Annotated in this window: 102 protein-coding genes, 1 tRNA gene and 2 pseudogenes (2 of these 105 cut by a window edge); 49 read left to right on the top strand and 56 right to left on the bottom strand. The window is 61.1% G+C overall.

All coding sequences use genetic code 11. The features are described from left to right. On the top strand, nt 1-268 hold the 3' portion of the coding sequence (locus HK439_RS02235; RefSeq protein WP_209011502.1) for a DUF6653 family protein. 260 nt of this gene lie to the left of the window's left edge; only the last 268 of its 528 coding nucleotides appear in the window; the start codon falls outside the window, past its left edge; it ends in the stop codon at nt 266-268. 93 nt (nt 269-361) lie between these two features. Continuing rightward, entirely contained in the window at nt 362-1,582 is a 1,221-nt protein-coding gene (locus HK439_RS02230; protein ID WP_190289726.1) for a glutaredoxin family protein, read from the top strand. Between the two features lie 22 nt (nt 1,583-1,604). Here the strand turns inward: HK439_RS02230 and speB are convergent, their stop codons facing one another. The 3 genes from speB to rplM form a co-directional block, all read right to left on the bottom strand. Next, nucleotides 1,605-2,570 (bottom strand): agmatinase, encoded by a 966-nt coding sequence (gene speB, locus HK439_RS02225; RefSeq protein WP_190289725.1) that lies wholly within the window; start codon nt 2,568-2,570, stop codon nt 1,605-1,607. 184 nt (nt 2,571-2,754) lie between these two features. Then, entirely contained in the window at nt 2,755-3,231 is a 477-nt protein-coding gene (gene rpsI, locus HK439_RS02220) for a 30S ribosomal protein S9 (protein ID WP_190289724.1), read from the bottom strand. Between the two features lie 2 nt (nt 3,232-3,233). Next, on the bottom strand, nt 3,234-3,701 hold the full coding sequence (rplM, locus tag HK439_RS02215; protein ID WP_190289723.1) for a 50S ribosomal protein L13: 468 nt from the start codon (nt 3,699-3,701) through the stop codon (nt 3,234-3,236). A gap of 479 nt (nt 3,702-4,180) precedes the next feature. On the opposite strand from rplM, the gene HK439_RS02210 reads away from it, so the two are divergent. Further along, nucleotides 4,181-4,513 (top strand): hypothetical protein, encoded by a 333-nt coding sequence (locus tag HK439_RS02210; RefSeq protein WP_190289722.1) that lies wholly within the window; start codon nt 4,181-4,183, stop codon nt 4,511-4,513. Between the two features lie 24 nt (nt 4,514-4,537). On the opposite strand, the gene HK439_RS02205 is transcribed toward HK439_RS02210, so the two are convergent. Continuing rightward, nucleotides 4,538-4,963, bottom strand: coding sequence for a PaaI family thioesterase (locus HK439_RS02205; protein WP_190289721.1), 426 nt, complete (start codon nt 4,961-4,963; stop codon nt 4,538-4,540). A gap of 163 nt (nt 4,964-5,126) precedes the next feature. Here HK439_RS02205 and HK439_RS02200 point away from each other — a divergent pair, with 163 nt between their 5' ends. Further along, nucleotides 5,127-5,456 carry a DUF3088 domain-containing protein gene (locus HK439_RS02200; RefSeq protein ID WP_190289720.1) on the top strand — a complete coding sequence of 110 codons (330 nt, stop codon included), beginning with the start codon at nt 5,127-5,129 and terminating at the stop codon, nt 5,454-5,456. 60 nt (nt 5,457-5,516) lie between these two features. Here HK439_RS02200 and HK439_RS02195 read toward each other — a convergent pair whose 3' ends face one another. Beyond that, nucleotides 5,517-8,939 (bottom strand): indolepyruvate ferredoxin oxidoreductase family protein, encoded by a 3,423-nt coding sequence (locus tag HK439_RS02195; protein WP_190289719.1) that lies wholly within the window; start codon nt 8,937-8,939, stop codon nt 5,517-5,519. Nucleotides 8,940-9,074: 135 nt separating this feature from the next. Here HK439_RS02195 and HK439_RS02190 point away from each other — a divergent pair. The 4 genes and pseudogenes from HK439_RS02190 (at nt 9,075) to HK439_RS02175 (ending at nt 12,459) form a co-directional block, all read left to right on the top strand. Further along, a pseudogene (locus tag HK439_RS02190) lies at nt 9,075-9,533 on the top strand (Lrp/AsnC family transcriptional regulator). Between the two features lie 109 nt (nt 9,534-9,642). Then, on the top strand, nt 9,643-10,470 hold the full coding sequence (locus tag HK439_RS02185; protein ID WP_190289718.1) for an enoyl-CoA hydratase: 828 nt from the start codon (nt 9,643-9,645) through the stop codon (nt 10,468-10,470). 5 nt (nt 10,471-10,475) lie between these two features. After that, on the top strand, nt 10,476-11,006 hold the full coding sequence (locus tag HK439_RS02180; RefSeq protein WP_190289717.1) for a CoA-binding protein: 531 nt from the start codon (nt 10,476-10,478) through the stop codon (nt 11,004-11,006). Nucleotides 11,007-11,178: 172 nt separating this feature from the next. Further along, the gene (locus HK439_RS02175) at nt 11,179-12,459 is read left to right on the top strand and encodes an O-acetylhomoserine aminocarboxypropyltransferase (RefSeq protein WP_190289716.1); all 1,281 of its coding nucleotides are present in this window, start codon (nt 11,179-11,181) and stop codon (nt 12,457-12,459) included. Nucleotides 12,460-12,533: 74 nt separating this feature from the next. Here the strand turns inward: HK439_RS02175 and HK439_RS02170 are convergent, their stop codons facing one another. Beyond that, the gene (locus tag HK439_RS02170; protein ID WP_190289715.1) at nt 12,534-13,619 is read right to left on the bottom strand and encodes a COX15/CtaA family protein; all 1,086 of its coding nucleotides are present in this window, start codon (nt 13,617-13,619) and stop codon (nt 12,534-12,536) included. Nucleotides 13,620-13,751: 132 nt separating this feature from the next. Between HK439_RS02170 and HK439_RS02165 the strand changes: the two genes are divergently transcribed. After that, complete coding sequence (locus HK439_RS02165) at nt 13,752-13,967, top strand: DUF2842 domain-containing protein (RefSeq protein ID WP_190289714.1); 216 nt, start codon at nt 13,752-13,754, stop codon at nt 13,965-13,967. 15 nt (nt 13,968-13,982) lie between these two features. Here the strand turns inward: HK439_RS02165 and HK439_RS02160 are convergent, their stop codons facing one another. Continuing rightward, on the bottom strand, nt 13,983-14,963 hold the full coding sequence (locus HK439_RS02160) for a polysaccharide deacetylase family protein (protein WP_209011501.1): 981 nt from the start codon (nt 14,961-14,963) through the stop codon (nt 13,983-13,985). 231 nt (nt 14,964-15,194) lie between these two features. On the opposite strand from HK439_RS02160, the gene HK439_RS02155 reads away from it, so the two are divergent. Further along, entirely contained in the window at nt 15,195-16,388 is a 1,194-nt protein-coding gene (locus tag HK439_RS02155; protein WP_190289712.1) for a GNAT family N-acetyltransferase, read from the top strand. A 51-nt stretch (nt 16,389-16,439) separates the two neighbouring features. Here the strand turns inward: HK439_RS02155 and HK439_RS02150 are convergent, their stop codons facing one another. Further along, on the bottom strand, nt 16,440-18,734 hold the full coding sequence (locus tag HK439_RS02150) for a GumC family protein (protein ID WP_190289711.1): 2,295 nt from the start codon (nt 18,732-18,734) through the stop codon (nt 16,440-16,442). 196 nt (nt 18,735-18,930) lie between these two features. Here HK439_RS02150 and HK439_RS02145 point away from each other — a divergent pair, with 196 nt between their 5' ends. The 5 genes from HK439_RS02145 to HK439_RS02125 all read left to right on the top strand — a co-directional run bounded on the left by HK439_RS02145 (nt 18,931) and on the right by HK439_RS02125 (nt 23,836). Further along, a complete protein-coding gene (locus HK439_RS02145) occupies nt 18,931-19,488 on the top strand; it encodes a polysaccharide biosynthesis/export family protein (RefSeq protein ID WP_190289710.1) in 558 nt (185 codons plus the stop codon). 104 nt (nt 19,489-19,592) lie between these two features. Next, a complete protein-coding gene (locus tag HK439_RS02140; protein ID WP_190289709.1) occupies nt 19,593-20,822 on the top strand; it encodes a glycosyltransferase in 1,230 nt (409 codons plus the stop codon). Nucleotides 20,823-20,836: 14 nt separating this feature from the next. Continuing rightward, on the top strand, nt 20,837-22,435 hold the full coding sequence (locus HK439_RS02135; RefSeq protein ID WP_190289708.1) for an undecaprenyl-phosphate glucose phosphotransferase: 1,599 nt from the start codon (nt 20,837-20,839) through the stop codon (nt 22,433-22,435). Further along, the gene (locus HK439_RS02130; protein ID WP_209011500.1) at nt 22,432-23,739 is read left to right on the top strand and encodes an O-antigen ligase family protein; all 1,308 of its coding nucleotides are present in this window, start codon (nt 22,432-22,434) and stop codon (nt 23,737-23,739) included. Before HK439_RS02135 ends, HK439_RS02130 begins: the two co-directional genes overlap by 4 nt. Before the next feature lie 20 nt (nt 23,740-23,759). Further along, nucleotides 23,760-23,836 (top strand) — tRNA-Pro (locus HK439_RS02125). 533 nt (nt 23,837-24,369) lie between these two features. On the opposite strand, the gene HK439_RS02120 is transcribed toward HK439_RS02125, so the two are convergent. The 8 genes from HK439_RS02120 to HK439_RS02085 all read right to left on the bottom strand — a co-directional run bounded on the left by HK439_RS02120 (nt 24,370) and on the right by HK439_RS02085 (nt 31,577). Then, nucleotides 24,370-25,602: a hypothetical protein gene (locus HK439_RS02120; RefSeq protein WP_190289707.1), complete on the bottom strand. Its 1,233-nt coding sequence runs from the start codon at nt 25,600-25,602 to the stop codon at nt 24,370-24,372. A 427-nt stretch (nt 25,603-26,029) separates the two neighbouring features. Then, a complete protein-coding gene (locus tag HK439_RS02115) occupies nt 26,030-26,419 on the bottom strand; it encodes a hypothetical protein (RefSeq protein ID WP_190289706.1) in 390 nt (129 codons plus the stop codon). Nucleotides 26,420-27,140: 721 nt separating this feature from the next. After that, nucleotides 27,141-27,776, bottom strand: coding sequence for a MerR family transcriptional regulator (locus HK439_RS02110; protein ID WP_190289705.1), 636 nt, complete (start codon nt 27,774-27,776; stop codon nt 27,141-27,143). A 17-nt stretch (nt 27,777-27,793) separates the two neighbouring features. After that, nucleotides 27,794-28,105: an integration host factor subunit alpha gene (locus HK439_RS02105; protein WP_190289704.1), complete on the bottom strand. Its 312-nt coding sequence runs from the start codon at nt 28,103-28,105 to the stop codon at nt 27,794-27,796. A gap of 144 nt (nt 28,106-28,249) precedes the next feature. After that, nucleotides 28,250-29,227 carry a beta-ketoacyl-ACP synthase III gene (locus HK439_RS02100; protein ID WP_190289703.1) on the bottom strand — a complete coding sequence of 326 codons (978 nt, stop codon included), beginning with the start codon at nt 29,225-29,227 and terminating at the stop codon, nt 28,250-28,252. After that, entirely contained in the window at nt 29,224-30,288 is a 1,065-nt protein-coding gene (gene plsX / locus HK439_RS02095; RefSeq protein ID WP_190289702.1) for a phosphate acyltransferase PlsX, read from the bottom strand. The genes HK439_RS02100 and plsX overlap by 4 nt, the downstream gene beginning before the upstream one ends. Before the next feature lie 147 nt (nt 30,289-30,435). Then, the gene (locus HK439_RS02090) at nt 30,436-30,999 is read right to left on the bottom strand and encodes a YceD family protein (protein WP_190289701.1); all 564 of its coding nucleotides are present in this window, start codon (nt 30,997-30,999) and stop codon (nt 30,436-30,438) included. Then, nucleotides 30,996-31,577: a ubiquinol-cytochrome C chaperone family protein gene (locus tag HK439_RS02085; protein WP_190289700.1), complete on the bottom strand. Its 582-nt coding sequence runs from the start codon at nt 31,575-31,577 to the stop codon at nt 30,996-30,998. The genes HK439_RS02090 and HK439_RS02085 overlap by 4 nt, the downstream gene beginning before the upstream one ends. A gap of 138 nt (nt 31,578-31,715) precedes the next feature. Here HK439_RS02085 and HK439_RS02080 point away from each other — a divergent pair, with 138 nt between their 5' ends. Then, the gene (locus HK439_RS02080) at nt 31,716-32,153 is read left to right on the top strand and encodes an outer membrane protein assembly factor BamE (RefSeq protein WP_190289699.1); all 438 of its coding nucleotides are present in this window, start codon (nt 31,716-31,718) and stop codon (nt 32,151-32,153) included. An 81-nt stretch (nt 32,154-32,234) separates the two neighbouring features. Here HK439_RS02080 and HK439_RS02075 read toward each other — a convergent pair whose 3' ends face one another. From HK439_RS02075 to HK439_RS01995, 17 genes are all read right to left on the bottom strand, one after another. Further along, nucleotides 32,235-34,379 carry a sodium-translocating pyrophosphatase gene (locus HK439_RS02075; protein WP_190289698.1) on the bottom strand — a complete coding sequence of 715 codons (2,145 nt, stop codon included), beginning with the start codon at nt 34,377-34,379 and terminating at the stop codon, nt 32,235-32,237. Nucleotides 34,380-34,867: 488 nt separating this feature from the next. Beyond that, nucleotides 34,868-36,097, bottom strand: coding sequence for an MFS transporter (locus HK439_RS02070; protein ID WP_190289697.1), 1,230 nt, complete (start codon nt 36,095-36,097; stop codon nt 34,868-34,870). Between the two features lie 179 nt (nt 36,098-36,276). After that, complete coding sequence (locus HK439_RS02065; protein ID WP_190289696.1) at nt 36,277-37,662, bottom strand: MATE family efflux transporter; 1,386 nt, start codon at nt 37,660-37,662, stop codon at nt 36,277-36,279. A gap of 201 nt (nt 37,663-37,863) precedes the next feature. After that, complete coding sequence (gene thiL / locus HK439_RS02060) at nt 37,864-38,859, bottom strand: thiamine-phosphate kinase (protein WP_190289695.1); 996 nt, start codon at nt 38,857-38,859, stop codon at nt 37,864-37,866. A gap of 2 nt (nt 38,860-38,861) precedes the next feature. After that, nucleotides 38,862-39,389, bottom strand: a complete 528-nt coding sequence (gene nusB / locus HK439_RS02055; protein ID WP_190289694.1) for a transcription antitermination factor NusB — start codon at nt 39,387-39,389, stop codon at nt 38,862-38,864. Nucleotides 39,390-39,392: 3 nt separating this feature from the next. Beyond that, nucleotides 39,393-39,842 (bottom strand): 6,7-dimethyl-8-ribityllumazine synthase, encoded by a 450-nt coding sequence (gene ribH / locus HK439_RS02050; protein ID WP_190289693.1) that lies wholly within the window; start codon nt 39,840-39,842, stop codon nt 39,393-39,395. 131 nt (nt 39,843-39,973) lie between these two features. Then, nucleotides 39,974-40,585, bottom strand: a complete 612-nt coding sequence (locus HK439_RS02045; RefSeq protein WP_190289692.1) for a riboflavin synthase — start codon at nt 40,583-40,585, stop codon at nt 39,974-39,976. Between the two features lie 17 nt (nt 40,586-40,602). Beyond that, nucleotides 40,603-41,730 carry a bifunctional diaminohydroxyphosphoribosylaminopyrimidine deaminase/5-amino-6-(5-phosphoribosylamino)uracil reductase RibD gene (gene ribD, locus HK439_RS02040; protein ID WP_190289691.1) on the bottom strand — a complete coding sequence of 376 codons (1,128 nt, stop codon included), beginning with the start codon at nt 41,728-41,730 and terminating at the stop codon, nt 40,603-40,605. 35 nt (nt 41,731-41,765) lie between these two features. Continuing rightward, entirely contained in the window at nt 41,766-42,242 is a 477-nt protein-coding gene (nrdR, locus tag HK439_RS02035) for a transcriptional regulator NrdR (RefSeq protein WP_190289690.1), read from the bottom strand. Nucleotides 42,243-42,286: 44 nt separating this feature from the next. Beyond that, the gene (gene glyA / locus HK439_RS02030) at nt 42,287-43,594 is read right to left on the bottom strand and encodes a serine hydroxymethyltransferase (protein WP_190289689.1); all 1,308 of its coding nucleotides are present in this window, start codon (nt 43,592-43,594) and stop codon (nt 42,287-42,289) included. Nucleotides 43,595-43,796: 202 nt separating this feature from the next. After that, nucleotides 43,797-43,997: a DUF6898 family protein gene (locus HK439_RS02025; protein WP_190289688.1), complete on the bottom strand. Its 201-nt coding sequence runs from the start codon at nt 43,995-43,997 to the stop codon at nt 43,797-43,799. 89 nt (nt 43,998-44,086) lie between these two features. Then, on the bottom strand, nt 44,087-45,370 hold the full coding sequence (locus tag HK439_RS02020; protein ID WP_209011516.1) for a L,D-transpeptidase family protein: 1,284 nt from the start codon (nt 45,368-45,370) through the stop codon (nt 44,087-44,089). Nucleotides 45,371-45,814: 444 nt separating this feature from the next. Further along, nucleotides 45,815-46,327: a transcriptional regulator LdtR gene (ldtR, locus tag HK439_RS02015; protein WP_190289687.1), complete on the bottom strand. Its 513-nt coding sequence runs from the start codon at nt 46,325-46,327 to the stop codon at nt 45,815-45,817. A gap of 160 nt (nt 46,328-46,487) precedes the next feature. Next, nucleotides 46,488-47,423 (bottom strand): 3-hydroxyisobutyrate dehydrogenase, encoded by a 936-nt coding sequence (gene mmsB, locus HK439_RS02010; protein ID WP_328804077.1) that lies wholly within the window; start codon nt 47,421-47,423, stop codon nt 46,488-46,490. 72 nt (nt 47,424-47,495) lie between these two features. After that, nucleotides 47,496-47,909, bottom strand: a complete 414-nt coding sequence (locus HK439_RS02005) for a DUF6163 family protein (RefSeq protein WP_190289685.1) — start codon at nt 47,907-47,909, stop codon at nt 47,496-47,498. An 11-nt stretch (nt 47,910-47,920) separates the two neighbouring features. Then, entirely contained in the window at nt 47,921-48,955 is a 1,035-nt protein-coding gene (locus tag HK439_RS02000; protein WP_190289684.1) for an enoyl-CoA hydratase/isomerase family protein, read from the bottom strand. Nucleotides 48,956-49,006: 51 nt separating this feature from the next. Next, nucleotides 49,007-50,146 (bottom strand): acyl-CoA dehydrogenase family protein, encoded by a 1,140-nt coding sequence (locus tag HK439_RS01995; protein ID WP_190289683.1) that lies wholly within the window; start codon nt 50,144-50,146, stop codon nt 49,007-49,009. Nucleotides 50,147-50,421: 275 nt separating this feature from the next. On the opposite strand from HK439_RS01995, the gene hemB reads away from it, so the two are divergent. The 5 genes from hemB to HK439_RS01970 all read left to right on the top strand — a co-directional run bounded on the left by hemB (nt 50,422) and on the right by HK439_RS01970 (nt 56,049). Next, nucleotides 50,422-51,417, top strand: coding sequence for a porphobilinogen synthase (hemB, locus tag HK439_RS01990; RefSeq protein ID WP_235987533.1), 996 nt, complete (start codon nt 50,422-50,424; stop codon nt 51,415-51,417). Further along, nucleotides 51,414-52,679, top strand: a complete 1,266-nt coding sequence (locus HK439_RS01985) for a threonine ammonia-lyase (RefSeq protein ID WP_190289681.1) — start codon at nt 51,414-51,416, stop codon at nt 52,677-52,679. Before hemB ends, HK439_RS01985 begins: the two co-directional genes overlap by 4 nt. A gap of 83 nt (nt 52,680-52,762) precedes the next feature. Next, nucleotides 52,763-53,269 (top strand): RDD family protein, encoded by a 507-nt coding sequence (locus HK439_RS01980; protein ID WP_190289680.1) that lies wholly within the window; start codon nt 52,763-52,765, stop codon nt 53,267-53,269. 152 nt (nt 53,270-53,421) lie between these two features. Further along, nucleotides 53,422-55,260, top strand: a complete 1,839-nt coding sequence (locus HK439_RS01975) for an SLC13 family permease (RefSeq protein ID WP_190289679.1) — start codon at nt 53,422-53,424, stop codon at nt 55,258-55,260. 39 nt (nt 55,261-55,299) lie between these two features. Further along, a complete protein-coding gene (locus HK439_RS01970) occupies nt 55,300-56,049 on the top strand; it encodes an arginyltransferase (protein WP_190289678.1) in 750 nt (249 codons plus the stop codon). Between the two features lie 63 nt (nt 56,050-56,112). On the opposite strand, the gene HK439_RS01965 is transcribed toward HK439_RS01970, so the two are convergent. Both HK439_RS01965 and HK439_RS01960 read right to left on the bottom strand, forming a co-directional pair. Then, the gene (locus tag HK439_RS01965) at nt 56,113-56,757 is read right to left on the bottom strand and encodes a uracil-DNA glycosylase (protein ID WP_190289677.1); all 645 of its coding nucleotides are present in this window, start codon (nt 56,755-56,757) and stop codon (nt 56,113-56,115) included. A gap of 39 nt (nt 56,758-56,796) precedes the next feature. Then, a complete protein-coding gene (locus tag HK439_RS01960; RefSeq protein WP_190289782.1) occupies nt 56,797-57,387 on the bottom strand; it encodes an NYN domain-containing protein in 591 nt (196 codons plus the stop codon). Between the two features lie 376 nt (nt 57,388-57,763). Here HK439_RS01960 and rpoZ point away from each other — a divergent pair, with 376 nt between their 5' ends. From rpoZ to recO, 8 genes are all read left to right on the top strand, one after another. Beyond that, nucleotides 57,764-58,162 carry a DNA-directed RNA polymerase subunit omega gene (rpoZ, locus tag HK439_RS01955; RefSeq protein ID WP_190289676.1) on the top strand — a complete coding sequence of 133 codons (399 nt, stop codon included), beginning with the start codon at nt 57,764-57,766 and terminating at the stop codon, nt 58,160-58,162. A 108-nt stretch (nt 58,163-58,270) separates the two neighbouring features. Beyond that, a complete protein-coding gene (locus HK439_RS01950; RefSeq protein WP_190289675.1) occupies nt 58,271-60,502 on the top strand; it encodes a RelA/SpoT family protein in 2,232 nt (743 codons plus the stop codon). A gap of 57 nt (nt 60,503-60,559) precedes the next feature. Then, nucleotides 60,560-61,141, top strand: coding sequence for an orotate phosphoribosyltransferase (pyrE, locus tag HK439_RS01945; protein WP_190289781.1), 582 nt, complete (start codon nt 60,560-60,562; stop codon nt 61,139-61,141). A gap of 8 nt (nt 61,142-61,149) precedes the next feature. Further along, nucleotides 61,150-61,746: a DUF2062 domain-containing protein gene (locus tag HK439_RS01940; protein ID WP_190289674.1), complete on the top strand. Its 597-nt coding sequence runs from the start codon at nt 61,150-61,152 to the stop codon at nt 61,744-61,746. Between the two features lie 188 nt (nt 61,747-61,934). Beyond that, nucleotides 61,935-62,690, top strand: coding sequence for a signal peptidase I (gene lepB / locus HK439_RS01935; protein ID WP_190289780.1), 756 nt, complete (start codon nt 61,935-61,937; stop codon nt 62,688-62,690). Between the two features lie 38 nt (nt 62,691-62,728). Next, the gene (gene rnc, locus HK439_RS01930; RefSeq protein ID WP_190289673.1) at nt 62,729-63,442 is read left to right on the top strand and encodes a ribonuclease III; all 714 of its coding nucleotides are present in this window, start codon (nt 62,729-62,731) and stop codon (nt 63,440-63,442) included. Between the two features lie 44 nt (nt 63,443-63,486). Further along, the gene (era, locus tag HK439_RS01925) at nt 63,487-64,413 is read left to right on the top strand and encodes a GTPase Era (RefSeq protein WP_209011513.1); all 927 of its coding nucleotides are present in this window, start codon (nt 63,487-63,489) and stop codon (nt 64,411-64,413) included. Between the two features lie 137 nt (nt 64,414-64,550). Then, complete coding sequence (gene recO, locus HK439_RS01920) at nt 64,551-65,321, top strand: DNA repair protein RecO (protein WP_190289672.1); 771 nt, start codon at nt 64,551-64,553, stop codon at nt 65,319-65,321. Nucleotides 65,322-65,351: 30 nt separating this feature from the next. Here the strand turns inward: recO and HK439_RS01915 are convergent, their stop codons facing one another. Further along, nucleotides 65,352-67,259: a putative bifunctional diguanylate cyclase/phosphodiesterase gene (locus HK439_RS01915; RefSeq protein ID WP_235987523.1), complete on the bottom strand. Its 1,908-nt coding sequence runs from the start codon at nt 67,257-67,259 to the stop codon at nt 65,352-65,354. A gap of 455 nt (nt 67,260-67,714) precedes the next feature. Here HK439_RS01915 and parC point away from each other — a divergent pair, with 455 nt between their 5' ends. The 3 genes from parC (at nt 67,715) to HK439_RS01900 (ending at nt 71,725) form a co-directional block, all read left to right on the top strand. After that, a complete protein-coding gene (gene parC / locus HK439_RS01910) occupies nt 67,715-69,973 on the top strand; it encodes a DNA topoisomerase IV subunit A (protein WP_190289671.1) in 2,259 nt (752 codons plus the stop codon). Nucleotides 69,974-70,109: 136 nt separating this feature from the next. Next, nucleotides 70,110-71,273: an iron-containing alcohol dehydrogenase gene (locus tag HK439_RS01905; RefSeq protein WP_190289670.1), complete on the top strand. Its 1,164-nt coding sequence runs from the start codon at nt 70,110-70,112 to the stop codon at nt 71,271-71,273. Continuing rightward, nucleotides 71,270-71,725, top strand: coding sequence for an acyl-CoA thioesterase (locus HK439_RS01900; RefSeq protein ID WP_268956860.1), 456 nt, complete (start codon nt 71,270-71,272; stop codon nt 71,723-71,725). Before HK439_RS01905 ends, HK439_RS01900 begins: the two co-directional genes overlap by 4 nt. Before the next feature lie 45 nt (nt 71,726-71,770). Here HK439_RS01900 and HK439_RS01895 read toward each other — a convergent pair whose 3' ends face one another. From HK439_RS01895 to dapA, 3 genes are all read right to left on the bottom strand, one after another. After that, nucleotides 71,771-72,145, bottom strand: a complete 375-nt coding sequence (locus HK439_RS01895; RefSeq protein ID WP_190289669.1) for a hypothetical protein — start codon at nt 72,143-72,145, stop codon at nt 71,771-71,773. A 162-nt stretch (nt 72,146-72,307) separates the two neighbouring features. Beyond that, the gene (smpB, locus tag HK439_RS01890) at nt 72,308-72,787 is read right to left on the bottom strand and encodes an SsrA-binding protein SmpB (protein WP_190289668.1); all 480 of its coding nucleotides are present in this window, start codon (nt 72,785-72,787) and stop codon (nt 72,308-72,310) included. 64 nt (nt 72,788-72,851) lie between these two features. After that, entirely contained in the window at nt 72,852-73,730 is an 879-nt protein-coding gene (dapA, locus tag HK439_RS01885; RefSeq protein WP_190289667.1) for a 4-hydroxy-tetrahydrodipicolinate synthase, read from the bottom strand. A 148-nt stretch (nt 73,731-73,878) separates the two neighbouring features. On the opposite strand from dapA, the gene HK439_RS01880 reads away from it, so the two are divergent. Then, the gene (locus HK439_RS01880) at nt 73,879-74,949 is read left to right on the top strand and encodes an alpha/beta fold hydrolase (protein ID WP_209011498.1); all 1,071 of its coding nucleotides are present in this window, start codon (nt 73,879-73,881) and stop codon (nt 74,947-74,949) included. 23 nt (nt 74,950-74,972) lie between these two features. Here the strand turns inward: HK439_RS01880 and HK439_RS01875 are convergent. From HK439_RS01875 to phnC, 10 genes and pseudogenes are all read right to left on the bottom strand, one after another. Next, nucleotides 74,973-75,709, bottom strand: a pseudogene (locus tag HK439_RS01875) (IS5 family transposase). A gap of 522 nt (nt 75,710-76,231) precedes the next feature. Next, nucleotides 76,232-77,404, bottom strand: coding sequence for a porin (locus HK439_RS01870; RefSeq protein ID WP_190289666.1), 1,173 nt, complete (start codon nt 77,402-77,404; stop codon nt 76,232-76,234). A 506-nt stretch (nt 77,405-77,910) separates the two neighbouring features. Next, nucleotides 77,911-80,022, bottom strand: a complete 2,112-nt coding sequence (gene pbpC, locus HK439_RS01865) for a penicillin-binding protein 1C (protein ID WP_235987521.1) — start codon at nt 80,020-80,022, stop codon at nt 77,911-77,913. Between the two features lie 21 nt (nt 80,023-80,043). After that, entirely contained in the window at nt 80,044-85,566 is a 5,523-nt protein-coding gene (locus HK439_RS01860; protein ID WP_190289665.1) for an alpha-2-macroglobulin family protein, read from the bottom strand. A 304-nt stretch (nt 85,567-85,870) separates the two neighbouring features. Then, nucleotides 85,871-86,509 carry a ParA family partition ATPase gene (gene parA / locus HK439_RS01855; RefSeq protein WP_190289664.1) on the bottom strand — a complete coding sequence of 213 codons (639 nt, stop codon included), beginning with the start codon at nt 86,507-86,509 and terminating at the stop codon, nt 85,871-85,873. 146 nt (nt 86,510-86,655) lie between these two features. Then, nucleotides 86,656-87,804, bottom strand: a complete 1,149-nt coding sequence (locus tag HK439_RS01850; protein ID WP_190289774.1) for a lytic murein transglycosylase — start codon at nt 87,802-87,804, stop codon at nt 86,656-86,658. Nucleotides 87,805-88,275: 471 nt separating this feature from the next. After that, entirely contained in the window at nt 88,276-89,610 is a 1,335-nt protein-coding gene (gene phnE / locus HK439_RS01845; RefSeq protein WP_190289663.1) for a phosphonate ABC transporter, permease protein PhnE, read from the bottom strand. Between the two features lie 11 nt (nt 89,611-89,621). Continuing rightward, nucleotides 89,622-90,470, bottom strand: a complete 849-nt coding sequence (gene phnE / locus HK439_RS01840; RefSeq protein ID WP_190289662.1) for a phosphonate ABC transporter, permease protein PhnE — start codon at nt 90,468-90,470, stop codon at nt 89,622-89,624. Between the two features lie 87 nt (nt 90,471-90,557). Beyond that, nucleotides 90,558-91,478, bottom strand: coding sequence for a phosphonate ABC transporter substrate-binding protein (gene phnD / locus HK439_RS01835; protein WP_190289661.1), 921 nt, complete (start codon nt 91,476-91,478; stop codon nt 90,558-90,560). A 53-nt stretch (nt 91,479-91,531) separates the two neighbouring features. Further along, nucleotides 91,532-92,407, bottom strand: a complete 876-nt coding sequence (phnC, locus tag HK439_RS01830) for a phosphonate ABC transporter ATP-binding protein (RefSeq protein ID WP_190289660.1) — start codon at nt 92,405-92,407, stop codon at nt 91,532-91,534. A gap of 328 nt (nt 92,408-92,735) precedes the next feature. Here phnC and HK439_RS01825 point away from each other — a divergent pair, with 328 nt between their 5' ends. Next, nucleotides 92,736-93,362 (top strand): chloramphenicol acetyltransferase, encoded by a 627-nt coding sequence (locus HK439_RS01825; RefSeq protein ID WP_190289659.1) that lies wholly within the window; start codon nt 92,736-92,738, stop codon nt 93,360-93,362. Nucleotides 93,363-93,375: 13 nt separating this feature from the next. On the opposite strand, the gene HK439_RS01820 is transcribed toward HK439_RS01825, so the two are convergent. Continuing rightward, nucleotides 93,376-94,509: a YeeE/YedE family protein gene (locus HK439_RS01820; RefSeq protein WP_190289658.1), complete on the bottom strand. Its 1,134-nt coding sequence runs from the start codon at nt 94,507-94,509 to the stop codon at nt 93,376-93,378. A 143-nt stretch (nt 94,510-94,652) separates the two neighbouring features. On the opposite strand from HK439_RS01820, the gene HK439_RS01815 reads away from it, so the two are divergent. Next, nucleotides 94,653-95,594 carry an MBL fold metallo-hydrolase gene (locus tag HK439_RS01815; protein ID WP_190289657.1) on the top strand — a complete coding sequence of 314 codons (942 nt, stop codon included), beginning with the start codon at nt 94,653-94,655 and terminating at the stop codon, nt 95,592-95,594. Between the two features lie 94 nt (nt 95,595-95,688). Here the strand turns inward: HK439_RS01815 and HK439_RS01810 are convergent, their stop codons facing one another. The 3 genes from HK439_RS01810 to HK439_RS01800 all read right to left on the bottom strand — a co-directional run bounded on the left by HK439_RS01810 (nt 95,689) and on the right by HK439_RS01800 (nt 97,856). After that, nucleotides 95,689-96,804, bottom strand: coding sequence for a YeeE/YedE family protein (locus HK439_RS01810; protein ID WP_190289656.1), 1,116 nt, complete (start codon nt 96,802-96,804; stop codon nt 95,689-95,691). Between the two features lie 183 nt (nt 96,805-96,987). Continuing rightward, nucleotides 96,988-97,353 carry an ArsR/SmtB family transcription factor gene (locus HK439_RS01805; RefSeq protein WP_190289655.1) on the bottom strand — a complete coding sequence of 122 codons (366 nt, stop codon included), beginning with the start codon at nt 97,351-97,353 and terminating at the stop codon, nt 96,988-96,990. A gap of 137 nt (nt 97,354-97,490) precedes the next feature. Beyond that, nucleotides 97,491-97,856, bottom strand: coding sequence for a transcriptional regulator (locus HK439_RS01800; RefSeq protein ID WP_190289654.1), 366 nt, complete (start codon nt 97,854-97,856; stop codon nt 97,491-97,493). 121 nt (nt 97,857-97,977) lie between these two features. On the opposite strand from HK439_RS01800, the gene HK439_RS01795 reads away from it, so the two are divergent. The 14 genes from HK439_RS01795 (at nt 97,978) to HK439_RS01730 (ending at nt 111,682) form a co-directional block, all read left to right on the top strand. Further along, nucleotides 97,978-98,709, top strand: a complete 732-nt coding sequence (locus tag HK439_RS01795) for a cytochrome c biogenesis CcdA family protein (RefSeq protein WP_190289653.1) — start codon at nt 97,978-97,980, stop codon at nt 98,707-98,709. Nucleotides 98,710-98,739: 30 nt separating this feature from the next. Further along, nucleotides 98,740-99,354 (top strand): SoxW family protein, encoded by a 615-nt coding sequence (locus tag HK439_RS01790; protein WP_190289652.1) that lies wholly within the window; start codon nt 98,740-98,742, stop codon nt 99,352-99,354. A gap of 166 nt (nt 99,355-99,520) precedes the next feature. Beyond that, nucleotides 99,521-99,985: a sulfur oxidation c-type cytochrome SoxX gene (gene soxX, locus HK439_RS01785; RefSeq protein WP_190289651.1), complete on the top strand. Its 465-nt coding sequence runs from the start codon at nt 99,521-99,523 to the stop codon at nt 99,983-99,985. A 23-nt stretch (nt 99,986-100,008) separates the two neighbouring features. Continuing rightward, nucleotides 100,009-100,458: a thiosulfate oxidation carrier protein SoxY gene (soxY, locus tag HK439_RS01780; protein ID WP_190289650.1), complete on the top strand. Its 450-nt coding sequence runs from the start codon at nt 100,009-100,011 to the stop codon at nt 100,456-100,458. A gap of 51 nt (nt 100,459-100,509) precedes the next feature. Next, nucleotides 100,510-100,836 (top strand): thiosulfate oxidation carrier complex protein SoxZ, encoded by a 327-nt coding sequence (soxZ, locus tag HK439_RS01775; protein ID WP_190289649.1) that lies wholly within the window; start codon nt 100,510-100,512, stop codon nt 100,834-100,836. Nucleotides 100,837-100,957: 121 nt separating this feature from the next. After that, a complete protein-coding gene (gene soxA, locus HK439_RS01770; RefSeq protein WP_235987519.1) occupies nt 100,958-101,770 on the top strand; it encodes a sulfur oxidation c-type cytochrome SoxA in 813 nt (270 codons plus the stop codon). Between the two features lie 216 nt (nt 101,771-101,986). Continuing rightward, nucleotides 101,987-103,678 carry a thiosulfohydrolase SoxB gene (gene soxB, locus HK439_RS01765; RefSeq protein ID WP_190289647.1) on the top strand — a complete coding sequence of 564 codons (1,692 nt, stop codon included), beginning with the start codon at nt 101,987-101,989 and terminating at the stop codon, nt 103,676-103,678. Nucleotides 103,679-103,827: 149 nt separating this feature from the next. Beyond that, on the top strand, nt 103,828-105,081 hold the full coding sequence (soxC, locus tag HK439_RS01760) for a sulfite dehydrogenase (RefSeq protein ID WP_235987518.1): 1,254 nt from the start codon (nt 103,828-103,830) through the stop codon (nt 105,079-105,081). Then, a complete protein-coding gene (locus tag HK439_RS01755; RefSeq protein WP_190289645.1) occupies nt 105,065-106,192 on the top strand; it encodes a c-type cytochrome in 1,128 nt (375 codons plus the stop codon). The genes soxC and HK439_RS01755 overlap by 17 nt, the downstream gene beginning before the upstream one ends. Before the next feature lie 314 nt (nt 106,193-106,506). Further along, the gene (gene metG, locus HK439_RS01750; protein WP_190289644.1) at nt 106,507-108,030 is read left to right on the top strand and encodes a methionine--tRNA ligase; all 1,524 of its coding nucleotides are present in this window, start codon (nt 106,507-106,509) and stop codon (nt 108,028-108,030) included. Nucleotides 108,031-108,457: 427 nt separating this feature from the next. Further along, nucleotides 108,458-109,252 (top strand): 2-(1,2-epoxy-1,2-dihydrophenyl)acetyl-CoA isomerase PaaG, encoded by a 795-nt coding sequence (gene paaG, locus HK439_RS01745; protein ID WP_190289643.1) that lies wholly within the window; start codon nt 108,458-108,460, stop codon nt 109,250-109,252. Further along, nucleotides 109,249-109,680: a hydroxyphenylacetyl-CoA thioesterase PaaI gene (gene paaI, locus HK439_RS01740; RefSeq protein WP_209011497.1), complete on the top strand. Its 432-nt coding sequence runs from the start codon at nt 109,249-109,251 to the stop codon at nt 109,678-109,680. The genes paaG and paaI overlap by 4 nt, the downstream gene beginning before the upstream one ends. Before the next feature lie 42 nt (nt 109,681-109,722). After that, a complete protein-coding gene (gene paaK, locus HK439_RS01735) occupies nt 109,723-111,033 on the top strand; it encodes a phenylacetate--CoA ligase PaaK (protein WP_190289642.1) in 1,311 nt (436 codons plus the stop codon). Nucleotides 111,034-111,082: 49 nt separating this feature from the next. Continuing rightward, complete coding sequence (locus tag HK439_RS01730) at nt 111,083-111,682, top strand: TetR/AcrR family transcriptional regulator (protein WP_190289641.1); 600 nt, start codon at nt 111,083-111,085, stop codon at nt 111,680-111,682. 334 nt (nt 111,683-112,016) lie between these two features. Here the strand turns inward: HK439_RS01730 and paaZ are convergent, their stop codons facing one another. The 3 genes in view from paaZ to paaE are tightly spaced (at most 36 nt apart) and all read right to left on the bottom strand, a layout consistent with a single transcriptional unit that may run on beyond the window. Then, complete coding sequence (gene paaZ / locus HK439_RS01725) at nt 112,017-114,086, bottom strand: phenylacetic acid degradation bifunctional protein PaaZ (protein WP_190289640.1); 2,070 nt, start codon at nt 114,084-114,086, stop codon at nt 112,017-112,019. A 24-nt stretch (nt 114,087-114,110) separates the two neighbouring features. Next, a complete protein-coding gene (locus HK439_RS01720; protein WP_190289772.1) occupies nt 114,111-114,854 on the bottom strand; it encodes a Phenylacetic acid catabolic protein in 744 nt (247 codons plus the stop codon). A 36-nt stretch (nt 114,855-114,890) separates the two neighbouring features. Further along, nucleotides 114,891-115,343, bottom strand: partial view of a 1,2-phenylacetyl-CoA epoxidase subunit PaaE gene (gene paaE, locus HK439_RS01715; protein WP_190289639.1) — the final stretch only. It continues 624 nt past the right edge of the window; the window shows 453 of its 1,077 coding nt (coding positions 625-1,077); its start codon lies off the right edge, out of view; it ends in the stop codon at nt 114,891-114,893.

Here is a 115,343-nt window from a genome sequence, read left to right as displayed (position 1 = left end):
GCGCGAGGATGCCAACAAGGCGCTTCTGCTGTCCCTGGTCGCCGGCGTCGGTTTTGTCGTCGCCGTTCTCGGCGCCGTCGAGACCCACCTGTGGCTGACGGTCTCGGGAATGGTCGTCACCTATGCCGGAAAACTGGTGTTTCTGGACCGCATGGTGGCGCTTTACGAACGCATGCACGACGCGCACCCGCTCTACCGGTTCTGGACGTCCGTTCCGGACAACGACAACAGGCAGAAGCGCAAGACCACGTGCAACCTGCAACGCTGACGCCTCGCCTGCGTCGCGTAACCACGTCCCCAGTAACGCTATGCCGGACAATGGCATAACACGCATGAGATTGAGGCAGGCGGACCCTATCGCATGGCAGGCAGCACAGCCCTCCTGAAGACGGTCTTTCAGAACCGGTTCCGCACCGGGCTTCTCGTTGTTCTCTGCGTTGTTCTCGCAGCTCTTCTGATACGGGGACCACAACAGCAAGCCGCCGAGACGGCGGTTCCTGCCAGCGATGGCGTCACCGTTCACGTGTTCTATTCGCCAGGCTGCCCGCACTGCCGGAAGGAACTGGCCTTCCTGGAAGAGATCAAGCCGGAGTATCCCGGTCTCCATCTGGTCACACACAACATCAATCTGAATGACGAACTGGAGCTGATGGTCCGCTTCATGCAGGACCATGGCCTGCCGACCGATCAGATCGCGACCCCGCTGCTTTTTATCGGCGACAGGCACCTGCTCGGCTTCCACGAGGCAGATACCACCGGCGCCCTGATCGAATACTGGATCCAACAGGCCCTTTACGGCGCGGATAATCCCGGGACGGCTTCCGAGCCGGCACCGGAAAAGGACAAACTGGACTTGCCGGTCATCGGCGAAATCGACCCGTTCAAACTGTCGCTGCCGGCCCTTGCCGTCGTGCTCGGCGTGATCGACGGTTTCAACCCTTGCGCCATGTGGGTGCTGGTCTATCTGATTTCTCTGATCATCGGCATGAAGGACCGCTCCCGGATCTACATCCTGATCGGCACCTTCCTGTTGGCCTCCGGCGTCCTCTACTTCCTGTTCATGACCGCCTGGCTGAACGTGTTTCTGGTTCTCGGCTATATCCACGCCCTGACGGTGATCATCGGGCTTGCGGCCATCTATTTCGGCGCGCTCAGTCTGGAGGATTTCGTCAGGAGCGGCGGCCAGCTGGTCTGCGCGGTCGGTGACATGGACACCCGCCAGAAGACCCGGTTGAGGATCCGCCATCTGGTCGCCTCACCGCTGGGGCTCATGAGTTTCGCCGGCATCGTCGGCCTTGCCTTCGCGGTGAACTCGATCGAATTCATCTGCTCGTCGGCCATGCCCGCCCTGTTCACCCATGTGCTGTCGGTCGCGGACGTCTCGACGCCAGCCTACTATCTCTACATCCTGCTTTACGTCCTGTTCTTCATGCTGGACGATCTGGCCATCTTTCTCGCCGCCGCCTTTGCCGTCGACCGGTTTGCGGGCGAGAAATACGCCGGCTTCTGCAAGCTTGCCGGTGGCCTCCTGATGATCGGGCTGGGCGGTCTTCTCGCGTTTTATCCGGAAGTCCTGCGCTAGACCCGTCTCTTGGACATTATCGCTACTGCGGCTGCTTCGCCCGCCGCTCTGCCAGCAGGCCGATATAGGTGAGCGCCACGGAGGCACCGGCAATCGAGGTGATATCGGCATGATCATAGGCAGGCGCCACCTCGACCACATCGCCGCCGACGAAATCGATCCCGCCAAGCCCGCGCAGGATGGCGAGCGCCTCGCGCGACGACAGACCGCCGGAGACCGGCGTACCCGTACCGGGAGCGAAGGCCGGATCGAGGCAGTCGATATCGTAGGTCATGTAGGCCGGACCGACGCCGGTGCGGGCCTCGATCTTCTCGATCACGCCCTGGATGCCGAGCGTATCGATGTCATAACCGTGGATGATCTCGATGCCGAACGTATCGGGCGCATGGGTGCGGATCCCGATCTGGATGGAGCGTTCCGGATCGATGATGCCGTCGCGGACCGCGCGGCCGACAAAGCTGCCGTGGTCGATCCGCCCGCCGTCGTCGTCCCAGGTGTCCTGATGGGCATCGAACTGGACGAGCGCCAGCGGGCCGAACTTCGCCGCATGGGCCTTGAGCAGCGGCCAGGTGACGAAGTGATCGCCGCCGATGGAAAAAAGATGCGCGTCCGCATCCAGGATCTCGGTTGCCTGCCGTTCGATATGGCCCGGAATTTCCGCATGGAGGCCGTAATCGAAGACGCAGTCGCCGTAGTCGACCGCGGCAAGCGTCTCGAACGGATCGAAATGAAACGGATACTGCGGGTCGCCGCAAAAGATCGCCGATGCCCGGCGCACCCCCTGCGGGCCGAACCGCGCGCCCGGCCGATTGGAAACCGCCGCATCGAAGGGAATGCCCCAGACCGCAAGATCGACGCCGTTCAGATCGCGCGAGTAGCGGCGGCGCATGAAACTCAACGCGCCTGCAAATGTCGGCTCATGGGAGCCGCCTTTCAGCGATTGGCCCAGAAAGGCGTTGTCGATCGGAAGGGGGGATTTCGTATCCATCAATAGCTCCACGGTCCGGATACCTGAGGAGTAAAAGCCCTAGCCGGTTTGGGCGGGACGGACAAGCCGTCCGGGCCGCCAACTTACGTCCCCTTCTGGCCCTGCCCCAACGCTTCGGACACAAAAAAACCCGCCGGATCGCTCCGGCGGGTTTCTTGAACTTGGGAACCAGTATGTCCGGCGATCAACGCTTGGAGAACTGGAACGACCGGCGGGCCTTGCGCTTACCGAACTTCTTACGTTCGACGACGCGGCTGTCGCGGGTCAGGAAGCCGTTCTTCTTCAGGATACCGCGCAGCTCCGGCTCGTAGTGGGTCAGAGCCTTGGACAGGCCGTGGCGCACTGCACCGGCCTGGCCGGACAGACCGCCGCCGGTCACGGTGGCGATGACGTCGTACTGGCCGTCACGGTCGGTGAGCATGATCGGCTGGCGCAGGATCATCTGCAGGACCGGACGAGCGAAATACTCGGTCATGTCCTTCTTGTTGACGATGATCTTGCCGGTGCCGGGCTTCACCCAGACGCGTGCGATGGCGTCCTTACGCTTGCCGGTGGCATAGGCACGGCCCTGTGCGTCCAGCTTCTGGACATGGACCGGGGCTTCGGGGGCAGCGGTATCGACAGCGCCACCCAGTTCTTCCAGGGATTGCAGCTCAGCCATATTCAAGCCCTCTTGCCGTCGTTCTTGTCGTTGAGGCTCTTGACGTCGACCAGGACCGGCGACTGAGCTTCATGCGGATGGTTCGGGCCGCAGTAGACCTTGAGGTTCTTCAGCTGCTTGTTGGACAGCGGGCCGCCCGGCATCATGCGCTGAACAGCCTTTTCAAGGACGCGCTCCGGGAACTTGCCTTCAAGGATGCCGCGTGCGGTGCGTTCCTTGATGCCGCCCGGGTGGCCGGTGTGCCAGTAGTACTTCTTGTTGTCGTACTTGCGGCCGGTGAACACCACCTTGTCGGCGTTGACGACGACAATGTTGTCACCGCAATCGACATGCGGCGTGTAGGTCGGCAGATGCTTGCCGCGCAGATGGTTGGCGATGTAGGCAGCCAGACGGCCGACGACCATGCCTTCCGCGTCGATCAAGATCCACTTTTTCTCGACCTCAGCCGGCTTGGCAGAGAAGGTCTTCATGAGTTTGATCCGTTCTTGGTCTTGAAACAAAAAAGCCCGCGCGCCCCTTATGAAGGCGTCGGACGGACTTTCACATTCGTCGGCGCAGCTTATACGCCGGCACAAAAAGCCGGTCAAGCAAGTTTATTCGGGCTACGACTTATTTTCTAAAGCAAAAACAATGGTTTACAAAAACGGTATTATATTACCGCAAAAATCCGGTCGGAAATTACCCTTTTTCCTGGCCTTCCCTTATTGCCTTACGTCCTGACCCGCCACCAAACACCTGAAAATTCCCGCTAACGGCTGAAGATTCCGCTTGCCGAAATGCTGTCACAAGGCGGAAAATAGGCGCTCCGGAACGGAAGAACCGGGCGCTTGATTCCAGGCTCAGAAACCCTTGTTTCCGAACCCCGCATCCGCCCACAGGCCCGGCCGGAAAGCTTGGCGCGAAGGCATATCGCGTATCGGGCACTTGCCCCTTGTGGACCCTCTATAAAATGGTTTCCGCTTCTTCTGTCCTGTCCCTCGTGGAGGCAGGCGCCGCCTTTGCGGCCGTTATTCTCCTGTATCTCATCCTCAGCGACGTCTACCGGTCGGCCCGCATGCCGGCCTGGATGAACGGGGACGTGGTTCCCCAACTCCTCTGCGTCGTCCTGACCGGCGCGGTGGTCGGCATCCTGATCGCGATTTATTCAACTGCGATGGGCCTGCCGTTCGGCACCACGAGCGATGCCGGCCTGGCAACCGGCATTCTCGCAGGCGCGTCTGTGGCGGCTTACGTCCTGATGAGGGTCATCCGCAGCGCGCTGCATCTGCGCCAGCCGGCCTGATACGGCAGGCATCAACACGAACGCTTAGCGCGGCGGCACCGAATAGGTTGCCGTCGCGTGGGCGACGTATTCTTCTTCGCCCTCCCCGCCGATGCCGCATTCGGTGACCGCCAGCCGCTTGCCGAGCTTCAACAGTTTGCAGGTGGCGACAAGGTCGCCCGGCTCGGGCTTGCGCAGGAAGTTGATGTTGAGATTGGTGGTGACCGCCAGCGCCACCGGTCCGATATGGGCGAGGATCACCACATAGGCCGCAAGGTCGGCGAGCGCCATCATGGACGGGCCGGACACCGTCCCGCCGGGCCGCAGATGCATCTCGTTGGCCGAAAGCCGGACAACCGCCTCGCCAGGTGAAATCGCGTCGATGGCATAGACCCGTCCGCCCGCATGGATCTGCGGGAATTCCCGGTCCAGAAACTCAGATATCTCCGCGACACTCATCACCGGCTGCATTCATCCCTCCCCGTCGGAACATGGTTCCGATTCCGCTTTGCTTTCGCAATTTCCATTTACGTAAACGTCAACAATGAGCGAATGCAAGCGGGAACGTGGCTGGCCTTTCGCAGAGCCGCAGAATCGAAGAGACTGCCGCTGCCGCACCACTTCGGACGAACGCATGAAAGACAGGCTCTACCTGCTACGGCCGGGGTTTTCCGATCCCGACTATCCGGGCGCAACATTCTATTGCTGGCACTGCGCCCTGATGGAAGGCGTGCTCGCCTCTTTCCCGGATCTCGCGACAAGGATCGACGTCCGCCGCATTGCCTGGCCGCGACCGAGAACGGAAATCGCGGACCTACTTGGCTCCGAAAACCAAAGCCTGCCCGTTCTTGTCCTGTCGGATCAACGGGATCCGGTGACCGGCCGTCCGACCTTCATCGACGACAAGGACGGCATTCTGAAGGCCCTAACGGAGCGTCACGGATTTCCCCTGCCGCACCCGTGAGAGCCTGATCAGGCGGGGATCGCAGGCTAATTGGGAAGACAGTCTTGCCCCTCCCCGCCTTCAAGCACCGTGGCCGAGGTCCGCCAGAAGCTTTTCCGCCCGCGCCTGTTCCTTCTCAACGGCCGCCTCGAAGACCGGGCCGTAGCCGCGCATGTCGAGTGGGGTCTTGAGCAGGGCCGCCACGGTCTCGCGGTTTTCGTCGCCGGCCTTGGCGACCGTCTCCAATACGCCTTCGTACCAGGAGATCAGGCTGCGGTTCAGCCGCCGTTCGTGCGTGTGGCCAAAGGGATCGGCCCAGGTGCCGCGAAGCCCCTTCATGCCCGAAAGCAGCTTGAACGCGGGACGGATCCACGGACCGAAGGCGCGCTTGTTCGGCCGTCCGCGCGCATCCTTGCCGAGCGGCAGCAGCGGCGGGGCAAGGTGGTAGCGGACCTTGAAGTCGCCGGCGAAGGTTTTCGCCAGTTCCTCGTCGAAGCCCATGGCGGTGTGCAGCCGGGCGACCTCGTATTCGTCCTTGTAGGCCATCAGCTTGAACAGGGCCCTGGCTGCGATTGCCGTCAACTCGTCCGGCATGGCCGAACGGAAGACCGAGAGGGTTTTCCGGTAGCGCTCCGCGTAAGTTCCATTCTGATAGCCGGTGAGAAACGCAGCCCGCTCCGCAATCAGATCATCAAGGCTTGGTTCTTCTTCTTCCGACCGGTTCAGATAAGGCTTCAGCGCTTCAGGCTCGGCCGCCAGCAGCTGGCCGATGGCAAGCGCCCGGCGGTTCTTGTCGATCTGCACGGCGTTGAGCTCCACGGCCCGGTCCAGCGCCTGCCAGCTCACCGGCACCAGCCCCTGCTGCCAGGCGAAGCCGAGCATGATGATATTGGCGAAGACCTGCTCGCCCAGGAGTTCCTCCGCGATCCTGTTGGCATCGATCGCCGTGACATTCTCGCTGCCCACCGCGGCGCGGATCGCCGCCTCGCGGGTGCCGATCTTGAGGTCAGCGTCGCGCCGCAGCACCAGATCGCCGGTCGGCATTTCCGCCGTGTTGAGCGCGACCTTCGTCCCCTGCCGGTAAAGGGTCGACGCCTTGGGCGAGGAACTGACGACGATGTCGCAACCGATCACCGCATCCGCAGCGCCCTGCTCAATGCGCACCTGGTGAATGTCTTCCGGTGCCGCCGCCAGTCGGACATAGCCGAGCACCGTGCCGAATTTCTGCGCGAAGCCGGTGAAGTCGAGCACGCTGGACCCAAGCCCTTCCAGGTGGGCCGCCATGGTGACGAGCGCACTGACGGTCACGATACCGGTCCCGCCGACGCCTGCCACCAGCAGGTCGAAGGGCGCGTCGAGCACGGCCATCTCCGGTTCCGGCAGCCGGGCGGCGAGCGCCAGCGGATCAAGGCCGGGAGCCTCGTGAACGGCACGTTCGCCGCCTTCCACCGTGACGAAGCTCGGGCAGAATCCGTTGAGACAGGAAAAATCCTTGTTGCAGGTGGACAGGTTGATCTTGCGCTTGCGCCCGAAGCGGGTCTCGCGCGGTTCGACGCTGAGGCAGTTGCTTTCCAGGGAACAGTCGCCGCAGCCCTCGCACACCAGCGGGTTGATATAGGCGAAGCGCTTAGGATCTTCCATCTTGCCGCGCTTGCGCCGCCGGCGCTTTTCCGTGGCGCAGGTCTGCTCGTAGATGAGAACGCTGACGCCCTTCACCTCGCGCAGTTCCCGCTGCAGCGGGTCGAGCTCTGCCCGGTCGTGGAATGTGGTGCCGAACGGGAACTCGGCAGGATCGAACTTGGAAATGTCGTCGGAAGCCACCGCGATGCGCTCGACCCCTTCGGCCCTTGAGGCCTGGGCGATGCCGGCGACGCTGACCGGCCCGTCCACCGGCTGGCCGCCGGTCATGGCGACCGCGTCGTTATAGAGGATCTTGTAGGTGATGTTGGCCTTCGCCGCGACCGCCTGGCGGATGGCGAGCGAGCCGGAATGGTACCAGGTCCCCTCGCCCAGGTTCTGGAACATGTGCCGGCCGCCGTTATAGATCCCGCGCACGGCAATCGGCACGCCCTCGCCGCCCATTTGGGCGTAGCCGTCGGTGCTGCGGTCCATCCAGCTTGCCATCACGTGGCAACCGATGCCCGAGCCGGCGCGGCTGCCTTCCGGCAGCTTGGTGGAAGTGTTGTGCGGGCAGCCGGAGCAGAAATAGGGCGTGCGCGTCGCCCCTTCCGTGTTGAGCACGATCTTTTGCGGCGCCAGGAGCGCGCGCGCCTTTTCCGGCAGCGCCTCACCGGGGAAGAACCGGTCCAGCCGTTCGGCGACGATCGGAACAAGTGTGAGCGGCTCCAGTTCGCCGGTCCAGGGCACCAGGTCGCGGGTCGCGGCCGCGTCGTGCTTGCCGACCATCTTCTCCGGTTTGTCTCCCGGCCAGTCGTAGAAATATTCCTTGAACTGGCTTTCGATGATGCCGCGCTTTTCCTCAACGACGAGGACTTCCTTTTTGCCGCGCACGAAGTCGAGCGCATCGCGCCGCGCCAGCGGCCAGACCATGCCCACCTTGTAGATGTCGATGCCGAGTTCCCGGCATCTGGCCTCGTTGAGACCGAGCAGGCGCAATGCCTCCATCAGGTCCAGATGCCCCTTGCCCGTGGTGACGATGCCGAATTGCGCATCCAGCACCTCATAGATGTGCCGGTCGATCGGATTGGCCTCCACGAAGGCCTCCACGGCCCTCAGTTTATGGCCGATGCGGGTCTCAATCTCGACGCTCGGTAGGTCCGCGCGGCGCACATGCAATCCGCCCGGGGGGAAATCGAACTCAGGGATGATGAAGCGCCGGTCCGGCTTGAGCTCCACCGAACGTCCGGATTCCACCGTCTCCGAAATCGCCTTGAAGCCCACCCAGGTGCCGGAAAACCGCGACAGGGCGAAACCGTATTCGCCGAATTCCAGGTATTCCTCCACCGAGGCCGGGTTCAGCGTCGGCATGAACCAGGTCATGAAGGCCACGTCCGACTGATGCGGCATGGACGAGGAAACGCAGCCGTGGTCGTCGCCGGCCACCACCAGCACGCCGCCCTTGGGCGCCGAGCCATAGGCATTGCCGTGGCGCAGCGCATCGCCGGACCGGTCGACACCCGGCCCCTTGCCGTACCACATGGAAAAGACGCCCTCGACCTCGCAATCCGGATCGAGCACCGCCTGCTGCGCGCCCAAAACGGCGGTCGCCCCCAGGTCCTCGTTGACCGCGGGCATGAAGGTGATCCGGTCCTGCTCCAGCTTGGCCCGGTTGCGCCACAGTTCCAGGTCGAGCCCGCCGAGCGGCGATCCCCGGTAGCCGGAAACGAACCCCGCAGTGTTCAATCCCTGATCCCGGTCGCGGCGGGCCTGATCGAACATGATGCGCGCAAGCGCCTGGGTTCCGGTCAGGAACACCCGGCCTTCGCTGCGCTCGAACCGATCGCTAAGCCGGTAATCGCCGATCTGGCTGTGACGCTGGAGCATGACGGCCCTCTCCTTTTCTCTCTCCGGTATATTTTGCCAGACAGAAAGCGAAAAAAGGTTCCAGAAAGGACGGAGAACCGTTAAATGATGGATGAATTATCCGATTGATATCCAGAATACGGAAACATTGACCATATGGATCTCGACGACCGCGACCGCCGCCTGCTGGCGCTCCTGCAGGAGGACTGCCGCATCCCCAATGCGGAACTTGCCGAGAAGGTCGGCATGTCGCCGTCCGCCTGCTGGCGCCGGGTACGCGCGCTGGAACAGGCAGGCGTCATCGAACGCTACAGCGCCATCCTGCAGCCGAAACAGCTGGGAATGGGCTTCCACGCCATCGTCCACGTGCAGCTTGCCCGCCACGACCCGGACGCCATCGCCGCCTTCATCCGCGCCGTCGCCGGCCGCAGGGAGGTCCAGGACTGCCACGCGACGACAGGCTAGGCCGACTATCATCTGCGCGTGGTTTGCACCGACATCGACGCCTACAACCGCTTCCTCGACGACTTCCTGTTCCGCCTGCCGGCGGTCAGAGGCGCGCAGACGAACGTGGTCCTGAAGGAAATCAAACGCGCGCCGTCGGTGGAACTGTAAAGACGTAAAATGCCGTTCTCCATCCGTCCGAATGTCGTCTCCCGGCTATCGCCGCCCCGCCCGGATCGGCTATAAGACCGGAAAGACAGAAACTTCAGGGATCAAATCCATGTCCGACGCAGCAGCCGCTTCCAGCAGCCCGACCGAAAGGCCGCTTCTCTCAACCCTGTTGCACGAAGGCGTCTACCGGATCGTCATGCAGCGTCCGGAGCGGATGAACGCGCTTTCCAGGGAGATGATGACCGCGCTGTCGGAAGAACTGACCAGGGCGGAGGAAAACAAGGACGTCCGCGTGATCCTGCTCGGCGCCGAGGGCAAGGTCTTCTGCGCCGGCCACGACCTGAAGGAACTGACCGCGGCCCGCGCCGAAGCCGACCGCGGACGTGGCACCTACGAACACATCATGCGCCAGTGCTCGGCCCTGATGCAGCAGATCGTGCGCCATCCAAAGCCGGTGATCGCCGTTGTCACCGGCGTGGCAACCGCCGCCGGCTGCCAGCTTGTGGCCTCCTGCGACCTTGCGATTGCCACCGATACGGCGACCTTCTGCACACCGGGCGTCAACATCGGTCTGTTCTGCTCCACGCCCATGGTCGCCCTGTCGCGCAACGTCTCGCGCAAGCAGGCCATGGAAATGCTTCTGACCGGCGAGAGCATCGACGCATCGACCGCCAAGGACTTCGGCCTGATCAACCGGATCGTGCCGGCCGACTATCTGGAACAGGTGGTGCAGAAATACGCCGAGACCATCGCCTCGAAATCGGCCTATACGGTCAAGGTCGGCAAGGAAGCCTTCTACCAGCAGCTCGAAATGCCGCTTTCGGAAGCCTACGACCATGCGGCCAGTGTCATGGTGGAAAACATGATGGCCCGCGACGCGGAAGAAGGCATCGGCGCTTTTCTGCAGAAGCGCAAGCCGGAATGGACGGATAGCTAAAATCCATGAACCACGATCAGTATTCCGACGCCTACATCAAGGACATCCTCGATGAGGTGAAGACCGTCGCCATGGTCGGCGCCAGCGCCAACAATGTGCGGCCCTCCTATTTCGTCCTGAAATACCTGCTGGCGAAAGGCTATGACGTCTGGCCGGTCAATCCGGGGCTGGCAGGCAAGGAGATCCTCGGCCAGACCGTCTACGCCTCGCTTGCCGATCTTGCCGAACCACCGGACATGGTCGACATCTTCCGGAATTCGGAAGCCGCCGGACAGATCGTCGACGATATCATCGCGTCAGGCCGCCTGCCGAAGGTGATCTGGATGCAGCTCACCGTCCGCAACGACGCGGCGGCGAAAAAGGCCGAGGACGCCGGTATCAAGGTGGTCATGGACCGCTGCCCGAAGATCGAATACGGCCGGTTGTCGGGCGAAATCGGCTGGGCCGGCGTCAATTCCCGGACCCTGTCGGCGAAACGCCCGACGCTGAAAAGCGGATTTCAGCACAGAGGCCTGAAACCGGGCGGCGGGACCTAGGACCTTTGCCGGTTGAGGGATGGACCGGCCTTTGGAAACCGAAGCGTTTCTGCGCATTTCCCGCAAAGTACAGACACAACCAAAAAAAGTAGCATTTCAACCTATAGGTTTCCTTTGACGCTAACGTATGCTTCGGCCAGTATGCGCGGAAATTACAGGAGTGGAGGCTATCATGAGTGAAGGAATACCCGGGTTTTCGACACTGGCAATTCATGCGGGCGCTCAGCCCGATCCGGCGACAGGTGCCCGCGCGACGCCGATCTACCAGACGACGTCCTTTGTTTTCGACGATGTCGATCACGCTGCCTCGCTCTTCGGCCTGCAGGCCTTCGGCAACATCTACACCCGCATCACCAACCCGACGACGGCCGTGCTGGAAGAACGGGTGGCAGCCCTTGAAGGCGGAACGGCGGCGCTTGCCACGGCCTCGGGCCACTCCGCCCAGCTTCTGTGCTTCCACACCATGATGCAGCCGGGCGACAACATCGTTGCGGCGAACAAGCTCTACGGCGGGTCGATCAACCAGCTCAATCACTCCTTCAAGAGTTTCGGCTGGGAGGTCAAATGGGCGGATCCGGCCAATCTCGCCAGTTTCGAGGCCGCGGTCGACGCCAACACCAAGGCGATCTTCATCGAAAGCCTTGCCAATCCGGGCGGCATCATTGTTGATATCGAGGCCATTGCCCAGATCGCCAAGGCCAAGCGGATCCCGCTGGTGGTCGACAACACCATGGCGACCCCCTATCTGTGCCGGCCGATCGAACACGGCGCCGACATCGTGGTCCATTCCCTGACCAAGTTCATGGGCGGCCACGGCAACTCCATGGGCGGCATCATCGTCGACGGTGGCACGTTCGACTGGTCGGCGGACGACCGCTACCCGCTGCTGTCCACGCCGCGTCCGGAATATCAGGGCATCGTGCTGCACGAGACCTTCGGCAATTTCGCCTTCGCCATCGCCTGCCGGGTGCTCGGCCTGCGCGATCTCGGTCCGGCGATCTCGCCGTTCAACTCCTTCATGATCCTGACCGGCATCGAAACCCTGCCGCTCCGGATGCAGCGCCACTGCGACAACGCCAAGAAGGTTGCCCTGCACCTTGCGGCCCACCCCAAGGTCAGCTGGGTGTCCTATGCAGCCCTGCCGGACGACAAGCACCACGAACTGCAGAAGAAATACATGCCCAAGGGGGCCGGTGCGGTCTTCACCTTCGGCGTGGAAGGCGGCTATGACGCAGGCGTGAAACTCGTCTCCAACGTGGAGCTGTTTTCCCACCTCGCCAACATCGGCGACACCCGCAGCCTGATCATCCACCCGGCGTCCACCACCCACCGCCAGCTCTCCGACGAGCAGAAGACGACGGCAGGCGCCGGGCCGGACGTGGTCCGCATTTCCGTCGGGCTGGAAGACGCGGAAGACATCATCGCCGATCTCGATCAGGCCCTGAATTCCTGATCGAAGCGGATTCTGAAACGGAAAAGCCCGCCAAACCCGGCGGGCTTTTTTAATGTCCGGAATAAAGCCTGCACTTATTCCTTTACCGGATAACTGCCCCTGAGCGACGCCATGTAGTCGACCGCGCCGGCGAGCACGATGACCGCGAAGGCCTGGTGGGTCAGCGCAAGGTCCAGCGGCACCTGATAAAGCAGCGTCAGGATGCCGAACAGCGCCTGCAGCAGGACGAAGCCGGCGAGATGATATGCCGGCCGCAGGATCCGGGCCGACCTGGAAACCCGACGCGTCCTGACGAGCAGATAGATGACGGCGGCAATCAGGATGTAGGCGGTCGTGCGGTGCTGGAACTGCACGGTCATCACGTTTTCGAAGAAGTTAAGCCAGGCCGGCGACATGGCGAACAGACCGTGCGGAATGATCTGCCCGTCCATCAGCGGCCAGGTGTTGAAGGTCAGTCCGGCGTTCAGTCCGGCAACGAGCCCGCCCAGGAAAATCTGCAGGAACACGAGCACAAGAACCATGCGACCGAACCCCGCAAGAGCGGCCTGTTCTTCGACTGCCACCCCTTCGCGCGGTTTCAGGCGACGGGCGATGAAGAACAGATAGGCGAAGATGAAACAGGCCGTCGTCAGGTGAATCGCCAGCCGGTACTGGCTGACATCGGTCCGATCGACCAGTCCGGAGGCCACCATCCACCAGCCGATCGCCCCTTGCAGCCCGCCCAGAAACAGGCCGAACACCAGTCGCGGCTTGAGCCAGGGCTCGATCTGGCCGCGAACCCAGAACACGACCATGGGGACGAAGAAGATGACGCCGATCAGGCGTCCGAGCAGCCGGTGCGACCACTCCCACCAGAAGATGAACTTGAATTCCTCCAGCGACATGCCCTTGTTGATGATCTTGTATTCCGGGATCTGCTGGTATTTTTCGAACTCTTCCTGCCACTCCCCATCGCTGAGCGGCGGAATCACCCCGTGGATCGGCTTCCATTCGGTGATCGACAGACCCGATTCCGTCAGCCGCGTCGCGCCTCCGACAACCACCATCGCCAGAACGAGAAAACAGACGAGATAGAGCCACCACCGGATCATCGCGCGATTGCGGCGGATGGCCATGTCATCGGCCGAAAAGCCCGCGAAGGAGGAAAGAGACGCAGTCATGAGGACTCCCGGATTTGACCTTTGACCGGAGGAGATATAGGTGCAGACGGAAAGCGGCAACCCGCCGCAGCAAATTGCGACACTTTATACCAAGCGCGATCGGTATACGGGTCACTGAAAAGGTCAGCAGGAATGGTTCCCTCTTTCCGGAAATTCGTCGGCATGGTTGCCCTGGTGATTTTTGTGGTGGTCTACGCCTTCGTCGCAATGGTGATCGGCGACATGAGCCTCCAGCAGTCATCCATTCTGGTGAAGTTCATCTATTACGCCATTGCCGGACTGATCTGGGTGATCCCGGCAGGCGCGATCATTTCATGGATGCAGAAGCCCGACAGAGCGAAGGGCTGAGGCTGAAGCTGAGGGTCAGCGAAGCCACTTCAGGGATTTGTAGAGCGCGAAAGGCGCACCGGTCAGATACTGATCGATGATGTAGCCGTCCTGGAAGTGCCCGTTCAGGGACACGCGCGGCAACATCATCGGATCGCGGGCATTGACCGATTTCAAAACGCCGGGGAAAGTGGTCACCGCAGAACTGAAGCCGTACTCCCTGAGAAGGGACGCATCGCGCGCGCTCACCGCCTGGGCATATCCGTAGGGATAGGCGAAATGCTTCGGCCGGCGGCCGAGTTCCTGCTCCAGCCGGACGACGCCCTTGTCGATATCCGCAAGGGCTTCGGCCTCGCCAAGGCGCGCGATCGCATAATGATTGTGGGTGTGGGCGCCGATGGTCACGAGCGGATCGCTGGCCAGTTGACGCACCTCGTCCCAGTTCATCATCAGCTCATCGGCAAGTCCGGTCAGGTCGAGGCCGTATTTTTCTGCCAGTCTGCGAATGATCGCCCTTTGCTCGACCTCGCTGACCTCCCTGGTCAGGAACGCACACATCTTGTTGTAGCAAAGAATTTTTTCTTCCGTCGTCCGGCAGGATATTCCCGCGCCGCCATTGTCGCCGGTCAGGTGAATTTCGTCATTCGCCGCGATGATCCGCTCCAGAGCGGTCCACCAGATTTCCGCCGTCCGGTCGATCAGGCCGCTCGCCACGTAGACGATGAACGGCGCGTTCAGCTCCCGCAGCAGCGGATAGGCGACCTCCAGGTTGTCCCGGTAGCCGTCATCGAAGGTCAGCACCGCGTAGCGCTTGCGGCCATAGCCCGATTTCAACAGGTCCACCGCCTCGTCGATGGAGATGATCTCGTAGCCGTTCCGGCGGATATGGGCGACCGCCTTGCGCAGGAATTCCGGTTCGATTTCCAGATGGCTGTTGGGCTGAAACGGATCGGCACTTGCGGATTTGACCCGATGCAGCATGAATATCGCACCACATCCCTGGGTTATGGGCGCCATGGCTTGTCCCAGTCCGCTTCGCTGCAGAACCTGAAACGCCGCCTTGTATAGCTTTTTGCGAACGCCCATTAAAAAACCGTACCCCGCTACTGTCCGGCTCAGAAGCTAGCCACTTTTTCTTTATTATTTGTTGCTATTAGTGCCGATGAAGTCATTGCACCCGCTGGGATTCTTATGGCCGTTCAGTCCGCCTCCGATTATAAATTTTCAAGCGCTGACACTTTTGATGCAATGGCGCCGGCTCGCGAAAACGCCCGCATTGCCTTCACAACCGAAGGTTTTGATATCACCGTCTACCGGGATTTCGAGGACGCCGCGCCGGCCTGGGCCGCGCTTGAAAAACAGGCGGACGGCCTGCCTTATCAGCGACTTGGCTGGGTACAGGCATGGCAGGAGGCGATCGGCAAGGACCGGGGCATTAAGCCGCTCCTGGTGATCGCCCGGCAGAACAATGTCTTCGCCTTTGCCCTGCCGTTGGGCCTTGAGCAACGACGGGTCTGTGTCGCCCTCACCTTTCTGGGACAGGAAAACACGAACCAGAACACGGGACTGTGGACCCCGGATTGCCATGCCGCCATGCCGGCCGAAACCATGAGCAGGATCCTTCGCGATATCTGCCTCCATGCCGGAGCAGACCTGCTTCATCTGACGAATATCCCGCAAACCTGGGGCAACCGGTCCTCGCCGCTCCTGATGAGCGAACGCACAGACAGCCCGAGCCCGTATTTCGAGGGTCCGATCACCGGCGATTTTGACAGTCTCTTCCGCGCCAACTTCAGCAACAAGTCCGCCAAGAAACTGATGCGCAAGCAGCGCAAGCTCGAGGCAGCCGGCAATTTCCGGGTCTTTAAGGCACAGACCGACGCAGACATCCGGCACGGCCTGGAGGCGTTTTTCGAACAGCGCGCGAAACGGGAAGCCGATGCCGGCGTCCCGAGCGGGTTCTCCACTCCTGAAAAACGCCAGTTTCTGGAGCGGCTGGCAGGTCTCCACCCGACCGGCTCGCACCTGACCGCCGATACGCGGCTCACGGTCTGTGCCCTGGAAGCCGGCGGCAAGATCCGGGCGACCTATCTGACCCTCCACCAGGGCAATCGCCTGATCTGCTATTCGACCTCGATTTCTCATGACGAACTTGTTGCACAGAGCCCGGGCGTGGTGCTCTTGAAGAACATCATCGCGGCCGCCTGCGAGGATCCGCAGGTCGAAGTTCTCGATCTGGGACTGGGCGACGAAAGCTACAAGCACCCCTGGTCGGAGCCATTGCCGCTCAGCGACAGTTTTCTCGCCGTCACAGGCAGAGGACGGCTGAACCTGCAGCTGATCAAGGCCAGACAGTTCGCCAAGGCAAAGATCCGCAACTCGCAGACACTCTGGCAGCTGTTCCGGAAGTTCCGCCAACTGGCCCGCAAACTCGGCGGCTGACTTCGGGCAACGCCTCCTTCAGGCGCCGCCTGAAATCTCTCAACCCCTTGTTCAGGCGGCCCTGCCGGCACCTCTTCGGGACTTTTTCCCTGAGGGTTTGCCGTTGGCCGGCTTCACGACCTCGACAGGTGCTCCTGTATTGTGCGCCAGCAGATTGGCCGCACTGTTAAGCTCCTGACCGTAATCGCCTCCCGCCGACGTCACCAGGATCCTGTCGGCATACCCGAGCAGTCTGGCGCTGGCCAGGGTGCCGTCGATGGTGCCCAGATTGACCACGACCGTATCATAGGTCCGGAACACCGCCTCCAGAGCCTTGCCGAACCGCGCGCTCCTTGCAGCCTGATCGTCGATCGGCAAGCGGCCGGCCTCGATGATGTGAACGCCGGAGACAGAGTCGCGGTAGATGACCTTCGAAAAGGCGCTGACCCCGGCCACCAGATCGGAAAAGCCCGGAGCAGCGCGCGGATCGTCGGCTTCGGGAAACACTTCCAGAAACAACACGGCATCTCCGGCCTCCGACGCCTTGCGCGCCAGATCCAGCGCCAGCGCCTGCGACGCTTCCGCCTGGTCGACACTGAGCACCACGGTGCGGCCCTCGATCGGCGCCGCCGCCTCCGGCATCCCGGCCGGCTCGGCGTCCCAATCCTCATCATAGCCCGTATCGGCCACCCAATCCGGCGCGATATCCCGGTCATAGTCGGTTCGCGATCGAGCCTGTGCCGGGCCGGAATTCCGGCCCTGCCGGGAACGGCGAAGGGGGAGTTCCCTTTCCACGACATCCGGCTGAGGCTCGGCCCTTGCGGCCGGCGGCGCGTCAAAGCCGGAAAAACTTCCGGTCATGGAATAGGCCGGCGATCCGCCCGTCTCGTAGCGGCCGTTCCAGTTTGCCCCCGGCATCTGCACCTGGGTCGGCCGCAGGCGGGCATTGCCCTCCTCCTCGACCGGATAGAGGACGTTTCCGGACAGGAACTCTCTCAGGATCACATAGGCGCAACCGAGAACGAAGGTCACGAGCGCCGAGATGATGGTGATCGCCAGAACCTTGGGCGCATAGGGTTCAACCGGAATGCTGGCGCGAGAGATGATCCGGGCGTCGGCCGGCAACGCCTGGGCCCGTAGTCGCATATCCGCCTCGCGGAAACTGGACATGAGCGTGTCGAGCTGGGACGCCTTGGCATTGGCCTCCCGCTCCAGTTCGCTGAGCTTGACCTGGTCCGCATTGGAACTGGCCGCTGCGGTTTTCAGTTCCTTCAGCCGTTTTTCCAGGGCCGCCGCCTGCTGGTCCGACACCTTTGCGTCATTTTCCAGCCCTGCCAGCACCTTGCGCACTTCAGAGCGGATCTGCTTCTTGTAGCCTGCGAGCTGGGAGTTCAGCGCCTTTAACTGCGGGTGGTTCGGCAGAAGCGTGATGGAAAGTTCAGCGATCTTCGACTGAATGGCGACTTCCTGTTCCCTCAGACGCTGGATGAGCTGGGAATTCAAAACATCGCTGGCCGTATCCAGAGACCCTCCGGACTTCAGCAAGCCCCGGAGCTGATCTGCCTTGGCCTGCGCTTCTGCCTTTTTCGCCTGGGCCGCGGAATACTTGCTGCTGATATCGGCAAGCTGCTGCTGGTTGAGCGTCAGGTTGTCCTTGCCCACCAGGAGGTCGGCCCGCGACCGGTAATCGGCCACCGCCTTGCGGGCTGCCTGCACTTCCCGCTGCAACTGCTGGATCTGCGGTTCCATGGCGGTCGCGGCGACTTCCGTGGTTTCCCGCTTCGCGCTCGCCTGCAGGGCGATATATTCGTCCAGAATGGTGTTGGCCACAGCCGCCGCCAGTTCCGGATCCTGTGCGGAATATTCGACCGCGATCACACGCGATCCCTCAAGACGGTAGATCTGCAGGTTCTCATAATAATGCTTGAGAACCTTTTCCTCCACCGAGGAGCGCGCCGTATCCGATGAAAGGCCGATCAGGGAGAGAAGGTCATTCAGGGCGGAACCGGCGATCGCGGCCTTGAACTCAGGCACGGAGGACAGATCCAGGCGCTTGGCGACCCGTCGCGCCAGATCGGCCGACATGAGAAGCTGCACCTGGCTGGAAATCCCCTCGGCGTCGAGAAGCGCGCGTTCCTCCTCGACCCCGCGTGTCGCACCGGGGAATTTGCCGTCCGTGCTTTCTATAAGGACCTTGGCCTCGCCCTTGTATTTCGACGGCACCAGCTGAAGCGCCAGGAAAAAGCCGCCGGCCACGATCAGGACAAGAGGCAAGAGCCATCTCAGCGCCCCTCCGATCGCCTGCATCAGGCGGCTCAGATCGAGGGCCATGTCATCGGAAGGTACCGCCGGGCGGGTCGCATTCATCGTCAAAACTCCGAACTATTGATCGGATAATGACGAATCAGGGTAAGCGTTCGGTTAAGACGCTCACCGACACGCCGGATCAAACGTTAATTCCTTCCTCCGCAGTTTTTGCGATGCATCTTAACTGTGTTTGCACTCTTCACCCACCATTAACCATGACTTGGGATGTTGGGTCAGTGTGTTAGGAGATTCGTTGATGCTTACGAGAGCATTCCTGATTCTGGTGCTTTGTACAGGTCTTGCCGCCTGCAGTGGCTACCGGCGTCCGCCGTCGGCTTTCCACGAAACCCTCACCATGCCCTACCAGCTCGATTCCAGCGACAAGCTGCGCATCATCGTTTTCGGGCAGACGGATCTTTCAAACACCTATACCGTTGATCAGGCAGGATATATTTCCTTCCCGCTGATCGGGCTCGTTGCCGTGCGGGGCAAGACGCAACAGGAACTGGCCAACCTGATCGCGCACAAACTCCGCAAGGGATATCTGCGCGATCCGGATGTATCGGTCGAGGTCGACAGCTACCGTCCGATCTTCATCATGGGCGAAGTGCAAAATGCAGGCCAGTATAACTATGTCGCCGGCATGACCGTCCAGAATGCGATCGCCACGGCGGGTGGATTCAGCAGCCGGGCACGGCAGCAGGACGTCGATATCACCCGTCAGGTTAACGGTGAAATCATAAACGGACGTGTTCCCATTTCGGACCCGATCCGTCCCGGAGACACAATTTACGTCCGCGAGCGCTACTTCTGACGTGACGGCGAATTAACCGCGGACTCATCTCCCTGTCGTAAGGTGCAGCTCATCGGCTTCACGGGCTCAAAGAGGCCCGGAGGCTCGAACAGGGAGCATGTACCATGACAACGGATCCGCTTCGGATCATCCATTGCGTGCGTTCGCCGATCGGTGGCATCTTTCGCCACATCAAGGACCTGGCCACGACCCAGTCCGAAGCCGGCCATCAGGTCGGGGTGATCTGCGACAGCACCACCGGAAGCGATTTCGACAATGCCCTCGTGGAAGAACTGCGGCCCAAACTCGCGTTGGGTGTCGCCCGGTTCCCCATGCAGCGCCAACTGACGTTCCAGGACATGGCAGCGACCTGGAACATCTACAAGCACATCCGGGACCTGAAGCCCGATGTCCTGCACGGCCATGGCGCCAAGGGCGGCGCCTATGCCCGCATCATCGGAACCCTGCTTCGTCTCAAGGGGCAGAACGTCACCCGGATCTACTGCCCGCACGGCGGCAGCCTTCATTATGATCCGCACCGCATGGAAGGCCGTGTCTACCACGGCATCGAGAACCTGCTGGCGCGGTTTACCGACGGTCTGGTCTTTGTTTCCGACTACGAATATTCGGCATTCGAAACCAAGGTCGGCCATCCCAAGGCCCTGGCCCGGGTTGTCTATAACGGTCTGCAGCCTGAGGAATTCACGCCGGTCACGGAAAATCCGGATGCCGCCGACTTTCTCTATATCGGCATGCTGCGCGACCTGAAGGGCACGGACCTGTTCATCGAGGCGCTTTACAACATCCGCCTCAAGACCGGCACGGCCCCCACCGCCAAGATCGTCGGCGAAGGCCCGGACGAAGAGCGCTACAAGGCCATGGTCGAACGCTTCGGCCTGAGCGACAAGGTGACCTTCCTCGGCGCCTTGCCGGCCCGGGAAGCCTTCAAGCTGGCCAAATGCGTTGTCGTGCCCTCGCGGGCGGAAGCCATGCCCTACATCATTCTGGAAACGGTGGCCGCCAAGCGTCCGCTGATCGCCACCCGTGTCGGCGGCATTCCGGAAATCTTCGGCCGCTTCGCCTCCCGCCTGATCGAGCCCGGTCATATCGGCAAGCTGACGATGTCGATGGAATCGGCAATGGAATCGCCAGCCGAACTCCAGATCGCCGCGGAAGGGCTGCGGACCTGTCTTGCGGAAACCTTCTCGGTCGAGCTGATGAGCGACCGGATCACCACACTCTATCAGGAGCTGCGCGGTGTCGTGCCGCCCGAAAGCGTTGCGGCCAAGTCCTCTTCCCGCACCGCCCCGGTGACCGGCGCACAATCCGTTCTTGCCAGATCGAGAAACCAGTAATGAGAAACGCGGCCATGAAAACAAGAGGCCGGAATTCGGCACACAAGAAGGCCTCCAACACCCCGGACCTCCGCCAGAGGCTCACCGATGGCCTGCATCATCTGCAGGAGGCCAGTGACGCCACATCCTTTGTGGAGGATGAACGTCAGGAGGGCGAAACCGAGGGGTTGTCCCGGGAAGCGCTCGAAATCGCGGCTTCCCTGGACGACGATGGCGTTTCGGTCCCCGTCCTCACCGGCTCCGTCCGCGCGGTCGACATGGGTCTTATCCTGCTGAGCGCGGTTGCCGCCGCCCATACCGTTGCCGGAGCGACCACCCTCGGCCTGGCGCATTTCGTCGCCATGGGGATCTCGGTCGTCTTCGCCTTCGCCTTCTTCCAGGCGTCCGACACCTACCAGGTTTCGGTCATGGGCCGGGGAATGTCCCAGATCGGCCGTGTCGCCGCGAGCTGGACGATGGTGTTCGTCATGCTGGCCGTGATCCGCTTCACCACCGGTTTCGGCGCTGAGATTTCGCAGCAATGGGCCGGTATCTGGTTCGTCTCCGCCCTTGCCGGACTGATCTGCGTCCGGCTTGTCGTCTCCGCTCTTGTCCGCCGCTGGCGGGCCAACGGGCGGCTGGAACGGCGCGCGATCATCGTCGGCGGCGGAACGGCTGCGGCCGAACTGATCCACGACCTGGAAACCCAGCCGGACAGCGATATCCGCATCTGCGGCATTTTCGACGACCGGGCCAACGACCGCTCCCCGCCGGTCGTTGCCGGCTATCCCAAGCTCGGCAACATCAGCGCGCTGGTCGAGTTCGGCCGGTTGGCCCGGATCGACATGCTGATCGTCTGCATTCCGCTCAGGGCCGAAAAGCGCGTTCTGGAACTCCTGCGCAAACTGTGGATCCTGCCGGTGGACATCCGCCTGTCGGCGCACACGGACAAGGTCCGGTTCCGGAACCGCGGCACGTCCTTCATCGGCACCGTGCCGTTCGTGGACGTGGTCGAAAAGCCGATTACCGACTGGGACATGGTCGCAAAGCGGGTGTTCGATATCGTCTTTGCCAGCCTGGCACTGCTCACGCTCTTCCCCGTAATGATCGCAACCGCCATCGCCATCAAGATGGAGAGCAAGGGGCCGATCCTGTTCCGCCAGAAGCGCTACGGTTTCAACAACGAAATCATCGACGTGCTGAAGTTCCGGTCCATGTTCCAGGAAATGGCCGATCCGGAGGCGAAAAAGGTCGTCACGAAGAACGATCCGCGCGTGACCCGCGTCGGCCGCTTCATCCGCAAGACTTCGATCGACGAACTGCCCCAGCTCTTCAACGTGCTGGCCGGCAGCCTGTCCCTGGTCGGCCCGCGGCCGCACGCCGTCAACGCCCACACCGACAACAAGACATGGGATGATGTGGTGGATGGCTACTTCGCCCGTCACAAGGTGAAGCCCGGCGTCACCGGCTGGGCCCAGATCAACGGCTGGCGCGGCGAAGTCGACACCCCGGAGAAAATCCAGAAACGCGTCGACTGCGACGTCTATTACATCGAGAACTGGTCGATCCTGTTCGACCTGAAGATCCTGTTCCTGACGCCGTTCCGGCTGCTGAATTCGGAAAACGCATATTGAGCGCAGGGACGGCCGCATTCGGGCAGACGGCCGCCCCTCATCCCCATATTGCGCTGAGCACGAAAAGCATCGGCAACGGCGCGTTGTGGCTGGCCGCCTTCCTGTCCGGCTTCGTCATCCGGGAACCGGCGCCTTATGAGCTTTACATGGCCGGCCTGCTGGTCATCTGGCTTGCCTGCGGTCTGAAGCTGCGGCGCGAATTCGGGCCGCTGGTCGTCTGCATGATGCTTTATTCGGCCGGCGGTATCGCATCGGTACCGCTCGCCCGGGAATTCGGCGTCGCTGTGATGTACATGGCCGTGTCGGTTTTCCTGGCGATCACGTCGATCTTCTACGCCGCCATCCTGGCGGACGACCCGCACCGCTACAAAACGATCGAAAGCGGCCTGCTCGCCAGTTCGGTTTTCGTCGCCGCCATCGGCGTCGCCGGTTACTTCCACCTGTTTCCCGGCGCCGATTATTTCACGCTCTACGACCGCGCCCGCGGCACCTTCCAGGATCCCAACGTGTTCGGTCCGTTCCTGGCCCTGCCATGCATGCTGCTCATCCAGCGGCTGTTTTTCGGCAGGCTGAAGGACAATATCCTGACGTTTATGATGCTGCCGGTGCTGCTGCTCGGGATCTTCCTGAGTTTCTCCCGTGGCGCATGGGGCGTTCTGGTGGCAGCGTCCCTCATCGTCTATCTTCTGGCGCTGATCACCGAGCGGGCACCCGTTCGGCGCCTCAGGCTGCTGATTCTGGGAGCGCTCGGCGTCCTGGCCGTGGTGGCGCTGATCGCCACGGTTCTGTCGATCGACAGCGTCTCGGAAATGTTCCAGCAGCGCGCCAAGCTCGAGCAGCCTTACGACGCCGCACGGCTTGGACGTTTTGCCCGCTACTCGTTCGGGTTCCAGATGGTCATGGAACATCCGCTCGGTCTCGGGCCCCTGGAGTTCAACAAGTATTTCCCCGAAGACGAGCACAACGTCTATCTGAAGGGTTTCACGACCTACGGCTGGCTGGGTGGGTCCGTCTATATCGTCATGGTCTTCTGGACGCTGGGGTCGCTGTTTCCGCTGCTGTTCAAGCACCGGCCCTGGACGCCGTTCCTCCACTGCGTCTTCGCCGTGCTCTTCTCCCATGTGATCCTGAGCGCGATCATCGACACGGACCACTGGCGCCATGTCTATATGCTCTACGGCATTGCCTGGGGGCTGATTGCCGCCGACAGGCTGGAACGCAAACGGATACCGAAAACGAATCCTAAAACTCTGGGCACAATCTCCGCCTGGTACCAAACAAGCGCCTTGCGCAGTTCTCCTTAAAGAGATAGGTAAGGCGCGTTCGGGCAGTAGCGCAGCCTGGTAGCGCACTTCACTGGGGGTGAAGGGGTCGTCGGTTCAAATCCGGCCTGCCCGACCAAAAAAATCAACATAGAACACCTCACAAAATCTTCGTGCAATAAATCGCACTAAGCTGAATACAGTCGATATCGCTTTTTACAAGATGCATTCCACCGGAAACTAGGTGCACTACGCCTGCTGACGGTTGGTGGTGATAGTCTTCGAGGGGGGATATAGCGATAAAGAAACCCCGACGGATTTAGTGAGGCGCCACCATTTCATATAGAAACGCTGCGGCACGCCGGCTATCGCTACCAGCCTGAATTATATGAACAGCACTGAGATTGCCGGAGGCTCCAACTTCTTAGTAGGATCGCGCACAGCGAGAAAAACTTCCAAACACCGCAGGAACTTGGATACTTGGCAACTTTTCGAGGCATGTCGCTTAAGATGCATCTGGAAAGCTACGGTCATTTGAATCCAGCTCACCTGAAATCTATATCAGCTGGTATTTGCCGAATACACAACCTAATTTAACGTTGCTATAGTCGGCCGAGCGCGCGCTGCATGTGCCAAAAATATTTCGAGACCTATCAAGCGCAAAACTATTAGCTATTGAGTAGGTGAATGTCCGAAGAATATTTCGTGCCCATTTTCGTCCATCGCATTCAAATATTCCCCAGAAAAGCAACTACTCTTCACATCTTGGGTCCACTTTGGTTTCACCCTTGATTCAAAATGCTCCAAAACTGCGTTTGTAACTAAAGCTTGATCAAGCGTATTATACTTAAGCCTTCCAACCGCTAATTTAACATTACTACACAGGATTTTTATATCGAGATTTGCTGAACCGGCAGTCGCCAACTGAAAAAGTTCTTTGGTGTAATTGTGACCATACAAATATTCAAACATGGTCACTCCTTTCTCCACCTGAAGGTTCAATATAGTTTGAGCACCATCTGCCTTAGCTAGTTCCACCATCGATTTTATTATGACCAATCTGGCATTTAGATTGAATGTCGGAAGTCGCGTATTTCGACTATTCTTGAAATATACACATAGGCCTTTTTCTGGCTTTAGGACACCAATATCTTGAGCGATATTTAAAGAACCCAGAAAATCAAATCTTTCAATTATTCCATTCACAATACCTCTAAATTGCACAACATGAGGATTGTCAGACCCACTTGATATTTTATATATCCCCGCCTGCCTCTCCAGGGAATTTGTAGATTGAAGCAAAGTTTGAAGTTCCTGTATTGGTTGAGTGTCTTCCGAATGGCGGACTCCAACGGTAACTTGTAGCACTTCTCCAGGATCGAAAATTAAGCCAAGTTCACCGCTTGTTTTTGCAGGAAAAATCGATCTACCCGTAACGTGATTTAGAGATCCAAGATATGTTAAGTAGTAAAGTTGACCTGCCTGATTGCGAATCTCTAAAGTAATAAATGAACTTCCATCTCTTATTCTAATAAAATGATTTAAAAATTGCTTGGAATTTTCAATCAGCTTATTGGCATATCTATTATTTTTTAATACATTTGCTGCATTCGAGTCGCAGTCCTTATCTTTCTCAAACTCAAAAACAAATACGGGATAGCCATTTGTTTCGCCATCTATTTTTTCCCTGCTTTTATAGTCGTACAAATCATTACTAGTATCGTAAAGTAAATCTATGCCGTTACCAGCATCATTAACAATATCTGTATTTCTCTCTCCGCAATTTGCTTCACCTTGAAATATGAAACACGCCGCAGCCGAAATCCAATTTGCATTGGCCGCAGACGTTCCAAATGCAAAGAGGCAGATGACTGATAGCAAATACAAGATGGTACTCTTATTCATTTCCCCCACCCTCCATTTAAAAAGCTTTACCATAATCATAACGCGAGCAGATATAATTTCGCAACCAAAATAGATGCCGTAAGATAGTTTGCCATTTTTTCAACATTTAAAAATAACTAATATATATATCTTCACTAAAGTAAAGTTCATACAATCAATTTTTCATTGTCTATATAGCTTTTAAGCATTACTAAGAAGAAAATTGCGAGATCGCTCAAGTTATGTTCCTGCTTACCGGTTAGTTTTTCCGCTTTAACCCGCAATTAACAAACACGACAAACACAGAAATCATGAGTGCGGTAAGATCTGCGAACAATGCGGAACGTTCTGTCGCCTATGTCTCAGGCCGGGCACCAGGCAATATATTGGCAGCGATCCCGCCGGATCCCCGTTGTTCCGGCGCCCGGTTTGACGCGATGCGATTGCCTCACTTGTCGTCGTCTTCCGAGACATCCTTGAGATAGCCGATTGCTTCGTCGATCCTGTCCTTCAAGGTCAGGGACATCGGGCCGCCGACGGTTTTCAAAGTTGTCAGCAACTCCCTTGCCTTCCGCCGGTCTTCGTTCGTGACAGGATTGTCGGGGGACGCATATTTTTCGACCTGTTCGAGCTTATCCCTGCCGTAAATCGCCAGGAACAACGCATATTCGGCTTCCTGGAAGGCGCCAAAGGCCTCCGTTCCGAGCATTCCGCCGATGGAGGAGACGAACCGTCCGTCGTTCCGGGGATAAATTCTCAGGGGAACGTAACAGATCCAGCATTCTTCGCTTTCATCCCAACGCCAATTTTCCTGGTTGCCCTTGAGTTCTTTTGGCATTGGCTTCCCCCTGATCATTTCAAATATCGTAAAATTCGCCCCCTTTCCGGTCAAATTATTTATCCGTTTTCCAAGATATACTTTTCGTATTATTGGTAATTATAATTATAATTAATTCCACCACCTTCCCTCGTGTCATGGGACGAGGCGATATAATTTACAACCTGTATCGTGGGTGAGCTGTATCCCGCGAATACATTCCCATAGAAATTTCCGCGAGAAAAAGGCGCAAAAAGCGACCTTTTCCGGGATTTCTTCTAGGTTAACACTTGGTAAAGACGATGTAATTGCAGGGACTGAAAAACCCGGCGTTTATCAACCGGACGTGGGGATAAAGCGACGGATCGATCTCATCGCGAATAGCGTGACACTGACCCCGACAAGAGCGACCGGCCAGAACACGGAATAAATCGCGGCAAAGATGATCCTTGCAGCGCCTCCCTTTCCGTTTTCGATCATTTCCGAAACGGAAAAAGTGAAAAAGACCAGACCTGCCGCCACATAGAAAACAATGGCTGCGATCAGAAGTAAAAGCATGCCCACCCACTCTGCTTCAAACCAAAACAGGAAAATCCGTCATGGTTAATGAAAGAGTATCATGGCATTTCCGCCCCAACAAGGAAAGGGAGCGACCCGTCCAGTGCCTTGTGATGAGCAGACGGACAAACGTCCGCCCCGGTTATCTGCCCGGTTCTTGAACTGAAATAACGGTTCGGGAAACTCAGCGAGCCTGATCCAGAACGCGCTTGCATTCCAGAAGTTCGAACAGCGTCGCTTGAAGACGGCGGACGTCGTCCTTGGACATGGCCTTGGACGCGCCCGCCGCTCCTTCGCCCTCCTTTTCAGGACGAAACCGGTCCATGAAACGCAAGCCACCGGATTTGGACGGCTCAGCGTTCCGGACATGTGTGTCTGCGAGGACGTCTTTCGGCAGAGGCGCCTCGTCATCCGTGAGTTCGATCGTACCGGCGGCTGTCGGAATCAGTTTTCCCGACTGCCCGGGCTGTTCAGCATGCCGTTCGGCACCCGGATCATCCTGGGCTGCGGCCTGCTGCATGACCGGGACGGGAATCGCATCCTCTTTCCAGATCTGCATCACGAAGCGCGCGCCCTGTTCCTTCAGGATCCGCTGGACACCCTTGATCGTGTATCCTTCGCCATAAAGCAGATGACGGATCCCACGCAGGAGTTCGACATCGTCCGGCCTGTAATAGCGACGTCCGCCACCGCGTTTGAGGGGCTTGATCTGCGAAAACCGCGTTTCCCAGAAACGCAGCACATGCTGCGGCAGATCCAGATCATCCGCAACTTCGCTGATCGTTCGGAAAGCGTCCGGGCTTTTGTCCTGAGAGCTCATGCCGCCTTATACATCAATCAGGAAGAAGAACCCGTAAGTGCTTCGTTGATCCGCTGCTTCAACACGTTGCTGGGCTTGAACACCATGACGCGGCGCGGCGATATCGGCACTTCCTGTCCGGTCTTGGGATTTCGGCCGATACGTTCGCCCTTGGAGCGGACCACGAAGGACCCGAAAGACGACAACTTGACCGACTCGCCCTTCAAAAGGCACTCGGAAATTTCGGAGAGAACCCGCTCGACCAGTTCAGAGGACTCCGTTCGGGAAAGACCGACTTTCTGATACACCGCCTCGCATAAATCGGCGCGGGTGATAGTCCTGCTACCCATGACCCCTCCTCGAAACGCCAGTGATCTGGCTGATTTTGCAGTGGAACTTGCTATAAATTCCTACGGTATTGCGTCCCAAAGGAACGGTCAACAATTAGTCTTGCGATCATTGCAAATACCGAGGCGGGCTTGTCCGGAACTGGATTACCAGCGCAACAGGACGGAGCCCCAGGTAAAGCCGCCGCCCATGGCCTCCAGAAGCACGAGGTCGCCGCGCTTCACACGCCCGTCGCGCACGGCCGTATCGAGTGCCAGCGGAATCGAGGCGGCCGAGGTGTTGCCGTGTCTGTCGACGGTCGTCACGACTTTTTCCGGCGCAATGCCGAGCTTCCTTGCGCTCGCATCGATGATTCGCTTGTTTGCCTGGTGGGGAATGAACCAGGTCAGATCGTCGGCCGTCGTTCCGGTTTCGTTGAAGGCATCCTCGATCACATCGGTGATCATGCCGACCGCATGCTTGAAGACCTCCCGGCCCTCCATGCGCAGATGACCGGTTGTCTGTGTCGCGGACGGTCCGCCATCCACATAAAGCTTGTCCTTGTGCCGGCCGTCGGAACGCAGGTGAGATGTCAGAACCCCCCGGTCGGCAATGTCCCCGGTTCCTTCCGAAGCCTCGACAACCACCGCACCGGCGCCGTCGCCGAACAGGACACAGGTGGTTCTGTCGTTCCAGTCCAGAATCCGGGAGAATGTCTCCGCGCCGATCACAAGCACCCGCTTCGACATTCCGGAACGGATATAGGCGTCGGCGGTTGTCAGCGCATAGACGAAACCCGAACAGACCGCATGCACATCGAAAGCGGCGCCGTGATGAATACCGAGCCCGGCCTGAACCGTTACCGCGGTTGCCGGAAACGTGTAATCGGGCGTGGCCGTTGCCAGGATGATGGTGTCGATGTCCTGGGCATCCACGCCCGCGTTTTCGAGTGCCGCGCGCGCTGCATTGAGGGCCAGATCGGAGGTCATTTCGCCTTCGGCTGCAATATGGCGCTGCCTGATACCGGTCCGCTGAACGATCCAGTCGTCGGAGGTATCCACCATCCGGGAAAGGTCTGCGTTGGTGAGGCATTTGGCCGGCAGATAGCTGCCGCAGCCGATTACGGTTGAACGGATTACGCTCACAAATCACCTTCCGATGTAGCCGCGGCGTCGGCGAACCGTCCGCGATGATAATGCACAAGATCCTGAGCGATCTTGTGGAGCAGTTCGTTGCGCACCATGTCGTAGGCAAGATCGATGGCCGCCGCGTAGCCTTCGGCATCCGTGCCGCCGTGGCTCTTGATGACAATGCCGTTGAGGCCGAGGAAGACCCCGCCGTTGACCTTGCGCGGATCCATCTTGTCCCGGAGCCGGTCAAACGCGCTCTTGGCGAACAGGTAGCCGATTCTCGACATGAATGTCCTGTTCATGGCCGAGCGCAGGTAGCCGGCGATCTGTTTTGCCGTGCCTTCCGCGGTCTTGAGCGCGATATTGCCGGCAAAACCTTCGGTGACGACGACATCGACGGTTCCCTTGCCGATATCGTCGCCCTCGACGAACCCGGCATAGGTCAGTTTCCGGAGCTTGGTTTCCCGGAGAAGCCGCCCGGCCGTGCGCACCTCTTCCAGCCCCTTAACTTCCTCGACGCCGATATTCAGCAGCCCCACGGTCGGGCTTTCCAGGCCCTGCAGGGCCCGCGCCATGGCGCCGCCCAGAATAGCGAAGTCGATCAGTTGCTGTGCATCCGCCCCGATGGTCGCACCGACATCGAGGACGACGGATTCGCCGCGCGCCGTCGGCCAGATCGCTGCGATCGCGGGCCGCTCGATATTGGCCATGGTCCTCAGGCAGAACTTGGACATCGCCATCAGGGCGCCGGTGTTGCCCGCGGATACGGCAACGGCCGCGTCGCCACTTTTGACCGCTTCGATCGCGCGCCACATGCTGGACCGCCACCGGCCCTGTCGCAGGGCCTGGCTCGGTTTGGCATCCATGGCGACCGACACGTCGCAATGATGGAAAGTCGAGGCGTCCCGCACCCGCGGATATTTCTCCAGAAGCGGCAGAACACTGTTTTCGTTGCCGTACAGCAGAAAGCGAATGTCGGGATGGCGCACAAGCGCGATCTCCGCGCCGGGAATAACGACCTCCGCGCCGGAATCGCCGCCCATGACATCGAGGGATATTGGAATGGTTTTCGCCATCAACCGGGTCTTTTGAAGCTCTCTCCAGGCAGGGCTTTGGGAAAGCCATCGCCCGTTCTTCCCTGCCGGAGGGCCGGCAAGTCAATCAAACGCAGGCGAACATAACGGTTTCCAACCGCGAGACAACCGTTAATTTTCGCGTATCCTTTAGTGTTCCGGGTCCTGCTTGAGTTTGGCAAGAGCCGCGAACGGCGATGGTTTGTCTTCCACCTCGCCGCTGTCTTTTTCCTCTTCCTGCTCGAAGACGGCCCCGGGCTTGCGCGGAAACGGATCGATGCTCAGCGCCAGTTGTTCGCAAATCATGGCTCCAAGGTCGATCACGCCATCCACCATCACGTCCGGCGGGTCGAGCGTTTCGAGATCGATTTCGATCTCCCCTTCCTCATTCAGATCGCGGGGACGGCGCGCACGGCTGGAGACCGGTTCGAATGTCCGGTCGATATCTTCAAAAAGCTCCTGTTTGAACGGTTCCAGCGTAACCACACATTGCTGGGTGACGGTGGCTTCAAGCGTGCCGACGACGCGGACGCCGGCCTTGCGCCAGGGCTTCAGCGTCAGCTCCGCGCGAAGCCGGTCGACGTCCACACAGCCGTTCGCCTCCGCGATCCGTTTCAGCGCCGCCTTGTCCGGCTCGATCACAATGGTCTCTTCGCGATCGCCCAGCCGATCCGCGTGCACCTTGTGGGAAAAGGGAAATTTGTTGCCTGTCATTGTTCTTGTCCGTCGTTTCGGCCGAGCGGCGCGTCCTCCTCCGGTGCGAAGGCGGCCGGATCCGGCCAGTCCAGCTTGCCGCTCATCAGCTCTGCCGTGTCCTGGGCTGCAAGCGCTCCGGCAGCCGCCATCATATAATGCGCCAATGCGCGTTCCGCGACCGGATCCGGCGCATCGGTATAGATATTGCGGCTTAGCGCATCGGAAAGGCCCTCGACATCCCCGTTTGCGAGACAAGGGGCGTAGGCGTCCGCGCGGCCGTAGAATGCCTCGCCCATCGCCTTGACCTTCTTCGGAACACGCGTGTCGGTAACCCCCATCTCGCGCAGGCTCGCATCCATGTCCTGAAAGAACAGATCGAACACGCTTTGCGAGAACTCCGAAACCTTCTTGCTCTCGCCTGCAAGTCTTCGAAACAGAACCACCGCATGGACGATGATCAGGTCGAACCGTCCGTCAATCGTATCGGGAACGCGGTAGTCCGTATAGAACACCGGCTGCCGCGCTTGAGCCACGATCTCGTAATAGGTCTTGTGCTCGCCTTCGCTCGGACGACGGCGAAAAAGGCCGAAAAGCATGGTGGTCTCCGGATCTCGTTCAAAACGATTGGATACAAACTTGTGTTGCCATGTGCCCTATCCCACGATAGGGACTTTGCCAAGAAACGAAATCGAAGAAAGCCGCAAGGCCGGCCTAAAGGAAGACAAGAGACGAGTATGACGATAAAGGCCCACGCCCTGATTATTCCGCTTCTGATCAGCCTGCCGCTTGGCGGCTGTTTCACGACCTCCTACACACACGGGCACGTGGTGACCACCGACATGCTGAATCAGGTGCAGGTCGGGTCCAGCAAAGAGCAGGTGGAACTGGTGCTTGGATCGCCCTCGACGACGTCCAGTCTGAACGGCGACGCGTACTATTATATTTCCCAGGTCACCGAAACCACGGCCTTCATGGCGCCCGACATTGTCGAGCAGCGGGTCGTCGCGGTTTATTTCGATAATGACGGCTATGTGCGCGATATCGCGAATTACGGCCTCCAGGACGGCAAGATCGTCGACCTGATCACCCGCAAGACCCGTACCGGCGGCACGGATTACGGCTTCCTCAGCCAGATCCTGAAGGGTGCTTCGAACCCGAGCCTGGGTCTCTGACCCCGGCTCCGGATTTCCGGACGGAACAAAAAAAGCCCCGGCGTTTCGCCGGGGCTTTCTGTTTTCGCGAGGATCTTCCGATCAGTGATGCGCCAGCACCGCGAGCAGCAGCAGCGCCACGATGTTGGTGATCTTGATCATCGGGTTCACGGCCGGACCGGCGGTATCCTTGTAAGGGTCCCCCACCGTATCGCCGGTCACCGAAGCCTTGTGCGCTTCAGAACCCTTCTCGTGCTTGACGCCGTCCTTGTCGATGAAACCGTCTTCGAAGGACTTCTTGGCATTGTCCCACGCACCGCCGCCGGCGGTCATGGAGATTGCCACGAACAAGCCGGTCACGATCACGCCGAGCAGCATGGCGCCGACCGCCGCGAAGGCATCGGCCGGGCTTGCAACAGCGCGGACCACGAAGAACACCACGATCGGCGACAGCACCGGCAGCAGGGACGGAACGATCATTTCCTTGATCGCCGCCCGTGTCAGCATGTCGACCGCCCGGCCGTAGTCCGGACGCTCCGTGCCCTGCATGATGCCCGGCTTTTCCTTGAACTGACGCCGGACTTCCTCAACCACGGACCCGGCTGCACGGCCAACGGCCGTCATGGAAATACCGCCGAAGAGATAGGGCAGCAGACCGCCGAAGAGCAGCCCCGCAACCACATAGGGGTTGGAGAGGTTGAACAGCGTGCCGACATCGATGCCGTGGAACAGGGAACCTTCCGCCGCCGTGGACGAGAAGAACTTCAGGTCCTCGGTATAGGCGGCAAACAGCACCAGGGCGCCAAGACCGGCGGAACCGATGGCATAGCCCTTGGTCACGGCCTTGGTGGTGTTGCCGACCGCATCGAGTGCATCCGTCGTGGACCGGACTTCCGCGGGAAGGTCTGCCATTTCCGCGATACCGCCGGCGTTATCGGTCACCGGACCGAAGGCGTCGAGGGCGACGACCATGCCGGCCAGCGCCAGCATCGTGGACACCGCGATCGCAATGCCGAAGAGGCCGGCCAGCGTGTAGGCGACCAGAATACCGGCAATGATGATGATCGCCGGCAAGGCCGTGGCTTCAAGCGAGATCGCCAGGCCCTGGATCACGTTGGTGCCGTGGCCCGTCACCGATGCCTGGGCGATGGATTTCACCGGGCGGAAATTGGTGCCCGTGTAATATTCCGTCACCCAGATGATCAGGCCGGTCACGATCAGGCCGACAAGACCGCAGTAGAACAGGTGCCGGGCGGTAAAGGACAAGCCGCCTGACGTCTGGTAGCTGGTGTCGAACCCAAGCCAGAAGAACGTGATGATGAACAGGGCGGCCGCGGACAGCACTGCCGTTGCGATGAAGCCCTTGTAGAGCGCCCCCATGATGGAGTTGTTGGAACCGAGCTTCACGAAGAAGGTGCCGATAATCGAGGTCACCACGCAGCTCGCACCGATCACCATCGGCAGCAGCATCAGGTCGACAGCCGCACCACCGGTGAAGAAGATCGACGCCAGAACCATGGTGGCAACCACGGTCACCGCGTAGGTTTCGAACAGGTCGGCCGCCATGCCGGCACAGTCGCCGACGTTGTCGCCCACGTTGTCGGCGATTGTCGCCGGGTTACGCGGATCGTCTTCGGGAATACCGGCTTCGACCTTGCCGACCAGGTCGCCGCCGACGTCCGCACCCTTGGTGAAGATGCCGCCGCCGAGACGGGCGAAGATCGAAATAAGCGAAGCTCCGAAGCCGAGGGCAACGAGCGCGTCGATCGTCACCCGGTCCGTCGGCGCATGGCCAAGCGGTCCGGTCAGGATCGCGAAATAGACCGCGACGCCGAGCAGGGCCAGACCGGCAACGAGCAGGCCGGTCACGGCGCCGGACTTGAACGCAATCTCAAGACCCGCACCCAGGCTCTGGCTTGCCGCCTGCGCAGTCCGCACGTTGGCGCGCACGGACACCATCATGCCGATGAAGCCCGCAGTGCCCGAGAGCACGGCGCCGATCAGGAAACCGAAGGCCGCCGTTGCGGACAGAAGCAGCCAGGCAATGACGAAGACCACGGCTCCCACGATGGCGATGGTGGTATACTGACGGGTGAGATAGGCCTGCGCGCCTTCCTGGATTGCCCCTGCAATCTCCCGCATGCGTTCCGTCCCGGCATCCGATGCCATAACGGATTGAATCGCCCAGGCCCCGTATGCCACTGACAGCAGACCGCAGACGATGATAACGATCATTATCTCGTTCATAATTCCTCCCAATTGTGCAGCAGGCCGTCTGTCTTTTTGTTTTTCGGCCAGCCCAAAACAGCGCCACATGGATGCGGCGCGTCAATGGTCCACACGATAGCAACATATCGGCAACAGCCGTCAAGTTACTCTTAGGGATTACACACACTTGCCTCAGCCCGCCTTTCTCACATTCCCTATGCCCTGCGCCGGTTCAAACAGGCGACAGGACAGGAGAATGGCGCAGCGCGATGTGGATCATCGGGCAAGCCATACGACGCAAACTGGTGCCTGTTTCAACCGGTCCGAAGGATCGCATTGTGGCGGCCGCCTGCAGGCGAAAACCGCTTGACCATAGCATCAGCTATGCTCCGCGCGTCTTTCACCTGAATCCGGCTCACCACAATGCGACGCAGGGCGTAGGGAATGTGAGAAAGGCGGGCAAGGGCAGAATACTGTGCAGCGCAGCAATTTCGTCGGAATCTATTTCGTCTTTTCAGAGCGGGTTGTCACACCGCCACCTGCTTCTTCTCGTGGAAGACGAGCCAGCCGAGGAGCACGGCACACAGCACGACGAAGGGAAAGACCAGCCAGTTCACGGTTGCCCAGCCGAAATGGTTGAGCAGCGCTCCGGAAGAAAACGACGCGAACGCCACACATCCGAAGACCAGAAAATCATTGGTCGCCTGCACCATGTTGCGTTCCTCGGACCGGTAGGTGTCCGTCAGCATGGCGGTCGCGCCGATGAAGCCGAAGTTCCAGCCCAGACCCAGCAGGATGAGAGCGCTCCAGAAATGAGCCAGTTCCACGCCCGAAAGCGCAATGATGGCGCAGCCGCCGAGCAGGGCGAGGCCGATGGTGACAATCCGTTCCTTGCCGAAGCGGGCAATGAGGTTGCCGGTAAAGAAGCTCGGACCGAACATGGCCAGCACGTGCCACTGGATGCCGAGTGCCGCGTCCGTGGAAGACAGGCCGCAGCCGATCATGGCAAGCGGCGTTGCCGTCATGACAAGGCTCATCAGGGCATAGGAACAGATGCCGCAGGCGGCGGCGACGATGAAGCGGGGCTGCGCCATGATCGTCAGGATCGGCCGGCCGCCGTGGGTTCCGCCCGGCGCCTTCACTGGCTTCGGAATCCTGATGAAGGAGACCAGCAGCAAGGCGACAAGGGAAAGCCCGGCCTGCGCCAGATAGGTTCCGGCAAACAGGATCGGCGAAAACAGGTCCTTGGTGGCGATCACCGTCTGCGGACCGACAACGCCCGCCAGGACCCCGCCAGCCAGCACCCAGGAAATCGCTTTCGGCTTGAACGCATCGCTTGCCGTATCGGCCGCGGCGAAGCGGAATTGCTGCACGAAGGCCCCGACAAACCCGCTGCCGCTGCAGGCGATGATGAACAGCGGGAAATTGCCCTGGAATACCGCGAACGACGCAAGCAATGCCGCAAAGATGCCGAACGCGGCCGCCCCCATGAAACCCGTCCGCCGCCCGAAGCGGCGCATGATGGCGCCGGCCGGCAGGGTTCCAATTGCCGTTCCAAGCACGAAGGCGGAGACCGGCAAGGTCGCCAGCGACTTGTCGCTTCCAAGCAGACTGCTGCCGATCAGCGATCCTGTCGCGATGACGATGGACGCGGAGGCTCCGCCCAGCGCCTGGGCGAAGGCAAGCAGCAGCGCATTGCGCTTTGCAAGCCGGTCATCGATGAACGCGTGGGAAGAAGCAGCGGCAGTGGCAGACATATCCGTTCCTGAGAATGCAATCGTCTTTCAAGAGAGCTGCCATGCCTACACGACAGAACCCGGTTTGGCAGCCCCTAAATTCAGAGGAACGCAACTAGGAGCATTATTTGGCGAGCCGAAAACATCCCGGCCGCAACATCGAAGCGATCTGCGGCCGAGCCTGAGGCAGCCCCTTCCCGTCATGCTCCGGTGACGAACAGCCCCCATCTCAGGTTCCGGCGGCGCGCCGTTGCGACCAGGACAACACCCGTCAGGCCGAGAAGCAGAAGTTCGGCAACAGGGGTCGCCATCCAGATCCCCTGCTCGCCGAACGCAAGCGGCAGCAGGAAGATCATGGGGATGACGAAGGCATAAGGCTTGGCCAGCCCAAGCACTGCCGCCCGTCCCGCATCGCCGATGGACTGGAAATAGATAGCGATCATGACCAGCGGGCCCGACAGGAAATACATGGCCGTCATCACCGGCAGGATCCGGACCACTTCGCCCACAACCTGCCGGTCATCGACAAAGGCAAACCCGATCGGTTCGGCAAGCAGGGCAAGCGAGCATTCGGCTGCGATGCAGTACACCAGGGCAATCGTCAGTCCCAGCCGCAGGCTGCTATTGGAGCGGGTCCAGGCCTGGGCGCCGTAGTTGTTGCCGACGATTGCCTGCAGCGCCTGGGAAAGCCCCAGAAGCGGAAGGAAGACGAAGGTCATGATGCGGGTGATGATGCCGTAGGCCGACACCGTCGCCTGGTAGCTTCCGCCGCCGCTCAGTTGCAAGGAGGCGATGATCGATGCGGAGACCAGCGCAATGCCCATGAAATTCAGGCTTTGCGGTGCGCCGAGGGCCAGAATCCGCCGCCAGCCGGTAAACGGGCTGTGGTGCAGCAGTGCTGCCGGCCTCAGCTGCGTCCGCCCCCGCATACGAAAGACGACAATGATCGACAGGGCCAGCGCCTGCGCCAGGGCCGTGCCATAGGCGGAGCCCGCAACCCCCAGCCCCATAACGACGATCAGCACGTAGGTGAAGCCCATATTAGCCAGCGACACCAGAAGGCTCATGGCCGCCATGAAGCCGGTTCGCCCCTCGTTGCGCAAAGCGTCGACATTGACCGCCATCACGAAGAATACCGGCGACGACAGCACCAGGATCTTCAGATAGACATACCCCAGATGCTCCAGAACCGGCGATCCTCCGGCGGCAAGCCGGGTCACCGGACCGCCAAAGACCAGAAACAGCAGGATCAGGCAGGCGGAGACCGCAAGCGCCAGCCCGTGTGCGCCGGCGAAGACCGACCGGGCCTCATCGAAGCTTCCCGCCCCGAGCCTGCGGGAGAGAATGCTCGACATTTCGCTGCCGACAAGGGTCGCGAGCGCAATGATGATCATGAAGAAGGGAAACATCAGGGTTACCGCCCCGAGTGCTTCCGGTCCGACGAAAACGCCGAGAAAAACGGCGTCGATCACGGCCTGAAGGCCGTTCATGCTCATGACGAAGATGATGGGAAGCGCCGTTTTGGCAAAGATGGCGCCAAGCGAGCCATGGAGAAATGCGTTCCGCGTTGCGGCGTCGGACGACATGCCGAAATCCTCTTTCAGACATTCCTGGTGATCCCGGCATCTGCAGGATCAGAGGGTGCTCGCATTGCCCCGCCGGAACAAAAGGTTTCGGGGTGTCGTTCTGGATCAGGCTTTACCGAAGTCGGAAGACTTGCGAGCGGCCGGTGCCTGAAACCGTGTTTTTCGAATACCAGAGGCACGGTTTCATTGGCAAGCCGGTTGTCAGAAATGTTGAAAACCGGCGAAGAGAGACTGCACCGGTGAACCGCCTCGATGCAGTTCGACGTTGCCGCTGCCGTTAGCGACTTCGCCGATCCGCGTCACCGGACAACCTGCGGCTATAGCGCACTCTTCGAATGCAGCTGCCGAAGCCGCAGGAACACATGCCAGGATTTCATAATCGTCGCCGCCGCCCAAAAGCGCGGCCACGTCTTCGCCCCCTGACCGGCAAATCTTCTCGAGCGCCGGAGATACCGGCACGCGATCCAGGTCGATCTTCAGATCAACAGCCGATGCCTCGGCGATGTGCCGTGCATCAGCGAAAAGACCGTCGGAAACATCCATCGCCGCATGGGCGTGGTCGCGCAGAGGTTCTGCCAGCTCCACACGCGGACGCGGCAGCAGATAGCGGTCGAGAATATGGTGCAGGTCATCGTCATTCAGGCCGTATCGGCCGGCGAATCCGCTGTCGAGGCGTGCCTTGAGGCCCGCAGCCCCGTCCCCGATGGTGCCGGAGACATAAAGCGCATCCCCCGCCCGTGCCCCATTCCGCCGGACCGCCCTTGCCTGCGGCACCTCGCCGATCGCCGTGACAGAAATCTGCAGGCCGTCGCCGGAGCTGATCGTGTCGCCTCCCCAAAGCACCACATCATAGGCGGACTGATCGGTGGAAAGACCGGCGCAAAACCGCTCCAGCCAGTCCGCGGTCCAGTCGACCGCAAGCCCAAGACCGAGCAGATACCCCCTCGGCCGGGCGCCCTTGGCCGCCAGATCGGAGAGATTGACCCGCAGTGCCTTCTGCGCGATGACGTCCGGAGGATCGCCGGCGAAAAAATGCACGTCCGCTGCCAGCATGTCCTTTGTCAGGACAAGGTCGTACCCCGGCCGGGGCGTAAAGACCGCGGCATCGTCGGCAAGGCCGAGACTTCCGGAATCGGTGGCAAGCGGCGCGAAATAGCGCTTGATCAGTTCGAATTCATGCGGCCGGTCGCCGGCCATGATCAGGCCTCGCCGCCGGCCTTCGGCGCATCGAATTCGGCCGTGCGCAGATCATGGGCCAGCCGGTCGAGGACACCGTTCACCAGTCCCGGCTCGTCGTCCTCGAAGAAGGCCTTCGCCACGTCGATATATTCGGAGATGATCACGCGGGCCGGCACATCCTTGCGCCGCAACAGCTCGTAGGAGCCGCAGCGCAGGATCGCCCTGAGCAGGCTGTCGATCCGCTTCAGCGGCCAGTCTTCGGCAAGGGCAGTGTGAATGAACGGATCCAGGAATTTCTGGTCTTCGACCACACCCTTGACGATGTCCGTGAACCACTGTTCATCCGCTTCGCGGTACTGCTCGCCATCCAGTTCCTTGCCCAGGCGGAAGGTCGTGAATTCGCTGATGACATCGGCCAGCGCCACTTCGCCCACGTCCATCTGGTAGAGGGCCTGCACGGCACCGAGACGCGCCGCGCCGCGCTTGTTTGCCGGGCGGCTCGTCTTGGCAGCCGATTGCGATTTCGGTTGATCGACCTTGTCGGTCATCGGTTAAACTCCAAGCCTTTCGCGCAGGGCGATCATCGCCAGGGCTGCTTCGGCCGCCGATCCGCCCTTGTTCTTCTGGTCCACCTTCGCCCGGGCCCAGGCCTGGTCGGCGTTTTCGACCGTCAGGATACCGTTGCCGACGGCCAGGTCCGCATCGACGATCAGGTCCATGACCACCCGCGCCGATTCATTGGCGACGATGTCGTAATGCGATGTCTCGCCGCGAATGACGCAGCCGAGGAGCACGAAGCCGTCATAAAGGGGGCCTTCGTTTTCCATCGCCGTCAGCACCATGGAAAGGGCTGCCGGAATTTCCAGAACGCCGGGAACGGAAATCCGATCGTACTCGGCACCGGCGGCCTCGATCGCCTGGATTGCGCCTTCGACAAGAGCGTCGGCGATTTCCTCGTAGAAACGGGCTTCGATAATCAAAAGCTTCGGATTTGAGCTCATGGATCCATTCATTTGTCTTGAGGGTCGCGACAGGAACCATGTCTGCCCCGATTTGTCTAGCCCGCATTTCCCAGACACAAGTCCGGCAACAACGTTTCGGCGATACCGTTACATATGATTTTGCGGCGGTGTTATGACGGCCGGGCGTATTCCGCAAGACGCGCAGCATATCGCGCCATCATGTCGACTTCCAGATTGACGAAATCGCCCTCCTTACGGTCGCTCCAGGTGGTGACAGCGAGCGTGTGCGGGATCAGGAACACCGAAAACAGCTTTCCATCGACCTCATTGACCGTCAGCGACGTGCCGTCCAGGGCGACGGAACCCTTCCTGGCAATGTAGGGCGCAAATTCATCCGGCGCCTCGAACTGGAAATAGACCGAGTCGTCATGATCTTCCCGCTTGACGATCTTCGCCCGTCCGTCGACGTGGCCGAGAACCAGATGGCCGCCGAGTTCGTCTCCGATGGCAAGCGAGCGTTCCAGATTGAGCTTCATGCCCGGCGCCCAGTCCGATGCTGTGGTCAGCGCCAGGGTTTCTGCAGCCGATTCCACCTCGAACCAGTTGCCGTCTCCGTCCGTTCCCTTCGCCGTCACCGTGTGGCAGGGACCGCCGCAGGCAATCGAGGCGCCGATGTCGATCGTGTCGGGATCATAAGCCGTGCGGATCCGGGTCCGGATGCCGACGGGGATCTTCGTGACGCTCAGGATCTCGCCGAGATCGGTGACAATTCCAGTAAACATGTCGGGTTTCCCGTCTTTCAGGCGTCCTGCCTGCTCAGGTAGATATACCGGTCGTCTTCCAGGTAACCGGCACCGATCCGTGCAAACCTGGGGTCTTTCAGGACGGCTTCAAGATCCCGCCCGGACAGGGCCGGTATGCCGCCCTCGCCCACGTCCACCGCGCCGGTCACCACGCACAGGTCATCGACCAGGTCCGAATCCAGGAACGCGTTCGCGATCCGCGATCCGCCTTCCACCATCAGACGGGTGATGCCGCGAGCACTCAGCGCGCTGACGACGACCGATGGATGGATACGGCCGCCATCGGTCGGAACACGGATCACCAGCACGCCGGCATCGGTCAGGTCCTTGAGGCGGTCCGCATCAGCGTCGTTGCCGCAGACCAGCCAGACCGGCACGTCGGCGGCGGTCTTGACCAGTTTCGACTTCAGCGGCAATTGCGCACGGGCATCGACGATCACGCGGACCGGTGACCGTTCGGCCATGCCCGGCAACCGGCAGGTCAGCTGCGGGTCATCGGCAAGGGCGGTTCCGATTCCGACCAGGATCGCATCGTAGGTTGCCCGGTAGCCGTGGACCATGCGCATGGACAGCTCCCCGGAAATACGCACCTGTCCCGCCCCTTCCCGGCCGATGAAGCCATCGCGCGACACGGCAAGCTTCAGGAACACATGCGGCCGCTGCCGGGTAATCCGCAAGGTGAACCCGTGATAAAGGCGCCGGCAGGCTTCCTCATGGATCCCGATGACGACCTCCACGCCGGCTTCTTGCAACATCTTCACGCCGCGCCCGGCCACACGCGGGTTCGGGTCGAGCATCCCGATGACGACCCTTTTGATCCCGGCCTCGACCAGCGCCAGCGAGCATGGCGGCGTCCGGCCGTAGTGCGAGCAGGGTTCCAGCGTGACGTAACAGGTCGCGCCGCGCGCCTTGTCGCCGGCGCTACGGAGCGCGTTGACCTCCGCATGGGCCCCACCCGGTTTCGACGTCCGCCCCCGGCCGACGAGAACCGGCACTCCGTCCTCGTTTTCGGCAACGATCAGTGCTGCGACCGGCGGGTTCGGCCAGACCACACCCAAACCCCGGCGCGCATAGCGCTCCGCAGCGGCCATGTATCTGAGGTCGAAATCGGTCGCCGATGGCATCAAACGGACTGCTTTGCTTTCGTTGTCGCCGAAAATCAGGTTTCGTCGAGCATCTGCTGCTCCGGACCGCTCAATTCGTCCAGAAGCGCCTCGAAATCCTTGGCTTCGCGGAAGTTCTTGTAAACGGAAGCAAAGCGGACATAGGCCACGTCATCGATGCCCTTGAGGCCTTCCATGACGTGATTGCCGATGGTTTCCGCCGTGATGTCGCTTTCCCCGGAGCTTTCCAGCTGCCGGACGATGCCGCTGACCATACGCTCGATCCGCTCAGGCTCGACCGGGCGCTTGCGCACCGCGATCTGCACCGACCGCATCAGCTTCTCCCGATCGAAGGGAACCCGCCGTCCGGACCGCTTGAGAACCATGAGTTCGCGCAGCTGAACCCGCTCGAACGTGGTGAACCGGCCGGCGCAGGTGTTGCACACCCTGCGCCGGCGAATGGCCGTGTTGTCCTCGGTCGGACGGGAATCCTTGACCTGGGTTTCGTCACCGCCGCAATAGGGACACCGCATCTTCGATTAGCTCCCGGCCGGCTCAGCCGGCCCTCATGAGGACTTCAGTAAATCGGGAACCGCGCCGTCAGAGCCTCGACCTTCGCCTTGACTGCCGCTTCCACCGCCGCGTTGCCGTCTTCGCTGTTCGCCGCCTTCAGGCCGTCGAGCACTTCGGTGATCAGCAGGCCGATCTCGCGGAACTCGGCGACGCCGAAACCGCGGGTGGTGCCGGCCGGCGTGCCCAGACGGACACCGGAGGTCACGAACGGCTTCTCCGGATCGAACGGAATACCGTTCTTGTTGCAGGTGATGTTGGCCCGGCCGAGAGAGGCTTCGGCCTTCTTGCCGGTCGCGTTCTTCGGACGCAGATCGACCAGCATCAGATGGTTATCCGTTCCGCCCGAAACAATATCGAGCCCCTGCTCCTGCAGCGTCGCTGCCAGGGCCTTGGCGTTGTCGACCACGCTTTTCGCATAGGCCTTGAACTCCGGCTGCAGCGCTTCGCCGAAGGCGACCGCCTTTGCGGCGATCACATGCATCAGCGGGCCGCCCTGGAGGCCGGGGAAAACCGCGGAATTGATTTTCTTGGCGATGTCCTCGTCGTTGGAGAGGATCATGCCGCCGCGCGGACCGCGCAGGGACTTGTGGGTCGTGGTGGTGACCACATGGGCATGCGGGATCGGCGACGGATGCACGCCACCGGCCACGAGACCGGCAATATGCGCCATGTCGACCATCAGATAGGCACCGATGGAATCGGCGATTTCCCGGAACCGCTTCCAGTCCCAGATCCGCGAATAGGCGGTTCCGCCGGCCAGGATCAGTTTCGGCTTGTGCTCATGGGCCCGCCGCTCGATTTCATCCGTGTCGAGCAGATGATCGTCCTCGCGCACGCCGTAGGAGACCACGTTGAACCACTTGCCGGACATGTTGACCGGAGAGCCGTGGGTCAGGTGTCCGCCGGAATTGAGGTCGAGCCCCATGAAGGTGTCGCCCGGCTGCAGGAGCGCCAGGAACACCGCCTGGTTCATCTGGCTGCCGGAATTCGGCTGGACGTTGGCGAAGTTGCATCCGAACAGCTGCTTGGCCCGCTCGATGGCCAGCGTTTCCGCCACGTCCACGAACTGGCAGCCGCCGTAGTAGCGCTTGCCCGGATAGCCCTCGGCATACTTGTTGGTCATGATCGAGCCCTGGGCTTCCAGGACCGCGCGGGAAACGATGTTCTCCGATGCGATCAGCTCGATTTCGTGCCTCTGCCTGCCAAGCTCGTTCTCGATGGCGCCGAAAATATCCGGGTCGGTGTCAGCAAGGCTGCGGGTAAAGAATGCCGAATGGGAAGACTGGCCGGCCGCGGAATCTGTCAAGGACATCGCACCATCCTTTTCTGCTGGAATTCTGATTGCCGGAACTTTCCGGCTACGGATCGCTTTGCCTCTTGTGGAGGTCTAGACGCCCCGTGCAGGCGTGGAACTACCATAGCGACCGGCGCGAACCAAGAGCTACACCGACATCAAGTTTCACAAAACTGACAAGTCGCGTTCCGGCGAACAGAAAATTACGCCTGGGCGCGCCTCAGGCGCCGCTTTCCTGTTCCAGACGCCTCTGCAGCTTGCGCACCGCCAGACGTTTCAGATCTTCCTGAGACGCGCTAACCGGACCGAAGACGACGACCTCGACCCCCGTATCCGCATGAATGGCGGTCATCTTGACCTGCCGTCCGACCTGCTGAATTTCAAGATAGATCTCGCCGGAGGGCGGCGTGTCGCGACTCATCTGCTTGTCTCCACTGGCAGCATGGCCTCAAAAGGCCATTCCCTGCCCTGTCAGGCAAGTGGAAATCACGCCGCAGCTATTGGCTGTTCCTAGAGACGGGCCTGCGCATCGGTGCTGACACCGTTACCGGTCGTTCCGTAGAGGTCATCGCGGTTGTAGATGTCCTCGCGGAAATGCACCACGCCTTCCGCGTTCGCCCAGGCCGTGATGTAGGTCAGGTAGAGCGGAATCTTCTTCTTCAGCTTCACGTCTTCACGTTCTCCGGTCCGGATCACCTGATCGACCTTGGACCGGTCCCAGTCCGGCGTGGTCGACTGCAGGAGCCAGGTCACGAGTTCGCGCACGTTCTGAACGCGGACGCAGCCGGAGGAATGGAACCGGTAGTCCGACCCGAACAGGGTCTTGGACGGCGTGTCGTGCAGATAGACCTGAAACTTGTTGTGGAAGTTGATCCGGACATGGCCGAGCGAGTTTTCCGCACCCGGTTCCTGACGGAACTGGTACTGGGTCGCCTCTTCCGTGTTCCAGTCGATCTGCTGCCAGGTCAGCTCGTTGTCCTTCCAGTCGAAGATGCGGATCTTGTTCCGGGCCAGGTATTCCGGGTCTTCCTTCATCTTCGGGATCAGGTCCTTGCGGATGATGGAAACCGGAACGGTCCAGTAGGGATTGAAGTTGAGCTCGTAGATCTCGCTGTTCAGGATCGGCGTCTGCCGGTCGATCTTGCCGACGACGGCCGTGTGCCGCGAACGGACGCGTCCGTTTTCGACCGCCTCGATTTCGGCAGCCGGGATATTGACCATCACGTAACGGTCGCCGAGGTTGCCGGACATGGAACGCAGGCGCACCAGGTTTGTTTCAAGCTGGCGCAGGCGCACATGCGCCGGAACGTTAAGCGCGACGATGGTGGATTCTCCCAGCACTCCGTCGGCCAGAAGCCCGTGACGAAGCTGGAACCGGCGCAGGGCCGCATCCACATAGGAATCGAACGTATCGGACAGGCCGGCCTTCTGCTCCAGATCGTCGGAGGCGATCAGGCGGCGGCGCAGTTCGACGACACGTGCGTCCCGCGCGCCGATCCGAAGCGGCTTGCCGCCGGAAACACGGCCCCACCCGCCTTCCTGGACGATCCGGGAATAGCGATCGATGGCAACCGCGACATAGTCGGCGGTTTCCGGTGACAGGGTCGGCTCGACGCTGTCAAGGGAACTGAGGCTTTCCATGGTGGCCTGGAACCGGTCTTGCCATTCCACCGGCTGGCTCTGATTGCGAACGGCATCAAGCGGGCTTTGCGCCGCGGCGCCTGTGTTGAAGGCAGCGAACGACAAGGCAAGAAGCCCCATGGCTTGTACAGGACGCTTTACCGCCTTTAACATGAAACCACCGGCGTTCCCGAAGGATGCTGTCATTACCAACCCCATTGTGTCACAGTATTCTCAATTCCGGTCTTTCGTTTAGCCCTGACCGGATCTTGCAATTCCACACCTGAACCAGTGCAATAACCAAAACCGAAGGCCAATTTATGGCCGTTATGATTAACAAATTACAGGTTTTGGCCCAATCGACGGCCTTTGCGCTCCGGAATTCGCATTTCGAAGTCGAAAATAAGGCTTTCTATCGACTGAAAAAGGCAAATCCGGGCGCGATTTCCTTTTTTGCACATACGCATCCCATTGTGTCCAGATCATGTCGCTCTACGGCACTTGCCGAAATCATGATAATTTCGTGAACGGTTCTTGTGAAACGCGCGCCAAAAAGGAAAACGCCGCTCCGGCGGACCGGAACGGCGTTTGAAAGAAAGGATCCGGCGTTGCCGCTGATCAGAGCCGGTACAGGATCTGATCGGTCCAGAAACGCTCCAGCCTGCGCAGGGACTTGTTCAGGGCAACGAAATCCTCGGTGCCGATTTCCCCGACCTGCTCGACGGACAGCACATGGCGTTCGTAAAGGTCGTTCACGATGCGCGCGACTTCCTGCCCCTTTTCCGTCAGGCTGACACGAACCGAACGGCGGTCCATGCGCGAGCGCTGATGGTGAATATAGCCGGTTTCAACCAGTTTCTTCAGGTTGTAGGACACGTTCGAGCCGAGATAGTAGCCGCGGGTTCTCAGTTCGCCTGCGGTCAGTTCGGCGTCGCCGATATTGAACAGAAGCAGCGCCTGCACACTGTTCACATCGGACCGGCCCATCCGGTCGAATTCGTCCTTGATGACATCAAGCAGCCGTCTATGCAGCCGTTCCACAAGGGTCAGAGCCTCAAGATAAAGCGGCTTGATTTCCGCTTCATCTTCCCCCTGAACCACTGCATCGACTGCCCTTGTAGCGGTGATCATATGTTTGCGCCTCTTTATTCATTACCTGTCGCGAGGTGGATATTTTTCCCACCTTGTAAACAAAGTTACAGCAGCGCTTCTAAAATCCGCTTAAGAGACACGCTGAATCGTCCGTTAATTCTTTAAGGACGATTCTCAACACCTTGAAAGCTTTGATTAATCATGATCCGCGCAGGTATTTGACGATGGCCGAGAAATCCAGCGCCCCGCCGCCGGAATTGCAGAACATGTTGTAGAGCGCGGACGCCTCCGCGCCGAGCGGCGTGGACGCGCCCGATGTGCTGGCCGCTTCCTGCGCCAGCTTCAGGTCCTTGAGCATCATCGCCGCGGCAAAGCCCGGCTGATAGTCGCGGTTGGCCGGCGAACTCGGCAACGGACCCGGAACCGGACAATAGGACGTCAGCGCCCAGCACTGGCCGGAGGCGGTGGAGGATATGTCGAACAGCTTCTGCGCATCGAGACCAAGCCGCTCGGCGAGAACGAACGCCTCGCTGACCGCGATCATGGAAATGCCCAGCACCATGTTGTTGCAGATCTTGGCGGCCTGGCCGGTTCCGGAATCGCCCGCATGAACGATGGTCTTGCCCATGATGTCCAGGTAGGGCCTGGCCTGCTCGTAGGCCGCCGCCGGACCGCCGACCATGAAGGTCAGGGTTCCGGCCGTGGCGCCGCCGACGCCGCCGGAAACCGGCGCGTCGACCATCAGCATGTCCTGTTCCGTGGCGGCCGCCGCAACGGCACGCGCGCTGTCGACATCGATGGTCGAGGAATCGATCATCAGCGTTCCGGGCTTTGCATTTTCGAATATGCCGCCCTCGTCCATATAGACCTTGCGCACATGGGCGCCGGCCGGAAGCATGGTGACGATGACGTCGCACGCGGCGGCAATTTCGGGAACGCTCTTTGCGCAGGCGCCGCCCGCATCCTCGAAGGCCGCCAGCGCGCCTTCGGACAGATCGAAGCCAAGGACATCGTGCCCGGCCTTCATCAGATTGACGGCCATCGGGCCGCCCATGTTGCCCAGGCCGATAAATCCGATCTTCTTTGTCATGATAACTCCTCCCGACTTGTCCCGTAGCCCGGTCGCCTTTCGCACCCGGCACGTCTGCGTTGTTGTTTAAACTGTGTGATCCTGCGTTTCCGGAAGCCGGCGACGGCCCGTCTGGGGCTAACGCGCTCGATTTTCCCGCTCCATGAGATAGGTCAGAAGCAGATATCCCGCGATCGTCAGAAGATAGAACGAGATCTCGTAAGGCCGGCGGCCGTAGATATCGGAAAACAGGGTGTGCATCACGATCTGGCTGCCGGCCCGGAACAGCCACATCACGGTGCCCCAGGAAACGGCCAGCCAGAGCCCGATCGCCGCCACCAGGTCAAGCACGCCGAAGAAGACCGTCGCCGCTTGCCATGCCAGCGGCATGTCCCAGAACCAGACATCGCGCCAGGGCGTTATCCCGATGATCCGCGCCCAGTGGATCAGCCCTCCCCCGAGCAACAGGACCGCTATCGCGCGCAGATACCACACCAGAATGGTGCTCCACGGCGGTCTCGAGCTCAAAATGGCATGAAGGTTTGCGAGCATTTCGGTCCTGCTTATTTCAACGGAAGATCGCCGGAGGCCGGTTCCTCGAAATAGGGCGCAAGGACGGTTTCGTCGATCTGGTCCAGCCGGTCCGGCTGCCATTTCGGCGCCTGGTCCTTGTCGACCAGAAGCGCCCTCACCCCCTCGAAGAAATCGTGTCCCTCAAGGATCTTCGTAACGATCCGGTATTCCAAGCGCATGCAGCCGTTAAAGTCCAGCCTCGCACCCCTTTGCATCTGTTCAAAAGCCAGATGGACGCTGGTCGGCGACTTGGACCGGATACCGGCCGCCACCTTCTGGCCCCAGGGATCCTCGCAGGAATCGAGCCGGCGCATGACCTCCGCCACGGTCGGCGCGGTAAAGATGCCTTCGATCAGATCCGCCCGGGCCATCAGGTCCGACGGCTCCGGATCGACGTGGAAAGCATTGAGGGCCGCATCGATGTCGTCGGTCTCCTCCAGCGCCGCTTTCAGGGCGGGAAGGCACCGGCGTGAAGTGGCATGGGTCAGGACGCCCGTTTCAAGCGCATCGCCCTGTTTCAGGCGTCCCGCACTCATGGCGCAATAGGTGCCGGTCGCTTTCGGCATGCGCGGCAGGAACCAGGTTCCGCCCACATCGGGAAAGAAGCCGATCCCGGTTTCCGGCATGGCGAACATGGTGTTCTCGGTTCCGACCCGGTGGCTGCCATGAACCGAAACACCGACCCCGCCCCCCATGACGATGCCGTCGATCAGGGAAACATAGGGCTTGGGATAACTCTTGATCTGGGCATTGAGCAGATATTCATCACGGAAGAAGTCCGCCAGGCCTGTTTCGCCGGCCATCCTGGCGTCATAGATGCTGCGGATATCGCCGCCGGCGCAAAAGGCCTTCTCGCCTTCACCGCAGATGACCACATGGCGGATGCCGTCGTCGCCGGCCCATGCGGTCAGTTGGCGGGCCAGCGCCGTCACCATGCCGTGGTTCAGGGCGTTGAGGGCCTTCGGCCGGTTCAGCGTGACGAAGCCCGCCGCACCGCGCTGTTCAAACAAGATATCGTCGCTCACGTCCGTCCCCGGTTCGAATGATCGGAAAATGATTTTCAGCGCTTGAGAAGATCAGTCCTTCAGAAGATCTCTGGCGATGATCAGCCGCATGATCTCGTTGGTGCCCTCCAGGATCTGGTGCACCCGCACGTCGCGCAGATAACGCTCGATCGGATAATCGCGCAAATATCCGTAGCCGCCGTGAAGCTGCAGCGCCTCGTTGACCACCTTGAAGCCGGTATCGGTCGCAAGCCGCTTGGCCATGGCCGCCGTCGTCGTCGCGGTCGGGGCCTTGGCGTCGACCAGCATTGCGGCCTTGTGCAGGAAGAGGCGCGCGGCCTCCAGTTCGGTCGCCATGTCGGCGAGGCGGAATTGCAGCGCCTGGAACTCGGCGATGGCACGGCCGAACTGCTTGCGGTCCTTCATGTAGGCAATGGTGCGCTCAAGACAGGTCTGGGCGGCGCCGAGCGAGCAGGCGCCGATATTCAGCCGGCCGCCGTCGAGGCCGGCCATTGCGATCTTGAAGCCCTCGCCTTCCGCGCCGACCCGGTTGGTTTTCGGAATCCGGCAGTCCTGGAAATTCACCTGGGCGGTCGGCTGGCTCTTCCAGCCGAGCTTGATTTCCTGCGCACCGAAACTCAGGCCCGGCGTATCCTCTTCCACGACGACGCAGCTGATGCCTTTCGGCCCGTCGCCGCCGGTACGTACCATGACCACATAGACATCGCTAACGCCGCCGCCGGAAATGAAGGCCTTGGACCCGTTCAGGACATAATGGTCGCCGTCGTCGGTCGCCTTTGTGCGCAGGGAGGCCGCATCGGACCCGGCGCCCGGCTCCGTCAGGCAGTAGCTGGCGAATTTCTTCATGGAGCAGAGATCGGGCAGATATTTCCGCCTCAGTTCCTCGCTGCCATAGGTGTCGATCATCCAGGCGGCCATGTTGTGGATGGAGATATAGGCCGCCGTCGAGGTGCAGCCCTTGGCGAGTTCCTCGAAGATGATCGCCGCGTCGGTGCGCGTCAGGCCGGAACCGCCGACATCCTCGCGCACGTAAATGCCGCCGAAGCCCAGTTCTGCGGCCTTGCGCAGCGTATCGACCGGAAAGATGCTGTTCTCGTCCCATTCGCGCGCATAAGGCTCCATTTCATCGCGGGCAAAGGCTGCCGCCATGTCCTGAAAGGCGCGTTGATCTTCACTGAGGGAAAAATCCATGACCTGTCCTCCCGAGCCCTGCCGTTTACAGGTTAAAGTCTTGGCTTCCTGTGTCGAATGGGACTTAGCCAGTTTTGACGTAAACGTCAATAAAACGCATTTTCATAAGCGTTTATCGTTATTTTCCATCATGTTGGATCGCACCCGAACCCGTGATAGGGTCTCGGGGATTCAGGCAATGTATCACGCATGCTCCACCTGATTGCAGGCCCCCATCACAGGATCCCAGAAAGATGTCGTCTTCCACCCGCACCCCGTCCATCACCAGTTCCGATATGGATGAGATCCTCGGCGGCCGCCGCATGCGCCGCAACCGGCGCGCGGACTGGTCCAGGCGCCTGGTGCGGGAGACCGTGCTGACGACCAACGACCTGATCTGGCCGATCTTCGTCGTCGAGGGTGCAGGCATCCGCCAGCCGGTTCCCTCCATGCCCGGCGTGGAGCGGCTGTCCGTCGACGAGGCCGTGAAAGACGCGGTCAAGGCGGAAAGCCTCGGCATCCCGGCCATCGCGCTCTTCCCCTATACCGATCCGGCCCTGCGCGATCCGACGGGCTCCGAAGCGCTCAATCCGGACAATCTGGTGTGCCAGACCTGCCGGGCGATCAAGCAGGAAGGCCTCAACGTCGGCCTGATGACCGACGTTGCCCTCGATCCCTATACCAGCCACGGCCACGACGGCCTGATGGACGGCGAGACGATCCTCAACGACGAGACGGTCGACCAGCTCTGCCGCCAGGCGCTCAACCAGGTGGAAGCCGGCGCCGACATCATCGGCCCGTCCGACATGATGGACGGACGCGTCGCCGCCATCCGCCAGGCCATGGATGCCAACAATTTCCGCGACGTCCAGATCATGTCCTATGCGGCCAAATACGCCTCGGCCTTCTACGGCCCGTTCCGCGATGCGGTCGGCACCAACGCCACCCTGATCGGCGACAAGCGCACCTATCAGATGGACGCCGCCAATACGGACGAAGCCATTCGCGAGGCGGAACTGGACATCGCAGAAGGCGCGGACATGATCATGGTCAAGCCGGGCATGCCCTATCTCGACATCCTTTGGCGGCTGAAGGACACGTTCCGCATGCCGACCTACGCCTACCAGGTCTCCGGCGAGTTCGCGATGATCGAGGCGGCCGGCGCCAACGGCTGGATCGACCGGGACCGCGCCATGGTGGAAAGCCTGATGGCCTTCAAGCGGGCCGGCGCCGACGGCATCCTGACCTATTTCGCGCCCCAGGTGGCGTCGCTCCTGGCCCGCGCATTATGACCGCCGCGCCATCCGGCCCCGGCGCAGTACCAGATCCCGGTGAGGTTACCCTCGCCGGCATAAGAAAGGCCGCCGGCCTGATAAAGGGCGCCGTCCTTGAAACGCCCTGCCTGCCCGCTCCGACGCTTTCGGCGCTCACCGGCGCGGAGGTTTTCGTCAAATACGAAAACATGCAGGTGACCGGTTCCTTCAAGGAGCGCGGCGCCATCGTGAAGCTGTCGAGCCTTTCCGCCGATGAACGCAGCCGCGGCGTGATCGCCATGTCAGCCGGCAACCATGCGCAAGGGGTTGCCTGCCACGCCCAGCGCCTCGGCATTCCGGCGACCATCGTCATGCCGGAATCGACGCCCTTCGTGAAAATCGCCGCAACGAAGAGCTACAACGCGGAAGTGGTTCTCGCAGGCGAAACCGTCCACGAAGCCTGGGAAGAGGCCGACCGGATCGCCTCGAAGCGCGGCCTCGCCTGGGTACACCCCTATGACGACCCCCGGGTGATCGAGGGACAGGGCACGATCGCGCTTGAAATGCTGGAAGCCTATCCGGATCTGGAGACGCTGGTTGTCCCGATCGGCGGCGGCGGACTGATTTCGGGTAACGGCACGGCCGCCAAGGCGATCAGGCCGGAGATCGAGGTGATTGGCGTCGAGACCGTGCTCTATCCGGGCATGTGGGGCGACTTCTACGGCAAGGACGTGCGCTGCGAAGGCGCAACCATCGCCGAAGGCATCGCCGTGCGCGATGTCGGCAAACTGACCCGGCAGATCGTCAGGAAGGTCGTCGACGACATTATCCTCGCCAAGGAAAGCACCATCGAACGGGCGATCAACGCCTATCTGACGCGGCTTCGCACCATCGCCGAGGGCGCAGGAGCCGCAGGCCTTGCCGCCCTGATGACGGAGCCGGAGCGGTTTGCCGGCAAGAAGGTCGGCCTGATCCTGTGCGGCGGCAACATCGATCCGAGGCTCCTGTCTTCCATCGTGATCCGGGAGCTGACCCGCGACGGCCGTCTCGTCTCCATTCGCATCGATACACCCGACCGGCCGGGCGTTCTGGGCGAAATCGCGACGATCATCGGCACCCTGAAGGGCAACGTGGTCGATGTCGCCCATCACCACCTGTTCCTGGACGTGCCGGCCAAGGGCGCCACGCTGGACGTGACGTTCGAGGCCTTCGATGCCGATCACGGCGAGGCAATCGTTGCGGCGCTGCGCGAGCGCGGCTACCGGGTCCGCCATGTGGACGTGGCGGAATCGATGGAGTGAAATCCACCGCTTTCCGCGACCGGAGGTTTGCGAATCCGGGCAATCGTCCCCACATCGGTTGGAGCGGATAAGGAGATCGTTCCATGGCTGCAGACATTGATTCCACCGGCTCCCGGCGGGACGCATTCGATCCCTTCGCCATGCCGGACCTGTTCGAGGGCGTCAGGACAAAGCGCATCTTTGCCTTCTGCATCGACGCCATCGCTGTTGCGATCCTGACCTGCGTGGCGGCGGTTCTCGTCTTTATCCTGGGCATCTTCACCCTCGGCCTGGCGTGGTTCTTCTACGCCTTCCTCGCCCAGGGCGTCGCCATCCTCTACACCGCCTTCACCCTCGGCGGCCCCAATTCGGCCACGCCCGGCATGCGCGCCATGGGGCTTGAAATGCGCCTCTGGTACGGCGGCAGGCCCTACCCGCTGCTGGCGGTCATGCACCTGCTCCTGTTCTGGTTTTCCGTCGCCCTGCTGACGCCCTTCGTGCTGCTGGTCTCGTTGTTCACCGACCGCAAGCGCCTGCTGCACGACCTGATCCTCGGCACGGTGGTGATGAACTCCGCTGCCCTGCAGACACGCGGCTTATCCGGAACTTGAGTGGAAGAAATCTTTTTCCCTCAAACCGGTTCGCAACGCATGCGGCTTTTCATTCGGCCTGATCTTACTGCAGTCGGGGGACTTCCTATTTCCCATGCCCGTGTTCTAGACTGACGACATTCGGCTTCGGCCAGGCGGCGGCAGGCAGGTGAATGGAATCAATTGACGTAGCCATGGCGCTAACCTTCGTGGTGATCGCGGCAACGGTGATACTTTACGCCCTGGAGCGCTATTCCATCGAGATTATCGCGCTCGGGTCCGTCGTTTCCCTCGCAACAATATTCACGCTCTTTCCGGTCACGACCGAGAGCGGCCGGGTGACCACCGGGGACTTCCTCGCCGGTTTCGCCAATCCCGCGCTCGTTACCGTCATTTGCCTCCTGATCATCGGCCAGGGCCTGTTCCAGACCAACGCGCTTGAGGGGCCGGCCCAGGCGATCGTCCGCTGGGTCCGCGGCCGCTCCCATCTGGCGACCATTCCGGTTCTCGTCGCCGTCGCGGTGCTCAGCGCCTTCCTCAACAACACGCCCGTGGTGGTGATGTTCCTGCCGATCCTGACCGCGGTTGCCGCGACCATGGGCCATTCCTCGTCGCGGGTCCTGATGCCTCTCTCCTTCATGGCGATCCTGGGCGGCATGACCACGCTGATCGGGTCGTCAACGAACCTCCTTGTGGTCAACTACGCCGCCCAGCACTCCGATCTTCGCCTGGGCTTCTTCAGCTTCACGCCCATCGGTGCCCTGCTGGCCAGCGTGGGTGCGGTTTATGTGCTGTTTTTCATGCCGCGCCTGCTGAAGACCCGCAAGACCATGGCCGATGAACTCACCGGCGCTTCGGGCAAGCAGTTCATCGCCCAGATCGATATCACCTACGGCCACCCGCTGGTGGGCGTAGCGTCGGTCGCGGGCATGTTTCCCGCCCTGAAGGACATGACCGTCCGCCTGGTGCAAAGAGGCGAACAGCCGATCCTGCCGCCTTTCGAAAACGTCACCCTGTCCCCCGGCGATACGGTAATCGTCGCGGCAACCCGAACGGCCCTCGCCAATGCCCTGTCCCGCCGGCAGCCGCTGATGGACCCGGAAAATTCCGGTCAGACCGGGGAAAACGGAGGAGAGCAGGCGCCCACGGCGCCGGGCTCCATGACACTGGCCGAAGTGGTGGTCGCACCCGCGTCACGCATGATGGGACGCACCCTGCTGCAGTCGGGCTTTCATGCGGAAACCGGTTGTGTCGTCATGGGCATCCAGCGGCGCAGCCGCATGCCGCGCATGGCCATGAACAACATCCGCCTGGAGGCCGGCGATGTGCTGCTTGTCGGCGGCAGCGCGGACCAGATAGCAAGCCTGCGCGGCAACCGCGACGTTCTCCTGTTGGACTGGTCGACGGCGGAAGTGCCGCGCCGGCGCTATGCGCCCCGCGCACTTGCCATCTTCCTGGCCGTCGTCGGCCTGTCCGCCAGCGGCCTGATCCCGATCGTGACCGCAGCCATTGCCGGCACCTTCGCCATGGTCGCCTCCGGCTGCCTGAACGTGCGCCAGGCCATGCGCGCCATAGACAGCCGGATCTTCATGCTGGTCGGAGCCTCCCTTGCCGGCGCCGTGGCTCTGGAGACAACGGGCGGCGCGACCGCGATCGCGGCAACGCTCGTTTCCCTGCTCAAGGGCCAGTCCCCGACCGTCATCCTGTCGGCGCTCTATCTGATTGTCATGGTGTTGACCAATTTTCTGTCCAACAATGCCGCGGCCGTGCTGTTCACGCCGATCGCGATCAACATGTCGAACCAGCTTGGGCAGTCACCCGAAGCCTTTGTTGTATGCCTGTTGCTCGCCGCCAACAGTTCGTTTGCGACACCGATAGGGTATCAGACCAATCTGATCATCATGGGTCCGGGGCATTACAGATTCTCCGATTTTATACGTGCCGGAACGCCGCTATCGCTTATATTATGGGTGACTTTCTCGTTGGTCGCTCCATGGTATTATGGATTTTAACGAGCAAGAAAGCCGCATGAAGCCCCACGGAACCGGAAAGTGACAAGGCATCCCACCGAACATCCGCAGTTCTATCTGACCGCGCCCGCGCCCTGCCCCTATCTGGAGGGCCGCCAGGAGCGGAAGGTGTTCACTCACCTGATCGGCCATCATGCGACGGCACTGAATGACGTCCTGACCCAGGGCGGCTTCCGACGCAGCCAGAACATCGCCTACCGTCCGGCCTGCGAGAACTGCCGCGCCTGTATCTCCGTCCGGGTCAGGGTCGATGATTTCCAGTGGACCAAATCGCTGAAACGCCAGTGGAAGCAGGGAGCCGACCTTATCGGCGCGCGCCTTCCCCCCAGCCCGTCTGCCGAGCAATATGATCTGTTCCAGACCTATCTGCGGGCGCGCCACGAAAACGGCGGCATGACGGAAATGAGCGTCCTCGACTATGCCATGATGGTCGAGGACACCCATGTGGAAACCATGGTCATCGAATACCGGCGGCGCGGCGCCGACAGCTTCATCACGGGCGCCGGCGAAGGCCCCCTTCTCGGCGTTGCCCTGACCGACCAGCTCGCCGACGGCCTGTCCATGGTCTATTCGTTCTTCGACCCGGACGTCCACGGTGTCGGCCTGGGAACCTACATGATCCTCGACCACATCGAGCGCGCCCGCCGTCTCCGGCTGCCTTATGTCTATCTGGGGTACTGGGTCGAAGGGTCGGAGAAAATGGCCTACAAGGCCCGCTTCAAGCCGCAGGAGCATCTCGGCCCCGAGGGCTGGGCCGAACCGGACGCTTAGATCACCAAGAACGGTTAGCCCCGCCAGGGCAGCCCGAAGCGAAAACGCTCCCGGTCACAGCCTCTATGCGCCGTCCAGGAATTGGCGGATATCGGTGAAAACGGACCGGAACATGTCCGTGGTCAACCGGCCGGTGTTGGTGTTGTAGCGCGAGCAGTGATAGCTGTCGAAGAGGACAAGGTCGCGCGTTCCCAGATCATGGCGCGCGCCGTGGCCGAAGGTGAAATCGGCACGGCGGAGGTCCAGGGCGCTCAGAAAGGTTTCATGGGCGATCCGCCCGAGCGCGAGAACCGCTCTCAGGCCCGGATTGGCCTCGAGCGTCGCGATCAGATACGGCCGGCAGGTCTTGATTTCCGGCCCGGTCGGTTTGTTCTGCGGAGGAAGGCAACGCACCGCATTGGTGATCATGGCCTCATGCAGTTCCAGGCCGTCGTCCGGACGGGCCTGATAGGTTCCGGTGGCAAAACCGAAATCCAGCATCGTTTCGTAGAGAAGGTCGCCGGCATAATCCCCGGTGAACGGCCGCCCCGTCCGGTTCGCGCCGCGCATGCCTGGCGCCAGGCCGACGACGAGCAGTTTCGGGTCCGTGGACCCGAAGGACGGAACGGGCGCGTTGAACCAGTCGGGAAATTGCTCCCGAAGCTCATGGCGCAAGCCTACGAGCCTCGGGCATGCCTGACAGTCCGGCGGTGGGTCGGCGCTGACCATCGCGGTCCCGCTCCTCCTGATAGAGGCTGTAAAGCCGGCTTAGTAGTCGTCGTCTTCGTCGTCGTCGAAGTCCGGCCCGGTCTGCGGCCGCACGGGACGTTCGGACGGATCCCGGCCGATCTTGCTGGCAAGGGTCGCCAGGTCGATGAAGTGATCGGCCTGCCTGCGCAGATCGTCGGCGATCATCGGCGGCTGGGTCTTGAGGGTCGACACGACGCTGACCTTCCGTCCCTTTCTCTGCAGGGCTTCCACCAGCGACCGGAAATCGCCGTCGCCGGAGAAAAGAACGATATGGTCGACATGTTCGACGAGCCCCATGGCATCGACGGCAAGCTCGATATCCATATTGCCTTTCACCTTCCGCCGGCCGGAAGAATCGACGAATTCTTTGACCGGCTTGGTGATGACTTTATAACCGTTGTAGTCCAGCCAATCGATCAGCGGCCGGATGGACGAGTATTCCTGATCTTCGATGAGAGCGGTGTAATAGTAGGCGCGAAGCAGATAAGCCTGGCCCTGGAACTCTTTCAGCAGACGTTTGTAATCAATATCGAAGCCTATGGCCTTGGCAGTCGAATAGAGATTGGCGCCGTCAATAAATAAAGCAACTTTTTCTCTGGCATCAAACATTCGCGTGGGAACCTTTCTTACTGTTTCTACAGCCTCCCGGAATCGAAATCCCGAAGCCGACGGAATCGAGCCGTCCAACCCACATCATGGTGCGTACTTTCATTGTCATTTCGTGCACATGATCGTTTTTACGATTCTTATTTCTGTCGGTTTTTACCATTTGGTTGGTATTTGTGTATTTTTACATAACCGATACCACTGCCCTACACCATAACTGCCGCCGGTCGCAATGACAAAGCGCGCCAGTTTCAGCCTGAGCTGTTCATTTTCCAGCAAAAAGGAATTGAACCCCGCAGGCATCGAAACGGGGTTGCTTTCCCTTAACCTGAATATTATACGCTTCCTTTTCAAGTTCCCTAACCCATGGAGACGTCGTATGGCGCGTGTGACCGTCGAGGACTGCATCGACAAGGTCGAAAATCGTTTTGAGCTGGTCCTGCTGGCCGCTCATCGCGCTCGCATGATCTCAAGCGGCTCGCCGCTCACCGTAGAGCGCGACAACGACAAGAACCCGGTCGTGGCCCTTCGCGAGATTGCCGAGCAGACCGTAAGTCCCGAAGACATGAAGGAAGACCTGATCCACTCCCTGCAGAAATATGTGGAAGTGGACGAGCCGGAAGCGGAAGCCGTGCCGATGGTTCCCTCGGGTCAGCAGGCTGCGACCCAGGTCAATGCGGTCGACGATTCGGCTGTAGAATTCGACCGCATGTCGGAAGAGGATCTCCTGCGCGGCCTGGAAGGCCTGGTACCGCCGGAGCGCAGCGACGACGTCTAGGATTTGTTTCAAGACACGCCGGGCTGACGGGTTCAAAACGTCGCCAGCCCGGCCGGTTTTTCGAAAACCTCCCGTTTCTTCCGGCTGTCATATGGGTCGGTTTCGGCCATGATGCGCCAATACGAGCTCGTTGAACGAGTAACCCGATATAATCCCGACGCGGACGAGGCCCTTCTCAACAAGGCCTATGTGTACGCCATGCAGAAGCACGGGCCCCAGACCCGCGCATCCGGCGACCCCTATTTCTCCCATCCGCTCGAAGTTGCCGCGATCCTGACCAATCTGCGTCTCGATGACGCAACCATCGCCGTCGCCCTCCTCCACGATACGATCGAGGATACGGACGCCACCCGCGCCGAAATCGATTCCATGTTCGGCGAGGAAATCGGCAAGCTGGTCGACGGCCTGACCAAGATCAAGCGCCTCGACCTGGTGTCCCAGAAAGCCAAGCAGGCAGAGAACTTCCGCAAGCTCCTGCTGGCAATCGCCGACGATGTCCGGGTTCTCCTGGTCAAGCTGGCCGACCGGCTGCACAACATGCGCACGCTCCATCACATGCCCGAGCACAAGCGCGGCCGGATCGCCGAGGAAACGATGGAGATCTACGCCCCGCTTGCCGGGCGCATGGGCATGCAGGACATGCGTGAGGAACTGGAAGATCTTTCCTTCCGGACCCTCAATCCGGAAGCGCATGACACCATCAGCGAGCGCCTGACCGAGCTGCGCGAGACCAATGCGGAACTGATCGCGGAAATCGAAAAGACCCTGACCGAGCGCCTCGCGGAACGCGGCATGGCGGCCGAGGTCAAGGGCCGAGAGAAGCGCCCCTATTCGATCTTTCGCAAGATGCAGCAGAAATCGCTGGGCTTCGAACAGCTCTCCGATCTCTACGGCTTCCGGGTCACTGTGGGAACGGTGGAGGCCTGCTACCGCGTTCTGGGCGTCATCCACACGACCTGGCCAACGGTTCCCGGACGGTTCAAGGATTACATCTCCACCCCGAAGCAGAACGACTACCGCTCGATCCACACCACGATCGTCGGACCGTCCCGCCAGCGCGTGGAACTGCAGATCCGCACCGCCGCAATGGACCGGGTCGCGGAGTTCGGCATTGCCGCCCATGCCCTCTACAAGGACGGCGAGATGGGCGGCCTGAACATCGCCCGCCACACGGAAGACTGCCGCGCCTACGAGTGGCTGCGGCGGACCATCGACCTTCTCAACGAAGGCGACACGCCGGAAGAATTCCTGGAAAACACCAAGCTGGAACTTTTCCACGACCAGGTGTTCTGCTTCACGCCCAAGGGACGGCTGATCGCCCTGCCTCGCGGCGCGACTCCGATCGATTTCGCCTACGCTGTCCACACCGGCATCGGCAACACCTGCGTCGGCTGCAAGATCAACGGCAAGATCATGCCCCTGGTTACCGAACTCAGAAACGGCGACGAGGTGGAGATCATCCGTTCAAAGGCACAGACGCCGCCGCCGGCCTGGGAATCGATTGCCGTGACCGGAAAGGCCAGGGCGGCCATCCGCCGGGCGACCCGCGAATCCATCCGCAAGCAATATGGCGCCCTCGGCGAGCACATCCTCAAGCGGGCCTTTGCACGGGCGGACAAGGTCTATTCGGAAGACCTGCTTCAGATCGCACTCACCGACCACAATCAACCGAACGTCGCTGAACTTCTGGCGGCCGTCGGCCGTGGCGATGTCAGCGCCCAGTCTGTTCTGAAATCGGCTCATCCCGACTACCAGGACGATCGGGTTGTCCATATCCCGGCCACCTCCGAGGACGGATGGTTCGATCTGGAAAAGGGCGCGGGATTGAAATTCCGCATTCCCGCAGGTGAACTCGATCCGGCTTCCGGCGACGATACCCAGGATGGATCCGCACTGCCGATCCGGGGACTGTCCGGCGACATCCCGGTCAGTTTCGCTCCGGATGGCGGCGCCGTTCCCGGCGACCGGATCGTCGGCATCCTGACCCCGTCCGACGGGCTGACGATTTATCCGATCCAGTCGCCGGCCCTGAAGGAATTCGACGACCAGAGCGAACGGTGGGTCGACGTGCGCTGGGATATCGACGTCGACAATCCGGAACGGTTTCCCGCAAGGCTGGCGATTTCCGCGGTTAACGAGCCCGGCTCGCTTGCCGCCATCGCCCAGGTAATCGGTGAAAACAGCGGTAACATCGATAATGTCAAAATGGTCCGCCAGGCGACCGATTTTCACCAGATGATCATCGATCTGGAGGTATGGGACCTGAAACACCTGAATCGGATCATCAATCAGTTGCGTTCGAAACCGAATGTCTCCAGTGTGACCCGCGTCAACGGCTGACGCCGGTAAACCCAGGAAAGGACAGTCATCCGCATGACCAGCCCCATGAGCCGCCCCATGACTCGCGAGGAAGTGCTTCAGCAGTTCCGCGACGCCGGCGCGATCCTTGAAGGCCATTTCATCCTGTCCTCGGGCCTTCGCAGCCCGGTGTTCATCCAGAAGGCCCGGGTCTTCATGTATCCGGAGCGGACGGAGGCCCTGTGCAAGGCGCTGGCGGAAAAGATTCGCGCTGCGGGCCTCGGCGACATCGACTACGTAGTCTCTCCGGCTCTGGGCGGCCTGATCCCCGGATATGAAACCGCCCGTCATCTGAAGGTGCCCGCCATGTGGGTCGAGCGCGAAGACGGGGAGTTCCGTCTGCGCCGGTTCGAATTGCCCGAAGGGGCCCGGGTCGTGATCGTCGAGGACATCGTGACCACCGGCCTCTCCAGCCGCGAAACGGTGGATGCCCTGAAGTCGATCGGCGCAAACGTGCTGGCCGTCGCCTGCCTGATCGACCGCTCTGCCGGAGCTGCCGACACGGGCGTGCCGCTGATCGCCCTGGCCGATTACAAGGTTCCGGCCTACGAGGCGGACAAGCTTCCGCCGGAATTGGCGGCTATCCCTGCCGTCAAACCGGGAAGCCGGGGCCTCTCGTAAGACCGACTATGCTATTCCGCCGCCGAAACAAGCCCACCAACATCGAACGCCTTCGCGTGGCCGTCTGGCCGCGCCACAGCTGGTCGCGTTCGACCCGCTACTTCGGAAAACGGGTCCTGCGCCTGACCGCGACGCCGCATGCGATCGCGCTCGGATTTGCAGCCGGCGCGTTTGCATCGTTCACGCCGCTGGTGGGTTTCCACTTCCTTCTCGCTTTTATTATCGCCTATATCATTCGCGGCAATCTGATCGCCTCAGCCCTTGGAACATCCGTCGGCAATCCGCTGACATTCCCGTTCATCTGGGCCTCCACCTTCAAGATCGGCCAGTGGATCCTGCAAAGCGAGGCAGCCCCGGTTGCCCATGACATTCACAAGGAATTCGCGAAGCGGCTGCTCGACAACTCTCTCGACGTCCTGCTGCCGATGTTCAAGCCGATGTTCGTGGGAGCGGTCCCCCTTGGTCTGGTCACAGGGGCGATCTGCTACGTCATCGTCTACAAGAGCGTTGAAGTCTACCAGAATCGGCGGAAGGCGTCGCTCGCCCGCAAACGCACACCGTTTCCGGTTCCACATCCCGTGGAACTGGAAGAAATCGACAAATAGGCCTCTGCCTTTTTACTGCCGGATTCTTCCGTGAAAGACGAACGGCGGGACTATCCGTCCCTTTTCCGTCCGTCATTGCCACGAAAGCCTTGAACGGCTAAGAGTCGGCATCAGATTCTGATCAATCATTCCGCTCCTGGCGTTCCTGCCGGATCCATCAGCCCCGAATTCACATGTCAAAGGACAAGATGAGCGTGACCGAAGACAAGAAGGCCAAGGACGGCGGGCTCTACGAGACCGTCAAGATCATCGTGCAGGCGCTCCTTCTTGCCCTGATCGTACGCACTTTTCTGTTCCAGCCGTTCAACATTCCGTCCGGATCGATGAAGGACACGCTCCTGATCGGCGACTACCTGTTCGTTTCCAAATACAGCTACGGCTATTCCCGCTACTCCTTCCCCTTCGGCCTCGGACCCTTCTCCGGCCGGATCTGGAGCGCGGAACCGAAACGCGGCGACATCGTCGTCTTCAAGCTGCCCAAGGACAATTCCACCGACTACATCAAGCGCGTGATCGGCCTGCCCGGCGACAAGATCCAGGTTCAGGATGGCGTCGTCTATATCAACGGCGAGGCGGTCAAACGTGAACGCATCGACGATTACATCGAAAACACCGGCTTTGGCATCAAGCGCGTCCCGCGTTACCGCGAAACCCTGCCCAACGGCGTCTCCTACGAGACTTTGGACCTGACCGATCACGGCGCTTTGGACAATACCAACGTCTATGAAGTGCCTGAAGGGCATTACTTCATGATGGGCGACAACCGCGACAATTCCACCGACAGCCGCGTGTTGTCGCAGGTCGGCTACGTGCCGTTCGAAAACCTGGTCGGCCGGGCGGAAGTCCTGTTCTTCTCCATCAAGGACGGTACGCCGGCCTGGATGGTCTGGAAATGGCCCTGGGAAGTGCGCTGGGACCGCTTGTTCAGGGACCTGCACCCTTAAGCCGGCCAAACCGGTCTGACGCGGCGCAAGGAAAAAAAATGGCGGCAAGCTCACAGGCCATGTTCGAACTGGCCCGACGCCTTCAACATGAATTCAAGGATCCGGAGTTGCTGAACGTGGCCCTGACCCACGCCAGCGCGCTCGCTCCGACCGACAGCGTGACAAACAGCTACCAGCGTCTGGAATTCCTGGGGGACCGGGTGCTCGGCCTCGTCGTCGCCGGCATGCTGCACAATCATTTCCCGAATGCGGACGAAGGCGAGCTTGCCCGCCGCTTCAATCACATGGTCAAGCGGGAAACCTGCGCGGAAATCGCCAGTGAACTCGGCCTCGGCGAAGCCATGCGCATCGGCCAGAGCGAGGCCCAGACCGGCGGCCGCAAGAAGACGGCCCTGCTGGCCGATATTTGCGAGGCGGTGATTGCGGCGATCTATCTGGACGGCGGCTTTGCGGATGCCGAAAAATTCGTCAGACGCCTTTGGGAACCGCGTATGCTATCGTGGTCCGGCCCCTTGCGGGATGCCAAGACCACCCTGCAGGAGTGGGCCCAGTCGCGCGGGCTGCCGACACCGAAATACGATGTGATCAGCCGCGAGGGCCCGGACCACGCCCCCAGTTTCGTGGTCGGCGTCAATGTGAAGGGAATTGCCTCCGGCGAAGGCCAGGGCGGGTCCAAACGGATCGCCGAACAGGCCGCCGCCGAAGCCGTGCTCCGCCGGGAAGGCGTTTGGAAAGAACAGGACAGGACTTGAACTCCGACGACGATGACATGCCGCAGGCAAGCCCGCGGTTCGACATGCCTCTTCCCGAAGCGGCAGCCCCTATGCCGGCCGACACGCGCGCGGGCTTCATCGCCCTGATCGGCGCGCCGAATGCCGGCAAGTCCACCCTTATCAACCAGCTCGTCGGCACCAAGGTCTCCATCGTGACCCACAAGGTGCAGACGACACGGGCGATCGTGCGCGGCATCGCCATGCACGACAAGGCACAGCTCGTCTTCGTCGACACGCCGGGCATTTTCCAGCCCAAGCGGCGTCTCGATCGGGCGATGGTCGATACCGCCTGGGGCGGCGCCCGGGACGCCGATGTGATCGCCCTCCTGATCGATGCCCGCAAGGGGCTGGACGAGGAAGCCGAAGCCATCATGCAGCGGCTTGCCGACATCAAGACGCCGAAAGTGCTGATCCTGAACAAGATCGACGTTGCCAAGCGCGACAGGCTGCTGGAACTGGCGAAGGCCGCCAACGAGATCATCCCGTTCGACGAGACCTTCATGGTCTCCGCCCTGAACGGCGACGGGGTCGATGCGATCCTGGACTATTTCGCAGCACAGGTTCCCGAAGGCCCGTGGCTCTATCCGGAAGACCAGCCGTCCGACCTGCCCTTGCGCATCCTTGCGGCCGAAATCACCCGGGAAAAGCTGTTCGAACGCCTGCACCAAGAGCTGCCCTATATCTCCACGGTGGAAACGGAACAGTGGCAGGAGCGCAAGGACGGCTCCGTGCGCATCGAGCAGACCATCTATGTGGAGCGCGACAGCCAGAAGAGCATCGTGCTCGGCAAGAAGGGCCAGACCATCAAGGCGATCTCCAAGGCTTCCCGCGAGGAACTCGCCGAAATCATCGACGCCCCCGTACACCTGTTCCTGTTCGTGAAGGTACGCGAGAACTGGGCCGACGACCCGGAACGCTACCGGGAAATGGGCCTGGAGTTCCCGCGCTAGAAGCCCTCAAGCGGCGAACTCCAGTCACCTCTCCCATGGGAGAGGGAGCTTGCGCCTTTCCAAGTGCAATCGCCCTGCCCCTCTCATGGCAAAGAACTTCCCCTCTTCCCCCTTCCGGAATCGTATAAACTTGCCCGATGGAATGGACCGGCGAAGCAATCATTCTGGGAGCCCGCAAGCACGGCGAGGCCGACGTCATTCTTGAGGTGATGACGGCGGAGCGCGGCCGGCATCTGGGACTGGTGCGCGGCGGGCGGTCCCGCCGACGGCAGCCGATGCTCCAGCCGGGCAACGAGGTGCAGGTGACCTGGCGCGCGCGGCTGGCGGATCATTTAGGCGTTTTTACCGTCGACCCGATCCGCTCGCGCGCTGCCGAACTGATGGCCTCATCCATCGGCCTGCACGGCGTCCAGCATCTGGCCGGCCTCATCCGCCTCCTGCCGGAGCGCGATCCCCATGCAAGGCTCTACGAGGCCTTCAAGGTGGTGCTCGACCACCTCGACCGGTTCGATGTTGCCGGCCCGCTGATTATCCGCTTCGAGCTGGAACTTTTGAACGACCTCGGTTTCGGTCTCGATCTCACCACCTGTGCGGCAACAGGAACGCGGGAAGACCTGGCCTGGGTCTCGCCGAAATCGGCCCGCGCCGTCAGCCGGGAGGCCGGAGAACCCTATCGCGACAAACTGCTTCCCCTGCCCCCGTTCCTGGCCGAAGGCCAGCGACAGCCGGGCAGCGAGATCACCTATCGGGATCTCCTCGACGGATTCCGGCTGACCGATTTTTTCCTGAGCCGCAACATCTACGAGCCGAGAGGGCTAAAAACAGGGGATCTGCGGGCCGGCCTGATTGCAGCGCTGGAGAAGAAATACCGGGCTGAATTTCCGTGGAATTTCGACACGACCGGATAGGCCGGAGTCGGATCCGGGCCCTGTTGGCATTCAGGCCCGGCTCACCGCCGGCTCTTGTGAAATGCCGCCATCGCTGCTTGCCAGATATGCGGGAACCGCATCGCCCGAAATCGGCCTGGAAAAATAATAGCCCTGGACCATCTCGCCGCCGAGGCTACGGACAATGGCCAGTTCCTCTTCCGTTTCCACGCCTTCGATGACACAGCCGATATTCATGTCCCTGGACAGGTTGAGCAGCGATTTGACGATTCCGTAGCCTGCGGATTTCTCGACGATATTGGTCAAGAACGACCGGTCGATCTTGATCTTGTCGAGCGGGAACCGGTGCAGGTGGCTCAGGCTCGAATAGCCGGTTCCGAAGTCGTCCAGCGAAATCCGGACCCCGCTCCGTTTGAGTTCGGCGATCGCTTCCTGGGCCTGGTAGACGTCGCGGATGATTGCGGTCTCGGTAATCTCGAAATCGATCCGTTCCGGTGCAATGCCGTAGGTATGAATTTCGTCGACAAGACCACGAACATAGTCGGTCTTGGCAATGTTGGCTGCTGACAGATTGAACGACAGCCGTATGTCGCCCGGCCAGGAAGCCGCGCAGGAGAGCGCTTGCCGGAACAGCATCAGCGTGAGCCGGTCGATCAGGCCGCCCCGCTCCGCAGCCGGAATGAAATCGCTCGGCGGCACCGCCCCCAGGGTCGGACTGGTCCAGCGCGCAAGTGCCTCGAACGCGAGCACTGCACCGCTGTTCACATCCACGACCGGCTGGAAAGCGACCGACATTTCGTCGGCGACCGTTACGCTTCTAAGAGCCTTTTCAAGAAGCTTGGTCCGCTGGACCCGGGCTTCGTGAGCCTTGCCGAACAGAACCACATGGGTGCTGCCGGCATCTCGGCTGCGTTTCGCGGAATAAAGCGCAAAATCCGCATTCTCGTAGAGGTCGTCGCAGTCGATACCGTCCTGCCACCGGGCGAAGCCGATGCTGGCTGAAATCGAAAGGGTCGCTTCCGCCAGATTGAACGGCGCCTCCAGGACCGTGCACAAATTGTGCCCGATCTGCATCATGTTCTCGTCGGTAAGCTCCAGGCTGATCAGAATGGCGAATTCATCGCCGCCCAGACGCGACAGGAGAAGATCGCCCTGGCAGGTAGCCCTAAGGCGTTCCGCGACAGAGACCAGCAGCTTGTCGCCGACCGCATGACCGTACATGTCATTGACCGCCTTGAACCCGTCCAGGTCGATCAGGCCGATCACAAGCGGTGCCTTTCCGGCAACCGCGGATGCATGATTTTCAGTGAATTCGGAAAAGAAACAGCGCCGGTTCGGCAGATTGGTCAGGCTGTCGAGATTGGCAAGACGATAGTTTTCGTTCGACAGCTCCAGCGTTTCTTTCTGCTTCTGCATAAGTTCGTTCTGCTGCTGCATGAGCTGTCGGCGCGATGCGATCAGGGAAACAAACCTGTCGTAGTTGATCGAAACGATCACCAGCAAGACGACCGACACCAGGATCAGGTTCATGGCAATGGCCATGAACACCTGATTGCCGGAGAAACCGAAGAAGACGATGAACGCGATATTGACGACTGCCGTAACGTAGAAAGCCGCCGACAACATGTGCATCAGGCTGAAGATGCACCCCACGACCGTGATGCCCATGTAGAAAGCTATATGTCCCTGCGCATAGGCATCTCCATAGGGATAAAGCGCCAGGCACCAGGCGGAGAAACACGCGGCGATGATCGGCGCGAGCAAATTGGTCCGTTTCAGTGAATGCAAAGCTACCGCAATGTCCGGCCGCTCGGAGATGGACCGCCACCACGTTACCAGCCGAAGGACAATCATGACGGATAATACGAGCGGGATGTAGAACGTGAGGCTTGGCGGAGCGATATTCCAGAACGTTGCCACCAGCGCCCATGTATTGACCAGCAGCAGAGAATACATCATCGGGATCTGTCTGGTATTGGCATCAAATTGCGCCAGCGTGAGTTCCGGATCTCCGCTGGGGACCAAAAATAGATATTTCAGCTTTCGAAAATTCACCGGGGTGGCCTCAAATAAAGTTTTCCGCTCAGCTGTAAAACATCCCATGCAGCCGCGATTTTGTCCGCCATATGCAGATAATCCTACCGATAAATCTTAAAGAACCCGTTAGTCTCACGTAACGTCGGGTCGTCTGTCGTGACATCGCAGCCCTGCACCCGCGCCAAGGCTCAAGGGAGCCGTAGGGCTGGAAATTTCCCGATTCTCCGCAACAGCCGCCAAATCGCACACAACCGTCCCGACAATTGTATCGGGACTTGTTGCACCCAATGCCCAAACCGGGGAAAACCGCGCCAGAAACCGCAGAATTCCGCGCAAATCATTTGCGTCGAACTTTCGATCCCGTTACTCGTTTTCATATGGGAAACGAGTTGATTCCGCCGAGCGGACCAAGCGGCATTGAAGGCATCGAACTGCGCGCAGCGCTGGAAGAGCGCTATCTTGCCTATGCGTTGTCGACCATCATGCACCGCGCCCTGCCGGATGTGCGCGACGGGCTGAAGCCGGTGCACCGCCGCCTGCTTTACGCCATGCGGCTCCTGAAGCTCGACCCCGGCGCCGGGTTCAAGAAATGCGCCCGCGTGGTGGGCGACGTCATCGGTAAATACCACCCTCATGGCGACCAGGCCGTCTATGACGCGCTGGTACGCCTCGCCCAGGATTTCGCGCAGCGCTACCCGCTGATCGACGGCCAGGGCAACTTCGGCAATGTGGACGGCGACAACGCCGCCGCCATGCGTTACACCGAAGCCCGCCTCACCGACACCGCCAAGCGCCTGCTCGACGGGCTGGACGAAGACGCCGTCGACTTCCGCGAAACCTATGACGGCGAGGACAGGGAACCGATCGTTCTGCCAGGCGGTTTCCCGAACCTTCTCGGCAACGGCTCCTCGGGGATCGCCGTCGGCATGGCGACCTCGATCCCGCCGCACAATGCCTACGAGCTGTGCGAAGCCTCGCAATACCTGATCAAGAACCCGAAATGCGAGCCGGACGAGCTGCTGCAGTTCATCAAGGGTCCTGATTTCCCGACCGGCGGCCTTCTGGTTTCCGACGAGGCCGCGATCCGCGAAGCCTACACCACCGGCCGCGGCAGCTTCCGGGTCCGCGCCCGCTGGGAGGTGGAGGATCTCGGCCGCGGCCAGTGGAACGTGGTGGTCACGGAAATCCCCTATCAGGTGCCGAAATCCCGGCTGATCGAGAAGATCGCCGAACTCCTGACCGCCCGCAAACTGCCGCTTCTGGAAGATATCCGCGATGAATCGGCGGAAGACATCCGCATCGTCCTGGTGCCGCGCTCGCGCAACGTCGACGCCACGCTTCTGATGGAATCCCTGTTCAAGCTGACGGACCTGGAAAACCGCTTCGCCTTGAACATGAACGTGCTCTCCCAGGGCAAGGTGCCCATGGTGATGGGCCTGAAGCAGGTGCTGCGAGAATGGCTGGACCACCGCAAGGAAGTCCTCGTCCGCCGGTCCGAACACCGCCTCGCCCAGATCAATCACCGCCTGGAAGTCCTGGAAGGCTACCTGATCGCCTATCTGAACCTCGACGAGGTGATCCGCATCATCCGCGAGGAGGACGATGCCAAGGGTGAACTGATCCGGACGTTCGAACTGACCGATGTCCAGGCCGAAGCCATCCTCAACATGCGCCTGCGGTCCTTGCGCAAGCTGGAAGAGCTGGAGATCCGCAAGGAGCACGAGAAGCTCAGCGCGGAAAAGGAAGAGCTGACCCTGCTGCTCGGCTCCGACGCCCGCCAGTGGACACGGATCGGCAAGGAAATCGGGGAAGTCTCCAAGGTCTACGGTCCGGAAACCGACATCGGCAAACGGCGCACCGGTCTGGCCGAGGCCCCGGACCACGATCTGGACGACATCCAGCAGGCCATGATCGAGAAGGAACCGATCACGGTCATCGTTTCCGAAAAGGGCTGGATCCGCGCGCTGAAGGGCCACCAGGCGGAACTCGGCAACCTCGCCTTCAAGCAGGGCGACAAGCTGAAGCTGTCCTTCCATGCGGAGACCACCGACAAGATCCTGATCTTCTCCACCGGCGGCAAGTTCTTCACGCTCGGCGCCGACAAGCTGCCCGGCGGACGCGGTCATGGCGAACCGATCCGGCTGATGGTGGAAATGGATGAGGCCCAGGACGTCATCAGCGCGTTCGTCCACAAACCGGGCCGGATTCTGCTGATTTCCAACAATGAGGCGCGCGGCTTCCGTGTGCCGGAAGACGACGTCATCGCCAATACGCGCAAAGGCAAGCAGGTCCTGAACCTTGCAGCGCCCGCTGAGGCTTCCATCTGCGTCACGGCAGAAGGCGACCACGTGGCCGTCATCGGCGAGAACCGGAAGCTTCTGGTCTTCCCGCTGGAGCAGATCCCGCAGATGGGCCGCGGCCGCGGCGTGCGCCTGCAGCGGTACCGCGACGGTCATATCGCCGATATCCGTGTATTCAAGGGCGAGGACGGCCTGACCTGGACCGACAGTTCCGGCCGCAGCTTCACCCGTACGCTTGAAGAATTGTCGGACTGGCGCGGCGAACGCGGCCAGGCCGGGCGCCTGCCCCCGACCGGCTTCCCCCGCTCCAACAAGTTCGGCCCGCGCGAACTCTAGGGTCCGTACCCTCATCACGCCGTTTTCGGAACGGCGTACCGTTTTCACCAAAATTGGTCTCGACGGACCACTCCCACCCTTGCATTCTAACGCGAAGTTATGCCGTATCGGGCTGAGAAATGTGCGGGAGGACAGGATGATCGGGGCGTTTAGTTTCAATACCAGTCACAGGGTGGTCTTCGAAAACGGCTCGGCCGGCGCCCTTTCCCGCCATGCGGACAGTCTCCTGGGCGACCGGCCCTTCATCGTCACCGACAAGGGCATCGTCGGCTGCGGACTGATCGACGGATGCCTGGAGGACCTGAAGGCCGCAGGCTACCAAACGGCTCTTTATGAGGACGTGCTGGCCGACCCGCCCCGCAGGCTGGTGGAAGAGGCCACGAAAATGGCGATGAAGCATGGAGCCACCAGCGTCATCGGTTTCGGCGGCGGCTCTTCCCTCGACATCGCCAAGCTTGTCGCCCTGCTCGCTTCAAGCGGCGAGGATCTGGACGATGCCTGGGGCATCGGCAATGCCAAGGGCCCCCGCCTGCCGTTGATGCTGATCCCGACCACCGCCGGAACCGGCTCGGAAGTCACGCCGATCTCCATCATCACCCTGGAAGACGACGAAAAACGCGGTGTCGTTTCTCCGATCCTGCTGCCCGATCTCGCCATTCTCGATCCGCTGCTCACGCTCGGACTGCCGGCCCACGTGACGGCTGCGACCGGCATCGACGCCATGGTCCATGCCATCGAAGGCTATGCATCGAAGAGCGCGAACAACAACCCGGTCTCCAGGACCCTGGCGGTCGAGGCCCTGAAGCTGCTGGGCACCAACATCGAAACGGCTGTTTTCGAACCCAAGAACGAGGACGCCCGGGGAGCCATGCTTCTGGGCTCCATGCTGGCCGGCATGGCCTTCGCCAACTCCCCGGTCGCCGCCGTGCACGCGCTCGCCTATCCGATCGGCGGCACCTTTCATGTTCCCCACGGACTGTCGAATGCGCTCGTCCTGCCTCATGTCCTGCGCTTCAACGCACCGTACGCCGCCGCCGACTACGCAACGCTTGCGCCCCACGTCTTCCCGGAACTGTCTGTCGTCGACGAGCCGGGAGCCCGCGCCCAAGCCTTTGCCGACGAGCTTGGACATCTTTCGAACCGGCTCGGTCTTCAATCCACCTTGCGCGAAGTCGGCATTACTTCCGCCGACTTGCCCAAAATGGCCAGTGACGCCATGAAACAGACCCGCCTTCTCGTCAACAACCCGCGCCCCGTCACCGAGGCGGATGCACTTGCGATCTACGAGGCAGCCCTTTGAGCGAAGCTGACAAGCCGGCCAGACCGGTCCCCCTCACCCGGTCCGCGTTCACGGTTTTCCGGGAAATTCCGACCAGGTGGATGGATGTGGACATCTACGGCCACGTCAACAACGTGCAGTACCTGAGCTTCTTCGATACGGCCGTAAACGGCTGGTATGTGGACGAAAGGCTGCTTGAGCCGGCCACATCCCAAGAAATCTTCCTCGTGGTGGAAACCGGCTGCCAGTACTTCGCCGAACTCGTCTTCCCGGAACTTGTGACCGCCGGAATCGGGATCGAAAAGATCGGTTCGTCTTCGGTGATTTACACGATCGCGCTGTTCAAGGAGGGGCAACAAAGCGCCGCCGCACAGGGCCGTTTCGTCCATGTGCTCGTAGACCGGGAGAACCGCCGCCCGACGCCGATCAGGGAGGAAATGCGCGCCGCACTCAGCCGGTTACTCATCCGGTAACGGCTCCCTGCGGCAGCTTTGCTGCGGCGGTCAATGTTTCCCGGATCATTTCACGGTGGCATCGACAATGAGTTCCGTACAGTTTTTTCCCTGGAGATCCTTGCCGCAGATCCGGACCGAGTAGCTTTCCTTGCCCTTGAAGTTCTTGTGCGGCGTGTACAGAAACTGGAACCTCGAGGTCTTTTTGAACACACCGTGTTTCGGCTTGCGGACAATGGACGCGGATGTGAAGGTCATCCGTCCGCCTGCGCGAAAATAATACTCGCAACCACTCGAAGACATCCAACTGTAGGCTTTCATCGGCTTCTTGTGGTGAAGCATGAAACGCGAGCCTTGCGTCTGGCAACCGGCCTCCGCCGATGTCACCAGGAGCAGACCCGAAACCAGAACAAGCACTGTCCACAACAGTTGTCTGTTCATAATCCCCCCTCAAAAAAACAACACCCTGAATTCTGTCAATGCAGAGGAGGAGATTCGATCAGAAAGTTCAAGTATCGTTCAATGAAATTGGAGATTGCGGGGCAATGAAATCTCCGGATTAGCCACATCATATCCACAACCTGCGCACAGGTTGTTCAAGGCTTATCCATGGGCCTTCAAAAGCCGTGACTTCTCGCGCTGCCAGTCGCGTTTCTTCTCGGTTTCGCGCTTGTCATGCAGCTTCTTGCCCTTCGCGAGCGCAATCTCCAGCTTCGCCCTGCCCTGCTCGTTGAAATAGAGCTTGAGCGGAACGATGGTCTTGCCTTCCTTCTGCACCGCGCCGGCAAGCTTGTGGATCTCACGCTTGTGCATGAGCAGCTTGCGCGGCCTGCGCGGCTCGTGATTGAAGCGATTGCCCTGGGTGTATTCGGGAATATAGACGTTGTAGATCCAGATCTCGCCCTTGTGCTCGGCGGCATAGGATTCGGCGATATTCGCCTTGCCGTTGCGCAAGGCCTTCACTTCCGTTCCCTTCAGCTCGATGCCGGCTTCGAAGGTTTCCTCGATCTCGAAATTAAAACGGGCCTTCCGGTTGTCGGAGATGATCGTCCGACCCGGAGGACCTCCGCGTTTGGGGGCCATTCTTCCTGCTACCTTTTGTGGACCAGGGCCGGCACTGCCGGCCCTCGCCAAATCATTTGACCGATCAGTTGATCAGCCCCGCATGGGTCATCGCCTCGCGGACTTTCGTCTCGGTTTCCGGCGAAACCGGCACCAGCGGCAGGCGGACCTCATTGTCCATCCGTCCAAGCAGCGACAGGGCGTATTTCGCGCCCGTCGGATTGGGCTCGATGAACAAGGCCTGATGGAGCGGCGCGAGCTTGTCCTGGATCGACAGGGCCTTGGCATAGTCACCGGCAAGGCACGCCGCCTGGAAATCCGCGCACATGCGAGGCGCCACATTGGCCGTCACGGAAATGCACCCGGAACCGCCATGGGCATTGAACCCGAGCGCCGTGATGTCTTCGCCGGACAACTGGATGAAGTCCGAACCACACAGATGGCGTTGCTCGCTCGCTCTTGCAAGGTTGGCGGTGGCATCCTTGACGCCCTTGATGTTCTTGCAGGTCTTGAACAGCTCCGCCATGGTCGCCGACGTCATGTCGATGACCGACCGGCCCGGAATGTTGTAAATGAAGATCGGAATGCCGACCATGTTGTCGATCGCGCGATAATGCGCCTTCAGACCCGCCTGGTTCGGCTTGTTGTAATAAGGCGTCACAACGAGCAGACCGTCGGCTCCGGCCTTTTCGGCGAATTTCGCCAGGTCGATCGCCTCTTCCGTGTTGTTGGAGCCGGCACCCGCCATCACCGGAACACGTCCGGCCGCCACTTCGACGCACAGCTCCACGACCCGCTTGTGCTCATCATGGGAAAGCGTCGGGCTCTCCCCCGTCGTCCCGACCGGCACCAGCCCGGTGCTGCCCTCTTTGATCTGCCAATCGACAAAATCCTGGAACCGTTTCTCGTCGAGCGCCCCGTCCTTGAACGGTGTCACGAGCGCTGGAATCGATCCTGTAAACATCTTCGGTTTCCTCATGGATTTTTCGTTGGGGACCGGGATACCCCGATCGGACCGGCACAATAATCGCCTCATCCCCCCGGGGCAATGGTCTTGAAAGAGAAGCAGCCTGTTCTTTTTGATAAGCCGCAGCCAAGGCATATAGGCCTCGATGGCGTCCCCGGACCTGGTCGGTACACATTTGGCCCGTGTATTACAGTCGAACCGCATCTGCCCGTACTTGGCAAGATCCGGCAAAGCCGTTTACCTTCGCAAAAACAGAGGCCTGACGGCAGATGCGAGGAGCGCCGAACTCATGAAAGATCCCGGGAACGACAATATGGAATCCTCCGCGAACACCGAAACGGCGTCTCGAAGCTTTACCTGGACCAGCCGTGACGGGTTGACCCTTTCGGGCCGCGAATGGGGTGCTTCGGGAAAGGACGCAAGCCGGCACCCGACCATTCTCTGCCTCACAGGACTTTCCAGAAATACGCGTGATTTCAATGATATTGCAGCATATCTTCAGAACTCAGGTTATCATGTCATCGCGCTTGACTACCGCGGCAGGGGCGCAAGCGCATGGGATCCGGAGTGGCACAATTACGCCCTCCCCGTCGAAGGTCATGACATCGACGATGCGATCGAGTTCCTCGGCCTGAAGCGCTTCGCGGTCCTCGGTACATCCCGGGGCGGATTGCATGCGATGGCCATGACGCACCGGTACGACGCCGATCGTATGGTCGGTGTCATCTTGAATGATGTCGGCCCTCATCTGGAGATGAAGGCAATCCACCGGATTGCCGCTTCGATCGGAAAGAAGATGGACTATCCGGATTTCGAGGCGGTCGCAGAGCATATGGAACACACACTCGGCGCCCAGTTTCCTTCTTTTTCCAAACAGGACTGGCTGAAACTGAGCCGGCAGCTTGCAAGTCCGCGCGATAGCGGCGGCTGCGTGATCGACTATGATCCGGCTCTGGCACACACGCTTGTCGGTTGGGACGACGGCAGCCCCACTCCCGACATCTGGCCCCTGTTCGAAGGCCTGGGGAAAATCCCGGTCCTCATCATTCACGGAGAAATGTCGGATCTGCTGAGCCGCGAAACCTGTGAGAAGATGCTCACCGTCCATCCCGGTGCCAGACTGATCACCGTCAGGGGCCAGGGTCACGCCCCGGTGCTCTGGGATCAGGAAACACAGCAGGAAATAGCAGCCTTTCTGGATCGGCTATCGGCCTAGGATGCGGACTCATAAAACCGCATCTAGATACGAGAACAGGCAATGAGTACGGCGGCGAGATAGTTTCTCTCCGTCTTTTCGTATCGTGTGGCCACTTTTCTGAAGTGCTTGAGCTTGTTGAAGAAGCGCTCGACAAGGTTGCGCTGGCGGTAGAGTGCCGGGTCGACAGAACGTTGCACCTTGCGATCGCGCTGCGTGGGGATGTGTCCGCGCCCGCCATGTGCCGCGATCAGGTCGAGAATGGCGCGGGCGTCATAGCCGCGATCGGCGACGACATCGCCCGGCGCGGGGTGTGCCGCCAGCAGCGCCGCGACCGCCGCCTTGTCGGAAGCCTGTCCGGGCGACAGAGTGATGGCGAGCGGTAATCCCCGGGCATCGACCATGGCGTTGATCTTGGTGCTCAATCCTCCACGAGAACGGCCAAGGGTGTGATCCGTCCCCCTTTTTTCGCCGCCGCCTGCTGATGGGCACGGATGATCGAGGAATCGATGAACTGCATGCTGTCGGGCGACTTCTCGGCCAGGGTCTCGAAGACGCGCACCCAGACCCCGGCTTTGGCCCACCGGTTGAACCGGTTATAAACCGTCGTGTACGGGCCGTAGCGCTCGGGCAGGTCACGCCAGGGCGAGCCCGTGCGAAGCACCCAGAAGATGCCGTTGAGAACACGGCGGTCATCCACCCGCGCAACGCCGCGTGGCTTGTCCGGCAAGAGCGGGCTGATCAGGTCGAACTCGAAATCCGTCAGGTCAAATCGTGCCATTCGTGCCTCCTTCAATGGAAACACTGAACACATCCAACCCTCAACCGGAATCCCGTTTATGAGTACGCATCCTAGGCGATACCTTCATAAAATAGACTGAAATCGCGCGACAAACGGCAAAGAGCTGCAAGGAAAGACGCGAAAAGCGGGCTTAATGCCCGGTTGAGCGGTTTGACACAGCAGATCGAAGCCGGTTTTGCGTCCTTTCGGGATAGGGCGAATTTGACCGGCAACGTCGTTGCAAAGCTTTGGAAACAGGAGGGTTTCCTGCAGCTTTGCGCCTCGTATCCGAACAAGTTCATCCCTACCATTTCTGCCTATTTTATGAGGGCATGGCCTAGGGTCCTGCCCCTAAGTCTTTCATTTTCCAGGTAAACTGCCCTTGGCTTACCTGCCCGGGAGCGAATTTCCGCGAGATATCTTGGATATCTCCGGTCAGCTTCCCGCTTTCGCCTGTATCCGGACAAAAAGAAAGCCCGGCATTTCTGCCGGGCTTTCCGTCAATCCTAAGAAAGGAGTGACTTAGAACGTACGCTGAATGCGGAAGGTAGCGGTCAGGTTGTCGTTGTCGGCAGTCGCGCCACCGAAGTCCTGGCTCAGGTATTCGACTTCAACACCGGTCACGAAACCGGAGATCGGAGCCCAAGCGACCTGACCGTGAACCGACCACTGCTTCAGATCAGCAGTAGCGAGCAGGGTGTCCTGGTTCGAGTAGGTACCCGTCAGAGACGTGGAAACCGTCGGGGTCCAGTTGTGCGTGATACCAGCAGCGATGCCCCATGCGGTGGAAGCGTCGAGGCTCGTGCCAGCAGCGTTGATGACAGCGTCATTGGTCAGACGGGTGTCAACATAACCGCTTGCAGCCGAAGCGTATGCTGCACGGATACCCAGGGTATCGCCAGCGCCGAGCATCGGCAGGTTCAGAGCGACGTCACCAGCGATTGCCCAACCCACGACGGAGTCAACAACAGCGGTGGACGAACGGGTCTGACGAACCATACCGGACAGCTGAGCAGAACCCCAGCCCTGGCTAACCATCAGGTTAGCAACGAATGCCGGAATGCGGTGACCGCCGTAAGCGTAGGAAGCACCAGCGTTGGTCAGGAGACCCGGCAGACGAGTACCAGTGTTGGACTCGAGCGATGCGCTTGCGGACAGGCCGTTGCCGAAGGCAGCGGTGTAAGCAAGAACGGTCGAACGGTTGTCAAGGCCCTGGCCGATCTGCGAACCCCAGTTTTCACCGGTCCAGTGATCGAAGAAGGAGCCGGTACGACCGAAGGTGAAGCCACCGAGCTGGACGTAAGCATCCCAGATTTCGGTTGCGGTCGAGTTGAAGGCGTTGCTACCCGAAGTGAACCACAGGTCCAGGTAGGTCTTCAGGAGACCGTATTCGGTCTGGGTACGTGCGTCCAAACGAACGTATGCACGAGCACGGAAGCGCGTGGATTCGTCGGTCTTGGCATCCCAGTTGTTCGGGCCCTTGCCAGCGAAGTCGTGGAAGCGGTAGTCGGCACGAACACGGCCGCCAACGCGCAGGCAGGTTTCGGTGCCCGGGATGTAGTAGAAGCGTGCGCCGTAAGCGTCACAGATGCGGACGTAGTCAACCGGCTCCGGAGCAACCGGAAGATCGGCAGCCTGAACGCCGGTAGCAGAAGCAACTGCAGCAGCGCCGAGCAGAAGGCTCTTAAAGTTCATATCTGACCTCCAATCAGTCATGTTAGCGATGACTTCACTTGGCCTTGGCCGTCGCTGTAAAGTCATTTTCCCCGCGAAAATCTCTGTCTTTGCCCCGACCGGAGGTTGGACTTCCGAAGTGAGCAAAACAGGGCGGCCCGAAAGCCGCTCGCAAAAGTGACCATACGCATCCCGGTTTTTCGTTCAACACCGAATACCCGTCAGAAGCCGGTTCCGGGTTCCTTTCAAAACCCGTGTTGCTCGAATGTCACAAAATCCGGGCCAAAAGTAAGATTGCGGTAAGAAATAGCCCCAATTTCGGGACCTTAGCTTCGGTTTTACACACCGTCATTTCTGCTGAATCGGGATGCAATCTTCTGTTTTCGGCCGTGATTCACTCCGGGATTCGACAATTGAAACACGCCCGGCCACGGGGATTCGGGCGATTCCGATTGCGATTCTCGCCCTTCAGGCCTGTGTCAGGCTTACGCCGTGAGAATCACTGACCGGCAGCTTTCTCCCGCACGTCATTTCAGGGTGAGGTCGACCCTGGCCACCTGTCCCTCGGCATCGATGACGGCCACTTTGGCGAATCCCTCCTCCTTCGGCGTGAACACCAGTTGCCGCCGGAACGAGGAAATCTCCACCGGCTTGTCGTTCACCAGCCAGGTATAGGGCCGCTTGCCGCCTTCCAGCTTGACAACGAGCGGCTGGGCACCGTTCCCCGCCTTGAAACCGAGTTCGACGATCGCGCCTTCGGGCGGATAGGCAATTCTGAACGGCGTCCCCTTGCGGGACAGCGCATCCCGGCCCGCCACCCGGGCGCGCCGCAAAGCGACCGGTAGTTCGGCGGTCGGCCGGCTCAACACCCCGTCAGGCTTTGCCGCCAGCGGCACCCGGTCCTTGCCCAATCGCTGAAAGGCCTCGAACAGGATCGGTACGGCTGCCTTCGCACCTGTCATTCCCGGAACCGGGCTGGCATCCGCCCGCCCCACCCAGACGGCCACGACATACTGCCCGTCGAACCCGACGGCCCAGCAGTCCCGATAGCCGTAGGCGGTTCCGGTCTTGTAGGCGATCGCCGACGTCCCCGCCGACTGGGGCTGCGGCAGCCCGGACAGGATGTCGGCCACATGCCAGGCGGCAATCGGTTCCAGAACCTCGGCCGTCCCGGCCGGTTGGCGCGGCAGATCCCGGTTCAGCACCAGAGAGATGGGCCGTCCCTGCCGGGCAAGGGCTGCATAAAGCCGGGTCAGGTCGGTCAGTGTCAGCCCCAGTCCCCCGAGACCGATGGCCAGCCCCGGCGCCTTGTCGCCGCTCAAAACCGGTTCGGCGCCCGCCCGCTTGAGGCGCGAAATCAGCCGGGCCGGACCGACCGCCTCCAGCAATTGCACGGCGGGCGTGTTGAGGGACAACTGCAAAGCCTCACGAACGGTCACGGTGCCCTGATAGGCCTGATCGAAATTCGTCGGCCGGTAACCGCCGATATCGATGGGCCGGTCCTCGATAAAGCTTTCGGGATGCGCTACGCCCTCTTCAAAGGCCAGTCCGTAGATCAGGGGCTTGAGCGTGGAGCCGGGCGAGCGGACCGCCTTCGTCATGTCTATATGTCCCTGCCGTCTTTCCGACAGGAGATCGGGCGAGCCGACCGAGGCGAGGATCTCACCGGACCGATGATCGGCAACTATGATGGCGGAAGAAATATGAGGGCCGAGCGCCCGCACCCGGTCCCGGACCAGGCTTTCGAGGCTTTCCTGTAAAGGACCGTCGATCGTCAACCGGTGGATCAATCGCTCCGGATCTTCCAGAACCGCATCGCGGGCCGAATGGGCGGCAAGGAACGGCATGGCGCGGCGCCGGTCCGGAACTTGGTCCAGGCGCGCGGCTGCGGCCTCTTCGCGGGTGAGCACCCCTGCCGTGACGGCCCGCTCCAGAACCCGGTCACGGGCTTCCGTCGCCCGGGCTGCAAACCGGTCCGGCCGGCGCGCTTCCGGCGATTGCGGCAGGGCGACCAGAAGGGCTGCCTCGGCCGGCGTCAGACGCGACGGCTCCTTGCCGAACCAGACGAGGCTTGCCGCCCTGACGCCTTCCAGATTGCCGCCGAAGGGCGCGCGCAACATATAAAGAGACAGGATCTGGTCCTTGCTCAGGCTGTTCTCGATCTGGATTGCGCGCAGGATCTGTTCGTATTTCGCTCCAAGCGTCCGGGTCGGATGCTCTTCCAGAAGCCGGGCAACCTGCATGGTCAGCGTGGAGCCGCCGGAAACGATCCGTCCGGACAGAAGCATCTGGCCCGCCGCCCGGACCAGCGCGCCCGCGTCCACGCCATGATGGTCGTAGAAGCGCTTGTCTTCATAAGCGACCAGCATCTTCACGTAGAGCGGATCGACCTCGTCAAGCGCCACCGGAAGCCGCCACTTCTGGTCGTCGCTGGTAAAGGCGCGCAGCAGCCGGTCGTTCCGGTCGAGAACGACCGATGACAGCGACAGGTCCGAGGCGTTCGGAATTTCCGGAAGGCGCTCGTAATCGACCCCGACCTTGATGGCGGCAAGGCAGATGACCGCGACGCCGGCAAGGCCCATGGCCTTAACCCGGCGCCGCCAGCGCGATTGCCTTTTCTGTCCGGTCTCGACCGCCATGGCTATCCGTCCGCCGAAGGATCAGCGTGTCGGACCGAGCACGGTAAAGGTGGAGGTCTCCGTGATCGCCCGGCGCGCCGGGCGGTACATGTCTTCCACCGACGCGGGCGGATGGGCGTAGGTGCCAGGCGTCACCGCCCGAGCCAGATAGGCAAAGGTGAGTTCCTTGTCGCCATGGCGGTTCTGATCGACGGCAACCTCGAACCGGTCCTCATGGAAGGCCGCATGCTCGGTCTCGTTGATCGTCGACAGGAAATCCAGGCCGCCCAGATCGCCGGACCGCACCAGCCTCGGATTGTCAATCGCAAGACCCGCCGGGATCCGGTCGACGACCATCAGCCGGCCGGGAACATCGCTGAGCGCCCGGACGGTCAGGACGACCGCGACCCTGGTATTCACCGGAACCGCATTCGGATCGACCGGATTGCCATTCAGATCATAGATCTGCCGTTCGATCGCATAGTCGTACCCGCCGGCAGGTTCGGGAACCCTGGGCTGGCCGGTCACGGAAACGAGCAGATCCGTCGCATCGCCGCCCCGGTTCTCAAGCCGCACCGGTGTCTGCGCGATCGTCTCGCCGTCAAACGGCCAGACAAGACGGTTCGGCTCGACAACACCGTCGACCGCGATCTCTGCCGTCGAAGCGGATTTGTTGAGTTCCCGCGCCGCCATCAGCAGCCAGGCCATGTCCTGGGTGGAATAATAGTCGGTCTCGTCCTGGTAGCGGCGCAGAAGATCCGTGACCTGCGCCTTGTCGCCGGTATCCGCCGAGGAGGCGACAATATAGGTCAGGACCCCTGCCCCGTCGCGCAACCGCGATCCGTAATCGGAGCGGTAACCGGAATTGGCATCGCTGCGCAGACCCGCGACCGCCGCCTTGAAGCCGGTTGCCGCCCGTTCCTGCTCTCCGTAAAGGGCAAGGCTTGCGGCCACCTGCGCCTTGGCAAGCGGCGTGGTGAAGGAGGCAAGCTTTGCATCCAGGTAGTAACGCAGGTCGCCCATGGAGGCCCGTCCGTTGCGCGCCAGAACATAAAGCGCATAGGCGATATCCATGCCGCCGTCGGTGACGTCGGAGGCATAGGCCAGACGGTTTTCCAGATTGTCCAGGGCGTTTTCGAAGGCGATGGCAGGAACCATATAGCCCTGCTCCCGTGCACGGGTCAGGAAGTCGGTCACATAGGCGTCAAGCCAGGTGTCGCTGTCGCCGTAGCTGCTCCAAAGGCCGAAGGACCCGCTCGAGGACTGGTTGGCGAGCACACGCCTGATCGCCCCCACGACCCGCTGCCGGATCTCGGCACTCTCGCCGAGTCCGGCCGCCTGGGCCACTTCGTTCAGATAAAGAAGCGGCAGCGCGCGGCTGGTGGTCTGTTCGGTACAGCCGTAAGGATAACGGTCAAGCGCTTCCAGCAGTCCGGCAATGTCGATCTGCGCCGCCCCGCCGGAAGACACCTTGATCTTCACCGTATCCGGCTTCAGCCCCTCGAGACTGTTGGCGTCGAGCAGCAGGCTGCCGCCGCCGGCAAGGGAGAAGACCGACCGGCGCACCACATCGGGCTGGGTGTCCTTCACGTCGATGCCGACCCGCTTGATCGTCTCCGATCCGTCCGGCGCGGTCAGGGTGGCAAAGATCTGCGCGGTCCCGGTGCCGGACGCGGCCCGGATCGGCAGGATCACCTGGGCCTTGGCGTGTTCGTCAAGAGACACCTGGCGAAGCGCGGCCTCGCCGGCCTCCAGCGCGAACGGTCCTTCGGCGGAAACCAGAAGGTCGTAGTTTCCGGCTGCCCCTTCCACATTGTCGATATTCAGGAGCATCCGCGAACTGTCGCCGGGCGCAAGGAAGCCCGGCAGGCTTGCGCTCACCACCACCGGAGACCGGACCGCCACATCCTGTTCGCCGTGGCCGACACCGTCCTGGGACCAGGCAATCGCCATCAGCCGCAAGGTGCCGTTGAATTCCGGCACGTCGAAGGAAACGGTCGCCTCGCCGTTATCATTCACTTTCACCAGTCCGGAAAAGAGCGCGACCGGCTCCTCGTCCGGCGGCGGCGCCTGAAGGCGCGTGGCCATGGCGTCTCCGCCGGAGCGCACCTTGCCCCGGGTTCCGGCCATACGGTCGATCAGCTGCCCGTAAAGGTCACGGATTTCCGTTCCAAGCTTGCGCTGGCCGAAATACCACTTCTCCGGTTCCGGCGTCTTGAAGCCGGTCAGGTTGAGAATGCCAAGATCGACGGCGGCAACCGTCAGATAGGCTTCCGTTCCCGGCTTCAGGCTGGCAAGCTTTACCGGCACATCCAGCCGCGTACCCGGCCGCATCGTGTCGGGTGCCGAAAGCGTCACGGCCAGGTTCCGGTCGCCCGGCTCCATCTGCAGCCAGCTCAGGCCGATCGCACGCGACGGCATCCGCTTCTGGGCCACGTCCATGGGCCTGTAGAGGCTTGCGGTGACATAAGCTCCCGCGCCCCACTCTTCCGTGACCGGAAGGCTGACTTCCGCTTCACCGGCGGTGACATTCACCACCTGGCTGGAGAGCAGCCCGCCGGAAACCACATTGACCACGGCAATACCGTCCGACTGGGGCTTCATGCGCAGGATCGCGGTCTCGCCGGGACGGTAGCTCTTCTTGTCCAGGCCCACATCCAGATAATCCGGCGTCTCCGACGTGGCATCCGCCGTGTACCAGCCCGCGGAGAATTCCACGCTGGTGACGGCTTCGTTCGCTCCGGTCGAAGCGACTTCAAGCCGGTACTGCCCCCACTTCACCGGAAGCGACAGGCTAGCCGGCTTGTCCGTCGTGACATCCAGCTTGCCGTTTGCCACCCGTTCCGTCGTGGTGATCGGTTCATAAGACCAGCGTCCGTCCGAGCGGTACCACTGATAATGGCGGTTGATCCTGGACAGCGTCCACACCAGCCCGTCGGCATTCTGAAGCTCGCCGTCCCGGTCAATCGCGATGACGGAAAAGTCCGCCGGACCGCCCTCATCGACGCCGCCGTCGAACATCGGCTTGACGCCGATATGGCTGCCCTCGGCCCTGACCGGCAGTTCCAACCGCCGTTCCACATAGCGCCCGCCGGCTTCCACCAGCCGGGCGACGAGCTCGCCCTTGTAGAGTGCGGTCGTCTCCGGCAGTTCGGGAAGCGAGACGTCAAAGGAAAGATTGCCGTCGATATCCGTCTTCTGGTCGCTCTCGATATAATCGCGCTGCGGATAGGTTTCGCTGTCGGCAAGGCCGAACTGATAGCCCGGATATTTGTCAAGGCTGCGCGTCGGCGACACGATGATATCGCCTTCAAGCCCCTGGTCGCTTGCCGGAGACCCATAAAGAAAGCGTGCGCTCAGTTCGATCCGGGTCGGTTGAGCGGGATCGAAGGCCGTCGCCGCCGTCTTCAGTTCGAAATCCACGCGCTCCGGCTGGTAGTCCTCGACGAGGAAGGTATTGGAGGCAAGCGGCGTTCCCTTCGGATCGACGTAGATGCGCCACGACCACACGCCCTGCTGGGCGGTCTGGCTCAGATCGATGTCGAGCAGATGGCCGCCGAGTCCGCTGTCTTCGACCACGTGGCGCGATTGTTCCACCCCGTCGGGCCGTTCGATCACGAAGGTCAGCGGCAGGCCGTCCTGCGCCACGGCCTTCGCCGTCCGGATCATCGCCTGGGCGTGAACCGTCTCGCCGGCCTTGTAGATCCCGCGATCCGTCCAGGCGAAGACGTCGAGCGGCCCCGGTGCCGGCCGGCCTTCCACACCGCGGTCGGACAGGTCGAAGGCCGGTTTCCTCAGATCGAGGAAGGAATAGTCGCCTTCGTCGGTTTGCGCCACCAGAAGCCCCGGCGCCATGCCGCCGGCGCCCCGTGTCAGGCCGGCCTCGAACCGGGCAAAGCCCTGGTCATCGCTGACCGCGTTGCCGAGGATTTCGTTGTTCACGGCCAGAAGCTGCACCTTTATGCCCGAAAGCGCCTTGGCGCTGGTCAGCGAGCGGATATTGGCGGTCACGCCGTCATCGCCGGAATAGGCCGTCAGCCCGAGGTCCGAAACGATGAACCATTGGGTCGCCAGGTCGCCCCAGCGGTTCTGGCTGTCGAGCTTGGAGCGCGCGGTCATCGCATAGACGCCGGGCTTCATGTCGAGGCCAATGTCATTGAGCGGAATGGCCGTTGTGATGTCTTCGTTCAAGCGGTTCTCCGTCTCGACAATACCGGACCAGACCTGTTCGCCTTTTTCCTCGGAAATCCGGTCACTCTGGTAAGAATCGAGCTGGCGCAGGAAGCGGTCATCGCGGATCGCCGAGACAATGCCCCGGTCGCCGATGCGATAGATTTTCGCCTCCACCTCCGACGTGTTGACCGAAACGATCGGAATGGTCGGGTCGCCGCCGGCCGGCAGCACATAGGCCCGGCCGAGGAAATGAACGGTCGGCGACCGGTCGCGCACATAGATGGACAGGTTTGCCGGATGCTCCAGCTTTTCCCCGTCCGCCGCCGGAAGCCCGGAGCGCAACGTTACGGAATAGCGGCTGCCGTGCTTCACGCCGTCGATGCAGATCTGCGACTGTTCGGTTTCGACCGTCGTGGTGCCGTCGCCGATGACCGACACATAGGGCGACAGATCGGCATCCTTCGGCAGCTTGTCGGACAGGATCACACAGATGCGCGGCGCCACACCGTCGGCATCGACCTGATGATCCACGATCCGGAAACCGTGCTTTGCGACCATATCGTCATAACGCTGCTGAAGCCTCGGGCTTTTGTCGAGCGCAAGTGCGGCGCGCAGGGACTTGATCGCCGGCTTCCACATATCCCGGCGGCTGAGGGACGTGCCGAGAAGGTTCAGCGCCCATGCCCGCTCGTCCGGCGTCACCGCGCGCAGGTAGGAATTGATGGCAGCCGATACCGCATTTTCCTGCTTGGTCTGCCGTTCCTGCCAGTCGCTCGGATTCTGCAGCAGGAGCGAGAAAGTCAGACGGCTCCATGCGGAATAATCATTCGGCAGCAGGCCAATGAGGGCGGAAAAATCCTGTTCGGCCTGCACGCCGTTCTTGGCGTTCAGAGCGGTCTGGCCGTTCTGACGGAGATTTTCAGCCGTTTGCCCCCCCGGTTTCGCGTCCTGTGCGATGCGTTGGCTGTAGGTTGCCGCGCTCTCGATCAGATCCTTGTCGATGAAAGAGAGCTCCGCCTTGCGGTCGGCCTCGGCGGTCTGGCGCGGCTGCGCGACCTCGACCACACGGCCGGCAATCGCGCCGCGGAAACTCTGCAGCTGACCGAAATCGGACTTCAGGAAACACCAGCCGGCAGAGGTGTTGAAGGTGAAGGCGCGGCACTGGTTGTCGCTGAGGCACGCCGCCTTGCAACCATCGAGATCCACATCCTTGACCGTCCGGTAATCGGAACCGAAGAAATCGGCGTCCTCGATGGTCACGATCCGCTTGTCCTGGGCATGCGCCACGCTTCCGAGCACCAGACCAAGACCGACGACCGCCAGTCCGAGAAGTGATCCCCGCGCCCCTGATTTACGGCCTACTCCCCCCACAAGGACATCAGACAACGCCATCTCACATTCCTCCGCCAGACAAGATCGTTTATCGCAATGGTCGGCCCTGAAATGCGGGCCATTTGAAAAACATTTAAAATCGCAAGCGTCTATGGACTCCAACGCCAAGTCCAAGTTCGCAGGAAACCGCCCCGCTTTCAAGAACTTGTAACGTGCAAGCCGCATACATCGCCCCTGCCCGGCACAACGGTCCTGACCTTACGGATCGGATAACCGACCACCAGATCATGTCCTTGCCAAGGCAAAGGCGCAATTCATGACAATACGGAGGGACCAGAGCAAATCGAAACTCAGGATTGGGACCCTAGAGCCGCTTCAGGAGTTCCTTGAGCAGGAGAGCGACTTCCTCGGCCGCCTTGCTCGACGGGGCCGTTTCCATCACGGTGTGCCCCTGGCCCATGGAGGCGGCATAGCCGGTCCGGTTGCCGAGCCTAGCATCCAGCGCCTCATAGCCCGACGACGCGATGGCGTCGGTCATTTCCTTTGTCAGCGATGCGCGCGGCGGGACCCGGTTCAGCACCAGAAGCGCCGGAGTGTCTTCCCGGGCCGCCAACTGGATCGTCTGCGATGTCGCCCAAAGATCCACCGGGGTCGGCTGGATCGGCACGATCACGAAATCCGCCGCGTCGATCGCGGGCTTGGCATCCACATCCGTCTTCGGCGGCGTGTCGATAATGACGTAATCATGGGAGCGGGCAAGCGATCGGGCCTCGCGCCGGGCGCCCCAGCCGGAGGCCGTGCGGAACTCCAGCCCCGTCCCCTCCTCGCCGAGCGCATCCTCGCGGGCCTCGAACCAGGTGCCGAGAGACCCTTGCGGATCGACGTCCAGAATGGCGACGCCACCCTTGCTCTTCTTGGAAAGGGCGACCGCCAGGTGCGCGGCCAGGGTCGTCTTGCCCGAACCGCCTTTTTGTTGCGCCACAGTCAGAATACGTCCAGTCATTGCCCAACCTCGCCGAGACAACTGTCGTTTCTTTATATTGCGCCGCAACAAAGCGCTTGACAACCGCTGATTAGAGCAGCTCCGGCGGATAATGTCCTGAAAGCCCCTTTTCCGGCCGGACGGTCAGCCTCTGCCGGACGGCCTGCTCATTTGCCGCCCAGCGCCTGATAGATGTTCCAGGCCGGGCGGCCGGTCACCGGCATGCCGTATTTGGCTTCCGCCTTCTTGATGCCCTCGCGGGTGACCGGACCGATTTTTCCATCCGCCTCGCCCACGTGAAAGCCGTTTTTGTTCAGGAGGTTCTGCAGTTCCAGCCGCTGCGCCCGCGACAGGCCCGGATTGTCGGTCGGCCACGGCGCCTTGATCGGATCGCCGCCGGACAGGATGTCCGACAGCAGCGCAATCGCCAGGCCGTAGGAATCCGAGGCGTTGTAGGACCGGAGCGCTTCGAAATTGCGGGTGACCAGGAACGCCGGCCCGTTGCGGCCGGCCGGAAGGATCAGCCCCGCGTCAATTCCGCCCTTGAGCGGACGGCCGTCCATGCGGGTCAGGCCCCGGTTGCCCCAGCTCGTCAGCGAGGCCTTCTTCTTCCGGCCCACATGGCCGTTGTAACCCGACGGCAGGCGAACCTCGTAGCCCCACGGAAGGGCCGCATTCCATCCTGCCTTCTTCAGGAAGTTCGCGGTCGAGGCAAGCGCATCCGGGATGGAGGTGACCAGATCCTTGCGGCCGTCGCCGTCGAAATCGACCGCCAGCCGCTCGTAGGTCGTCGGCATGAACTGGGTCTGGCCGAAGGCACCTGCCCAGGACCCCTCGAAATGCTTGGCCGGCACATCGCCCCTGGAGGCGATCTTCATGGTCGTGATCAGCTCATTCTTGAAATATTTCGCCCGCCGGCCGCCGGCGCAGACCAGGTTGGCCAGGGCATGCGGGGTGTAGAAATCGCCGCGGAACTGGCCGTAGTCGCTTTCAATGCCCCACACGGCGACCACCACATGCTTGTCGACCCCGTAGCGTTTTTCCACCGCGGCCAGGGTCCGGGCATGCTTCTTCAGCTTTTCCTTGCCGTCGGAGATCCGCTTCGGGTCGACGAGAAACGCCATATAGTCCCAGATCGGGGTTTCGTATTCCGGCTGCGAGGTGGAGAAGCGGACGACCTTTTCATCGTAGCGGGCGCCCGACAGCATCCGCTCGGCCACTTGCGGGCTGACACCGGCCCTGACGGCCTGGTTCTTCAGGGCAGCGACACAGGAACTGAAGGACGCTCCCTGGGCGCCAGGGCTGCCCGCGCCCATAAACGCTGGGAAGAACACCAGGAGGAAAGCAACCGGAACCAGAAACCTCTGCACACCTTCAAACCGCATCATCTGCTCCGCTTTCGCGACTGAATCGGGGCCAGTGTGCCACGGGTCGGCGCTCGAATTGAGGCAAAAGAAAACGCTGCGGCACACGTGCCGCAGCGTTCCACAGGTCTTTTACCCGCATTTCCCGCAGTTCCTGTGCCCTGCGTCGCATTTTGGTTTGCCGAGTGAAGGTGAAAGGCGCGCAGAGCATAGCCGGCGCTACGGTCAAGCGACTTTCACCTGCAGGCGGCTACCAAAACGCGACCCTTCGGGCCGGTTGAAACAGGCGACTGGGTGCGTCGATTGGCTTGCCCGATGGAGCACATCGCCCTGCGCCAATCTCCTGCCCAGTCTCCTGTTTGAACCGGCGCAGGGCGCAGGAACTGCGGGAAATACGGGTCCGGGAGGAAAAGACGTCTTTGGCTATTTACCCTCGATCAGCTTGCGCCGCAGCCAGCTCGACATCTGGTCCATGACGATGACCACCAGGATTGTCAGGATGATGATATAGGAGGTGTTTTCCCAGTCGCGGGACGTGCGCATGGTCTCCACCAGCATCAGGCCGATACCACCGGCGCCCAGCGCGCCGATCACGGTGGCCGAGCGGGTGTTGGATTCCAGATAGTAGAGCACCTGGGAAACGAACACCGGCAGGATCTGCGGGATCACGCCGTAGCGGTAGCGCTGGATCTGGCTGGCGCCCGTCGCACGGACCCCTTCCACCTGCTTGTTGTCGATGTTTTCAAGCGCCTCGGAGAAAAGCTTGCCGAGCGTACCGGTATCGGTAAAGGCGATGGCCAGCGCACCGGTCAGCGGTCCGAGACCGAAGGCGCGGATGAAGATCAGCGACCAGATCAGCATGTCGATGCCGCGCAGGAAATCGAACAGCCGGCGTACGCCGAACCGCAAAACGAAGGAAGGCGTGAAGTTGCGGGCCGCGATGAAGGCCAGTGGCAGGCCGACCAGGGCGGCGGTCAAGGTACCGAGCACCGCCATCATGACGGTCTCGAACAACGCGGTGAACACCTCGCCGTGCTGCCAGTCTGGGTTGGACAGGAACTCATGGACGATCAACGACAGGTTCGACCGGTCCGGATCGATGCGCTGGTCGCTCATGGCAAGGCTGACAAGGTCGCCGAAGGATTTGCCGTGGAGCGGCGAATTGAAGGCAAACCAGAAATTCTCCCACCCGCCGAAATAGTTATGGACCTCGATCTTGGTCTTGGTGACCTGAACCCGGCGGTCGATCGTCGGACGGGCGTCGAACTTCCGCGGATCGTCCTTGATCCAGTCCGGAACGTCGCCGGGCGGCAATTGCGTTTCCACGCCCTTCTTCGTGGCCGTCGCGGTAATCACGCCGTAGCCTGGAACCGTGAACTTCATGGTCTTGCCGGCGATATCGACGATATAGCCCTCGCCCAGGTCGACAACGGCGTTGTCGCCGTCGATCTTCACCCAATCCGGAGCATTGGCATTGTCGTAGGTCGCGGTCCGCTCGCCCTCGATGGCCACTTCCAGGCCGCCCCGCCGGATATCCTTGGTGACATGCACCTTGTAGGCGACGGAGTCGGTCGCCAGAATCGCCGCCCGTTCCGGCTGGGCCCGCTCCAGAATTCCGGATATGTCAAAGGCGAACCAAGTGTAAACCAGGTAGGCGAGGATCATCACCGGAGCGGCGATGGTAAAAATGGTGCGCCGGCGGATCCTGGCGAAAACCTCCGCGCGGTCGAAACCGTGGTCCAGGGTATCGATAGCCATCACAGTGCTCCTCAATGCGCCCGGCCCGACCCGACGAGTTTCCCGCGCAGATAGGAAGAGGCCTGGTCGATGATCATGATGGTGGCGAACAAGAGCACGAAGATCGCGGCGGTCTCGTCACCCGCGCCCTGACCCCAGCCGATGGTCCGGCGGAGTTCGGCGCCGATCCCCCCTGCCCCGACGAAGCCGAGAATGGCGGAGGCCCGCACGTTGATTTCAAAGCGCAGCAGGAAATAGCTCAGGTAGTTGGGGGCGACCTGCGGCATCACCGCGTAACGGATGCGCTGCAGCCAGCTTGCGCCGCAGGCGGAAAGGCCCTCGATCGGCTTGCGGTCGATGTTCTCGTTGACCTCGGAAAAGAGCTTGCCCAGCGCACCGGAAGTGTGGAACGCCACCGCGATCATCGCCGGCACCGGGCTGGAACCCAGCACGAAGATCAGGAACAGCGCGATGATCAGTTCGGGAAAGGCCCGCATGATGTCCATCATCCGCCGGACGACGGGAATGAGCGGAGCGTAGGAATCCACATTGCGTGTCGACGCCATGGCAAGCACCACGGCGAAGGTGCCGCCGATCAGCGTGGCGACCGCGGCAATGTTCAGGGTCTCCAGCATGAACGGCATGAAATGAACGACCAGACCGAAAAAGGCGGGCCCTGCATTCCAGGCTTCGATGACGATTTCGCCCGGATAGTCGAAGAACTTGGACAGCCCCTGGACGAAGCTTCCCGAATTCATCGCATTTGACTTGGAATAGCCGGAGACAAGAACGGCGACGACCAGCAGAACCCCGATCAGGGAATAGAGCTGGCGCCGTTTGCGCATCGACAGGATGTCCTGCTCAAGGGCGGCAACGGCCATTTCAAGAAACCTTCAGATTATATTCTCATGGCAAGAAGAAGCGCGGACCGGAATGTCCGGTCCGCGCCTGCGATTGAGCGGGAACGCTTATTCCTTGCTCTTTGCCTTACGGGCGGCAACGATGCTTTCGTAGGCCTTGTGGGTGATCGGAGCGAAGCCCTTGGCTTCACCGGCCATCACGCCATAGGCGCATTCCGGGTCCATGGAGACCAGGCTTGCCATCAGGCCGGTCATCTTGAGCTTGACGTCTTCCGGCAGCTTCTTGGCCAGGACGACCGGGCCTTCCGGGATGATCGGCGAGCGCCAGATTTCATGGATCTCGGTCATGTCGACGAGACCGGCGTCGGTTGCCTTGCGCAGGGCGCCGGAGTTGAAGCCGTCTTCCCATTCGCCGAGGCCGTCGGCCCAGGTCACGCCGCCGTCGATGTCGCCGTTGAACACGGCAACGATGGTCTGCTCGTGACCGCCGGTGAACTTGACGTCAGAGAAATACTCGCCCGGCTTCATGGAGTAGCCGAGTTTCGGGATTTCGATGGACGGGATCAGGTAGCCCGAAGTGGAGTTCGGATCGCCGAAGCCGAAGACCTTGCCCTTCATGTCGTCGAGCGAGTTGATTTCGCTGTCGACGCGGGCAAAACCGATGGAATAGTAGCCGTAGCTGCCGTCATTGTTGACCTTGACCAGAACCGGCTCAACCGCTTCCGGATCGGTCAGGTAGACCTTGGCGTAGCCCGAAGCGCCGAGCCAGGCCATGTCGAGGTTGCCGCCGAGCAGGCCTTCGATCACGCCGTTGTAGTCGGCCGGGGCGAACAGCTTGACCGGAACGCCGAGCAGTTCTTCCGTCTTGGCGCGCAGGCACTCGTTCGAGCGCAGGCGGTCGGAGGCGTTTTCGCCGCCGAGGATGCCGATGCGGAATTCCGAGATGTTGTCCGCAGCATAGGCGCCGGTTGCGTTCAGGGCGATCATGCTGACTGCGGCAAGAGCCGCAAACTTGGAGATTGCGTTCATGTGAGACACTCCACGAGCTTTCGAGAATTGATGACTTTGATTGTCTTGCGGCCTTAAAAGGCCGTTGCAGCCGCCGGCGTCATCGCACCGGTGGAAACTTGTTCTTCCGAACGTGCGGACGCCGCCCCCCCGTCTTGGGCCCCCTTGATGGCGGCCCCATCAATGGCCGTCGACGTCGCCGCCTCGTTGAAACTTTCATCCGCTCCGTAGATTTCGCGCGCCACGTCGGTGGTCAGGTCTTCCGGCGGGCCGTCGAACACCATCTGGCCGTCGCGCATGCCGATCACCCGGTCGCAATAGGTCCGGGCCGTATCGAGCGTATGCAGGTTGCACAGCACGATCTTGTTGTCCCGTTCATGGATCTCGCGCAGCGCATCCATCACGATCTTCGCGTTCATCGGATCGAGCGAGGCGATCGGCTCATCGGCCAGAACCATGTAGGGGTCCTGCATCAGTGCCCGGGCAATGGCGACGCGCTGCTGCTGACCGCCGGAAAGTTCTTCCGCACGTTTCTGCGCTTCCTGGACGATGCCCAGACGGTCAAGGGCGGCAAGTGCCGTATTCACTTCGCTCGAACCGAAGATGTTGAACAGGCTCTTGAAGGTGCCGTGGCCGTTGAGGCGGCCAAGCATGACATTGGTCACCACATCGAGCCGGGGAACGAGATTGAACTGCTGGAACACCATGGCGCAGTCGCGCTGCCAGCGGCGCATGGTGGCGCCCCTCAGGCTCAGGATGTCCTCTCCCTTGAAAAGGATCCGTCCCGACGTTGCCGGCGTCAGCCGGTTGATCATGCGCAAAAGGGTCGACTTGCCTGCCCCCGACCGGCCGATCACGCCGATCATCTGCGGCTTGTCGATCGAGAAACTGACCTTGTCGACGGCGGTTCGCGTCCCGAAGGTCTTGGTCACCTGTTCAAACTGAATCACCCGGCAGCCCTGTCCGTGTTGTTTCGTATTTCACGGACAAGAGCCACGAGAGTATTACAGGCAAATGACAGTCTTCACGCCGCTGCAGGCCGATTCAGAAGCGACGATGCTGCATTAAAAGGCATTCGAACTTCAAAAACGTGTAAAACTTTGACGGCTCGGCGGATTTTACCTGTTCAGGCAACAGCCTAATAAATTGGAGCGCCTTCTTCTTCTCGGCGAATTCTTCAAAAATTCATCGAACCGTCACCGAACTGTCGTACATTGACGGTCGGAAAATATATATGGGAAGTCCCGGCACCGCTCTTGAACCAGGACGTCTCCCTTCATGAAATCGCCCACCGACAAACCCGCCCTGTCCTCTGCACCGTCCATTCACGAACAGGCGGTCGTTATTGACTGCGATCTCGGTGTGTGGACGGAAGTCGGCGCCTTTACGGAAATGCGACAGAGCGCGATGGACGACTATTCCTATATCGTCCAGAACGGCGATGTGGTCTGGACCACCATCGGCAAGTTCTGCTCCATAGCCCGCAGCGTCCGCCTCAATCCCGGCAATCATCCGACCTGGCGCGCCTCCCAGCACCATTTCACGTACCGCGCGGCGGCTTACGATCTCGGCGGAGACGATGCCGACTTCTTCGAATGGCGCAAGAAGGACTGGGTGACCATCGGCCATGATGTCTGGATCGGTCACGGCGTGACGGTGCTGGCAGGCGTGACGGTGGGAACCGGGGCCATCCTGGCGGCCGGCGCGGTCGTCTCGAAGGACGTGCCGCCCTACACCATCGTCGGCGGCGTCGCCGCCAGGCCGATCAAGCGCCGCTTCGCCGAGGCCCAGGCCGACGCGCTTCAGGAGATCGCCTGGTGGGACTGGGATCATGCGACGCTGAAAGACCGGCTGCCGGACTTCCGCGCCCTTTCCATCGACGCGTTTATCGAGAAATACCGGTAGGGCCGAACCTCCCTCACCCCCTTGAAACCGGAACCGGCTGAAGGGCGGTTTCCTGAACCATGTCCTCTTCCGGCACGATCCTCTGTTCCGCCGTCTTTTTCGGCTGAGCCTCGATCAGCCTGTCGGTCACCATGGCGGAAAACCAGATGCACGTCAGCGTGATCCAGGCGGTCAGGGCGACGATCGAGGCTCCTGTCACGCCGGCGCCGACGGCGCAGCCGCCGGCGAGCATGCCGCCGAAGCCCATCATGGCTGCTCCGGTCATGTACCGGGCCATGGATTTTCCGCCCTCGAACCCCTGCAAGGCCAATTCCCGTGCCAGCAAGGCCGCAACGAATGATCCCAGGAACACGCCCGGCACCACGCCGACATTGAAATCGAGGGTCGATCCGGGAGGAGACAGGAACAGCATCAGCGCATCGGCCGACGGGCCGGTAAACGTCACCGCTTCGATCAGCACCGGATCGAAGGCCTGCAGGGCCATGGAAGATGTGAACCACCAGGCAAGCGGAATGGTCAATCCGGTGATCAGGGCCGCGATCATCTGCCAGAGCGGCGCACGGCTCCGAAACGCAAAGAAGATCCCCGCCGCCAGCCACATCAGGGACAGGAGGATGGTGATCGTGAAGGACATGGACAGGAATTCCATCAGATTGTTGCCGCCGATGTCCGCGGTCGTCCACCACCCTGCGATCCATTCCCTCACCGGTGTCAGGATACCGCGCAGGCTGGCCTGTGCCATGACCGCAAACACCAGACCGGACAACAGGGCCCGCAGGTTCCCCGTCGCCGACAGAACCAGAAGCCGGCTGGCGCATCCGCGCGCGAGAATCATGCCTGCCCCGAACAAAAGACCGCCGATCGCCGCACCGCTCAGGCTTTGCGGCGAGGCCAGCTGACGCGCCTCGTTGGCCTGCACTTCTCCGAGGGCGACCAGGATCTGGGTTCCAAGAACCGCAGCCGAAAACGTCATCAGCCAGACGGAAAGCCGGACACCGAAAATGCCGTGGACAAAATCCAGCGCCGCCGCACGCAGACAGAATCGGCTCTGCTGGGCGAAGGCACCGAAAATCACGCCCACCGTCAACCCGCCTGCCGTCAGGATCCAGGGTTCGGAAAACCGATCCAGAAAGAATGTAAGATCCATCTCCACGTCCTTAGTTATTCGTCAGGCGACTGCCATTGTGTGCGCCTGTGCCGACACCATCAAAGTCCTTTGAAAGAAGTACGCATTGACGTTCCTCAAGGAAAGTCCGATAAATTCGAAAAAATGCATATGTGGAGGAATGTATGCCCAAGTTCCTTAATCCAGCCCTATCACGCCGCGAAATGCTTGCCGGGGGCGCCGCGTTCCTGACCCTTGCCGGCGCCGGCCTTAAACCGTCCTTTGCAGCAAGCGGCCCGATTGCGCTTGGCGACATGGAAGTCCAGGTACTCTCGGACGGACACCTGACCCTGCCGATGGGCTTCGTCCTGCCGGATCAGACCAAGGAAGAAGTCGCGGACCTTCTGACGCCGCATGGCATGGCCACCGACGCACTGACGCCGGACTGTAACGTCACGATGCTGCGCACAGGCGACCGCCTGGCGCTGTTCGATGTCGGCTCTGGCGCCAATTTCCAGCCGACGGCGGGCGAACTGCTGTCCGCCCTGGAGGCTGCGGGGATCGGTCCCGCCGACGTGACAGACGTGATCTTCACCCACGGCCACCCCGATCATCTTTGGGGCGTCCTCGACGACTTCGACGAACCGCTGTTTGCCGATGCCCAGTACTGGGTACCGCAGGCCGAATGGGATTACTGGCTTGCCGACGACACGCTCGCCAACACCCCTGAAGAGCGCAAGACCTTCGTCGTCGGCGCCCAGTCCCGCTTCGAGGCGATCAAGGACCAGGTCAACATGATCACGCCCGGCATGGAAGTGCTGCCCGGCGTGGAGGCAATCGACACCTCCGGCCATACGCCCGGCCACACGTCCTACATGCTGCATGGCGGCGGCGACAGCCTGCTGGTCGTGGGCGACGCCATCTCCAACTCGGTCATTTCCTTCGAAAAGCCGACCTGGCACTCGGGAACGGATCAGGACCCGGACAAGGGCGTGAAAACCCGCACCGCCCTGCTCGACCGCCTTGCCACCGACCGGACGAAGATCATCGGCTACCACCTGCCCCATCCGGGCCAGGGCGTTGCCGAGCGCAACGGCACCGCCTACCGCTTCGTAGCGGCGGGCTAAGCCGGGCCAGTTTCAGGGGTAATCAGGCAGTTTCGCCACCTCGCTTCCGTCTCTTCCTTTCAGAGGATGACGGGAGTGAGGGGTTATGCCCTGCTTATTCCGCCGCCTGGCGCGATCTGTCGTCGTGCCCGCTATGATTGCGCTGGAATGCCGCCAGGAACGAGCCTTCAAACAGCCAGGCGAGGCCCAGACGCGCACCGAAGGCAATCGACAGCAGCACGATCGGCGCCGAAATGGCCATGGTGGAAAAGGCCGAGATGCCCTGCCCCACCGTACAGCCCATGGCGATGACACCGCCCACGCCCATCAGCGCCGCCCCCAGGATGTGACGGCTGAGCTCGCGCGCGTCATCGCAAGCCTCCCAGCGGATATCGCGCCGCCAGAGGGCGGCCAGGACGGCCCCCACCAGGGTGCCGCAGATCAGGCCGACGCCGTAATCCGGCAGGGAATTGGTGTAGGTGATGAACTGCATGATCGTGTCGCCGACCGGGACGACGAAGGACCCGGACTCGATCTGCACCGGGTGGAAGGCGGTCTTGGCCACATGGCTCGTCGCCCACCACCCGAAGGCGATCGCGAGGCCGATCAGGAGACCGGTCAGGATCTGCGGTCCCTGACGGCGGTAGCTTTTCTGGGAAAAAACCCAAAGCAGCCCCGCGGCGCCAACCAGAATGACGAGCGGCCTGCGCACGTCGAAGCCCAGGACATAAGACAGGAGGCTGCCGATGGACTGGTCCCCGGCGAAGCGGAGGTCGACGGCCAGATTGTCGACCACATGGACCCGCGCCTGGCCGATCAGTCCGCGCTGGGTCGCAAGCGCCGTCAGGCCGATGACGATCAGCACCACGAAGGCCCGCAGACTGCCGCCGCCAAGGCGCACCACGGCACCGAAACCGCATGTCCCGACCAGCGCCATGCCGATCCCGAACATGACACCGCCGAAAATCGCCCCGGTCCAGCCGAAGCGGGAATTCAGGTAAAAGGATTCCTCAAGCGAGGCGAGATCCGCCGCGACCAGCAACTGCGTGGCAATCAGCGCCGTCAGCGACGCCAGCGCCCAGGTCCTGACGCCGCTGCTGTCGCCGGCGTACCAGAGCCGTTCGAGCGAAGACAGGGTGCAAAAGTGGTTCCATCGCGCGACAAAACCGAGAACCGCGCCGGCCCCAAGCCCCAGAAGAGGGAGTAATAGCAGCGGTTCGAATTCGGTCATTGAGAGTGCCCGGGTTGCTGCGCGTGCCTTCGAGTATTTTTCAAGGCAGGTACGCGTCCAATTCCGCCGATCGGTAGATATCCGGCAGTCAAAGCTCTTTTACCAACGCGGAAGAGTTGCCGCAATCATTGGCCATGCTGCAACGCAACGCATAAACCCTTGCCTTATCGGGATTTTGCCCCGTCAGGCCGGCGCCCCTTCCGCCTTCGGCGGCCGCACATCGGTACAGAAGAGATCATAGAGCGCGGAAATGATGCTGCTCACCTCGTCGTCCCGGATGGTGTAATAGATCAATCGTCCGTCGCGCCGCGACGTCACAAGCCCTTCCATCCTGAGCCGCGCGAGTTGCTGCGACACGGCCGCCTGCGGCATGGTCAGGATCTCTTCCAGTTCGGAAACCGACTTCTCACCTTCGGACAAAAGGCACAGGATCAGGAGACGCACCTCGTGGGACAGCGCCTTCAAAAGGTCGCTCGCCTTGCGCGCCTGTTCGAACAATTCGTCGAACTCTGCCGGGTCTGCCCCTTTTTTAAGGATCGGAAGGTTCATGTCCGTCACCGTTTCGATGTCGCCTGCAACTGAACCAATCGCACATTACTTTCATGAACGATTGATTAGTCAAAAGGCATATAGCCCTTACACCACTTTGCCAACAAACAAAAGTGACGCAGCGCCGTTTTTCTTCGTTATTTCTGCCTAGAATCCAACTTGTCCAGCATCTCATCCAAAAGCGGCCAGAAGAAGTTCTCGCCCGGATAGCCGCGCAAGCGTGCGATTTCCTTGCCCGCATCCACCAGGATGAAGGTAGGGGTCACCCGCTCCGGACGGATGTCTTTCAGGTCTTCCGGCCATGGTTCGGTCAGGTCCACGCGCCTGAGCGGCGCCCGCCTTCCCTCCTCGGTTTTCGGATAGGCAACTCCGATTTGCTCGTTCCAGGCCCGGCACCAGGGGCACCCCGGTTCCTCGATCATGATCAGTTCCGCGGACCAGGCACCGACCGGCACGATGGAGCCCGCAAGAAGGGCAAGGGCTCCGAATAAAAAAGCTCGCACGCCACTACCTCATGAGTTTCTGCGCATCTATTGAGATTCCCGATTGCAATATATATGGAGTTTTGAATACTTTGAAATCAAGGGACGGTGATCAGATAACGTCCGCTGGGAGGAAATACAAATGCTGGACATATCGGTTGGCGCGGCCTTTCTGGCCGGTCTTCTGTCATTCGTTTCACCTTGCGTCCTGCCGATTGTCCCGCCTTATCTGTGCTATCTCGCTGGTGTCAGCGTGGAAGAACTGAAGGGCGAAGCGGCGACGACGGCGACGAGCCGCAGAATCATTTTTTCATCCATAGCCTTCGTGCTCGGCTTTGCCACCGTGTTCGTGGCCCTTGGGGCGACGGCAAGCGTCATCGGCCAGACCATCGCCCAGTACTTCGACACCCTGGCGATCGTTGCCGGCGCCATCATCATTGTCATGGGTCTGCATTTCCTTGGGGTTTTCCGCATCGGCCTTCTGTTCCGCGAGGCCCGCGTCCAGGTACAGCGCAAGCCGGCCGGCCTGGTCGGCGCCTATATCATCGGCCTTGCCTTCGCCTTCGGCTGGACGCCTTGCGTCGGTCCGGTTCTGGCGGCGATCCTGTTCATGGCGGGGACAACCAATCCGGCCCAGGGCAGCCTGCTCCTGCTCGTCTATGCGCTCGGCATCGGACTGCCGTTCATTCTGGCAGCCGCCTTCGCCAGCCAGTTCCTTGGCTGGGCAGGCCGTTTCCGCAAGCACATGGGAACCGTCGAAAAGATCATGGGCGGTTTTCTCATACTGACCGGCATTCTCTTCATCACCGGAAAGATGTCGGAAATATCTTATTGGTTATTGGAAACCTTCCCCGCCTTCTCGCAAGTGGGATAGCGGGCTTCAGGTCCATCTTGGGAGGACATCATGCTTAGGTTCATTAAGACCACTCTGTTCCGGGTTGCGCTTGTCACCCTCGCCTTCGCCGGCCCGGCATCCATTGGCCAGGCAGGCGCCGTGACCATGGGCGAAGACGGGCTGCACAAGGAACCGTGGTTCACCATCACGTTCCGCGATATCGCCGAAGACATCCAGGCCGCCAATGCGGAAGGCAAGCGTCTGGCGATCATTTTCGAGCAGCGCGGCTGCATCTACTGCAAGGCCATGCACGAGAAGCTGCTCACAGACCCGGAAGTCCGCGACTTCATCAAGGAGCACTTCATGGTCGTTCAGTACAACATGTTCGGCGACGAGGAAGTCACCGACCTGGACGGCGAAGTGCTGACGGAAAAGAGCGCGGCACGCAAATGGGGCTACGTTTTCACCCCCACGATCGTGTTTCTTCCCGATTCCGTTCCGGAAGGAAAAACGGTCGCACAGGCCGCCGTGGCGACCATGCCGGGGGCCTTCGGCAAGTGGACTTTCCTGAATATGTTCCGCTGGGTGAACGAAAAAGGTTACGAGGGCGATGAACACTTCCAGAAGTATCATGCCCGTATAATCAATCAGTTAAGAGAGGAGGGACGCATCGGTTCAGACTAGGATCTGCACCGGAAAACCGCAGATATGACCAATGCGTGAAATCGCCTATTGGCAACACATGCAAAAAATCATATCTTTTGTTGAATGAGGATCGCCGGGGATGTATGAAGCATCCCGGGCGCACGTTCCGGACAAACCGGACTGCACTGAGGAGGAAAGCCGACATATGACCAAGGGCTTCATATATTCAATCGCCGCTGCATCGCTTGTACTGGCGGGAAGCGCTGTCGCCGCGCCTGTCGCGCCGGACGATGTGAAATTCGTCGACATGACCGTCGCCGAATCCCTGACCGGCCAGCCGGGAGATCCGAAAGCCGGCCGCGAAACTTTCGCAAACCGCAAGAAGGGCAATTGCCTTGCCTGCCACGCCAACAGCGAAATGAGCGAACAACTGTTTCACGGCGAAGTCGGTCCGACCCTGGACGGCGTTGCCGACCGTTGGACTCCCGAGCAGCTGCGCGCGATCGTCGTAAATTCAAAGCAGGTCCTCGGTGAACAGACCATCATGCCCGGTTTCTACACCATGCATGTGGGCGACCGCGTCGCCGAGAAATTCGTCGGCAAGACGATTCTGACCGCTCAGGAAGTGGAAGACGTCGTCGCCTACCTGACGACCCTCAAAGAACAATAACCCAAGCACCCAAGGAGAAAGGGATGACCCTAACCAGACGCGAGGCACTTGGCCTGACTGCAGGCGCAGCCGCCTTCCTGACCCTCGCCCCGCGGATCGCCTTTGCCGCAGCCGAAGAAACCGAAGCTGCAATCAAGGCCTTCACCGGCGGCGCAACGCCGGCCAGCGGCAAAGTCTCTCTCGACACCCCGGAAATCGCTGAAAACGGTAACACCGTTCCCGTCGGCGTCTCCGTCGAAAGCCCGATGACTGCCGACAACTATGTCGAATCTGTCATGATCCTGGCCGACGGCAACCCGGCCCCCGGCGTCGCCACCTTCCACTTCACCGCCATGAGCGGCATCGCGGAAGCCAAGACCCGTATCCGCCTTGCCAAGACCCAGAACGTGATCGCAATCGCCAAGATGAGCGACGGTTCCACCTTCATGGACAAGAAGGAAGTCAAGGTCACCATCGGCGGCTGCGGCGGTTAATCCGGAAACAGCGGCTAGTCTAGAAGAAATCAAATAAGCAAGGAACGCATCATGGCAGCTCCGAAACCGCGCGTTAAGGTCCCGAAAAAGGCCTCAAAGGGCGAAGTGATTACCATCAAGACGCTGATCAGCCACCCGATGGAATCCGGCCAGCGCAAGGACAAAAAAGGCGAGGTCATTCCGCGCCAGATCATCAACAAGTTCACCTGCGAATACAACGGTCAGGTGGTCTTTTCCTGCGATCTGGAACCGGCCGTTTCGGCCAACCCGTACCTCGAGTTCAATGCCAAAGTGGAAGACAGCGGCACGTTCAAGTTCACCTGGCTGGACGACGACGGCAGCACCTATTCCACCGAGAACAAGCTCACGGTCGAATAATAATGGCTGATGCGGGCGCCGTTTCACCGGACCTGCCCGCATTTCACTCAAATCGGGAGGAGACGATTTGGCCAAGATAATGAAAATAAATGTTTTGTCGGCAGCCCTGTTCGGGGCCGGAATGACAGCGGTGGTAATGACCGCTCCGGCTTTCGCCGAAGAAGGCGTGAAGCTTGTCATCGACGGGGAAGAGCTGACCACGGAAGTGGCACCTCAGGAAGGCAATCCGCTTGATCCGGTACGTTCCGGCTGGACCTTCCGTTCCGAGGAAACCCAGGCCCTGGAAACCGACGACTTCGAAAACCCGGGTTTCCCGCTCGTCGATTACGGTGAGGAACTCTGGAACACCGCAGACGGGTCGACCGGAAAATCCTGCGCCTCGTGCCATGGTGATGCCTCGGAAAGCATGAAGGGCGTCCGCGCCAGCATGCCCAAGTGGAACAAGGAAAAGAACACCCTGTTCACACTCGAGGATTACATCAACCTGTCCCGCGAGGAACACCAGGGCGCCAAGCCGTGGAAGTGGGAAAGCCAGGAAATGCTCGGCATGACGGCCTATATCGGGCTTCAGTCGCGCGGCATGCCGGTCAATGTGTCGATTGACGGCCCGGCCAAGGAGTGGTTCGAAAAGGGTAAGAAGATGTACTATACCCGCTACGGACAGCTCGATTTGGCCTGCGCCCAGTGTCATGAGGACAACCAGGGCACCATGATCCGTGCCGACCACCTCAGCCAGGGGCAGATCAACGGCTTCCCGACCTACCGGTTCAAGTGGTCGGGTCTCGGTTCGATCCACCGCCGCTTCAAGGGCTGCATGGACAATATCCGGGCAGAACCGTTCAAGCGCGGTTCGGACGAGTTCACCGCTCTTGAACTGTATGTCGCCTGGCGCGGCCAGGGCCTTTCGGTCGAAACACCGGCGGTCCGCAACTAAAGACGAAACCGGGCGCCTGAGACGTCCGACAGCGCGGCGGCATTGCCGCCGCGCTTGAAAAAAAACGGGACGGACGGTTCCGCCCCACCAAAACAACAATCATCGGCAACGGCTCCCTCCGGTGCACATCCTTTGTGTGCCAACGGGCGAACCTTGTCCGGTCAAACCGAAGGAAGCGGCTCCCGCGTAGCTGGAAGCCAAGACCTGGAGACGTGTATGTTTTCAAGACGTGAGTTCCTCATGGCGGCAACCGCCACAAGCGCCCTTCTCGGCTCAGGCATGGCGGGCAGCTGGTCGAAGCTGATGGCCCAGCAGGGCTTGAGCGAAGACGCTCTCCTGTCGATGGAACCGACCGGCAACGTAACGCTGGTGCACATCACCGACATTCACGCCCAGCTCAAGCCGCTGTATTTCCGCGAGCCGTCCATCAACCTCGGTATCGGCGACGTCAAGGGCAAACCGCCCCATGTGACCGGCGCCGATTTCCTGAAGCTCTACAACATTGCCCCGGGCTCTCCGGACGCCTATGCGCTCACGTCCGAGGACTTCGTCTCGCTGGCGAAATCCTACGGCAAGATGGGCGGCATGGACCGGGTCGCGACCATCATCAAGCGCATCCGCTCCGAGCGCGGCGACAACATGCTTCTGCTCGATGGCGGAGACACCTGGCAGGGCAGCTACACCTCCAACAAGACCCTCGGCGAGGACATGATTACGGTCATGAACGCGCTGGAGCCGGACGCCATGACCGGCCACTGGGAATTCACCTACGGCACGGACCGGGTAAAGGAAGCCATCGAGGCCCTCCCCTTCCCGTTCCTCGGCTCCAACATCTACGACAACGAATGGGACGAGCCGGCCTTCGAGGCCTGGAAGATGTTCGAACGCGGCGGCACGAAGATCGCGGTTATCGGCCAGGCATTCCCCTACACCCCCATCGCCAACCCCCGCTGGATGATCCCTGGCTGGTCATTCGGCATCCGTGAGGAAGACATCGCCAAGCACGTCGGCGAAGCGCGCGACGAAGGCGCCGAACTCGTTGTTCTTCTCTCCCACAACGGCTTCGATGTGGACCGCAAGCTCGCCTCGCGCGTCGACGGCATCGATGTCATCCTCACGGGCCATACCCACGATGCTCTGCCCGAACCCGTGATCGTCAACAACACGCTGGTGATCGCATCCGGTTCCAACGGCAAGTTCGTGTCCCGCCTCGACCTGGACGTGAAGGACGGCAAGGTCGCCGGCTACAAGTACCGGCTGATCCCGGTCTTCTCCGACGTGATCACGCCCGATGCGGAAATCGCCGCCCTGATCGACGAGGTCCGTGCGCCCTTCGCCGACGAGCTCGCCCGCAAGATCGGCACCACCGAGGACCTGCTCTACCGGCGCGGCAACTTCAACGGCACCTTCGACGACCTGATCTGTCAGGCGCTGCTTGAGGAACGCGACGCCCAGATCGCCCTGTCGCCCGGCTTCCGCTGGGGGACGAGCGTGCTTCCGGGTCAGGACATCACCGTTGAGGATCTCCACAACGCCTGTGCGATGACCTATCCGGCCGCCTACCGCTCGTCCATGAGCGGCCAGACGATCAAGGACATCCTGGAGGACGTCGGCGACAACCTGTTCAACAAGGATCCCTATTACCAGCAGGGCGGCGACATGGTCCGCGTCGGCGGCATGGGCTACACGATCGACCCGAACAAGGAGATCGGCGAGCGCATTTCCAACATGACCCTGCTCGCAACCGGCGAGGCCATCGACCCCGCCAAGGATTACGTGGTCGCCGGCTGGGCCTCCGTCAACGAAGGCACCGAAGGTCCTGCGATCTGGGATGTCGTCGAGAACCACCTGTCCAAGAACCCCGTTGTCAAGCTGCCGGACAACCAGTCCGTCAAGCTTGCCGGCTGAACGGTGCGCTGTGTCTCTCCCCACAGCGCACCACCACCCCGCTCATTCCATTGACTGGAAAACTGCCCTTAACCCGAGGAAATAAGATGAGTGACACCAAGGTTACGGGAAACCCCTTGCAAGATCCGGCTTCGGATCGGGGGCCCAACATGAACCGTCGGTCGCTGTTGAAAGCCGGCCTGACAACCGGCGGCGCCGCCGTTGCCGCTGGCGCATTGACCATTCCGGCCCAGGCCGCCGGCGACCCCGTCATTACCGAAATCCAGGACTGGAACCGCTATCTCGGCGACGGCGTCGACGCTGCGCCCTACGGCAAGCCGTCCGAGTTCGAGGCAAATGTCGTTCGCCGCAACGTCGAGTGGCTAACCGCAGATCCGGTCTCCTCGATCAACTTCACCCCGCTCCATGAACTTGACGGCATCATCACGCCGAACGGGATCTGTTTCGAGCGCCATCACGGTGGCGCGGCGCAGATCAACCCGGCCGATCACCGGCTGATGATCAACGGCCTGGTCGACACGCCGCTCGTGTTCACCATGGAAGACCTGAAGCGCTTCCCGCGCCAGAACCACGTCTACTTCCTCGAATGCGCCGCCAACTCCGGCATGGAATGGCGCGGATCCCAGCTGAACGGCTGCCAGTACACTCACGGCATGATCCACAACGTCATGTACACCGGCATCCCGCTCAAGACGCTGCTCGAAGAAGCCGGCATCAAGACCAACGGCAAGTGGGTTCTCGCCGAAGGGGCTGACGCCGCCGCGATGACCCGCTCCATTCCGATGGAAAAGGCTCTGGAAGACTGCCTTGTCGCCTTCAAGATGAACGGCGAAGCACTGCGTCCGGAACAGGGCTATCCGCTGCGCCTCGTCGTTCCGGGCTGGGAAGGCAACATGTGGGTCAAGTGGCTCCGCCGCCTGGAAGTCGGTGACGAACCGTGGCAGCAGCGCGAAGAAACCTCGAAGTACACGGACCTTCTCGCCAACGGCAAGGCGCGCCGCTTCACCTGGGTCATGGACCCGAAGTCGGTGATCACCTCTCCGAGCCCACAGGCGCCGATCACCCACGGCAAGGGCCCGTTGGTCATCACCGGCGTCGCCTGGTCCGGCAACGGCAAGGTCAAGCGCGTCGATGTCTCCATCGACGGCGGCCGCAACTGGACGACCGCCCGTATCGACGGCCCGAGCCTGTCCAAGTCGATGCACCGTTTCTATCTCGACATCAACTGGGACGGATCCCCGCTTCTGCTCCAGTCACGGGCGATGGACGAGCATGGATACTACCAGCCGACCAAGAACGAACTGCGTGCCGAACGCGGTGAGAACTCGATCTACCACAACAACGGCATCCAGACCTGGCATGTCAAAGCAGACGGGACGGTTGAAAATGTCGAAGTTTCTTAAAACCCTTGCCCTGACGGCGACCCTCCTTTCGCCCCTCGCCCTCTCCCCCGCGCACGCTTCCGGCGATGCGGACAAGGGTGAGAAAGTCTTCAAGAAATGCGCCGCCTGCCATGCGGTCGGCGAAGGCGCGAAGCACAAGGTCGGTCCCGAGCTGAACGACCTGTTCGGCCGCACCGCCGGCAGCCTGGAAGACTACAAGTATTCCAACGGCATGAAGGACGCCGGCGCCGGCGGCCTGGTCTGGAACGAGGAAACCCTCGCCACCTACCTGACCAAGCCGAAGGACATGGTCAAGGGCACCAAGATGGCCTTTGCCGGCCTGAAGAAGGAAAAGGACATTGAAAACGTCCTGGCCTATCTGGCAACCTTCTCGGCGGCGGCTCCGGCCCCGGCCAAGGAATCCGCGGCTCCCGCGGAAGACAAGGGCACGGAAGTGGCTGCCGCGGACGCAGCTCCTGCGGAAACTCCGGCTGCGTCTCCGGTTGCTGGCACCCATGAAGGCGGTGTCTACGGCATCGGCCGCGTGGCGACACCGGACGAAATCGCAGCCTGGGACATCGACGTCCGTCCGGACGGAACGGGTCTGCCGAAAGGCTCCGGCACGGTTGCCGAGGGCGAAGTGCTGTTTACGGACAACTGCGCCGTCTGCCACGGCGACTTCGGCGAGGGCGTCGGCCGTTGGCCGGTTCTGGCCGGCGGTCAGGGCACCTTGAAGGCGGATCGGCCGGTCAAGACCATCGGCTCCTACTGGCCGTATCTGTCGACCGTTTACGACTACGTCCGCCGCGCCATGCCCTTCGGCAACGCCCGCTCGCTGTCCAATGACGACGTCTATGCAATCACGGCCTACCTGCTCTACCTGAACGATCTGGTCGATGACGAGGACTTCGAGCTGTCGGACAAGAACTTCACCGACATTCACCTGCCGAACGAAGAAAACTTCATTGCCGACGACCGCTATGACGAGCCGGTCTATGCAGAGAAGAAGGAGCCGTGCATGAAGGATTGCACCGCCGATGCGGTAACGATCACCATGCGCGCCCGTATTCTGGACGTGACGCCGGGTTCCGGTGATGACGACGAAAACGCAGGTAAAGGCTCTGTCGACTGACAACCGCAACTTTCTGCAGGGGGCACGGGCGCCGAACACGCGCCCGTGCCCTCATCGATTCCGGAGGGCTTTTTGCTGTCGCAACCGCCCCACTTTTCCTAAGACCCTTTCATTCCCATCTATAGGACAACCACTCCTGATACAGGCCGGATAGCGGAAACGGCTCCCTCTCCGGAATTCCCGGCGGCGGGGCTTTTCTTCGCTTCGCGAGTATGAAATATACCGCGGGACCAGTCGTTTCGAACGCGTTGGACCGTTTCTGACGCCAGTCCCCGGGGCTGGCGGTTCCGGCCGCTCCAGAATGAAAGCAACCGATGAAAAGTTACATCACAACTCCGATCTATTACGTCAACGGGTCGCCCCATATCGGACATGCTTTCACCTCCGTGATGGCAGACATCCTGAAGCGCAATCGCGTGGCGATCGGATACGAGCTCCTGCTCTCCACCGGCGTTGACGAGCACGGCCAGAAAAACCAGGAAGCCGCTGCCGATCTCGGCATGGAGATCAAGGACTACCTGGACATGCGCGGCAAGGAATTCCGCGCCGTGTTCGATATGCTCGACGTGAGTTACGACTATTTCGTCCGCACCAGCCGCGAGGGTCACAAGACCGCGGTTGCCGGCATGGAGCAGACGATTTTCGACAAGGATCTGATCGTCAAGAAGCAGTACACCGGCACCTACTGCAAGGGCTGCGAGGAATTCAAGCGGGAGTCCGACCTCACCGAGGACGGCCAGTGTCCGCTGCACCCGACCATGAAGGTCGAACAGACGGATGAGACCAACTACTTCCTCAAGATGGAGCCGTTCCGGGAACGCCTGTTGCAGCACATTGCCGACAATCCGGACTTCGTTCAGCCCCAGGCCTTCCGCAACGAGCTGAAGCAGATGCTGGCCGAGCCGCTGGAGGATCTGTGCATCTCCCGGCCCAAGACCCGTGTGACCCTGGGTGTGGACCTGCCGTTCGACCCGGATTTCGTCACCTATGTCTGGTTCGATGCGCTCGCCAACTACCTGACCAACGTCGGCTGGCCGGACGAAGGCTACGCCGACTGGTGGGCGACCTGCGAACATCTGATCGGCAAGGACATCCTGAAGCCCCATGGCGTCTACTGGCCGATCATGCTGATGGCGGCGGGCATCCCCCTGCCGAAGAAGCTGTCGGTGCACAGCCACTGGGTGGGGGCCGGCGGCGTCAAGATGTCGAAGTCGATCGGCAACGTGGTCGACCCGATCGAAATCGTCGATACGCTCGGCGCCGACGCGCTGCGCTGGTATCTCGCCCGCCACATGCGTTCAGACAGCGACAGCCAGATCTCGGTCGACTTCATCAAGCAGACCTACAACAGCGAGCTTGGCAACAAGATCGGCAACCTCTTGTCGCGTGCTGCGAAGTTCTCCAAGAGCCGCTTCGACGGCAAGGTGCCGGCCGCCGGTCCGCTGTCGGCGGAAGACGAGGCCATCCGCGCCGCCGTCGCGGAAGCGGTCAAGGGTTTCGGCGCCTGGATCGACCTGCCCGACATTCCGCATAACCTGCAAAAGGTGATCACGGTCTGCGACGACATGAACACCTATTTCGCGGAACAGGCCCCGTGGGAGCTGATCAAGAACCCGGAGACGGAAGAACGCTGCCGGACGGTGATCTATGTGACCCTGGATTGTCTCCGACTGGTGTTCGAGGCCCTGCGCCAGGTGATCCCCACCTCCGCCGACCGGGCGCTCGCCATGCTGAATGCGCCGGTCAGCGAGGATAAAGCGTGGAAACCGGCGCTTGACGTCCTCGGACAGGAAACGGATCTCGGCGAGATCGAGAACCTGTTCCCCCGGGCACAGTAAAGCCAAGCTTCAGGCACAGCTTAGCCACTCCCCGCTTGTCATCCCCTACAAGCTCAGCGCGATCGGGGACCCAGTAACCCGTGCCCTCACGGTTCAAACAACCGGCCTCACGGAATACTGGGTCCCGGCTCTCCGCTTCGCTACGGCCGGGATGACCACCGTGGGGTAGACACCTTTTCCTGCCTCTTTCCAACATCCAAAGTCGCGGCGACGTGGATTAGGCCCCGGCTCAAGGCCGGGGTGACGGTTTGTGTGTGGCGCCAAGCCCTGCCTTAACACCGGTATTTGCGTTTACCTCGCCTCCCTCCCCGGACCATAATTTCAAACCTGAAGAATGCGACCAAATGACTGTCAAAATTAATTGACCGGCCGGTCGGACTATGGGAAAGTAGGCCCAATAGGCTGGAGGCCTGCAGGGAGGAGACTTATGAGCGATTCAACCGCTGTGACGGTTGTCGAGGACCAGCGCGTCCTGACACTGACGCTGAACCGTCCGGACAAACTGAATTCCTTCAACGAGGATATGCATTACGCTCTGCGCGCCGGTCTCGAGCGCGCCCGTGACGATGCCAATATCGGCGCGGTGCTGCTGACCGGAGCCGGACGCGGCTTTTGCGCAGGTCAGGATCTCGGCAACCGCGATCCGCGTGCCGGCGGCCCTGCGCCCGATCTCGGCGTGACCCTCGAGACGCTCTACAATCCGACCCTGCGGCTCATGAAATCCATGGAAAAGCCGATCGTCTGCGCCGTCAACGGTGTGGCGGCAGGCGCCGGCGCCAATATCGCGCTGGCCTGCGACATCGTGCTGGCCGCCAAATCGGCGAAATTCATCCAGGCTTTCTCCAAGATCGGTCTGGTGCCCGACGCCGGCGGCAGCTGGTCGCTGACCCATCTGCTCGGCGAAGCCCGCGCCAAGGCGCTGGCGCTCACCGCCGAACCGCTAGCTGCGGAAACCGCGGCCGACTGGGGCATGATCTGGAAGGCCGTCGACGACGACAAGCTGATGGACGAGGCCACCGCTCTTGCCCGCAAGCTTGCCAATGGTCCGACCCTGGGCCTCGGCCTGACCAAGAAGCTCATCCAGGCCGCCTCCACTAACGGTTTCGACGCCCAGATCGACCTTGAGCGCGACTTCCAGCGCGAGGCCGGCAAGAGCGAGGATTACGCGGAAGGCGTCACCGCCTTTCTGGAAAAGCGCGCACCGGAGTTTCGCGGCAAATGACGATGACGCCTCAGGAAATGGCCGATGCCTGTGCCAAGGCCATGTGGGCCAATGACCACGCCAGCCAGAAACTCGGCATGAAACTGGAGCATATCGCGCCGGGCGAAGCGACCATGTCCATGACCATCACCGAGGCCATGTCGAACGGCCAGGGCAACTGTCATGGCGGCTATATCTTCACGCTTTGCGACAGCGCCTTTGCGTTTGCCTGCAACACCTACAACCAGCTCACGGTCGCCCAGCACTGCTCGGTCACCTTCCTGGCGCCCGGCCGCATCGGCGACAGGCTGACCGCCGCTGCCCGGGAGGTTTCCCGCAAGAAGCGCACCGGGCTCTACGACATCACCATCACCAATCAGAACGGCGAGATGATTGCCCGGTTCACCGGCCATTCAGCCACCGTTAAAGGTACGCATCTACCGGAGTAACCGGCGACAAGGCCCGGTACTGCCCGAAAAAGGGAGGAAATCATGGAGGATCTGTCACCTCGTCCCGGCGATCTGGAGCCGATCGAAATCGCCTCGCGCGACGAGATCTCAGCCCTTCAGCTTGAGCGGATGAAGTGGTCGCTTGCCCACGCCTATAACAATTCGCCGTTCTACAAGCAGAAATTCGACGCCCACGGCGTTCATCCGGACGACCTGAAGACCCTGGCGGACCTCGCCAAATTCCCCTTCACGGTCAAGACGGACCTGCGCGACAACTATCCCTTCGGCATGTTCGCCGTGCCGCAGAAGGATGTGGTGCGCATCCACGCCTCTTCCGGCACCACCGGCAAGCCGACCGTTGTCGGCTATACGGCCAAGGACATCGACACCTGGGCCTCCATGGTCGCCCGCTCCATCCGCGCCTCCGGCGGCCGTCCGGGCGACATCGTCCATGTCTCCTACGGCTATGGCCTGTTCACCGGCGGCCTCGGCGCCCATTACGGTGCTGAGAAGCTCGGCTGCACCGTGGTGCCCATGTCGGGCGGCATGACCGAACGCCAGGTGACCCTGATCGACGATTTCAAGCCGCGCATCATCATGGTGACGCCGTCCTACATGCTGTCGATCCTCGACGAGTTCCGCCGCCAGGGCCTCGATCCGCGTGAAAGCTCGCTCGCCGTGGGCATCTTCGGCGCAGAACCGTGGACCAACGCCATGCGCCAGGAGATCGAGCAGGCCTTCGACATGCATGCGGTCGACATTTATGGCCTCTCCGAGGTCATGGGCCCGGGCGTTGCCAACGAATGCGTGGAGACCAAGGACGGACTGCACATCTGGGAAGACCACTTCTATCCGGAAGTGATCGACCCGGTGACCGGCGAGGTCCTGCCTGACGGCGAGGAAGGCGAGCTGGTGTTCACCTCGCTCTCCAAGGAAGCCCTGCCGATCATCCGCTATCGCACCCGCGACCTGACACGGCTGCTGCCGGGCACGGCCCGTTCCATGCGGCGGATGGAAAAGATCACCGGCCGTTCGGACGACATGATCATCCTGCGCGGCGTCAACGTCTTCCCGACCCAGATCGAGGAACAGATCCTGAAATGCGCAGGCCTTGCGCCTCATTTCCAGATCGAGCTCAGCCGCGAAGGCCGCATGGACAACATGACCGTCCACGTGGAATCGACCGAGGCTGCCGCCAGCGCGGATGCCCGCGGCGCTTCAGCGAAGGAACTCGCCCATCACATCAAGAGCGTGATCGGCGTCTCCACCCGCATCGATGTCACCGAACCGGGCGGCGTGGAACGCTCCCAGGGCAAGGCCAAGCGGGTCGTCGACAACCGGCCCAAGGGGTAAGGAGGGGCTTCCCTCCTTGCCAAATCAAGAGCATAGGTGAAGCAAAGGCATGGCCCGGACCCGCGCCAGCGATTTTGAAGACAAGCAGCGCAGCATTCTGGAGAGTGCGGCTGCCGTCTTTGCCGAACAGGGCATGGAGAAGGCCTCCATGTCCCTGGTCGCCAATTCCGCCGGCGTGTCCAAGTCCCTGCTCTACCACTACTACCCGGCCAAGGACGCCCTGATCTTCGCCATCATCCAGAGCCATCTGGAGGATCTGGACGCCGCCGTTGAGGCCGCCGACGATCCGAAGGCTTCGCCGGAAGACCGGCTGCATGCGCTGGTGCGGATCACGCTGGAGAACTACCGGGACGCGGACAACGAGCACAAGGTCCAGCTCAATGCCTCCGTGGCGCTGAACGACGACCAGCGCGACGAAATCCGCGCCATCGAACGGCGTATCGTCCGCCGCTTTTCCTTGATTCTGCGCGAGATCAATCCGTCCCTCGACAACGCGGAACGGCCGCTGCTGATGCCGGTCACCATGTCGCTCTTCGGCATGATGAACTGGGCCTACATGTGGTTCCGCGAAGGCGGCCCGATCACCCGCGACGACTACGCCGACATCGCCACCACCCTGGTGCTGGAAGGCATCAAGGCGGTCAGGTGACCGTCACCCGTTGATAATAACCATAAACTCCCACACGACCTCATGACCGGGCCCTGCCCGGTCATTTTTTTTGGGGGGGTGGCAGCGGGTATGGTGAAGCGAGACAGATACCCCGCCAGGGGTGGTCCAAGGTGCGGCTACGCCTCCCCTAACCGCAGTCATCCCGGAAAAGCCGCGAGGCTTTATCCGGGACCGGGGAGCCACGTCGCTCTCGGTTTGGATCACAGCTCAAACGACAGACCTCGGCTCGCCGATCCCGGATCTCCGCTTTCGCTTCGTCCGGGATGACTATCGTTAGTGGGGCAAGAGAGAGGAAAGCTCCTCGGCCTTCGCCTCAGCTCTCCGCCAGCGGCCAGGTCTTGGCGACCATCGTCAGCACGTCGTAGAGGGCGACGGCGTCGCCGTTCTGGTTGGTGACCTGGCAGTCCCAGCGTACCTCGCCGTAGTCGGCGTTGACGCGCGGGTTGATTTCCTTGGCGGTCAGCTGAACCTGCAGCGTGTCGCCCGGATTGACAGGCGTGAGAAAGCGCAGGTTGTCGACGCCGTAGTTGGCAAGCACAGGACCCGGCGCCGGATCGACGAACAGGCCCGCCGCGAAGGAGACGATCAGGTAGCCATGGGCTACCCGGCCTTCGAAGAACGGGTTCGCCTTAGCTGCCGCCTCGTCCATATGGGCATAGAAGGTGTCGCCGGTGAACTCTGCGAAATGCTCGATGTCCTCCAGCGTGACCTCACGGCTCTCGGTAACGAGCTGATCGCCGATCCTGAGCTCCGCCAAAGACTTGCGGAACGGATGGACGCCGTCCTTGTTGACGTCGGCGCCGTCCATCCAGCGGCCGGTGACGGCCGACAGCAGCCGCGGCACGCCCTGGACGGCGGTGCGCTGCATGTAATGCTTGACGCCGCGCATGCCGCCGAGTTCCTCCCCGCCCCCTGCCCGGCCCGGTCCGCCATGGACCAGCATCGGCAGCGGAGATCCGTGGCCTGTGGAGCTTTTGGCGCTGGCGCGATTGCCGATCATGACACGGCCGTGGAACGGCGCCATGCCGAGCACCACCTCTTCTGCGACGTGTGGATCGTTGGTAAAGACGGAGGCGACCAGAGAGCCCTTGCCCTTGTGGGTGAGGTCTACGGCTTCCTCGATCGTGTCGTAAGGCATGACGGTCGATACCGGACCGAAGGCCTCGACATCGTGCACGGCCTTCGCCTCGAACGGCTTGGCGCAGTAAAGCAGCACCGGGTTGAGGAACGCGCCCTTGTCCGCATCGCCCGAGGCGACCTGGACGGCATCAGGCGCACCGGCGACGATTTCTGCGTCGCACGTCAGGTCCTTGATCCGGTCGCGTACCTCGTCGCGCTGGTCGAGGCTGGCGAGCGCGCCCATGCGGGTTGCCTCGTTGGCCGGATCTCCGACGACCGTCTTGCCGAGGCGTTCGGTCAGGGCCGCGACCAGTGCATCCACATGGGCGCGCGGTGCGATCACCCGGCGGATGGCGGTGCATTTCTGCCCGGCCTTGACCGTCATTTCCCTGGCAACTTCCTTGACGAAGAGATCGAACTCCTCCGTACCGGGACCGGCATCGGTGCCCAGGATCGCCGCGTTCAGGCTGTCGGCCTCCATGGTGAAGCGGACCGAATTCTCGATGATCGCCTGCTGCGCCTTGAGCATGCGCCCGGTGGAGGCGGACCCGGTGAAGGTGACCACGTCCTGACAGGTGACGTGATTAAGCAGATCCCCGGTGGAGCCGCAGATGAGCTGCAGCGCGCCTTCCGGCAGGATGCCGGTCTCCACGATGCGGCGGACCATCAGCTCGGTCAGATAGGCGGTCTGGCTGGCCGGCTTGACGATCGCCGGCATACCGGCGAGCAGCGTCGGCGCGATCTTTTCCAGCATGCCCCAGCAGGGAAAATTGAAGGCGTTGATGTGGACGGCAACGCCATGGAGCGGCGTCAGGATGTGCTGGGCGGAGAAGCTGGAATCCTTCGACAGCGGCTCCACCGGCCCATCGACCAGCACCTTGGTATTCGGCAGTTCCCGGCGCCCCTTCGAAGCATAATTCATCAGGGTGACGATGCCGCCCTCGATATCGACCCAGCCGTCCGCGCGGGTCGCACCGGTCGCAAGGCTCTCGGCGTAGAACTCTTCCTTCTTTTCCATCAGCGCCAGGCCGATGGCCTTCAGCATCAGCGCGCGCTCGTGGAACGACATGGCGCGCAGGCTCGCGCCAGCCTTCTCCCGACCGAAGGCCAGCATCTCGGCGAAATCGATGCCGCTTGAATCGATGAAGGCGACCGGTTCCCCGGTCGCCGCGTTCAACAGCGGTTTGCCCTCAGCCGCGCCCGGGGTCCACCCCCCGCAGACATAGCTCTCCAGGCGGCGCGGCGTCCCTGCATGTGCAGTCATGAAATTCCCCTCGTTTGATTTCGCTCAGCCAAGACCCAAAGCCGACAGTTTGCTGTCGACCTTGTCCGTCCACCTGGCGAGCAAGTCTTCATTCGGTGTGTGACGCAACCCGAAGCGTTTCAGCGTGTCGAACCGGGCGGAGCCGGCAACGCCGAACGTGACCGCCACCCGCGGCCGCCAATAGGCGATCGATGCCCTGGCCGTTTCCTTTTCCGCCGTGTCGGCTGCGATCTGTTCCAGACCCTCAAGGCCCAGTTCGGCATGACGGTTTTCCCGCGGCGCGATCTCACGGAAGGCGGTTGCAAGCGGTCCGTAGGAGACCTTGACGAGTTCCTCCAGCTGGACGCCGGTGGCAAGCCCCATCAGCACGTTCATCACCACCGCATCGGTCCAGCCGGTAAACGGATAGTGGAACACCGACAGGCGCATGTCGCCGCCGTGGCGGGCCGCCCCCAGGTCCGCGTCCCGGTCAAGCCGTTCCGCCCAGGGCTGGTGGACGGCATAGCGCCCCATATCGGCGCCGAATTCGCCCATGATCTTGAGCACCCGCTCGGCGTGATCGGCCTTTTCCAGAACGATCCGAGCAGCGGCGATGCGCTGCTTGATCCCGGGTGCGGTGTTGATCACATCGGCAAAGCCGGCGGAACCGGCCAGTTCGCTGTCGACGAACGAGGCCATCAGGCGCATCAGTTCGCCGCGATAGCGGGCCGGCGCGTTGGACGGGCTCGTCAGAACCCCGCCCTGTTCGAGATAGCTCTCGATGCTCATGTCTTCCATGACCGTGTCCTCCCTTGACCCCGCTTGTTACTGATCGTAGTCGACGACGACCTTGTCCGTCACCGGGTAGGACTGGCAGGAAAGCACATAGCCCTTCTCCACCTCGTAGTCCTCAAGCGCATGGTTGGCGGTCATCTCCACCTCGCCCTCCAGCACCTTGCAGCGGCAGGTGGAGCAGACCCCGGCCTTGCAGGCATAGGGCGCGTCCAGGTTGTTCTGCAGCGCCGCGTCCAGGATCGAGGTGTCCTTGGACATCCTGATCGTCTGGGTCGAGCCGTCCAGCGTGATCGCGGTGGTAGTCTCGTGATCCGCGTTGGCACCTTCCTTTGAGACGACCTTGCGCTTCGCCCGCCCGGGCTGGGCGGAGGCGAACAGCTCGAACTTGATCTGGCTGTCGTCGAGACCGGCCTTGCGCAGGGCCGAGGCGATGCCGAGCATCATCGGCTCGGGACCGCAGATGAAGGCGGTGTCGACGCTCTC

It is taken from the genome of Roseibium aggregatum (genome assembly GCF_014692675.1).
Lineage (GTDB): Bacteria > Pseudomonadota > Alphaproteobacteria > Rhizobiales > Stappiaceae > Roseibium > Roseibium aggregatum_C.
The sequence above is the reverse complement of the archived record's forward strand: the minus strand, read 5'-3'. Positions and strand labels throughout refer to the sequence as shown.

What these genes read in the sequence shown, in the direction of transcription:
- soxX (WP_190289651.1), top strand. Translation starts at nt 99,521, where the DNA reads ATGACCAAGGGCTTCATATATTCAATCGCCGCTGCATCGCTTGTACTG.
- soxB (WP_190289647.1), top strand. Translation starts at nt 101,987, where the DNA reads ATGTTTTCAAGACGTGAGTTCCTCATGGCGGCAACCGCCACAAGCGCC.
- nrdR (WP_190289690.1), bottom strand. Translation starts at nt 42,242, where the DNA reads ATGCGGTGTCCCTATTGCGGCGGTGACGAAACCCAGGTCAAGGATTCC.
- HK439_RS02175 (WP_190289716.1), top strand. Translation starts at nt 11,179, where the DNA reads ATGAGTGAAGGAATACCCGGGTTTTCGACACTGGCAATTCATGCGGGC.
- HK439_RS01795 (WP_190289653.1), top strand. Translation starts at nt 97,978, where the DNA reads ATGCTGGACATATCGGTTGGCGCGGCCTTTCTGGCCGGTCTTCTGTCA.
- HK439_RS01815 (WP_190289657.1), top strand. Translation starts at nt 94,653, where the DNA reads ATGCCCAAGTTCCTTAATCCAGCCCTATCACGCCGCGAAATGCTTGCC.
- HK439_RS02115 (WP_190289706.1), bottom strand. Translation starts at nt 26,419, where the DNA reads ATGCCAAAAGAACTCAAGGGCAACCAGGAAAATTGGCGTTGGGATGAA.
- HK439_RS01940 (WP_190289674.1), top strand. Translation starts at nt 61,150, where the DNA reads ATGCTATTCCGCCGCCGAAACAAGCCCACCAACATCGAACGCCTTCGC.
- HK439_RS01790 (WP_190289652.1), top strand. Translation starts at nt 98,740, where the DNA reads ATGCTTAGGTTCATTAAGACCACTCTGTTCCGGGTTGCGCTTGTCACC.
- HK439_RS01975 (WP_190289679.1), top strand. Translation starts at nt 53,422, where the DNA reads ATGGAATCAATTGACGTAGCCATGGCGCTAACCTTCGTGGTGATCGCG.
- speB (WP_190289725.1), bottom strand. Translation starts at nt 2,570, where the DNA reads ATGGATACGAAATCCCCCCTTCCGATCGACAACGCCTTTCTGGGCCAA.
- dapA (WP_190289667.1), bottom strand. Translation starts at nt 73,730, where the DNA reads ATGTTTACAGGATCGATTCCAGCGCTCGTGACACCGTTCAAGGACGGG.
- parA (WP_190289664.1), bottom strand. Translation starts at nt 86,509, where the DNA reads ATGACTGGACGTATTCTGACTGTGGCGCAACAAAAAGGCGGTTCGGGC.
- lepB (WP_190289780.1), top strand. Translation starts at nt 61,935, where the DNA reads ATGAGCGTGACCGAAGACAAGAAGGCCAAGGACGGCGGGCTCTACGAG.
- paaG (WP_190289643.1), top strand. Translation starts at nt 108,458, where the DNA reads ATGAGCGATTCAACCGCTGTGACGGTTGTCGAGGACCAGCGCGTCCTG.
- HK439_RS02210 (WP_190289722.1), top strand. Translation starts at nt 4,181, where the DNA reads ATGGTTTCCGCTTCTTCTGTCCTGTCCCTCGTGGAGGCAGGCGCCGCC.
- HK439_RS01850 (WP_190289774.1), bottom strand. Translation starts at nt 87,804, where the DNA reads ATGGGCGCGGGCAGCCCTGGCGCCCAGGGAGCGTCCTTCAGTTCCTGT.
- HK439_RS01950 (WP_190289675.1), top strand. Translation starts at nt 58,271, where the DNA reads ATGATGCGCCAATACGAGCTCGTTGAACGAGTAACCCGATATAATCCC.
- HK439_RS01905 (WP_190289670.1), top strand. Translation starts at nt 70,110, where the DNA reads ATGATCGGGGCGTTTAGTTTCAATACCAGTCACAGGGTGGTCTTCGAA.
- paaI (WP_209011497.1), top strand. Translation starts at nt 109,249, where the DNA reads ATGACGATGACGCCTCAGGAAATGGCCGATGCCTGTGCCAAGGCCATG.
- HK439_RS02075 (WP_190289698.1), bottom strand. Translation starts at nt 34,379, where the DNA reads ATGAACGAGATAATGATCGTTATCATCGTCTGCGGTCTGCTGTCAGTG.
- HK439_RS02025 (WP_190289688.1), bottom strand. Translation starts at nt 43,997, where the DNA reads ATGAGTCGCGACACGCCGCCCTCCGGCGAGATCTATCTTGAAATTCAG.
- rplM (WP_190289723.1), bottom strand. Translation starts at nt 3,701, where the DNA reads ATGAAGACCTTCTCTGCCAAGCCGGCTGAGGTCGAGAAAAAGTGGATC.
- HK439_RS02140 (WP_190289709.1), top strand. Translation starts at nt 19,593, where the DNA reads ATGACAACGGATCCGCTTCGGATCATCCATTGCGTGCGTTCGCCGATC.
- smpB (WP_190289668.1), bottom strand. Translation starts at nt 72,787, where the DNA reads ATGGCCCCCAAACGCGGAGGTCCTCCGGGTCGGACGATCATCTCCGAC.
- HK439_RS02145 (WP_190289710.1), top strand. Translation starts at nt 18,931, where the DNA reads ATGCTTACGAGAGCATTCCTGATTCTGGTGCTTTGTACAGGTCTTGCC.
- nusB (WP_190289694.1), bottom strand. Translation starts at nt 39,389, where the DNA reads ATGACCGACAAGGTCGATCAACCGAAATCGCAATCGGCTGCCAAGACG.
- pyrE (WP_190289781.1), top strand. Translation starts at nt 60,560, where the DNA reads ATGACTCGCGAGGAAGTGCTTCAGCAGTTCCGCGACGCCGGCGCGATC.
- HK439_RS02180 (WP_190289717.1), top strand. Translation starts at nt 10,476, where the DNA reads ATGAACCACGATCAGTATTCCGACGCCTACATCAAGGACATCCTCGAT.
- HK439_RS01730 (WP_190289641.1), top strand. Translation starts at nt 111,083, where the DNA reads ATGGCCCGGACCCGCGCCAGCGATTTTGAAGACAAGCAGCGCAGCATT.
- rnc (WP_190289673.1), top strand. Translation starts at nt 62,729, where the DNA reads ATGGCGGCAAGCTCACAGGCCATGTTCGAACTGGCCCGACGCCTTCAA.
- rpoZ (WP_190289676.1), top strand. Translation starts at nt 57,764, where the DNA reads ATGGCGCGTGTGACCGTCGAGGACTGCATCGACAAGGTCGAAAATCGT.
- HK439_RS02170 (WP_190289715.1), bottom strand. Translation starts at nt 13,619, where the DNA reads ATGACTGCGTCTCTTTCCTCCTTCGCGGGCTTTTCGGCCGATGACATG.
- HK439_RS02155 (WP_190289712.1), top strand. Translation starts at nt 15,195, where the DNA reads ATGGCGCCGGCTCGCGAAAACGCCCGCATTGCCTTCACAACCGAAGGT.
- HK439_RS02195 (WP_190289719.1), bottom strand. Translation starts at nt 8,939, where the DNA reads ATGCTCCAGCGTCACAGCCAGATCGGCGATTACCGGCTTAGCGATCGG.
- ribH (WP_190289693.1), bottom strand. Translation starts at nt 39,842, where the DNA reads ATGAGCTCAAATCCGAAGCTTTTGATTATCGAAGCCCGTTTCTACGAG.
- HK439_RS01965 (WP_190289677.1), bottom strand. Translation starts at nt 56,757, where the DNA reads ATGGTCAGCGCCGACCCACCGCCGGACTGTCAGGCATGCCCGAGGCTC.
- HK439_RS01880 (WP_209011498.1), top strand. Translation starts at nt 73,879, where the DNA reads ATGGCGTCCCCGGACCTGGTCGGTACACATTTGGCCCGTGTATTACAG.
- hemB (WP_235987533.1), top strand. Translation starts at nt 50,422, where the DNA reads ATGGATGAGATCCTCGGCGGCCGCCGCATGCGCCGCAACCGGCGCGCG.
- phnE (WP_190289663.1), bottom strand. Translation starts at nt 89,610, where the DNA reads ATGGCTATCGATACCCTGGACCACGGTTTCGACCGCGCGGAGGTTTTC.
- HK439_RS01720 (WP_190289772.1), bottom strand. Translation starts at nt 114,854, where the DNA reads ATGAGCATCGAGAGCTATCTCGAACAGGGCGGGGTTCTGACGAGCCCG.
- phnD (WP_190289661.1), bottom strand. Translation starts at nt 91,478, where the DNA reads ATGAACGCAATCTCCAAGTTTGCGGCTCTTGCCGCAGTCAGCATGATC.
- HK439_RS01810 (WP_190289656.1), bottom strand. Translation starts at nt 96,804, where the DNA reads ATGACCGAATTCGAACCGCTGCTATTACTCCCTCTTCTGGGGCTTGGG.
- soxA (WP_235987519.1), top strand. Translation starts at nt 100,958, where the DNA reads ATGACAGCGGTGGTAATGACCGCTCCGGCTTTCGCCGAAGAAGGCGTG.
- HK439_RS01895 (WP_190289669.1), bottom strand. Translation starts at nt 72,145, where the DNA reads ATGAACAGACAACTGTTGTGGACAGTGCTTGTTCTGGTTTCGGGTCTG.
- pbpC (WP_235987521.1), bottom strand. Translation starts at nt 80,022, where the DNA reads ATGGCGGTCGAGACCGGACAGAAAAGGCAATCGCGCTGGCGGCGCCGG.
- HK439_RS02185 (WP_190289718.1), top strand. Translation starts at nt 9,643, where the DNA reads ATGTCCGACGCAGCAGCCGCTTCCAGCAGCCCGACCGAAAGGCCGCTT.
- HK439_RS01860 (WP_190289665.1), bottom strand. Translation starts at nt 85,566, where the DNA reads ATGGCGTTGTCTGATGTCCTTGTGGGGGGAGTAGGCCGTAAATCAGGG.
- plsX (WP_190289702.1), bottom strand. Translation starts at nt 30,288, where the DNA reads ATGGCGAAAACCATTCCAATATCCCTCGATGTCATGGGCGGCGATTCC.
- HK439_RS02105 (WP_190289704.1), bottom strand. Translation starts at nt 28,105, where the DNA reads ATGGGTAGCAGGACTATCACCCGCGCCGATTTATGCGAGGCGGTGTAT.
- HK439_RS01960 (WP_190289782.1), bottom strand. Translation starts at nt 57,387, where the DNA reads ATGTTTGATGCCAGAGAAAAAGTTGCTTTATTTATTGACGGCGCCAAT.
- HK439_RS02120 (WP_190289707.1), bottom strand. Translation starts at nt 25,602, where the DNA reads ATGAATAAGAGTACCATCTTGTATTTGCTATCAGTCATCTGCCTCTTT.
- paaZ (WP_190289640.1), bottom strand. Translation starts at nt 114,086, where the DNA reads ATGACTGCACATGCAGGGACGCCGCGCCGCCTGGAGAGCTATGTCTGC.
- HK439_RS02045 (WP_190289692.1), bottom strand. Translation starts at nt 40,585, where the DNA reads ATGTTTACTGGAATTGTCACCGATCTCGGCGAGATCCTGAGCGTCACG.
- HK439_RS02005 (WP_190289685.1), bottom strand. Translation starts at nt 47,909, where the DNA reads ATGCTCGCAAACCTTCATGCCATTTTGAGCTCGAGACCGCCGTGGAGC.
- HK439_RS02080 (WP_190289699.1), top strand. Translation starts at nt 31,716, where the DNA reads ATGACGATAAAGGCCCACGCCCTGATTATTCCGCTTCTGATCAGCCTG.
- HK439_RS02160 (WP_209011501.1), bottom strand. Translation starts at nt 14,963, where the DNA reads ATGGCGCCCATAACCCAGGGATGTGGTGCGATATTCATGCTGCATCGG.
- era (WP_209011513.1), top strand. Translation starts at nt 63,487, where the DNA reads ATGCCTCTTCCCGAAGCGGCAGCCCCTATGCCGGCCGACACGCGCGCG.
- HK439_RS02150 (WP_190289711.1), bottom strand. Translation starts at nt 18,734, where the DNA reads ATGAATGCGACCCGCCCGGCGGTACCTTCCGATGACATGGCCCTCGAT.
- HK439_RS02020 (WP_209011516.1), bottom strand. Translation starts at nt 45,370, where the DNA reads ATGTTAAAGGCGGTAAAGCGTCCTGTACAAGCCATGGGGCTTCTTGCC.
- HK439_RS01870 (WP_190289666.1), bottom strand. Translation starts at nt 77,404, where the DNA reads ATGAACTTTAAGAGCCTTCTGCTCGGCGCTGCTGCAGTTGCTTCTGCT.
- HK439_RS02065 (WP_190289696.1), bottom strand. Translation starts at nt 37,662, where the DNA reads ATGTCGTCCGACGCCGCAACGCGGAACGCATTTCTCCATGGCTCGCTT.
- soxZ (WP_190289649.1), top strand. Translation starts at nt 100,510, where the DNA reads ATGGCAGCTCCGAAACCGCGCGTTAAGGTCCCGAAAAAGGCCTCAAAG.
- soxY (WP_190289650.1), top strand. Translation starts at nt 100,009, where the DNA reads ATGACCCTAACCAGACGCGAGGCACTTGGCCTGACTGCAGGCGCAGCC.
- ldtR (WP_190289687.1), bottom strand. Translation starts at nt 46,327, where the DNA reads ATGATCACCGCTACAAGGGCAGTCGATGCAGTGGTTCAGGGGGAAGAT.
- soxC (WP_235987518.1), top strand. Translation starts at nt 103,828, where the DNA reads ATGAACCGTCGGTCGCTGTTGAAAGCCGGCCTGACAACCGGCGGCGCC.
- HK439_RS02230 (WP_190289726.1), top strand. Translation starts at nt 362, where the DNA reads ATGGCAGGCAGCACAGCCCTCCTGAAGACGGTCTTTCAGAACCGGTTC.
- metG (WP_190289644.1), top strand. Translation starts at nt 106,507, where the DNA reads ATGAAAAGTTACATCACAACTCCGATCTATTACGTCAACGGGTCGCCC.
- HK439_RS02205 (WP_190289721.1), bottom strand. Translation starts at nt 4,963, where the DNA reads ATGCAGCCGGTGATGAGTGTCGCGGAGATATCTGAGTTTCTGGACCGG.
- HK439_RS01985 (WP_190289681.1), top strand. Translation starts at nt 51,414, where the DNA reads ATGACCGCCGCGCCATCCGGCCCCGGCGCAGTACCAGATCCCGGTGAG.
- rpsI (WP_190289724.1), bottom strand. Translation starts at nt 3,231, where the DNA reads ATGGCTGAGCTGCAATCCCTGGAAGAACTGGGTGGCGCTGTCGATACC.
- parC (WP_190289671.1), top strand. Translation starts at nt 67,715, where the DNA reads ATGGGAAACGAGTTGATTCCGCCGAGCGGACCAAGCGGCATTGAAGGC.
- HK439_RS02070 (WP_190289697.1), bottom strand. Translation starts at nt 36,097, where the DNA reads ATGTCTGCCACTGCCGCTGCTTCTTCCCACGCGTTCATCGATGACCGG.
- HK439_RS01995 (WP_190289683.1), bottom strand. Translation starts at nt 50,146, where the DNA reads ATGGATTTTTCCCTCAGTGAAGATCAACGCGCCTTTCAGGACATGGCG.
- HK439_RS02090 (WP_190289701.1), bottom strand. Translation starts at nt 30,999, where the DNA reads ATGACAGGCAACAAATTTCCCTTTTCCCACAAGGTGCACGCGGATCGG.
- HK439_RS01805 (WP_190289655.1), bottom strand. Translation starts at nt 97,353, where the DNA reads ATGAACCTTCCGATCCTTAAAAAAGGGGCAGACCCGGCAGAGTTCGAC.
- paaK (WP_190289642.1), top strand. Translation starts at nt 109,723, where the DNA reads ATGGAGGATCTGTCACCTCGTCCCGGCGATCTGGAGCCGATCGAAATC.
- glyA (WP_190289689.1), bottom strand. Translation starts at nt 43,594, where the DNA reads ATGTCCTTGACAGATTCCGCGGCCGGCCAGTCTTCCCATTCGGCATTC.
- recO (WP_190289672.1), top strand. Translation starts at nt 64,551, where the DNA reads ATGGAATGGACCGGCGAAGCAATCATTCTGGGAGCCCGCAAGCACGGC.
- HK439_RS01825 (WP_190289659.1), top strand. Translation starts at nt 92,736, where the DNA reads ATGAAATCGCCCACCGACAAACCCGCCCTGTCCTCTGCACCGTCCATT.
- thiL (WP_190289695.1), bottom strand. Translation starts at nt 38,859, where the DNA reads ATGGCCGGCGACCGGCCGCATGAATTCGAACTGATCAAGCGCTATTTC.
- HK439_RS02200 (WP_190289720.1), top strand. Translation starts at nt 5,127, where the DNA reads ATGAAAGACAGGCTCTACCTGCTACGGCCGGGGTTTTCCGATCCCGAC.
- HK439_RS01980 (WP_190289680.1), top strand. Translation starts at nt 52,763, where the DNA reads ATGGCTGCAGACATTGATTCCACCGGCTCCCGGCGGGACGCATTCGAT.
- HK439_RS02110 (WP_190289705.1), bottom strand. Translation starts at nt 27,776, where the DNA reads ATGAGCTCTCAGGACAAAAGCCCGGACGCTTTCCGAACGATCAGCGAA.
- HK439_RS02165 (WP_190289714.1), top strand. Translation starts at nt 13,752, where the DNA reads ATGGTTCCCTCTTTCCGGAAATTCGTCGGCATGGTTGCCCTGGTGATT.
- ribD (WP_190289691.1), bottom strand. Translation starts at nt 41,730, where the DNA reads ATGCCATCGGCGACCGATTTCGACCTCAGATACATGGCCGCTGCGGAG.
- HK439_RS01820 (WP_190289658.1), bottom strand. Translation starts at nt 94,509, where the DNA reads ATGGATCTTACATTCTTTCTGGATCGGTTTTCCGAACCCTGGATCCTG.
- HK439_RS01755 (WP_190289645.1), top strand. Translation starts at nt 105,065, where the DNA reads ATGTCGAAGTTTCTTAAAACCCTTGCCCTGACGGCGACCCTCCTTTCG.
- phnE (WP_190289662.1), bottom strand. Translation starts at nt 90,470, where the DNA reads ATGGCCGTTGCCGCCCTTGAGCAGGACATCCTGTCGATGCGCAAACGG.
- HK439_RS02085 (WP_190289700.1), bottom strand. Translation starts at nt 31,577, where the DNA reads ATGCTTTTCGGCCTTTTTCGCCGTCGTCCGAGCGAAGGCGAGCACAAG.
- HK439_RS02135 (WP_190289708.1), top strand. Translation starts at nt 20,837, where the DNA reads ATGAAAACAAGAGGCCGGAATTCGGCACACAAGAAGGCCTCCAACACC.
- HK439_RS01915 (WP_235987523.1), bottom strand. Translation starts at nt 67,259, where the DNA reads ATGATGTATTCTCTGCTGCTGGTCAATACATGGGCGCTGGTGGCAACG.